Source organism: Azospirillum cavernae (genome assembly GCF_003590795.1).
Taxonomy (GTDB): domain Bacteria; phylum Pseudomonadota; class Alphaproteobacteria; order Azospirillales; family Azospirillaceae; genus Azospirillum; species Azospirillum cavernae.
Map to the genome: position 1 here is coordinate 110,001 of NZ_QYUL01000005.1, position 115,343 is coordinate 225,343.

At 65.3% G+C, this 115,343-nt stretch carries 88 protein-coding genes and 1 pseudogene (2 of these 89 cut by a window edge); 57 read left to right on the forward strand and 32 right to left on the reverse strand.

What is annotated here, in order from left to right; all coding sequences use genetic code 11:
- Positions 1 to 1,238, reverse strand: the 5' portion of a protein-coding gene (locus D3877_RS25995) for a hypothetical protein (protein WP_119833713.1). Its footprint begins 70 nt before the window's first position; only the first 1,238 of its 1,308 coding nucleotides appear in the window; its start codon is at positions 1,236 to 1,238; its stop codon lies off the left edge, out of view.
- A gap of 608 nt (positions 1,239 to 1,846) precedes the next feature.
- On the opposite strand from D3877_RS25995, the gene D3877_RS26000 reads away from it, so the two are divergent.
- The 3 genes from D3877_RS26000 to D3877_RS26010 all read left to right on the forward strand — a co-directional run bounded on the left by D3877_RS26000 (position 1,847) and on the right by D3877_RS26010 (position 3,888).
- Positions 1,847 to 2,128 carry a MarR family transcriptional regulator gene (locus tag D3877_RS26000; RefSeq protein WP_238475093.1) on the forward strand — a complete coding sequence of 94 codons (282 nt, stop codon included), beginning with the start codon at positions 1,847 to 1,849 and terminating at the stop codon, positions 2,126 to 2,128.
- An 18-nt stretch (positions 2,129 to 2,146) separates the two neighbouring features.
- The gene (locus D3877_RS26005; protein WP_119833715.1) at positions 2,147 to 2,491 is read left to right on the forward strand and encodes a hypothetical protein; all 345 of its coding nucleotides are present in this window, start codon (positions 2,147 to 2,149) and stop codon (positions 2,489 to 2,491) included.
- Between the two features lie 170 nt (positions 2,492 to 2,661).
- Positions 2,662 to 3,888: a pentapeptide repeat-containing protein gene (locus D3877_RS26010; protein WP_238475094.1), complete on the forward strand. Its 1,227-nt coding sequence runs from the start codon at positions 2,662 to 2,664 to the stop codon at positions 3,886 to 3,888.
- A 39-nt stretch (positions 3,889 to 3,927) separates the two neighbouring features.
- On the opposite strand, the gene D3877_RS26015 is transcribed toward D3877_RS26010, so the two are convergent.
- Complete coding sequence (locus D3877_RS26015) at positions 3,928 to 4,146, reverse strand: hypothetical protein (RefSeq protein WP_119834038.1); 219 nt, start codon at positions 4,144 to 4,146, stop codon at positions 3,928 to 3,930.
- A gap of 208 nt (positions 4,147 to 4,354) precedes the next feature.
- Here D3877_RS26015 and D3877_RS26020 point away from each other — a divergent pair, with 208 nt between their 5' ends.
- The 12 genes from D3877_RS26020 (at position 4,355) to D3877_RS26075 (ending at position 20,808) form a co-directional block, all read left to right on the forward strand.
- Entirely contained in the window at positions 4,355 to 5,929 is a 1,575-nt protein-coding gene (locus D3877_RS26020) for a glycosyltransferase (protein WP_119833717.1), read from the forward strand.
- A gap of 84 nt (positions 5,930 to 6,013) precedes the next feature.
- Complete coding sequence (pseI, locus tag D3877_RS26025; protein WP_119833718.1) at positions 6,014 to 7,084, forward strand: pseudaminic acid synthase; 1,071 nt, start codon at positions 6,014 to 6,016, stop codon at positions 7,082 to 7,084.
- A complete protein-coding gene (locus D3877_RS26030; RefSeq protein WP_119833719.1) occupies positions 7,081 to 7,836 on the forward strand; it encodes a cytidylyltransferase domain-containing protein in 756 nt (251 codons plus the stop codon). The genes pseI and D3877_RS26030 overlap by 4 nt, the downstream gene beginning before the upstream one ends.
- Before the next feature lie 29 nt (positions 7,837 to 7,865).
- A complete protein-coding gene (locus D3877_RS26035; protein ID WP_119833720.1) occupies positions 7,866 to 8,099 on the forward strand; it encodes a phosphopantetheine-binding protein in 234 nt (77 codons plus the stop codon).
- Positions 8,100 to 8,148: 49 nt separating this feature from the next.
- Positions 8,149 to 8,955, forward strand: a complete 807-nt coding sequence (locus D3877_RS26040; RefSeq protein WP_238475095.1) for an alpha/beta fold hydrolase — start codon at positions 8,149 to 8,151, stop codon at positions 8,953 to 8,955.
- 7 nt (positions 8,956 to 8,962) lie between these two features.
- Entirely contained in the window at positions 8,963 to 9,217 is a 255-nt protein-coding gene (locus tag D3877_RS26045; RefSeq protein WP_119833722.1) for an acyl carrier protein, read from the forward strand.
- On the forward strand, positions 9,217 to 10,404 hold the full coding sequence (locus D3877_RS26050) for an ANL family adenylate-forming protein (RefSeq protein ID WP_238475096.1): 1,188 nt from the start codon (positions 9,217 to 9,219) through the stop codon (positions 10,402 to 10,404). Before D3877_RS26045 ends, D3877_RS26050 begins: the two co-directional genes overlap by 1 nt.
- Positions 10,401 to 11,177, forward strand: coding sequence for an SDR family NAD(P)-dependent oxidoreductase (locus D3877_RS26055; RefSeq protein ID WP_119833724.1), 777 nt, complete (start codon positions 10,401 to 10,403; stop codon positions 11,175 to 11,177). The genes D3877_RS26050 and D3877_RS26055 overlap by 4 nt, the downstream gene beginning before the upstream one ends.
- Before the next feature lie 50 nt (positions 11,178 to 11,227).
- Positions 11,228 to 12,286 carry a ketoacyl-ACP synthase III gene (locus tag D3877_RS26060; protein WP_119833725.1) on the forward strand — a complete coding sequence of 353 codons (1,059 nt, stop codon included), beginning with the start codon at positions 11,228 to 11,230 and terminating at the stop codon, positions 12,284 to 12,286.
- 198 nt (positions 12,287 to 12,484) lie between these two features.
- The gene (locus D3877_RS26065) at positions 12,485 to 14,347 is read left to right on the forward strand and encodes a flagellin N-terminal helical domain-containing protein (RefSeq protein ID WP_119833726.1); all 1,863 of its coding nucleotides are present in this window, start codon (positions 12,485 to 12,487) and stop codon (positions 14,345 to 14,347) included.
- Between the two features lie 127 nt (positions 14,348 to 14,474).
- Positions 14,475 to 14,897, forward strand: a complete 423-nt coding sequence (locus D3877_RS26070; protein ID WP_119833727.1) for a flagellar biosynthesis repressor FlbT — start codon at positions 14,475 to 14,477, stop codon at positions 14,895 to 14,897.
- A complete protein-coding gene (locus D3877_RS26075) occupies positions 14,881 to 20,808 on the forward strand; it encodes a tetratricopeptide repeat protein (RefSeq protein WP_238475136.1) in 5,928 nt (1,975 codons plus the stop codon). Before D3877_RS26070 ends, D3877_RS26075 begins: the two co-directional genes overlap by 17 nt.
- Positions 20,809 to 20,875: 67 nt before the next feature.
- Here D3877_RS26075 and D3877_RS26080 read toward each other — a convergent pair whose 3' ends face one another.
- The 3 genes from D3877_RS26080 to D3877_RS26090 all read right to left on the reverse strand — a co-directional run bounded on the left by D3877_RS26080 (position 20,876) and on the right by D3877_RS26090 (position 26,941).
- Positions 20,876 to 21,055 carry a YdcH family protein gene (locus D3877_RS26080; protein ID WP_119834040.1) on the reverse strand — a complete coding sequence of 60 codons (180 nt, stop codon included), beginning with the start codon at positions 21,053 to 21,055 and terminating at the stop codon, positions 20,876 to 20,878.
- 112 nt (positions 21,056 to 21,167) lie between these two features.
- Complete coding sequence (locus D3877_RS26085) at positions 21,168 to 23,435, reverse strand: tetratricopeptide repeat protein (RefSeq protein WP_119833728.1); 2,268 nt, start codon at positions 23,433 to 23,435, stop codon at positions 21,168 to 21,170.
- Entirely contained in the window at positions 23,435 to 26,941 is a 3,507-nt protein-coding gene (locus tag D3877_RS26090; RefSeq protein WP_119833729.1) for a tetratricopeptide repeat protein, read from the reverse strand. The genes D3877_RS26085 and D3877_RS26090 overlap by 1 nt, the downstream gene beginning before the upstream one ends.
- Before the next feature lie 109 nt (positions 26,942 to 27,050).
- Between D3877_RS26090 and D3877_RS26095 the strand changes: the two genes are divergently transcribed.
- A complete protein-coding gene (locus D3877_RS26095; protein WP_119833730.1) occupies positions 27,051 to 28,298 on the forward strand; it encodes a tetratricopeptide repeat protein in 1,248 nt (415 codons plus the stop codon).
- On the opposite strand, the gene D3877_RS26100 is transcribed toward D3877_RS26095, so the two are convergent.
- Positions 28,288 to 29,850, reverse strand: coding sequence for a tetratricopeptide repeat protein (locus D3877_RS26100; protein ID WP_119833731.1), 1,563 nt, complete (start codon positions 29,848 to 29,850; stop codon positions 28,288 to 28,290). The genes D3877_RS26095 and D3877_RS26100 overlap by 11 nt on opposite strands.
- A gap of 193 nt (positions 29,851 to 30,043) precedes the next feature.
- On the opposite strand from D3877_RS26100, the gene D3877_RS26105 reads away from it, so the two are divergent.
- The 3 genes from D3877_RS26105 (at position 30,044) to D3877_RS26110 (ending at position 31,751) form a co-directional block, all read left to right on the forward strand.
- Entirely contained in the window at positions 30,044 to 30,571 is a 528-nt protein-coding gene (locus tag D3877_RS26105; protein WP_147395300.1) for a hypothetical protein, read from the forward strand.
- 34 nt (positions 30,572 to 30,605) lie between these two features.
- Entirely contained in the window at positions 30,606 to 30,809 is a 204-nt protein-coding gene (locus D3877_RS29640; RefSeq protein ID WP_147395301.1) for a hypothetical protein, read from the forward strand.
- A gap of 126 nt (positions 30,810 to 30,935) precedes the next feature.
- Positions 30,936 to 31,751, forward strand: a complete 816-nt coding sequence (locus D3877_RS26110; RefSeq protein WP_119833733.1) for a PP2C family protein-serine/threonine phosphatase — start codon at positions 30,936 to 30,938, stop codon at positions 31,749 to 31,751.
- 7 nt (positions 31,752 to 31,758) lie between these two features.
- Here D3877_RS26110 and D3877_RS26115 read toward each other — a convergent pair whose 3' ends face one another.
- Positions 31,759 to 33,462 (reverse strand): DUF4384 domain-containing protein, encoded by a 1,704-nt coding sequence (locus D3877_RS26115; RefSeq protein ID WP_119833734.1) that lies wholly within the window; start codon positions 33,460 to 33,462, stop codon positions 31,759 to 31,761.
- 249 nt (positions 33,463 to 33,711) lie between these two features.
- On the opposite strand from D3877_RS26115, the gene D3877_RS26120 reads away from it, so the two are divergent.
- Both D3877_RS26120 and D3877_RS26125 read left to right on the forward strand, forming a co-directional pair.
- Positions 33,712 to 34,800, forward strand: coding sequence for a TRAP transporter substrate-binding protein (locus D3877_RS26120; protein ID WP_119833735.1), 1,089 nt, complete (start codon positions 33,712 to 33,714; stop codon positions 34,798 to 34,800).
- 198 nt (positions 34,801 to 34,998) lie between these two features.
- Positions 34,999 to 38,466, forward strand: a complete 3,468-nt coding sequence (locus D3877_RS26125) for a DEAD/DEAH box helicase (RefSeq protein ID WP_119833736.1) — start codon at positions 34,999 to 35,001, stop codon at positions 38,464 to 38,466.
- Between the two features lie 11 nt (positions 38,467 to 38,477).
- Here D3877_RS26125 and D3877_RS30040 read toward each other — a convergent pair whose 3' ends face one another.
- Together D3877_RS30040 and D3877_RS26130 are read right to left on the reverse strand one after the other, a co-directional pair.
- Positions 38,478 to 38,615 carry a hypothetical protein gene (locus D3877_RS30040; protein WP_158600013.1) on the reverse strand — a complete coding sequence of 46 codons (138 nt, stop codon included), beginning with the start codon at positions 38,613 to 38,615 and terminating at the stop codon, positions 38,478 to 38,480.
- Between the two features lie 141 nt (positions 38,616 to 38,756).
- On the reverse strand, positions 38,757 to 39,488 hold the full coding sequence (locus tag D3877_RS26130) for a GntR family transcriptional regulator (RefSeq protein WP_119833737.1): 732 nt from the start codon (positions 39,486 to 39,488) through the stop codon (positions 38,757 to 38,759).
- Between the two features lie 273 nt (positions 39,489 to 39,761).
- On the opposite strand from D3877_RS26130, the gene D3877_RS26135 reads away from it, so the two are divergent.
- The 10 genes from D3877_RS26135 (at position 39,762) to D3877_RS26185 (ending at position 50,304) form a co-directional block, all read left to right on the forward strand.
- Complete coding sequence (locus D3877_RS26135) at positions 39,762 to 40,766, forward strand: ABC transporter ATP-binding protein (RefSeq protein ID WP_119833738.1); 1,005 nt, start codon at positions 39,762 to 39,764, stop codon at positions 40,764 to 40,766.
- Positions 40,767 to 40,831: 65 nt separating this feature from the next.
- Positions 40,832 to 42,136, forward strand: a complete 1,305-nt coding sequence (locus D3877_RS26140) for an ABC transporter substrate-binding protein (RefSeq protein ID WP_119833739.1) — start codon at positions 40,832 to 40,834, stop codon at positions 42,134 to 42,136.
- Positions 42,137 to 42,214: 78 nt separating this feature from the next.
- Positions 42,215 to 43,147 (forward strand): ABC transporter permease, encoded by a 933-nt coding sequence (locus tag D3877_RS26145; RefSeq protein WP_119834041.1) that lies wholly within the window; start codon positions 42,215 to 42,217, stop codon positions 43,145 to 43,147.
- 3 nt (positions 43,148 to 43,150) lie between these two features.
- Positions 43,151 to 43,984, forward strand: a complete 834-nt coding sequence (locus D3877_RS26150) for an ABC transporter permease (protein WP_119833740.1) — start codon at positions 43,151 to 43,153, stop codon at positions 43,982 to 43,984.
- The gene (locus D3877_RS26155) at positions 43,984 to 44,733 is read left to right on the forward strand and encodes an aspartate/glutamate racemase family protein (protein ID WP_119833741.1); all 750 of its coding nucleotides are present in this window, start codon (positions 43,984 to 43,986) and stop codon (positions 44,731 to 44,733) included. Before D3877_RS26150 ends, D3877_RS26155 begins: the two co-directional genes overlap by 1 nt.
- Positions 44,734 to 45,015: 282 nt before the next feature.
- Positions 45,016 to 46,569: an ABC transporter substrate-binding protein gene (locus D3877_RS26165; RefSeq protein ID WP_119833743.1), complete on the forward strand. Its 1,554-nt coding sequence runs from the start codon at positions 45,016 to 45,018 to the stop codon at positions 46,567 to 46,569.
- Positions 46,566 to 47,522 (forward strand): ABC transporter permease, encoded by a 957-nt coding sequence (locus D3877_RS26170; protein ID WP_119833744.1) that lies wholly within the window; start codon positions 46,566 to 46,568, stop codon positions 47,520 to 47,522. The genes D3877_RS26165 and D3877_RS26170 overlap by 4 nt, the downstream gene beginning before the upstream one ends.
- A complete protein-coding gene (locus D3877_RS26175; protein WP_119833745.1) occupies positions 47,522 to 48,358 on the forward strand; it encodes an ABC transporter permease in 837 nt (278 codons plus the stop codon). The genes D3877_RS26170 and D3877_RS26175 overlap by 1 nt, the downstream gene beginning before the upstream one ends.
- Positions 48,355 to 49,347: an ABC transporter ATP-binding protein gene (locus tag D3877_RS26180; protein WP_119833746.1), complete on the forward strand. Its 993-nt coding sequence runs from the start codon at positions 48,355 to 48,357 to the stop codon at positions 49,345 to 49,347. Before D3877_RS26175 ends, D3877_RS26180 begins: the two co-directional genes overlap by 4 nt.
- A gap of 12 nt (positions 49,348 to 49,359) precedes the next feature.
- Positions 49,360 to 50,304 carry an oligopeptide/dipeptide ABC transporter ATP-binding protein gene (locus D3877_RS26185; protein WP_119833747.1) on the forward strand — a complete coding sequence of 315 codons (945 nt, stop codon included), beginning with the start codon at positions 49,360 to 49,362 and terminating at the stop codon, positions 50,302 to 50,304.
- A 46-nt stretch (positions 50,305 to 50,350) separates the two neighbouring features.
- Here the strand turns inward: D3877_RS26185 and D3877_RS26190 are convergent, their stop codons facing one another.
- Complete coding sequence (locus D3877_RS26190; protein ID WP_119833748.1) at positions 50,351 to 51,868, reverse strand: FAD-binding oxidoreductase; 1,518 nt, start codon at positions 51,866 to 51,868, stop codon at positions 50,351 to 50,353.
- A gap of 247 nt (positions 51,869 to 52,115) precedes the next feature.
- Between D3877_RS26190 and D3877_RS26195 the strand changes: the two genes are divergently transcribed.
- Entirely contained in the window at positions 52,116 to 56,942 is a 4,827-nt protein-coding gene (locus D3877_RS26195) for an alpha-2-macroglobulin family protein (protein WP_119833749.1), read from the forward strand.
- A gap of 37 nt (positions 56,943 to 56,979) precedes the next feature.
- Here D3877_RS26195 and D3877_RS26200 read toward each other — a convergent pair whose 3' ends face one another.
- The gene (locus D3877_RS26200; RefSeq protein WP_119833750.1) at positions 56,980 to 57,165 is read right to left on the reverse strand and encodes a hypothetical protein; all 186 of its coding nucleotides are present in this window, start codon (positions 57,163 to 57,165) and stop codon (positions 56,980 to 56,982) included.
- 298 nt (positions 57,166 to 57,463) lie between these two features.
- Here D3877_RS26200 and D3877_RS26205 point away from each other — a divergent pair, with 298 nt between their 5' ends.
- From D3877_RS26205 to D3877_RS26225, 5 genes are all read left to right on the forward strand, one after another.
- Positions 57,464 to 57,919: a MerR family transcriptional regulator gene (locus tag D3877_RS26205; protein ID WP_119833751.1), complete on the forward strand. Its 456-nt coding sequence runs from the start codon at positions 57,464 to 57,466 to the stop codon at positions 57,917 to 57,919.
- The gene (locus D3877_RS26210) at positions 57,916 to 59,052 is read left to right on the forward strand and encodes a thiolase family protein (RefSeq protein WP_119833752.1); all 1,137 of its coding nucleotides are present in this window, start codon (positions 57,916 to 57,918) and stop codon (positions 59,050 to 59,052) included. Before D3877_RS26205 ends, D3877_RS26210 begins: the two co-directional genes overlap by 4 nt.
- Before the next feature lie 31 nt (positions 59,053 to 59,083).
- Positions 59,084 to 61,414 (forward strand): 3-hydroxyacyl-CoA dehydrogenase/enoyl-CoA hydratase family protein, encoded by a 2,331-nt coding sequence (locus D3877_RS26215; protein WP_119833753.1) that lies wholly within the window; start codon positions 59,084 to 59,086, stop codon positions 61,412 to 61,414.
- 14 nt (positions 61,415 to 61,428) lie between these two features.
- Positions 61,429 to 63,219, forward strand: a complete 1,791-nt coding sequence (locus D3877_RS26220) for an acyl-CoA dehydrogenase C-terminal domain-containing protein (RefSeq protein WP_119833754.1) — start codon at positions 61,429 to 61,431, stop codon at positions 63,217 to 63,219.
- 384 nt (positions 63,220 to 63,603) lie between these two features.
- Positions 63,604 to 64,245 (forward strand): response regulator, encoded by a 642-nt coding sequence (locus D3877_RS26225; protein WP_119833755.1) that lies wholly within the window; start codon positions 63,604 to 63,606, stop codon positions 64,243 to 64,245.
- 121 nt (positions 64,246 to 64,366) lie between these two features.
- Here the strand turns inward: D3877_RS26225 and D3877_RS26230 are convergent, their stop codons facing one another.
- The 5 genes from D3877_RS26230 to mutY all read right to left on the reverse strand — a co-directional run bounded on the left by D3877_RS26230 (position 64,367) and on the right by mutY (position 68,933).
- A complete protein-coding gene (locus D3877_RS26230) occupies positions 64,367 to 64,801 on the reverse strand; it encodes a CBS domain-containing protein (RefSeq protein WP_119833756.1) in 435 nt (144 codons plus the stop codon).
- Between the two features lie 149 nt (positions 64,802 to 64,950).
- Complete coding sequence (locus D3877_RS26235; RefSeq protein WP_199720996.1) at positions 64,951 to 65,646, reverse strand: OmpW/AlkL family protein; 696 nt, start codon at positions 65,644 to 65,646, stop codon at positions 64,951 to 64,953.
- Between the two features lie 289 nt (positions 65,647 to 65,935).
- The gene (locus tag D3877_RS26240) at positions 65,936 to 67,075 is read right to left on the reverse strand and encodes an NAD(P)/FAD-dependent oxidoreductase (protein ID WP_119833757.1); all 1,140 of its coding nucleotides are present in this window, start codon (positions 67,073 to 67,075) and stop codon (positions 65,936 to 65,938) included.
- Positions 67,076 to 67,081: 6 nt separating this feature from the next.
- Entirely contained in the window at positions 67,082 to 67,840 is a 759-nt protein-coding gene (locus tag D3877_RS26245; RefSeq protein ID WP_119833758.1) for a DUF1194 domain-containing protein, read from the reverse strand.
- 34 nt (positions 67,841 to 67,874) lie between these two features.
- Positions 67,875 to 68,933: an A/G-specific adenine glycosylase gene (gene mutY / locus D3877_RS26250; RefSeq protein ID WP_119833759.1), complete on the reverse strand. Its 1,059-nt coding sequence runs from the start codon at positions 68,931 to 68,933 to the stop codon at positions 67,875 to 67,877.
- A gap of 148 nt (positions 68,934 to 69,081) precedes the next feature.
- Between mutY and D3877_RS26255 the strand changes: the two genes are divergently transcribed.
- The 4 genes from D3877_RS26255 (at position 69,082) to D3877_RS26270 (ending at position 75,002) form a co-directional block, all read left to right on the forward strand.
- Complete coding sequence (locus D3877_RS26255; protein ID WP_119833760.1) at positions 69,082 to 69,555, forward strand: DUF721 domain-containing protein; 474 nt, start codon at positions 69,082 to 69,084, stop codon at positions 69,553 to 69,555.
- Between the two features lie 61 nt (positions 69,556 to 69,616).
- Positions 69,617 to 70,264: a DsbA family protein gene (locus D3877_RS26260; protein ID WP_238475097.1), complete on the forward strand. Its 648-nt coding sequence runs from the start codon at positions 69,617 to 69,619 to the stop codon at positions 70,262 to 70,264.
- 18 nt (positions 70,265 to 70,282) lie between these two features.
- Positions 70,283 to 73,744, forward strand: a complete 3,462-nt coding sequence (locus tag D3877_RS26265) for a chromosome segregation SMC family protein (protein WP_119833761.1) — start codon at positions 70,283 to 70,285, stop codon at positions 73,742 to 73,744.
- A gap of 76 nt (positions 73,745 to 73,820) precedes the next feature.
- The gene (locus D3877_RS26270; RefSeq protein WP_119833762.1) at positions 73,821 to 75,002 is read left to right on the forward strand and encodes a glycosyltransferase family 4 protein; all 1,182 of its coding nucleotides are present in this window, start codon (positions 73,821 to 73,823) and stop codon (positions 75,000 to 75,002) included.
- An 86-nt stretch (positions 75,003 to 75,088) separates the two neighbouring features.
- Here D3877_RS26270 and D3877_RS26275 read toward each other — a convergent pair whose 3' ends face one another.
- Both D3877_RS26275 and D3877_RS26280 read right to left on the reverse strand, forming a co-directional pair.
- Positions 75,089 to 76,135 (reverse strand): hypothetical protein, encoded by a 1,047-nt coding sequence (locus D3877_RS26275; protein ID WP_119833763.1) that lies wholly within the window; start codon positions 76,133 to 76,135, stop codon positions 75,089 to 75,091.
- A 102-nt stretch (positions 76,136 to 76,237) separates the two neighbouring features.
- On the reverse strand, positions 76,238 to 77,518 hold the full coding sequence (locus tag D3877_RS26280) for an NAD(P)/FAD-dependent oxidoreductase (protein WP_119833764.1): 1,281 nt from the start codon (positions 77,516 to 77,518) through the stop codon (positions 76,238 to 76,240).
- A gap of 166 nt (positions 77,519 to 77,684) precedes the next feature.
- On the opposite strand from D3877_RS26280, the gene D3877_RS26285 reads away from it, so the two are divergent.
- On the forward strand, positions 77,685 to 79,028 hold the full coding sequence (locus tag D3877_RS26285; protein WP_119833765.1) for a glutamine synthetase family protein: 1,344 nt from the start codon (positions 77,685 to 77,687) through the stop codon (positions 79,026 to 79,028).
- 52 nt (positions 79,029 to 79,080) lie between these two features.
- On the opposite strand, the gene D3877_RS26290 is transcribed toward D3877_RS26285, so the two are convergent.
- Both D3877_RS26290 and putA read right to left on the reverse strand, forming a co-directional pair.
- Positions 79,081 to 81,105: a hypothetical protein gene (locus D3877_RS26290; protein ID WP_119833766.1), complete on the reverse strand. Its 2,025-nt coding sequence runs from the start codon at positions 81,103 to 81,105 to the stop codon at positions 79,081 to 79,083.
- A 335-nt stretch (positions 81,106 to 81,440) separates the two neighbouring features.
- The gene (gene putA, locus D3877_RS26295) at positions 81,441 to 84,575 is read right to left on the reverse strand and encodes a bifunctional proline dehydrogenase/L-glutamate gamma-semialdehyde dehydrogenase PutA (protein ID WP_119833767.1); all 3,135 of its coding nucleotides are present in this window, start codon (positions 84,573 to 84,575) and stop codon (positions 81,441 to 81,443) included.
- Positions 84,576 to 84,714: 139 nt separating this feature from the next.
- Between putA and D3877_RS26300 the strand changes: the two genes are divergently transcribed.
- The 3 genes from D3877_RS26300 (at position 84,715) to D3877_RS26305 (ending at position 88,427) form a co-directional block, all read left to right on the forward strand.
- Positions 84,715 to 85,194 (forward strand): winged helix-turn-helix transcriptional regulator, encoded by a 480-nt coding sequence (locus D3877_RS26300; RefSeq protein WP_119834043.1) that lies wholly within the window; start codon positions 84,715 to 84,717, stop codon positions 85,192 to 85,194.
- A gap of 79 nt (positions 85,195 to 85,273) precedes the next feature.
- A complete protein-coding gene (locus D3877_RS29645) occupies positions 85,274 to 85,492 on the forward strand; it encodes a hypothetical protein (RefSeq protein ID WP_147395302.1) in 219 nt (72 codons plus the stop codon).
- Positions 85,461 to 88,427 (forward strand): methyl-accepting chemotaxis protein, encoded by a 2,967-nt coding sequence (locus D3877_RS26305; RefSeq protein ID WP_119833768.1) that lies wholly within the window; start codon positions 85,461 to 85,463, stop codon positions 88,425 to 88,427. The genes D3877_RS29645 and D3877_RS26305 overlap by 32 nt, the downstream gene beginning before the upstream one ends.
- A gap of 16 nt (positions 88,428 to 88,443) precedes the next feature.
- On the opposite strand, the gene D3877_RS26310 is transcribed toward D3877_RS26305, so the two are convergent.
- Positions 88,444 to 89,010, reverse strand: a complete 567-nt coding sequence (locus D3877_RS26310; RefSeq protein WP_119833769.1) for a TetR/AcrR family transcriptional regulator — start codon at positions 89,008 to 89,010, stop codon at positions 88,444 to 88,446.
- Between the two features lie 186 nt (positions 89,011 to 89,196).
- Here D3877_RS26310 and pepN point away from each other — a divergent pair.
- Positions 89,197 to 91,853 (forward strand): annotated as a pseudogene (pepN, locus tag D3877_RS26315) (aminopeptidase N).
- 75 nt (positions 91,854 to 91,928) lie between these two features.
- Here pepN and D3877_RS26320 read toward each other — a convergent pair.
- Positions 91,929 to 92,309 (reverse strand): c-type cytochrome, encoded by a 381-nt coding sequence (locus D3877_RS26320; protein WP_119833770.1) that lies wholly within the window; start codon positions 92,307 to 92,309, stop codon positions 91,929 to 91,931.
- Positions 92,310 to 92,440: 131 nt separating this feature from the next.
- Positions 92,441 to 93,037, reverse strand: a complete 597-nt coding sequence (locus D3877_RS26325; RefSeq protein ID WP_119833771.1) for an SRPBCC family protein — start codon at positions 93,035 to 93,037, stop codon at positions 92,441 to 92,443.
- 179 nt (positions 93,038 to 93,216) lie between these two features.
- Between D3877_RS26325 and folK the strand changes: the two genes are divergently transcribed.
- The 3 genes from folK to D3877_RS30335 all read left to right on the forward strand — a co-directional run bounded on the left by folK (position 93,217) and on the right by D3877_RS30335 (position 94,702).
- Positions 93,217 to 93,750, forward strand: coding sequence for a 2-amino-4-hydroxy-6-hydroxymethyldihydropteridine diphosphokinase (gene folK / locus D3877_RS26330; RefSeq protein WP_119833772.1), 534 nt, complete (start codon positions 93,217 to 93,219; stop codon positions 93,748 to 93,750).
- Between the two features lie 133 nt (positions 93,751 to 93,883).
- Positions 93,884 to 94,300 carry a tunnelling fold family protein gene (locus D3877_RS26335; RefSeq protein ID WP_119833773.1) on the forward strand — a complete coding sequence of 139 codons (417 nt, stop codon included), beginning with the start codon at positions 93,884 to 93,886 and terminating at the stop codon, positions 94,298 to 94,300.
- A 243-nt stretch (positions 94,301 to 94,543) separates the two neighbouring features.
- Complete coding sequence (locus tag D3877_RS30335) at positions 94,544 to 94,702, forward strand: hypothetical protein (RefSeq protein ID WP_199720998.1); 159 nt, start codon at positions 94,544 to 94,546, stop codon at positions 94,700 to 94,702.
- Positions 94,703 to 94,803: 101 nt separating this feature from the next.
- Here the strand turns inward: D3877_RS30335 and D3877_RS26340 are convergent, their stop codons facing one another.
- The 6 genes from D3877_RS26340 to D3877_RS26365 form a co-directional block, all read right to left on the reverse strand.
- On the reverse strand, positions 94,804 to 95,172 hold the full coding sequence (locus tag D3877_RS26340; RefSeq protein WP_119833774.1) for a response regulator: 369 nt from the start codon (positions 95,170 to 95,172) through the stop codon (positions 94,804 to 94,806).
- A gap of 21 nt (positions 95,173 to 95,193) precedes the next feature.
- Positions 95,194 to 97,872: a PAS domain S-box protein gene (locus D3877_RS26345; protein ID WP_158600014.1), complete on the reverse strand. Its 2,679-nt coding sequence runs from the start codon at positions 97,870 to 97,872 to the stop codon at positions 95,194 to 95,196.
- A gap of 101 nt (positions 97,873 to 97,973) precedes the next feature.
- Positions 97,974 to 99,332 (reverse strand): DUF2252 domain-containing protein, encoded by a 1,359-nt coding sequence (locus tag D3877_RS26350; protein WP_119833776.1) that lies wholly within the window; start codon positions 99,330 to 99,332, stop codon positions 97,974 to 97,976.
- A 280-nt stretch (positions 99,333 to 99,612) separates the two neighbouring features.
- On the reverse strand, positions 99,613 to 102,717 hold the full coding sequence (locus D3877_RS26355) for an efflux RND transporter permease subunit (RefSeq protein ID WP_119833777.1): 3,105 nt from the start codon (positions 102,715 to 102,717) through the stop codon (positions 99,613 to 99,615).
- Positions 102,718 to 102,721: 4 nt separating this feature from the next.
- Positions 102,722 to 103,867 carry an efflux RND transporter periplasmic adaptor subunit gene (locus D3877_RS26360; protein WP_119833778.1) on the reverse strand — a complete coding sequence of 382 codons (1,146 nt, stop codon included), beginning with the start codon at positions 103,865 to 103,867 and terminating at the stop codon, positions 102,722 to 102,724.
- Between the two features lie 150 nt (positions 103,868 to 104,017).
- Positions 104,018 to 104,881 (reverse strand): glycosyltransferase, encoded by an 864-nt coding sequence (locus D3877_RS26365; protein ID WP_119833779.1) that lies wholly within the window; start codon positions 104,879 to 104,881, stop codon positions 104,018 to 104,020.
- Between the two features lie 225 nt (positions 104,882 to 105,106).
- Between D3877_RS26365 and D3877_RS26370 the strand changes: the two genes are divergently transcribed.
- Positions 105,107 to 105,733 (forward strand): ATP-dependent Clp protease proteolytic subunit, encoded by a 627-nt coding sequence (locus D3877_RS26370; protein ID WP_119833780.1) that lies wholly within the window; start codon positions 105,107 to 105,109, stop codon positions 105,731 to 105,733.
- Positions 105,734 to 105,821: 88 nt separating this feature from the next.
- Here D3877_RS26370 and D3877_RS26375 read toward each other — a convergent pair whose 3' ends face one another.
- Positions 105,822 to 106,124 (reverse strand): hypothetical protein, encoded by a 303-nt coding sequence (locus D3877_RS26375; protein ID WP_119833781.1) that lies wholly within the window; start codon positions 106,122 to 106,124, stop codon positions 105,822 to 105,824.
- Positions 106,125 to 106,208: 84 nt separating this feature from the next.
- Positions 106,209 to 107,477 (reverse strand): MFS transporter, encoded by a 1,269-nt coding sequence (locus tag D3877_RS26380; protein ID WP_158600015.1) that lies wholly within the window; start codon positions 107,475 to 107,477, stop codon positions 106,209 to 106,211.
- Positions 107,478 to 108,171: 694 nt separating this feature from the next.
- Between D3877_RS26380 and D3877_RS26385 the strand changes: the two genes are divergently transcribed.
- Genes D3877_RS26385 through D3877_RS26395 form a run of 3 tightly spaced genes read left to right on the forward strand, consistent with a single transcriptional unit; the run spans position 108,172 to position 111,152 of the window.
- On the forward strand, positions 108,172 to 108,783 hold the full coding sequence (locus tag D3877_RS26385) for a hypothetical protein (RefSeq protein WP_238475098.1): 612 nt from the start codon (positions 108,172 to 108,174) through the stop codon (positions 108,781 to 108,783).
- Entirely contained in the window at positions 108,776 to 109,570 is a 795-nt protein-coding gene (locus D3877_RS26390; protein ID WP_119833783.1) for a response regulator transcription factor, read from the forward strand. The genes D3877_RS26385 and D3877_RS26390 overlap by 8 nt, the downstream gene beginning before the upstream one ends.
- Positions 109,560 to 111,152: a sensor histidine kinase gene (locus D3877_RS26395; RefSeq protein WP_238475099.1), complete on the forward strand. Its 1,593-nt coding sequence runs from the start codon at positions 109,560 to 109,562 to the stop codon at positions 111,150 to 111,152. The genes D3877_RS26390 and D3877_RS26395 overlap by 11 nt, the downstream gene beginning before the upstream one ends.
- 3 nt (positions 111,153 to 111,155) lie before the next feature.
- Here the strand turns inward: D3877_RS26395 and D3877_RS26400 are convergent, their stop codons facing one another.
- The gene (locus D3877_RS26400; RefSeq protein WP_119833784.1) at positions 111,156 to 111,779 is read right to left on the reverse strand and encodes a glutathione S-transferase family protein; all 624 of its coding nucleotides are present in this window, start codon (positions 111,777 to 111,779) and stop codon (positions 111,156 to 111,158) included.
- 273 nt (positions 111,780 to 112,052) lie between these two features.
- Here D3877_RS26400 and D3877_RS26405 point away from each other — a divergent pair, with 273 nt between their 5' ends.
- The 4 genes from D3877_RS26405 to D3877_RS26420 all read left to right on the forward strand — a co-directional run.
- On the forward strand, positions 112,053 to 112,445 hold the full coding sequence (locus tag D3877_RS26405; protein WP_274379660.1) for a response regulator: 393 nt from the start codon (positions 112,053 to 112,055) through the stop codon (positions 112,443 to 112,445).
- Positions 112,446 to 112,517: 72 nt separating this feature from the next.
- Complete coding sequence (locus tag D3877_RS26410; RefSeq protein ID WP_119833785.1) at positions 112,518 to 113,444, forward strand: NAD-dependent epimerase/dehydratase family protein; 927 nt, start codon at positions 112,518 to 112,520, stop codon at positions 113,442 to 113,444.
- Positions 113,432 to 114,310 carry a glycoside hydrolase family 191 protein gene (locus D3877_RS26415; RefSeq protein WP_238475101.1) on the forward strand — a complete coding sequence of 293 codons (879 nt, stop codon included), beginning with the start codon at positions 113,432 to 113,434 and terminating at the stop codon, positions 114,308 to 114,310. Before D3877_RS26410 ends, D3877_RS26415 begins: the two co-directional genes overlap by 13 nt.
- On the forward strand, positions 114,307 to 115,343 hold the 5' portion of the coding sequence (locus D3877_RS26420; RefSeq protein WP_199721000.1) for a polysaccharide deacetylase family protein. It continues 1,219 nt past the right edge of the window; only the first 1,037 of its 2,256 coding nucleotides appear in the window; it begins with the start codon at positions 114,307 to 114,309; its stop codon lies beyond the right edge, outside the window. Before D3877_RS26415 ends, D3877_RS26420 begins: the two co-directional genes overlap by 4 nt.

The following is a 115,343-nucleotide window of genomic DNA, read 5'->3' on the forward strand; positions in this document are numbered from 1 at the left end:
GCGGTCATCTGATAGCGCGTGATGTTCAGGCTGATGAGCGCGTAAAACAGCAGGTTGAACGCACCCAGCCCCAGCAAGGCGGCGATCAATCCATCACGCCGACGGATCGCGCCAATCAGCGTGATGAGGAAGATGGGAAGCCCGATCACGATGAACTCATCAATCCAAATGCCCCGGTAAAAGACGGGGAGGGTTGTGGCGAGGTGGGTGAACGGGCGTTCCAGAATGGCGGCGATCAATTGGCGATCCAGCCGTTTGACGGCGGCGACCTCGCCCAGACCCTCCTCCTGTTCCAATGCGGCCAGCCGATGGCCGTAGCCATTTTGCCCCACATCGTAAAATCCGCCCGGCTGTTCCAGATCGAAGGGGGCGATCACCTCCGCCGGGAAGATGCGGCGGGCGAGGCCGTCGCCAAAACCGCGCGTCCAATAGACGAAGGTGGCGAGATATTGCTCTGAACTCATGTGATTGAACACCTCACGGGTGCTCAAGGCGATGCCGGAACGCAAGTCGGTGAAGACTGGAACCCCGATCAACGATGTGTTGCGCGCGACCCAGCCGCCGGTCGGAAGGGCGAAAGCGAGGGTGGAGGCGATCAGGGCGGGCATGACCATGCGGCGGCGTTCACTCCAAATCAGGCAAACGCCGAGGCCGATGACGAAAGCCAGAAGGGCGCAATACAGGAAAATCGCCTTGGTGAAAGCCAGAGCCGCCAAGCTGAGGCCGACGCAGGCCCAGCGCCAGGGGGATGGGCGGGCCTGCCACGCCCAGGCTGCCAACCACATGGTCAGGGTTGTCAGCCACACCGCCAGCGGGTCAGAGATGATGTCATAGAAGCCCTTGTTCATCTGGACATTGGCCAGGACATACAAGGCGCTGAGCAAGGCGGGAAGACGCCGCCCGGTCAGGCGATGAACCAGCGCGAACAGGGTGAAGCCAGCGGCGCCGATCAACCCGGCGTTCACCCATTGGGGGATCCGATAAAGGCGCGAATCGCACAGACCCGTTTGAAGCAGACAGGACGGATGGAATCCGCCGAAAGCCGGATCAATCAGCATCATCCCAGCCAGCAGAACGGAATATCCAGGCTCTCGTCCAATGGCGGGGGGCACGGCCTCGTCGGTCGGTTCCCCGGAATAAACGCCATGCGCCCTCATGTGGTAGGCGCCGGAGAGATAGCTGACCGAATCGGCGGTCGGCTGGATCGGTCGGATGGTCAGTCCATAGCCGAAAACCACACACAGAAGCCCGATTGCGGCAAAAAGAGAGAAAAAACGCTGTCTTTCAAACCAATTTGAGAGGCTGACCACGGCGGATGGAAACAAAATGCGTCCTCTCATGGTGGCGTTGTGGGTGGCGACATCCAAGCTGTCGCGCCGAATCGGGGCAGGAGCAAGCCGTTTTTTGGCGCTCAAGGGCTGCGGACGCCAGGCTGGTGCTTGATGGGGTGGTGGATTGTCGCACCAGCCAGGGGGTGCATGGGCGTTGTCGTTGGATTTTCCGCAGCGACCCAGGTTGTTTTCGCCAAAGCAGAGGCATCCGCCATCCTAAAGACGGCGCTCGGTTTCCAGGATTATGTCCACCGACATCCATTATGTCAGGAGCGAAACAGCGGCGACACACGCGCACAACAATTGAGCGATAGTTTTGTTCAAGACGGAAACAACAATCATTACAGGCGCATGAGCCGGAAGGGAGCCGCATGACCGTTCACGCACATGACCTTGATTGCTTCCATTCGGCGCCGCGTTTCCTGCGGATGACGGACATGCTGTTGCGATGCGCCGTTTGCCGTTAGGCCGATTGTCTCCATCGATACCACACAACCTTGCGTTCAGAGGCCGCGATGCTGCATCATCATGACTTCCTCTCCAGAACTGTCTCCACCGACCGCGAGATCACACTGGAGGCGCTGCGTGTGTTCACTTATCTGAGCCGGAGGCTCCATTTCGATCGTCCCATTCCGGTGCTTCAGTCTGAATTGGCTGACGCTCTGGGCATGCAGAGGCCCAATGTGAACCGGGCCATCAAGCTGCTGGAAACCAAGCAGATCCTTCTGCGGGAATCCAAATTGGGACGCGCGATCACGTTCCGGCTCAACCCGGGACTGGAGGGCGGCCGCGCGTGAGATTTTGCCAGGGATGGAATGATCGTCGAGACCCGAGAGCTGTTCTTCACCAATTCCGCCCTGCTCAAAGCTGTCGCGTGGTATCAAAAGGTGCCTCATCAGACGGATCTGCCGCTTGGGGTCGTCACCATGGTGACGCCTAAGGCGGGAGGTGGATTGTCCATCCTTATTCAGCAAAGCGGCGCGTCCAAGGCCAGGGAGGTTGTCTTTCTGGCCAGCAAGACTCTTGGCTTGCTTCTGTTGTTTTGCCGTCGCCAGAAGATTCCGATCCCGCGCGACGCCTCGAAAGACATGGAGGCTGGTGACGATGGCATATCGCTGATTGTTCGCAGCGAAACCATGACATCGGGGCCATCTCATTGATTTGGTTGCGTCATCCATAGAGTGATGACGAAAATTACGAGCATTAACCGTTTCTGAAGCACAGCGGCGCCACTCTCAAACCCGATGGGAGAGCGCCGCTGATGTCACAGAACCGTACACTCAATCGCCTTGACCAGACGCAACTCGACATCGCTGTCCGGCGTCATGAGATGTTTCGCAACGCTCGGATAGGCGGCGCGCGGGCCAGCCTGTCCTTTTGCGATCTGTCGGGCCTGGATTTGTCTGGGCGCGATTTGGCGCATGCGGATTTTGTCGGGGCCAGCCTGCGTGGGGCCAATCTGACCGGGGCCAAGTTGGATTGCGCCTCGCTGTTTGCCGCTGATCTGCGGCAAGCCAACATGGAGCGGGTGAGCTTGGTCAAAGCTGATCTGCGCGGCGCGTGTCTGCGCGGCGCGGTGTTGATCGGGGCGAACTTGTTTGAAGCTGATCTGCGCGATGGATCCTTGGCGGAAAAGGACCGCTCCGGTCAGTTGCGGATGGTTCACATTGAAGCTATGCCCGCCGAAGCGTCCGGCGCGGATCTGTCCGGGGCCAATTTGACCAACGCGCGCTTGTCCGGGGCCATGGCCATTCACACCGATTTTACGGACGCGGTGATGCGTGGGTGCAAGTTGGTCCGGGCGACGATGCGCGGGGCCAATTTCACCGGCTCCAACCTGGAAGGGGCCGATCTGTCGGGCGCGGATTTGCGGGGGGCCTGCTTGCGCGGGGCTGTGCTGACCGGCGCCACCATGACGATGACGGAATTGACCGACGCCGATATGGGCGACGCGCTCACCGACAAGCCGGTTGGCCGGGTGATTGCCGAGTTGGGGCGGAGTTTGGATGAACTGCTGGCCGATCACATCGCCTGGGTCGGGTCCGGGGGCGCGCGAGGGACGGCTCTGGACCTGTCGGGGTTTGATCTGCGGCACGCGCCGTCCCTGGCCCACACCTGTCTGACCATGCTGCGGGCGTCGGGCGCGACGCTGTACGGGTTGGATCTGACGGGGGTTCAGTTGCAGGCGGCGGTTCTGGACGGCGCGGACATGCGCGGTTGCAACATGACCGAAGGGGATTTGCGAGGCGTGAATCTGCGCAACGCCAAGCTCAACAACGCCAATCTGCGGCGGATCAATTTGCGCCCCTTGGTGTTCGACGAGCATCGGTCAAAGCCGGCGGATTTGTCGGGGGCGAAGCTGCGCTACGCGGATTTCGGCGAAGGCAGCCTGCGCGGGGCCAATTTGTCCGGCGCGGATTTGTCCTTCGCCAACCTGATTGGTTGCGATCTGACCAAGGCCGATTTCAGTTCGGCCAAATTGTTTGGCGCGAAGCTGGAGCGCCGGGCGTTGGCGGAGGGCGTCATCCTCGACGGCGTGGCTGGATTGAAGCTGTAGGCCGACGCCACGGCCAATCCAGCCATTCCCCGCAGTTTTTCACGCCGCTGATTTTTCCAGCTTTTTGGTCAAGCGTCGCAATTCCAACGACGCGCGGTCGGCGATGCGCTGGGCGTTGACCAGCGTTTCAGACAAATCGCCGACGTTCGGGGCGATGTCTCCGGCGGCGTTGGACATGGCGTCGAGTTCGCTTGCCGCTTTTTCAATAAGGCCGATCACCAGACCCTGCGGACCGGCGGCGTTGTCAAATCCCGTCATGGCCATCACCCACAATAAAAATAAGGATATGCCAGTGTGTCGCCATCCATGTTGCGGCGCAACCGTTTTTCCGGGCGTCAACCAACGGAAGAACACGGCGGAACGTCAGGAAAAGCTGTGGCGGATCAAGCGTTAGGCTCTTGTTTCGTCCTGGCGCCGGGCGTAACACAGGAAGACGTTTTCTGACAGGCAATGGCCAAGGTGCAGCATGTCCAACATGGCCGACGCGCAATGCTCCACGCTCCTGGAATATTTGGCCGACACGCAGTTTGACGCCGACAAGATCAACCGGCTGGCGGCTCTGTGCGACGCGATCCGGCGCGATGTGGATGTGTCGGTTCGTCTGACCTTGGCGGATCGCCTGCGGCGTGATGGCTCCACCGCCGACACCGTTCGTTTGCACTCGGTCCTGTTCCAGTTGACGGGTGATCTTTATCACTGCGAGCGCATTCTCCATTATCTGCTGTTGGGCGGCGACAGCGTCGATCCGGCGCTGATGCATTACAGCTATTGGTGCATGTCGCGGCAGTTGTTTTTGGGGATGGCGGTTGGCGGAAAATCGGCCAGCTTTGTGTGCTGCGACCTTTACCGTTTTTACGAGGCGATGGTTCGGCTGATTGCGCGGCGCTGGTCGCTGACGCCGCCGCGCGCGGTTCCAAAGGCCGGGCCGATCCGTCGGGTGGCGGTGGTCACGAATCAATTCACCAACGACCGCCATCAACCAACGCGGGATTGCTTCGATTTCGCCTGTCGTTTGCAGGATGATTTCGGCTTGGACGTCGCCATCATCAACACGAACACATTGCCGACGCGGGTGGAAAATCTGTTCATCCCGCCGATGGTGGCCGAGTTGGTTGAGGATTACGAGGGTGTTTTCGCCATAAGAATGCTGGGGCGACAGGTCAAACTCGCTTCTTTCACAGAGCGGGCCTTCTGTCAGGAAAAATTGACCACCATTGTCGAAGCCATTGACGGCTATGATCCCGATCTGATCGTGTCCTTTGGCGGTTCCAACATCGCCGCCGATGTGTTTGCCGAGGCCAATTCCCGCCCGGTTGTGTGCATTCCGACAACGTCGGGGTTGACCATCTCGCTCGCTCATATCCTTTTGGGCTTTGACGAGCATGATTACACCGCTGGGATTCCCGAACTCTACCGCGCGCCCTTCGCGCGCCGTTTCCGGCCCTTCACCTTCGGCTACACGCTGCCGCCGACCATGGGGGACATGGGCGATCCTGGATTCGGCGCCGCGCCTTTTGTCTTCGTCGTGGTTGGCACCCGTTTGGACAACGAGGTCACGCCGGAGTTTCTGGCGCTGGTTGACGACATTCTTGATCGCTGCCCCGGCTCTCTGGTCGGTTTTGCCGGTGGCGTGACGGCGCTGCCGGGCCGCTTGGCGCCTCTGCGCAACGCCGACCGGACGCGCGTCTTGGGGCATGTGAACGACATCCGAGCGCTTTACCGGCTGTGCCACGCCTTTCTCAACCCGGCGCGGCAGGGCGGCGGCGGCGGGGCGGCCTATGCCTTGGCGGAAGGGCTGCCGGTCGTCACCTATGGCTGGGGCGATGCGGCGAGCGTCGTCGGCCCGCTCTTTTGCGTGACCGACCGGGACGCTTATGTGGCGCGCGCCGCCGCTTTGTTTGCCGATGCGGGCGAGCGGGCAAGCGCGTCCGCCGCCGCGCGCGCGCGCTTCGTCGAGGTTGGCGACCGCCGCCGCTGCGTTGAGCGGTTGCTCGCCTATGGCGAGGAGGCGCGCGGCTTGGTCGCGGCGACGGCAGGGTAATTAATCTTCTGTCATCACTTCCATGAGACGATTTTCCGGTCGATCCGCTGGATCGGTCATATTCTGTGAAAGCGGCTGCCTCTGATGCCTGAACCGACCGTCTCGTTCGTCATTGATGGCCGCCCGATTGGCCCGGATCATCCGCCCTATGTGATCGCGGAGATGTCGGGGAACCACAATGGCGACCTCAACCGGGCCTTGGCCCTGATCGACGCCGCCAAGGCGTCGGGCGCCGACGCGGTCAAGCTTCAGACCTACACCGCCGACACCATCACCATCGACCATGATGGTCCGGGGTTTCGACTGGACGGCGGGTTGTGGGCCGGGCGCACGCTGCATGACCTTTACCGCGAGGCCCACACCCCGTGGGACTGGCATGAACCGCTCTTTGCCCGCGCCAAATCCCTGGGGCTGACCATCTTCAGTTCGCCCTTTGACGAAACGGCGATTGAGCTGTTGGAACGGTTGGACGCCCCAGCCTTCAAAATCGCGTCGTTCGAGGTGATTGATCTGCCGCTGATCCGCCGCGCCTCACGGTCGGGCAAGCCGCTGATTGTGTCCACAGGGCTGGCGACTCTGGGCGAGATCGCCGAGGCGGTGGAGGCGGTTGGACCGACTCCGTTGGCCTTGCTGCATTGCGTCAGCGGCTACCCGACTCCGCCGGAGGATTGCAATTTGCGGACGATCCCCCATCTGGGCGCGGCCTTTCCCGGCGTGACCGCCGGATTGTCCGATCACAGCCAGGGCATCGCCGTGGCGGTGGCGGCGGTGGCGATGGGCGCGACCATCATTGAAAAGCATTTCACCCTGTCGCGCGCCGATGGTGGGGTTGACAGCGCCTTTTCCCTGGAACCCGCCGAATTCAAGGCGATGGCCGACGCGGTGCGCGTCGCGCGTTCCGCCATGGGCCGTGTCGAGTATGGCCTGAAACCGAGCGAGGTTGGCGGGCGTGATTTCCGCCGCTCGCTCTACATCGTGGCCGACGTCGCGGCGGGGGAGATTCTGACCCCGGCGCATGTCCGCTCAATCCGTCCTGGTTTTGGCATGGTGCCCAAGCATCTGCCCGACGTGTTGGGGCGTCGGGCGGCGCGCGCGCTGACGCGGGGGACGCCGCTGCGTTGGGACATGCTGGCCCCGCCGGAGGAAACGACATGACCGCTGGCCGTCGGCCCCGCGTCGTCGCCATTTCCCAGGCGCGCATGACCTCGACCCGCTTGCCGGGCAAGGTGCTGCTGGAGGCCGCCGGAAAACCGCTGCTTGTTCATCATCTGGAACGTTTGGCCCGCAGCCCCGGCCTGGACGCTGTGGTTTTGGCGACCACGCTCAACGCCGCCGATGATCCGGTCGCGGCGGTCGCGGCGGCCATGGGGATCCCGGTGTTCCGGGGGGATGAGTTGGATGTGTTGAGCCGTTTCGCGGGCGCCGCCGCGATGGCCGAGGCCGACGTCGTGGTGCGCGTCACCTCCGATTGCCCGTTGATCGATCCGGAATTGGTGGGCGCCTTGATCGCCGCCTTTCTGGCGGACCAGCAACCGCCGCTCGACTATCTGTCCATCGACAGCGCGCGTTACCCGCGTGGTCTGGATGCCGAGATTTTTCCGCGAACGCTCTTGGACGAGGCGGCGGCGACCGCGCGCGAGCCGTGGGAGCGGGAGCATGTCACCCCCTTTATCCACCAGCACCCGGAGCGTTTCCGGCTGGGCGCGCCGCTTGGCCCCGATGGCCCGGCGATTGAGCAGCGCTGGTGCGTGGACGAAGCGGCGGATTTCGAATTGGTCCGCCGCTTGCTTGAAACCTTGCTTCCGGCGACGCCGCTGTTTGGCTGGCGGGATTGTTGCCGTGTCCTCGACGATCACCCGGATTGGGTGGACATCAACCGCTCGATCCGGCAAAAGACGCTGCATTGAGCGGCGTCGCAAGACACAGGAGATCAACCATGGATCGCAAAGACTTCCTTCTTGCTCTGGATGAGACGCTGGAGCTGGATCCCGGCACGCTGACCGGCGACGAAACGTTGGAATCGCTGGAAAGCTGGGATTCCCTGGCCGTCATCAGCTTCATCGCCTTGGTGGACGAGACGACGGGCGTGGTGGTTGAGGCTGAAAAGCTGTCCCAGGCCAAAACGGTGGCCGATCTGTTGGCCTTGGCGGGCGTGGCGGTTGCGGCCTGAGGCTGTTGTGCCGCGTCCGGTTTCGGCTGGGGGCCGTTTGCGGGGGGGCGTGGCGTCTCTGGCGACCGGCCCCGCCAGTTATCTGTCCATCGGTTCGGGGGGCGTTCCAGTCTTTTTGCTCCATGGCTTTGCGGGCGACCGGCTGAGCTGGCAGTTCAATCTGTCGGCTTTGGCCGCCGGTCGTCGAGCCATCGCTGTGGATTTTCCAGGGCATGGCGCCTCGACGCTGGACGTCGGCGGCGGCCATGTTCGGGATTTTGCGCCTTGGCTGCTGGATCTTCTCGATGCGCTGGAGATTCCCAAGGCGCATCTGGTCGGCCATTCCATGGGCGGTTATGTCGGGCGGGAACTGGCGCTGTTGGCTCCCGAACGGGTCGCCAGCTTGACTCTGATCGCCAGCGCCGGGTTGGGAACGCCGTTCGATCTTGACTTTCTCCGCCATGTGACGGCCTTGCGCGACGTCGCTGACGGCGTCGCCTGCGCCGAGCGGCTGTTCGCGACGCCGTCGCCCTTGATTGCCCGCATTGGCGAGGTTCTGCACGCCCAATGCGGCGATCCGCAGCGTCAGCGGGCGTTGCAAACCATCATCGAGACCTCCTTCGCCCCGCACGCGGGCGGCGGCCCGCCGGTGGATTGGTCCGGGATCACAGCGCCGGTTCAGGCGCTGTGGGGGCGTGAGGACCGCATCATTCCAGTCCCCGAAGCCGACCGTTTGCCAGCCGGGGCGCCCTTTCATATCTTCGAGAACATCGGGCATGTGCCGCACACAGAGGCCGCTGGCCCCGTGACGGCGGCGATCCGGCATTTTCTGACGACCTGCGACGAAGCGGCGGGCGCTTTGTCCAACCCAGTGTGAAGCGACCATGACCGACACCCAGCCCATGCTTGCCGTCATCGCCGAAGAGTTGGCGCGGATCGTCGCCGACAAGGGGGAAACGCTGCCGCCGCTGACCCCGAACAGCGTGTTTCTCGGCGGTGAACTGCCCATTGATTCGCTGGATCTGGCGACCTTGTTGGTGGTGCTGGAACAGCGCACCGGACAGGATCCGTTTCGCGCCGGTTTGCGCCAATTCACCACGGTTGGCGAATTGGCGGCGCTCTACGATATGGCCGCCTGATGCTGGACCGTCCGTCCTGGCTGCATCCGGCCTTTCGCTTGATCGAAGGGGGAGAGGGGGCGGGCTGGTCGGAGTTTCGATGGTCGGATTTGGCGGCCATGCCACAGAATCCAGGGGGCGTTGTTCGGGCCGACCGGGCGTCTCGGGTGCTGGCCGCTTTGGCGGCGGCGGAGCGGGCTGGGGTTGGTTTGCTGCTGTCCCGTCGCGACGGCGCGCCAAGGGACTGGACCGCGCCGCCGGGTTTCTCGGTGACGCTGGAGACCTCGGGCACCACCGGCGAACCCAAGCGGGTTCGGCATGATTTCAATCGTCTGCGTGGGCGTCTGCGCGGCGGGCCGGACGAGGGCGCGCGCTGGCTGCTGGCTTATGAGGCGGGCGCCTTCGCCGGTATTCAGGTGATCCTGACCGCCGCGTTCACGGGGGCTGCCCTGGTGTCGGCGCCGGGCGGCGGGGTGGCCGATCTGGCCCAAGCGGCGCGGCGCCACGCCGTCACCCATGTCAGCGGAACCCCCAGCTTCTGGCGGGCCTTTCTGATGGCGCTTGGTTCGGACGTCCCGCCCCTGACCTCGATCACGCTGGGCGGGGAGGCGGTGGATCAGCCCTTGCTCGACCGGCTGGCCGCTCAGTTTCCAGCGGCGCGGTTGCGCCACATTTACGCCTCCACCGAAGCCGGGGCCGTGTTCGCCGTGGCCGACAAGCGGGCGGGATTCCCCGTCGATTGGATCGAACAGGGCGTTGACGGCGTCGCCCTGCGCCTGCGCGATGGGGTGCTGGAGCTTCGCAGCCCTCGGGCGATGTTGGAAGGGTCCGGCGCTGTTGGCGATGGCTGGCTGAACACCGGGGATTTGGTGGAGCGGCGGGGCGACCGCATGGAGTTTGTCGGACGCCTCGATGGGCTGGTCAATGTTGGCGGCGTCAAAGTGTCGCCGGAGGCGGTGGAGCGGCGGTTGCTGACCGCGCCGGGGGTGGCCGACGCCCTGGTGACGGCGCAGGCGAACCCAATCACCGGCTTTCTGCTGACCGCCCTGGTGGTCCCGGTTCCCAACAGCGACGAAGCGGAGCTGCGCGCCGCCATTCGCCGGGTGACGGCTGATCTGGTTCCTGCCGCCCGCCCGCGTGTGATAACCCTGACGGACCGGATCCCGTTGGGCGCCACTGGCAAGAAGGGCCGCAAGGCAGCGTCATGACCGAAGAATCGCCACCCGAAACCGTCAAACGCCACGTCATCGTCACCGGGGGCAGCCGTGGCCTTGGTCTGGGGCTGGTGGAGGCGTTGCTGGCCGATGGCTATCGGGTGTCCACATGCAGCCGGACGCCGACGGAGGCGCTGGAGCGGCTGGCCGGGCCGAACCTGTTCTGGCAGGTTTGCCGGATCGGCGACGCCGACGCGGTGAACGCCTTCGTCACGGCGGCGGTCGCCTGGGCGGGCGATTCGCCGCTCTGGGGGTTGGTGAACAACGCGGGCATCGCGCGGGAAGGGATTCTGGCGACCTTTCCCGACGTTGACAGCGCCGAGGTCATTCAAACCAACCTGACCGGGGCGATCCAGACCGCCCGCGCCTTTCTGCGCGCCAAGCTGACCCAGCGCGGGGGCGGGCGTGGGACTGGACGCGAGGCGGGGCGGATCATCAACATTTCCTCGATCATCGGCCAGCGCGGCTATGTCGGGTTGGCCGCCTATTCCGCGTCCAAGGCCGGGTTGGACGGGCTGACGCGGGCCTTGGCGCGCGAGGTTGGCCGACGTGGCGTCACCGTCAATTCGGTGGCGCCCGGCTATCTGACCACGGAGATGTCCGGAACCTTGTCCGCCGGGCAGCGTGATCAGATCATCCGGCGGACGCCGCTGGGCCGTTTGGGCGACGTCGCCGACGTCGTGCCGGTGGTCCGCTTTTTGTTGGGGGACGAGGGGGCTTACATCACCGGCCAAACGATCACGGTGGATGGCGGCATCACCTGCTGACGCGGGCGGCGTCTGGTGGCAACGGGGTTGACGCTAAGGAGTGTGGTGCGATGGTCGCCAGCGTTGTGGATGGGGTGGCGGTGCGTGGCGTGGTCGGCTGCATTCCCGAAGGCCGGGAGAGCCAAGCCGATTTGATCGCGCGGTTTGGCGAGGAAGCCGCCGTCAAAATCGCCAAGGCCACTGGCATCGAGGCCCGCCATCGGGTCGAACCCGACCAGTGCGCCAGCGACTTGGCCGAACGCGCGGCGGGCCATCTGCTCAACGGGATGGGATGGGACGCGGCGTCGGTGGATCTGCTGGTTTTTGTCACCCAGACTCCCGATTACGCGCTTCCCGGCAACGGGGCGCTGCTGCACCAGCGTCTTGGCTTGCGCAAGGCCGTGCCGGTTCTGGATCTGACCCAGGGCTGTTCGGGGTTCGTCTATGGCCTATGGACGGCCTCGGTCCTGCTGAAATCCATTGGGCGGCGGGCGTTGTTGATCGTTGGCGACACGACGTCCCGTTTCATCGACCCGATGGACCGGGCGGTGGCGCCGCTGTTTGGCGACGCGGTGGCGGCGATCGCGTTGGAATGTTCGCCGGACGCGGGGGCGATGGCGTTCGATTTGGGCAGCGACGGGGCTGGCGCCCCCTATTTGACCGTGGAAGGCGGGGCGATGCGCCGCCCGTCGGTTCCTCCGCGCCTGTTCATGGACGGCACCCAGGTCTTCGCCTTCACGCTGCGGGAGGTTCCGGGCAGCGTCCGCGCGGCGCTGAGCGGCGCCGGATGGGGCGTTGGCGACATCGACCATCTTGTCCTGCATCAGGCCAACGCCCAGATGATTCATCATCTGGCGCAAAAATTAGGGGCGACGCCGGAACAGACCGTTGTGGCCTTGGCCGAGGTTGGCAACACCAGTTCGGCGTCCATTCCCTTGGCGTTGTGTCTTGCGCTGTCCAGCCTGTTGACCACGCGGTCACGACGGCTGTTGTTGTCGGGTTTTGGCGTTGGTTGGTCGTGGGGAAGCGTCGCGCTGACCCTTGGGCCGCTCGCTTTGTGCGAAACGCTGGTCCTGCCCGGCAGAAACAACCCGGCAGAATTTGCCGCCTCGGCAACGGATGCCGAGTGACCGGCAGTTTCTGCCCAGCACCCGGCAGAATTTGCCCAGCGGTTTTTGCCGAGAGGTCGAAAATACCCAGCAAACCCGGCAATTTTGATATGGCCCGTTTTTTGCCTAGCTGAAGACCGGGGGAATTAGTCCCCCTCTGTCCAACGGCCCCTTTGCCCGGGTTTGGACGGATGATGATCCTCCAAAGGAGTGACCACTATGGCAAACGAAGTCGCCCTGACCTCCTCCATGCGCACCAATCTGCTGCAATTGCAGAACGTGCAGGATCAGGTTGCCAAGAAGCAAAACATTCTTTCCACCGGCAACAAGGTCAACACCGCCCTTGACGGCCCGACCGCCTTCTTCGCGGCCAAGGGCTTGACCCAGCGCGCCGGCGACTTGTCGTCGCTGAAGAGCGCGATGGGCCAGTCGATCAGCACCATTCAGGCCGCCGACAAGGGCTTGACCTCGATCGACACCATGATCGATCAGGCCAAGGGTCTGACCACCGCCGCTTACGCCGCCCTGGGCACCGACGCCGCGTCGGTCGCCACCCGCAAGGCGCTGGCTTCCCAGTTCAACGCGCTGCGCACCCAGATCGACAAGCTGGCGGGCGACAGCGGTTACGCCGGCAAGAATTTGATCGGTGGCAACGGCTTGCGTCTGGACAGCACCAGCACCTCGCGCGCTGCCGTCAACACCATCACCGGCCTTGAAAACGCACGCGTCACCAACGTGGTGTCGGCGGACACCTACTCGATCCGCGTCAAGGGCACCGGCGCCGTTTCGGGCCAAACCGGCGACATTGGCAACGCCGAAAACGCGCACGGCCTGACCGGCCTGAAGCTGTCGGGCAAACTGTCGACCAGCGCGGGCAGCTTCTCCGACGTGCAGATCGAGGTGCGTGGGGCTACGGGTCGCGAGCGCTCCTTCATCGTGTCGGACGGCAAGGAAAGCCGCACGATCTCCTACTTCGACAACAACCAGAGCATCGACACCAAGCTGACTGCGGCGGCGACCTCCACCACCGCTCAGGCGTCGCAGGTGACGATCGGCGGCACCATCGAAGCGGGCGACGTGTTCTCGGTCACGGTTGAAGGCCAGACCTTCAGCTACACCGCGACCTCGTCGGACGTCGCCATCGGCCAAACCTCCAAGGCCAACGTGGCCTCGCAGCTCCAGGCCTCGATCAACAGCGCGCTGGCCACCGGCGGGCGTCTGGCCGGCAAGGATCTGGCGTCCACCTCCGTCGGCACGTCGGGCACCATCACCCTGACCGGCGCGACCACGACGGGCGTCGCCCGTGAAGTGACGCTGGCCGCCACCACGACCAACGCGCTGACCAAGCACATCTCGGAAAGCTTCGCCTCGGGCACCGTGGTCTCCTTCACCGTGGACCGCCAGCTGTTGGAAGCCGCCAACAATTCGGGCAACGGCGTGTCCACCATCGAGAAGAAGGTGGATCTCCAGGTTTCCGTCACCAATCTGAACGGCTCTCAGGTCACGCGCGACGGCTTGAACAACCGTGGTGAAGGCAAGCTGGCTGATGGTGAACAGTCCTTCGCCTTTGACAGCGGCACCGTTCGCGTCAAGCTGGATCAAAACACCATCCAGCAGGCGGCGACCGCCAACTGCGCGGCGAACATCATCACCAAGCAGGTGACGGACGCCAACACGTCGAACGATCTGTCGGTGCAGTTGAACGAAAACAACACCAACTCGATCAGCGTGTCGGCGGTGAACCTGTCCAGCAGTGGTCAGGGTCTGAAGCTGGACGAAGCCCAGAACGACTGGACCGACCGTGCGGACATCGACAAGGCGGTTGCCGGCATCGACAACGCGAAGGCGACCATCCGGTCGGCGTCTCAGAACCTGTCCACCAACCTGAACATCATCACGACTCGCGAGAACTTCACCAAGGAGTTCAGCAACGTGTTGACCGAAGGCGCCAGCAAGCTGACGCTGGCCGACCAGAACGAGGAAGGCGCCAACCTGCTGATGCTGCAAACCCGGCAACAGCTTGGCACCATTGCCCTCTCGCTGGCTAACCAGTCGCAGCAGTCGATCCTGCGTCTGTTCTAAGGCATAGAGTTCGGGTAGGATCACACCCGGCGGGCGGCGGCATCAAAGCCGCCGCCCGTTTCTTTTCGGTCACGCATGACAGGCGCCCGCCTGTCGCGCCGGACCAAAACGCACCGGGTTCGCTCTCATGCCGCTTAAGTTTGTTCTTCGTCCGAATGAAAAAGTCATCATCAACGGCGCCGTGATTGGGGCCGGTGATCGTCCAGGCTCTTTCTTTCTTTACAACACCGCAAACTTCTTGCGTGGCCGTGAGGTTTTAAAAGAAGAGCAAATCGATTGCATCGAGAAGAAGTTGTATTTTGTTATTCAACTTATTTACATCTTTCCTGAAGATGCGCTTCTCAATGTTCAGCGTTTCAATTCAATCATGGAAGAAACACGGGCTGCGCGGCCTGACAGCAAAAAGACGTTGGATGACATCGAATCCCTTGTCGAGGCTCGTAATTATTACCGTGCTCTGAAGTTGTGCCGAAAGATGTTCAAGGGCAGTGGTGAACTCTTGGATGACCCGGCGTCTGATGGTGCGTCATCCAGTGACTCGGAACCGTGATTTGGGGCGGGGGAAAAGCAAACTTGTTGCGATTTCTCCCACGGCTTTGCTGAACGTTGCGTTGGGCCATCATCGCGCCGGTCGTTTGGCCGACGCGATGGCAGGCTATGATCGATTGTTGGCTTTATCGCCCAATCATTCCGACGCTCTTCATCTGTCCGGTTTTCTTGCTCATCAAATGGGGGATTCGTCCGAGGGATTGCGTCGGATCCACCGTGCGGTCCTCGTTAATCCGGTTTTTCCCGAGGCGTTCAACAGTCTTGGCAGCGCGATGGCTGATCTTGGCCGGAACGCTGAGGCGGAGGCGGCGTTCGTCCAGGCGATCAAACAACGGGGTGACTACGCCGAAGCCCACAGCAATCTGGGCACTGTTTTTCAGTCCATCGGTCGGATGACGGAGGCCGAGGATTCCTATGGGCGCGCGCTGGCTTTTGCTCCCCATCACGCCAACACGGTGTTCAATCTGGGGATTTTGTATCGACAAACGGGACGGATTGCGCAAGCGGCGCATCGTTTTTACGAGCTTGTGACGGCCCATCCGCAGCACGCTGGGGGCTGGCGCAATTTGGCGCTGTGTCTGCGTGGTCTGGAACATCCCGATGCGGAAGCCTGCCTGGTTCGCGCGTTGCAAGACTTCCCCAAGGACGCCGAACTGTCCGCTGAACTGGGGCATGTGCTGCTCGGGCAGGGGCGTTTTGCGGAAGCGGTTGCGATTTTGGAGCCGGCGGCGGTCGCTGCCGCTGGTTCGGCGCTTTTGCATTTTTCTCTGGCCGCCGCTTTTCAGGGACAAAATCGCCTCTCCGATGCGGTGGCGCATTACCGTGAAGCCCTGGCGTGCGATCCGACTCTGACGGGAGCGTGGAACAATCTGGGGGTGGCGCTGCTGGATCTGGGGCAGCGTGCGGAAGCCTTGCCTATTCTTCGGCTTGCGGTGGCGTGGCAACCCGATGACGCGATGGTTTTGAACAACGCGGGCACGCTTTTGGACGGTTTGCAGCGCTTGGACGAGGCCGCCGCCCTCTATTCCCGCGCCTTGCGGCTGCGCCCGGATTATGGGAAGGCCCTGAACAATCTGGGCGGGGTGTTCAAGGCGTGGAAATGGCTGGATCGCGCGGAATCCTTGCGGCGTGTGGCGATTGCCGCACAGCCGGATCACGCGGAAGCTTACGCCAACCTCGCATCGATTTTTCAAGAACGCGACGACATGAGGGAAGCGGAACGGCAGTGTCGGCGTGGGCTGCGGCTGGACTCGATCAATCCGAGCGCTTTGACCGGCTATGGCTTGGTTCTTCAAGTACAGGGAAAAATGGTGGAGGCCGAGGCGGCGCATCGCAAGGCCTTGTCCATCGATGGCCAGCATGCGGAGGCGCAGGCCAACCTCGGAATGCTGCTTTGGCAGCAATGCGCCGACGCGGACGACGCTGAAGCCCACCTGTCGAGCGCCCTTGATCGTGATCCAGCTCTTGGCCCCGCGCATTTGAATCGGGGAATCATCCGCCTGACGCTGGGCCGATTGGCCGAAGGTTGGGACGATTACCAATGGCGGTTCAAGGCCAAGGGGTATGAGGATCGTCGAATTTCGGCCCCGCGTTGGCAGGGGGAAACGCTAGCTGGTCGGCGTCTTCTGGTCTGGCCCGAGCAGGGGGTGGGGGATGAAATCCTGTTTTCCTCCTGTTGGCCGGACCTGATCGAGCGGGTTGGCCATCTGGTGATCGAATGCGACCGCCGGTTGGTTTCGTTGTTCGCGCGCTCCTTTCCGCAGGCGACGGTTCGGGCGTCATCGGTTGGGCCGGATGGACAGGAGCGGATCGACCCGCCTGGGGTCGACGCTCAAATTCCAGCCGGTGATGTGCCGCGTTTGCTGCGTGGAGCGCTGACGTCCTTTGCCTCGGCGCGCCCTTGGCTGATCCCGGATCCACAGCGCGTTGCGCTGTGGCGTGATCGTGTGGCGGCGTTGGGGAATGGAGTGAAAATCGGCATCGGTTGGCGCAGCCAAAAGATGACCACGGATCGGCGCGCCGCCTACACCAGCTTGGACCAATGGGGAACAATCTTCGCGATTCCCGGTCTGATTTTCGTCAATGTCCAGTATGGCGACTGCGCCGAAGAGTTGGACGCGGCTGAGCGACGGTTTGGCGTGCGCATCCATCGTTGGGATGATCTCAATCTGAAGGATGATTTTGACGGCGCCGCCGCGTTGACCGTCAATCTTGATCTGGTCATCTCTCCGGCCATGTCCGCTGGGGAATTGGCGGGAGCTTTGGGAACGCCGGTTTGGCGCTTTGGCGGACGGGATTGGACCCAACTGGGGACAGGCGTGCGGCCCTGGTTCTCGACCATGCGACTGTTTCAGCCGGGGCCGGGGGAGGGGTTGGACGCGGCGCTCGCGCGCATGGCCTCTGCCTTGCGGCGGCTTCAGGTTGAGGCCATCCAGCCAAGCGTGGTGAACGCCCAGGCCATTGATGAGGCGGTGGCCGACGCTGTCGCGGTGTATCGCGTGGGGGATGTGACGGGGGCCGAATCCCGGGTTTCAGCGATTCTGACCAAGGCCCCAGATCACGGGGTGGCGCTGCATCTGGCGGGTGTGCTCGCGGCCCGTCGCGGTGACAATGCCGTTGCGGAAACGCGCTTCGCTCTTGCGGTTCGGGCCAATCCACTGAACGCGGCGGCCCATGCGGGGCGGGGCGAAGCCTTGCAGCGGCTTGAAAGGGATGAGGAAGCCCTTGCCGCTTTGCGGGCGGCGGTGATGGCGCAGCCGGACGCCGGGGAGCATCTGGTCAATTTAACCGCCCTTCTCCGCCGGTTGGGACAGGGTGACGCGGCGCGGAGCGCTGTTCGTCGCGCCATCCGATTGCGTCCGGACTTGATGCTGGCCCACACGCATCTGGGGTCTTTGACCGATGATCCGCGTCAGGCTCTGCTGTGTCATCGGCGGGCCGTGGCGTTGGCGCCAGGACATGGCGACGCGTTGAACAATTTGGGCGGGGCGCTGTATGGGATTGACCGCTTCGGTGAGGCCGCGCGGGTGTTGGGTTGGGCGGTTCGGATCCTTCCGACGATGGCCGTCGCCTGGACTGGACGGGGCAACGCGCTTGACGCGCTGGGTCGTGTTGACGGGGCGGCGCGCTGTCATCGGATCGCTCTGGCCAATCAACCGGATTTGGCTGAGGCGCACGCCAATTTGGCCTTTCATCATCAGCGGTTGAGCCAACGGGATGCGGCGTTGGCCGCCTATCGCCGAGCCTTGCTGTCGGATCCCCGGCATGGGCAGGCCCATTACAACCGGGGTATGCTGCTTCTGGAGAGGGGAGACCTGCGGCAGGGTTGGGCGGAGCATGAATGGCGCTTCGCCACGCCGCAACAGCGTCACCAGCGCCGTCGGATAAGGGCGCGAGTCTGGCGGGGAGAGAACATTGCGCAGGCCCGGCTGTTGGTCTGGCGGGAGCAGGGGGTTGGCGACGAAATCCTGTTTTCCTCCTGCTACGGCGAGCTTGCCAAGCGCGCCGGGCGCTTGGTGATCGAATGCGACCGCCGTCTGGCGCCCTTGTTCGCCCGTTCGTTCCCAACGGCCACCGTGCGCCCGGAAACCAGCGAACCGCGTGATGTCGATGTGCAGATTGCGGCGGGCAGCGTGCCCCGTCTGCTGCGCTCGGACCTGAAACGCTTTCCCGTCGCCACTTCTTGGTTGACGCCGGACCCGGATCGGGTGGCTGTGTGGCGGGATCGCCTGGGCGCTCTGGGGCCGGGCCTGAAGATCGGCATCGGCTGGCGCAGTCAGGTCGTCACCGCCCAGCGGCAAGGGGCTTACACCGCGTTGGATCAATGGGGCGCGATCTTCGCCATTCCCGGAATCACCTTCGTCAACCTGCAATATGGCGAGTGCGCCGATGAAATTCAGGCCGCCGAACGCCGTTTCGGCGTGACGATCCATCGCTGGCCCGATTTGAATCTGAAGGATGATTTCGACGGCGTCGCCGCCTTGATGGTCAATCTTGATCTGATTCTGTCACCGGCCATGTCGGCGGGGGAGTTGGCCGGGGCGCTGGGGGCGCCGGTCTGGCGTTTTTGTGGTCCGGATTGGACGGAACTGGGCAGCGCGGCGCGTCCATGGTTTCCCACCATGCGGGTCTTCCATCCCAGACCTGGAACGGATTTGACCGACGCGCTCAACCAGATTGCCGGGACGTTGCGGGGATTGCTCCAGCCCATTGGCTCCCCCCCGTCGGGCGATGACCTGGACAGTCTGTTGCAACAGGCGGTGGACGCCCATCAGACCGGCGCCTCTGACGAGGCCGCCAGACTTTATGAGCGTGTGCTTGACCGTGATCCGGCAAGCGTCGTCGCGTTGCACCTGTCGGGCCTGCTTGCCCATCAGACCGGCGAATCGGAGCGAGGGGAGGCGCGGATCGCCGCCGCTGTCGCGGCGATGCCCGAATACGCGGCGGCGCAGGTCAGCTTGGGCGTGGTGCGCCTGACGCTGGGAGCTGCAAGCGACGCCGTGGCCTGCTTGCGCAACGCGCTTGCTTTGCAGCCGGACGATGCGGCGGCCTTGAGCAACCTCGGCAACGCGTTGGCGGCGGTGAACGCCCTGATTTTGTCGGAAATGGCGCATCGCCGCGCTGTGCTCACCAACCCTTCGATGCCGGAGGCGCACGACAATCACGGCGTTGCTCTGGCCCGGCTTGGCCGTCTGGCCGACGCGTGGCAGTCCCATCGGCAGGCGTTGCGGCTTGCCCCCGCTCTGGTGTCCGGCTGGGTCAATCGGTCGATTGTGGCCCGACGGCTGGCGCGGCATGACGCGGCGGATCGGGCCGGACAAACGGCGCTGACGTTGGACCCCGCCTTGGCCGACGCCATGGCCAACCGTGGGCGGCTGTTGCGGGAGCAAGGGCAGGTTGGCGCGGCCTTGCGCTGGTGCGACCGCGCCCTGGCTGTCCAGCCGGGATTGCCCAGCGCCGCCTTCAACGGCGGGGTTCTGCGTCTGGCGGCGGGAATCTTGGACGTTGGATGGCTGGGTTATGACCAGCGTTTTGAGGCCGACGCGCTCAGCGGCGCCGCTCGCCGTCCCGGCGTGCCGGTCTGGCGGGGAGAGGCTTTGGCTGAACGGCGAATTTTGGTGTGGCGGGAGCAGGGGATTGGCGACGAGGTGATGTTCGCCAATTGTCTGCCGTCCCTGATCGCCCAGGCCGAGCGTGTGACGCTGGAGTGTGACCGCCGTTTTCAGACGCTGTTTGCCCGCTCCTTCCCAAACGCCACGGTTGTTCCGGCGGCGGAGGCCATCGACCAAAGGGTCGAGGGCGTTGATTGCCATGTCGCTGTCGGCTCGCTGCCTCGGCACCTACGGCGTAATCTGAGTGACTTTCCCGTGTCTCCTGCTTTTTTGCAGGCTGATGAATCGGCGGTCGTCCGGTGGCGTCGGCGTTTGGCGGCGGTGGGACGCGGGCTTATGGTCGGCGTGGCGTGGCGCAGCGGCCAGTTGGACGCGGAGCGTATGCCGGATTACACGCGGCTGGAGGATTGGGCGGCGGTGTTCGCTGTTCCCGGCGTCACCTTCATCAATCTTCAATATGGCGATTGCGCCGCAGAGCTGGAGTTGGCGCGGCGGAATCTTCCCCGCGTGCCCCATGTCTTTGCCGATTTGAATCTCAAAGATGATCTTGATGAAACGGCGGCGTTGATGACGGCCTTGGATTTGGTGATCGCTCCGGCGATCTCAACCGGGGAGTTGGCCGGGGCGTTGGGAACGCCGGTTTGGCGGATTGGCCGTGATGGGGATTGGACCACGCTTGGCGCCGCTGTGCGTCCATGGTTCCCGGCCATGCGCGTTTTTCGTTGTGCGCCGGGGCAAACGGTGGCCGATCAGTTGCCAGTGGTTGCCGCCGCTCTGCGGGGCTTGGCGATTATGGCGTAAAAAAACCGGGGGGAACGGCTGTTCCACCCGGCTTTTTACGCGTGTGTCTGGTTTGGTTGGGGGGAAATCAGTTCAAGCTGCTGGTTTTCGTCAGGCGATCCATCTCTTCCTTGACGTGCAACTTTTCAAGTTTAAGGCGCTTCACCGCGCTCTCGTCCGGCCAGGATCGCTTTTCCTCGTCGAGGATCGCACGATCAAGGCGCAGGTGCTTCTCTTGCAGGGAATGAACACGAGCATCGGTGTGCATGAGTCTGCTCTCCGTCTGGTCGAATCGGCTCTTGCCGGAATGTGGCAGGCCGATGACACCAGTGTTCACCGTTCCCATGGCTCAGACAACCCCAATCTTTCAATGGAGGGCGTCAATCCATACGAAAAACCTCTTCAATCGCGCGGGCGTATGATGCTGCGTCGCACAAAGGTGAGGTGGCTATCTGTTCGGCCAAGCCCATCCGAATGTTGGAGAGAGTCTTGTGATCTTCGGCCAGAGTCTTCGCCAGAAGGACATACTCCTCTTCATTGGACGCCACCCATTCGGGGCGTCCCAGGCTGTGCAGCAGCGACGCGGTCATGCGTTCGATGAAGCGCTCTCCCGCCAACGTCACCACGGGCACTCCCATGCTGAGCGCGTCAAAGCTGGTCAGACAGCCGCCGTAGGGGAAGGGGTCGAGGGCGATGTCCACGCCCTCATGGTAGCGCAGATGCTCTTCATGGCTGGCGGCGGGGGGCAGCAGGATCAGTTGATCGGCGCCGACTCCATTCTGGGCGAAGGCTTTGGCCATGCGTGTGCGGCCCTGCGGATCCGCCAACCCGGCGCCGCGTGATTTCAGCATCAGCCGGGATCCCGGCACGGCGTGCAGAATTCGGGACCACAGCGCCACCACGCGATGATTGATCTTGGCGTCGAGGTTGAACGATCCAAAGGTGATGACGCCGTTCCAGCCGCAAGGCGGCGGCATCAAGGGGAACTTGCGCCCCGGCGGTTTGAACAGGAAAAAATGGGGCAGACGGATCAAGCGTTCCTTGAAGGTCTCGGTGCTGTCCGCCGGGTGCAGAACCGGATCGGTCAACCACAGATCCATCGCGTCGACCCCGCTGGAGGTCATGCCGTGGAAGCTGACCTGACGCGGCGCCGGGCGCCGGGTGAACAGGCCCATGCGCTGCCCGCTGGTGTGGCCGATCAGGCAAACCAGAACATCAATGCCGTCGGCGCGGATTTGATCGGCCAGCGCGTCGTCGTCCATTCCCCGCGTGTCGCGCCACCCGTCGGCCATGCTCCGCATCTCGGCCAGAGCCGGGGCGTCGAACGGGACATCGCCATAGATCACGGGAACCACCGCCGAACGATCATGCGCGTGCAACAGCGGAGCAATCTGGTCCAGCAGCCGGTTGCCAGGGTGCAGATAGTTCGACACATAGCCGACCAGCAGCGGGCGGCCATGGATGGCGGGGCAGGCTAAGGCGGGTGAGGACTCGATGGTCCGGCCAAAACGATCCCCCCAAGCCGTCACCTCGTCCGCCAGCATTGGGTTGGTCAGGTCGGGCAGCAGCAGGGCTGTGACCAGACGGGCGCTGTGAATCCATGGGGCGTCGCTGATGCGGCTGGCGATGCGCAAACCGACCATGGCCTCAGCGATCTGGCCCAGATTCTTGGCGGCAAGCGCGCCGTTGTAATGCCCGCCCAGCGCCGTTGGATCCAGCGCGACCACCCGCCGATAGGCGCTGTGCGCCTCGTCAAACCGGCCAAGCTCAAACAGGGTGAGCGCCAGCGCGTCTTGCGCGTCGAAATCAAGCGGGGCGAGGGCGACGGCGCGGGTCAGAACGTCCGCCGCGTCATCCAGACGCTGGCCAGATCGGTGGGACAGGCCCAACTCCAGCAGAGTCGCCGCCAGATCACGCTGGGCTTCGGGCTGGTCGGGGTGCAGCGCGGCGACCCAGCCAAACCGACGGATCGCCTGGACCTGCTCCCCCCGGCTGCGGGCGATGACGGCAAGGTTGTGCAGGGCGTCGCCATGGTCGGGGCGCAGGGCCAGCGCCCGCTGATACCAGTTCGCCGCGCCGTCGGCGTCGTTCAGCCGGTGGAGCAGAGAGGCCAGCCGCGCCGCCGTCGCGCCGGACAGAGGATCGCGCCGCGCCGCCTCCTGGAGCGGCTCCACGGCGCGCTCAAGCCGCCCGGCGCTGTCCAGCGCCACGCCCCAATGATAGAACAAGACGGCCGTGTCGCCGCTGCGCGCGGCGCGTCCGAAGCCACGCGCAGCGCCGCTGTTGTCGCCTCGCTCCCGTTCCGCGTGGCCCAACCCTTCCAAGGCCTCCACCAGGGCCGGGGACAGGGCGATGGCCCGGCGAAAGCGCGTCAGGGCGTCGGCGGGGCGGCCAAGCGCCCGCAGCACTTTGCCATGATTGACCTGCGGGTCCGCCGCCAGCGGGTTGGCGAGGGCGGCGCGGGCCAGCAGCCCGGCGGCTTCCTCCAACCGGCCCAATTGGGCGATCAGCAGGCCGCACAAATGCAAAGCCTGAGCATTGTCGGCGTCAGCGTCGAGAATGCGCCGGTAGAGTTCCTCGGCCTCGGCGAAGCGCCCCGTCTGGTGCAGATCAAGGGCGATGGTGAGAGCCTCGGCAATGGTCGCCATCAGAGAGTGCCTTGTGAAGCGCCAAGAGCGGCGATGCTGCGAATCGTGTTGTTTGCGGTGTCGGCCATGCTTTCACCGGGGTGAGGCTGAACGAGGCGCATCGACGGGAACCATGGGCGAATCGCCGCCCCCAACCACGTCCAATCCCTTCCCCCCAGTCGCCAAACCGGAACGCCCAGCGCGCCCGCCAGTTCGCCAACCGCCATGGCCGGAGAAATGACCAGATCCAGGTTGCTCATCAGGGCCGCCACCCCTTCAAAATCATCCTTCAGATTCAGGTCGTCCCATTGGCGCATGCGGCGTCCGCCGCGCTCCAGAGCGGCCAGTTCCGCCGTGCAATCACCATATTGCAGATTGACGACGATGACGCCCGGCAGATCGAACAGGGGCAACCAATCGTGAAGCCCGGTGTAGGCGCCCTGCCGTTGCGCGGTGATGACCTGACTGCGCCAACCAAGACCAATCTTCAGGCCATCCCCCAACGCCGCCACCCGTTCGCGCCACAGCGCCACGCGCGCCGGGTCGGGAACCAGATAGGCCGGACGCGGGGGAAAGGCGGCGACGTTGGCGCGGCACAGGGCGGGCAATCCGCCAGCGGGGGCTTGCAGATCGCAATCGGGTGGATCCACCATTTCTTTGCCAAAGCGATCGACGGTTTCCGCCCGGACGACCGTCCAGGGAAAAGACCGCGTGAACAGGCTGGTCAAGCGCGGGTCGCATTCGATGGTGACGGGACCATCAAGGCCTTTCAACGCATCGAAGCAGGAGGCGAAGAGAATCTCATCGCCGACCCCTTGTTCGCTCCAGACGAGAAGATGGCGCCCGTCAAGCGGTTCCCCGCGCCATTCCGGGCGGGGAATGCGGCGGGCGCGTTGCAACTGGCGCGCGGAAAAACGCCGTCCGTAACCGGCCCAGCCGGTGGACAGATCGCCGTCCGCCAAAGCCAGCAATCCACGATTCCAGGCGGCCAGGGCAAAATTCGGATCCAGCCGCAAGGCGCGCTCCAGATGAGGGCGTGTTTGCGCCAGATCCCCGGTCAACGTCGCCATGGTGGCAAGGTTGTTGTGGGCGTCCGGGGCGTCGGGCCGCAAGGCCGCCGCCCGGCGATAGTGACCAATGGCTTCGACAAACCGCCCGTCCACCTCGCAGGCGTGGCCAAGATTGGCGTGGGCGGCGGGGTTGTCCATCACCAGCCGGATGGAGCGTTGATGAAGGGTTCGCGCCTCCGCCAATTTTTTGGTGTTCTGCCGGTGCAGTCCCAGATGGGTCAGCGCCTCGGGAAAATCCGGGCGCAGGGCCAGGGCGCGGGTGAAGGCGTGTTCGGCGGCGTGGCCCGCCCCCTCGGTCTCATACACCAACCCCAGATGATTCCAGGCGGTGGGAAACTCCGCGACCACCCGCAAAGCCGCCCGCATCAACCGCTCAGCCTGTTCGGAGCGCCCGGTTTGGTGGTCAATCAGCCCAAGCAGATGCAGAGCGTCGGCGTGATCGGGTTCAACGGCCAGAACGGTCCGGTATGAGGATCGGGCCTCTTCCATCCGCCCATCACGGTGCTGCTCAATGGCCGTGGACAGCAGGCTTTCCGACGTGATGGGCGAGACGCGAAGGGGCCGTGGCTTCGTTCCCGCCATCTGGCACAGCGCCCGCGCCATGGCCGACAGCGTTGCCTCCAATCCCTCGCCCGCTCGGGGTTGGAACAGGCGCATCGATGGAAACCAGGGCCGTGTGGCGGTTCCCAATTGGGTCCAGTCCCGACCGCCAAACCGCCAAACCGGAACCCCCAGCGCGCCCGCCAGCTCACCCGCCGACATGGCGGGCGAAATCACCAGATCCAGATTGACCGTCAGCGCGGCGGCGGAATCAAAATCATCCTTCAGGTTAAGATCGGCCCAGCGGTGGATGCGCACGCCAAAACGCCGTTCCGCCTGGGCGATCTCATCGGCGCAGTCGTCATATTGCAGATTGACGAAGACAACCCCCGGCACGGCGAACAACTCGCCCCACTGGTCGAGCCGGGTGTAGGCGCCGCGCCGCTCCTCCGTCATCAACTGGCTGCGCCAACCGATGCCGATTTTCAAACCCGGCCCCAGCGCGTCCAGCCGACGGCGCCAATGACTCACCATCTCCGGGTCGGGAACCAACCAGGGAGCTTGTCCGTCAAAGGCGGACAGGCCATCGCGCAGTCGGTGGGGCAGGCTTCCCGCTGGAACTTGCAGGTCGCAATCCGGCGGAAGAATGGTTTCGCGCGCGTCCGCCGTGCAGCTTTCCGCCCGGACATTCGCCTGGGGAAAGGAGCGGGCGAACAACGGAACCAGTCGGCGCTCGCATTCGATCGTCACCTTGCCGCCGCTCCAGGCCAGCAAATCCGGGTAACAGGAGGCGAAGAGGATCTCATCGCCAACCCCCTGCTCCCGCCACACCAGAAGACGACGGCCCCGCAACACTTCGCCGGTCCACAAGGGAGCGTCGATGCGCCGGTTGGGGCGGACCTCGCCAGCGGCGAACCGGCGCTCGTAGCCGGCCCAGCCTCGGGCCAGATCGCCATGCAGAAGGGCGAGCAGGGATAGGTTGTAGGCGGCGGTGGCCAGATCGGGTTCCTGCGCCAGCGCCTCTTCAAAGCAGGTTTCGGCGTCCTTGTAGCGTCCTTGCGCTTGAAGGGCGTTGCCGAGATTGTAGCGGGCCTCGACAAAATCCGGGTGAAGCTCCAGCGCTTGCCGGTGGCAGAGTTCGGCCTGATCGGGGCGGCCAAGCCGCCGCAGCACGGTGCCCAGATTGTTCAAGGCCGGGGCGTGGCGGGGGCGGCGCTTCAAGGCTTCGCGATAGGCGATTTCCGCCCCTTCGTTGGCGCCCTGCTGTTGTAGGATCGCGCCAAGATTGTAGTGGGCTGTGGCGTCATCGGGGCGTTGGGCGACGACGATCCTGTGCTGAATCACGGCTTCTTTCAAACGTCCGGCCAAGGCCAGCGCGTCGCCCAGATTGTTGTGCGCCTCGACCATGCCGGGGGTCAGGCGGACCGCGTGCGAAAGAGCGGCGATGGCCCCGTCGAGTCGGTCCAGGACGCGTTCGCTGTTCCCCAGATTGTACCAGGCCTTGGCGTAATCCGGACGCAGAGCCAGCGCCGTGGCGAAGGCGCGTCGCGCCAGATCATGACGGCCCAGCGCGGCCAACGCGTTTCCCAAATTGTGGCGGCGTTGCGCGCCATCGGGATTCAGTTGAACCGCGTTGCGGTGCGCCGCGACGGCGTCGCCGTGATGGTTCTTGGCGACCAGCGCGCTGCCCAGATTGTCCCAGTAGTCGGCGACCCCACGATTTTCGGCGATGGCGCGCTCAATCAGGTCGATGGCGGCGTCCGGCTGGCCGGTTTGCAGCGACAGCACGCCCAAAAGATGCAAAGCATCCGGGTGTTTCGCATCAACGGCCAGCACGGCCCGATAGCCATGCTCGGCCTCGGTGAAGCGCCCGGCCTGATGATGGGCCAGGGCCTGCGCCAGCCTGTTGGTGTCCATAGTCCCTTTTGCCCTTTCCGGCCCAGCCCTGCCAAAGGGAGTGCCATGATCGGGCGTTCAAGGTAAAGATGCCATTGATTTTGTTCCGCCGTTCGCAGGAGACGTCATCATGGCCGCATCCCGTTTGGCCGTGCGCGCGAAAGCCGCCGTTCCCGTGGCGGCGCGCTTGTGCCGACAGGCCGACGCCCTGGCCGCCGCCGGTCGGGCGGAGGAGGCGGACAGCGTCTATCGGGCGGCGTTGGCCGCCGATCCCGCTTTGGCGGGCGCGCACAACAACCATGGCAACGTCCTGCGCGCGTTGGGGCGACCGGACGAGGCCGCTTCAGCCTATCGCGCCGCGCTGGCCTGTGGGCTGGATCTCGCTCTGGTCCATTACAACCTCGCCGCCGTTCTGCGACAGACCGGGCAGACGGTCGAGGCGGCGCGGGCCTATCGGCGGGCGTTGGTCATGCAGCCGGATTACGCCGAGGCCTGGAACAACCAGGCCAACCTCCTGCGCGACGAGGAACGGTTGACGGAGGCCGCCATCAGCTACCGGCGGGCGCTGGCGGCGCGCCCGGATTGGACCGATGGTCACGACAATTTCGCCACCGCGCTTTATCTGCTGCATGAGCGTGGGGACGTCGAAACGGCGGCGCGCTTGGCGCGCGATTGGCGGCGCGACCACCCGGACAACCCGATGGCGCGGCACATCGGTTCGGCCATCATCGGTGATTCGGCGGAAGAGCGGGCGCCGGACGCCTATGTGCGGCAGACCTTCGACCTGTTTGCGAACGAGTTTGACAGCAAGCTGGCCGAACTTGGCTATCGCGCGCCGGAATTGTTGGCCGAGGCCGTCGCGATGAGCGGTCCGGAGCCGCGTGGCGATTTGGCGGTGCTCGACGCTGGTTGCGGGACCGGGCTGTGCGGGGCGGCGTTGCGGCCCTACGCCCGCTGTTTGAGCGGAGTCGATCTGTCGGGCGGCATGCTGGCCCACGCCCACGCCCGCGCGCTGTATGACGCGTTGGACGAAGCGGAGCTGGTCGCGCATCTGACCGCGCATCCCTCCTCCTTCGACCTGATCGTGGCGGCGGATGTCCTGTGCTATTTTGGGGAGTTGGGGGAGGTCTTTGCGGCCGCCTGCACGGCGTTGCTCCCGGCCGGTCGGCTGGTCTTTTCCGTAGAGCGGCTCGCGGATGACGCGGAACTTCCCCCGTATCAGGTTGCGACCCATGGCCGTTACGCGCACAAGGAAATTTATGTGCGCGACGCCCTGTCCGTGTCGGGGCTGGCGTTGACCATGATGACGCAGGAAACATTGCGGTTTGAGAGCGGGGAACCCGTGGTTGGAATGGTGGTGGTCGCCGTCAGGCCGTGACCCTGTCGCCGGGCGCAATTTCGGGCGCGACGCGCGACCCGATCCGGTCTGACAAGGGGCCGCTCGGGCCATCGGGAAATGGAACGCCATGACGCGGGTGCGTCCGATCGTGAATCAACGCGCGATTGCGGACCAAAGGCCAAACGAAGCGTCGCAAAAAGCGCTGATCTTGCCAGCGGTCGACGTCCGTGCGGGCGAAGCGTTCAGCCAGCCCCAACAATTCTGGCAACAACCCGGCCGTTCCCCCCCACATTCCAGCCAGAATCAATTCTGTGTGCAGAATGTGATCGCGCATGATGTGGAAAGGGCGCCCGGAGTCGATCCAGGCGTCAACCGCCAGCTTTTCTTTCATCGACAACCGGGAATCGCAATCACGGCACAGAAAGCGGGCCACGGTCGGATCGTCCGAAGCGGAAAAACGCCAATAAAGGCCAAGGAGTGGACCGCTGCCCGGCGCCATCGCGATGAGAACCGCTCCGGCCTCCGTCAAGGCCGACAAGGTTTCGGGCGGCGCCGAATCATCGTGATAGACCCAGCATTCCCAGCCTGGGAACAGAGTTTTCGTCAAATGCGCGTTGGCCACCGCCCCTTTTGTGTAGATCTCTTGATTGCCCCACAGGCTGAAGGCAATGACGTTGCGGGTTCGCCGCGCCGCGCCGCGCGGAACGGCTGGAAGAGACGGTTGCGCCGGGGCATGGGCCAGCGCCAGACGGTCTTTCAGGTCCAGCAAAGCGCTGGCCCATTCGTTGGCCTCATTCTCCTGATCCAGCGCGTACAGCGTGATAATCAGGTTCTCCAGCGCGTCCATGTTGGTTGGATCAATGCGGACCGCGTGCAACAGCGCAGCGCAGGCCGTTTCCAACCGATCAATCTTTCCCAGCGCGATGCCCAGATTGAAGACCGCCGATTGGAAATCAGGAACCAGAGCCACCGCTCGCCGATAGGCGCTCAGCGAATCCTGGCGCAAGCCCGCCGCGTACAGCGCGTTGCCAAGCAGAAACGCAAGGTCGGCGTTGAAGGGCGCCAGTTCCACCGCGCGGGTTAAATACGGCAAGGCGGCCACAGGCTGCCCGGCTTCGATCAACAACCGGCTGCGTTCGTGCAGCAAAAGAACGAGCCGCTCCGGGGCGACGGCAAGAGCCGGAGCCGCGCGAGTCGCGCGCTCCAGCGCGGCAATTGCGCGGTCTCCATCACCATCCTCACGGTGGAGCGTGGCGGCGTCGATCCAAGTCTCGGCAAAATCAGGACGAAGAGCGATGGCGCGCTGATGGGCCGCCAAAGCTTCGCGGCGGCGTTTGAGACCACGCAGGATGGTGGCGTGGTTGGCGTGGATGTCTGCGGCGTCAGGACGCAGCTTCAACGCTCGGCCAATCAGGGTCAAACCCAAATCTCCCTGGCCGATCTGACCGGCCAGCACCCCCAGAAAATGCAGGGCGTCGGGATGATCCGGGTCGGCGTCCAGGATGCGGGTGTAAAGTTCCTGCGCCTCCCCCAATCGCCCGGAAAGATGCAGATCAAGAGCGATTGTAAGGGCTTCTGTGATCGTGGCCATGACCGATAGCCTTAGGCATGTGGGGGCGGGCGCGCAAGCTTTTCTGGAAAATTTTATGTGGTTTCAAGGCGAAACCCAAGACGGAAGCGCAATACGGGCGGTTTCGCTGAGGGTGCAATCCTGAATAAGTATGAACAAAGTCTTTACTTTGTACGGCATTCTATGTATCTTTATCTCCAGGTGTTTCCAACATATGGAATTGCTGGTCATGAATGTGGCGCCATCCACATCAACGGCATTGCGTCCGTTTCCTGTCATGACGGCCCGCAACGGGGAAACCGTTGAAAAGGGGGCCGACAGCTCGATTCCGTCGCAGCAAGACACCACCGATCCCCTGGTGAACCGTTATCCGACGATCGCCTTTTCCTACGACGTCGACGCGTCCCGTCTGGTGATGCAGTATCGCGACCCGGCAAACGGGAAGACGGTTTCCCAAATCCCCACCGAAGCGGCGCTGAAGCAGTACAAGGAAGCGCAACAGCAGGAAAAAGAGGCGTCGCGCGCCGCCGCTTTCGAGGTGACGGTCGGCGGATCGGACAAAAAGGGCCAAAGCGGGGGAACGGATTCCTCAACGCCAAACAGCTCCACCTCTCAGCCCATGGCGACTGGCAACGCACAGAGCGCTTCCACGGGCAGCGCCCATGTGGCACATTTCACCACAGCGGCGACGCATCCGGCTTCGGTCAGTTCGGGCGTCGCGCGCGTCAATGTGGTGATCTAGCCCCACATCGTGGGCTGTCAGCAGGCAGGTCGTCATGGCTTTCGATGTAACTTCATCAACCGCTGGCGCCGCCGTCAGCTTGCGCCAAGCTCAGGGCCAATATGATTTTGGCGTGAAGACTCTGAGTCAGGACAACCAACAGCAGGCCGCAGCCGTGGCGACCTTGCTGCAAGGTGGGTCCAATGGCGGTGGCAACGTCACGCCGACGCGCGGCCAAAATCTCAACATCTCCGTGTAAGCGAGCGTCAAACGACGCTGTATCTTTGTCGGCCCTTGCGCCATTATCGGCCAAGCGACCCATCCTGTCTTTTCCGTGGTGGTCTTGGGGTCGCGTCCTTTTGCGCTCCCGGAGCCTCACACGCCGATGCCCAACGCCGCCTTTTCCCTGATCGCCGCCGGACAAACCGATGTTGGACGCGTCCGCGCCCGCAACGAAGACAGTTTTTGCATTGGGACAACGGGCGAGTTTGCGGTGGTCTGCGATGGTATGGGCGGTCACGCCGGGGGGGACATCGCCAGCCGTACCGCCGTTGAGGTCATCAGCGGCTTTCTGGAAGATTTCGCGCCTCCCACAACCCCAACCACATCCGCAACGAACGATTCCGACAAGACCTTGGCGAATCCGGTGGACCATGATCCGACCGTGCGCAACGCCTTGTCCGTCGCCCGTTCGGCGGTGCTGCTGGCCAACCAACAAATCCACGCGCTGAACAAGCAGCGCGGCTTTGCCGAGGGGCGCGGCATGGGAACCACGGCTGTTGGCCTGTGGCGCCTTCCCGGTTCGCCCCAAATGGTGGTGTTTCACGCGGGCGACAGCCGACTGTACCGCTTGCGTGACGGCGAGTTGCGCGCCCTGACCCGCGACCACAGCCTTTATCAGATGTGGCTCGACAATGGCGGGCGTGGCGTGGCGCCACAACGCAACATCATCCTGCGCGCCCTTGGCACGGGGGAAGAGGTGGAACCCGAACTGGCGGTCCATTCCCTCCTTCCTGATGACGCGCTGTTGCTGTGTTCGGACGGTTTGAACGGCATGCTGCCCGACGCCGCCATCGCCCGGATCCTGGGGCAAGAAACCGTGCCGGAACGCGCCTGCGCCGCGCTGGTTGAGGCCGCCAACGCGGCGGGTGGCCAGGACAACATCACCGTCGTCGTCGCTCGCTTCGCCAAAGCCACGTAATCCAGTCTCACGGCTGGGTGGTGATGAACAGGACCACGGCATGCGGTCTGGCATCCGTGGGCAGGGCGGGTTGCGCGTCGATGGCTTGCTTCAACGCCGACAAATAGGCGGAAGCCGGTTCGATTTCGGGCCGGGGCGCCGAAAACAGCGGAGTAGCCGAGGCCAACGCGACAACCAGTTCGCTGCCGAAGGGTGGTCCGACGCTCCAGTATCGTCCGGATCCGACCCGCTCGCCCAACCGTCGTGTGGCTCCGGCCTCCAACTGGGTGTCCGTGTCGGCTGGATTTGGCGACAAATGGACGACGTCGCCATCCGCCGTGTAGTAATCAACGTGCAACAGAGTCTTGTGCGGCGGTCCAGTGATGTCGAGAATCAACGGATCGCCATTGTGCAACGGCGTGCCGGGACGAAGCGGGCGCGGAATTGACGTCATTGTCATCGGCGCCGTTTGGTCGGCGTTCGCCATCAACGCGTCGGCCACCAGCGCCAAGGGCGCGCACAAGCGTTCAGGAGCAGCCGCGACGTCCAATCGAACCTCCCAGCCTTCGGCGCGGAGGTCCATGAGCGTTTGAATGGCGTTGCGGGCCGCGTCGCCAGCGGCGGCCCCGGAAACGACGAGATGACCGTCCACCTCCTCGACCGTTGCAACCGCGCAAGGGATCGACCGCAAGGCCCTGTCAAGATCGACCGCCGACGGACGCGGCGCGGCAACCGGCGTTTCGGGCAGGATGCCCACCAGCGGCTCTTCATCCGCAGGCGGCCCAGCAACGGGCGGGGCCGGTTGTGGCGGGGGTGGTTCCGGGGAGCTTGGTTCCTGCGGCTGTTCCGGCGATGGCGGAGGCGGCGTTGGAACGTCTGCCGCCGACATGTCCGGTGGCGCGCTTGGCCCCTGTGGCGCGAGTGGCGCGGCTGGCGGCGCAGGCGCGGACATGGTGGGAAGCGCCCTGACCTTGGCGAACTTCCGTTGCCAAACAAACCCACCGAACACCACCAGACCAATCAGCAGCAGCGCCGCCAGTGGTCGCCACGCCAACGGGGAACGAACGGCATTGGTCTTGTCGGACACCAACCCAGCCACAATGTCGCGCAGTTCCCCGACGCTGGAAAAGCCGCCGTGCGTCGTGTCAAGCCGGGCCAACAGGGCGGAGACCGCTGGCCGCTCCCCATGAGTGGCCAGCAGTCGCTTGGCCAGAAGCTCCGCCGCCCGTAGATCATCGGCCTGTGTCGCCTGCGTGGCGTGCAGCGCGGCCAGACCAAACCCGCTGACGGCAATGGTTCCATCAACGCGCAGCCAGATCGCCGCCGGGCTGAGCGCCCCATGCGCCAGATCGTTGCGGTGCGCGGCGAACAGCGCGTCCAGGGCAGAGCGCAGGATGGTCAGCCGGTCGGCCCAATCGGTGAGTTGGTCGATGACCTGGTCGAGGCTGGTCCCGCTCACCGGCTCCGTGGCGATGAAGACGACGGAGTCCGTCTCACCCGAGGCGTAGAAGGGAACAATGTTCGGATGAATCAGCCGGGCCGCCGCGCCAGCCTCCCGACGAAAGCGCGCCAAGCGCTCATCCTGACCAACGAAACCGGCCAGCCGAGCGCTGTGCAACAGAATCGCGCGACCGTTGGCCGGGTCAACGCCCCGATGCAGCACGACATCGCCGTCTTGAGCGATCCGATCAAGACGCTCGTATTTTCCCAGCTTTTGCGCTGCCGTCACCATCGCGAGGGCGCTCCGTATCCGTACCCTGTCCTTTCGGTATAGTCCCTCCGGCGGCTGAAGGCCAAGGGGGGAGGAACCTTATGCCCTGTGACGCCCAACCAAGCCCGAAGAGCAGACATGCGGAATTGGTCGATGCGCGATGGTCAAACGGCTGCTTTGTTGTGCGTGACCATACGAAGCGGACATTCTTTTTCAATGTCAAAGGGTAAGGCCGATGATCCGCGCATCGGACTTTGTGGGAGATCAGAAATGAAAAGACGCGCCTTCCTCACCTCCGCCGGTGTCGGTCTGGCGGTCAGCGGCGTCGCCGCTCCGGCCATCGCCCAGACCCAGCCGGACGTCCAATGGCGTCTGGCGTCGAGCTTTCCCAAAAGCACCGACATCCTGATGGGCACGTCGGAGATGATCGCCAAGCGCGTCGCCGAGGCCACCGACGGCAAATTTCAGATTCGCGTTCACGCGGCTGGCGAAATCGTCCCCGGTCTCCAGGTGCTCGACGCGGTGCAGAACGGCACCGTTCATTGCGGCCACACCTGCGGTTACTATTATGTCGGCAAGGATCCGACCTTCGCCTTCGACACGGCGATTCCCTTCGGCCCGAACGCCCGTCAGCAAAACGCCTGGCACCAATATGGCGGCGGTCAGGAGTTGATGCGGAGTTTCTTCAAGAACTACAACATCATCCAGTTTCCGGCGGGCAACACCGGCGCTCAGATGGGCGGCTGGTATCGCAAGGAAATCAAATCTCTGTCCGATTTTGCCGGACTGAAGATCCGCATCGCCGGGATCGCCGGGCAGATCATGAGCAAGCTGGGGGCCACGCCGACGCAGATCGCGGGCAGCGACGTCTATCCGGCCTTGGAAAAAGGCACCATCGACGCGGTGGAGTTCGTCGGCCCGTATGACGATGAAAAGCTCGGCTTCTATCAGGTCGCCAAGCATTATTATTATCCGGGCTGGTGGGAAGGCGGGCCGCAGGTTTCGCTTTATGTCAATCTGAAGGAATGGGAAGCCCTGCCCAAATCCTATAAGGCGATTCTGACGGCGGCCTGCGCGGAGGCGAACAGCGCGATGACCGCGCGTTACGACGCGGAGAACGCCAAAGCCCTCAAGCGTCTGGTCGGCAAAGGCGCTCTACTGCGCCCCTATCCGCGCGACCTGATGGAAGCCGCGCACAAGATCGCTTTTGAACTGTATGACGAGATCGGCAAAACCAACCCAGCCTTCAAGACCGTCTATGACAGTTGGAAACCGTTCCTGGACGAAGCGCAATTGTGGTTCCGCGTCGCCGAATTGCCCTATGACAATTTCGTCCAGTCCGCTGGCCGATCAAAGTAACCGTCTGCGGGTGGGGTGGCCAACCGCGCCGTCACGCACGCAGAGGTCCCGCGCGCAGGCGGTTTAAAAGGCGTTTGCCCGACGAATGGACGGAAGCGGGGGGGGTGAGCGGGGCGACGCGGTCTTGACACGGCGTCTGCAACCGCCAAGAAAGATGGGGCCGGATGAACGGCGACCCGCCACAAGGACTTCCTTCGCGTGATCCCCCTTTCGTCTCTCCAACGCCTTTTTGACGCGGCCACCTTCAGCCTGGGGGCCGCCTATCAGCGCGAAGGGCGGGTTTCCGCCCTTCAGGCGCAGCGTTTGACGAAAGGCGCGATCCGCCTGTCCGCGACCGTGCGAGGGTCGCACCGAATCCCCTACGCGCAGAGCATCCTGCTTCAACTGGGCAACGACCGGCTTTCGGCGCTTTCGGGCGAGTGCGACTGCCCGGTTGGCTTCAATTGCAAACATGTCGCCGCCGTTCTCATCGACTGGGTGTTGAGCGCGGTCGAACGATTGCCATCAGCGCCGTTGCCAACGCTTACGGCGCGGCGCGTCCCGAGCGACCCGGAATTTACGCCGCCTCAAGCGGCGGTTCCCGCGCTGTCGCCGCCCTTGCAGGCGCTTTTGTCCCGGTTGAGCGACGCGGCGGCGGTTGACGGCGGCGACGTCTATCCCGAAACGGTGCGCAAGCGGCTTCTGTATGCGCTGCGGTTGGACAGCGGGGCGGGCGGCGCGGAGGCGGTGGTTCAACCCTTGTCCGTCTCCATCCGCAAGGACGGCGCCTTTGGCGCGGACGAGAAACCCTATGGTTTCGAGCAGATTCGAACCCTGACGACCGTGAAGTTTGTGACCCCATCCGACCGGACCATCCTGACCAGCCTGGCCCAAAACACCATGGCGGTGGCAGGGCGGCGCGACGAGGGCAGCCTGTTGCGGGGGGAATGGAGCGGCTGGCTGGTCGAGCGGATGCTGAAAACCGGGCGGCTCCATTGGCAGGATTTCCGCGCCAACCCGCCACTGCGCTCCGGCCCGACGCGACGGGGAACGGCCTGTTGGGTGGCGGACGAGCGGGGGCGGCAGCGGTTTTCCATCGCGCTGGACTCCCCCGCCGCGCTGACGCTGCCGACCACGCCGTTGCTGTATGTGGATCGGGAGAGCGGGGAGTGCGGCGCGGTGGAAGCCGACATTCGTCCGCATCTGGCCGCCGCCCTGCTGTCCGCGCCGTCCTTGCCGCCGGGGGAGGTCGCCGCCTTTGTGGCCGGGGTGGAATCGCTTGGCCTGCCGCTGCCGACGCGCCCCGCCGCCCCGACCCAGACGGAAACCCGCCGCGTGACACCGCGCCCGCTGTTGCGTCTGGGGCAGGCGACCCGGCCCTACACGCCCTACGCCTATGGCATGACCGTGTCGGACAAGGTCGCGGTGGCGGCGTTGGGCTTTGACTATGCCGGGCGCCGCGTTGGTCTGGTGGAGGAGACGGGGCCGCTGCAATGGATGGAGGACGGGGTTCTCGTCACCGCGCCCCGCCAACCCAAGGCGGAGGCCGCCGCGTCGGCTCGGTTGCGGCGCGCGGGCTTGGTCCTGAACGAGACGCCGCTCACCATCGGGCGTGGGCAGAGCGTGCGGCGGAGCCTGTTCATGTCGCCGACCGGCCCGACCGGCGAATTTGACGAGACGAGCCATTGGCTGAATTTCTGCCTCGAACTCCTGCCGGATCTGCGGGCCGAGGGGTGGGGGATCGAGATCGACGCCGATTTCCCCTACCAGATCCTCGAAGCGCCGCAGAGTTGGACGATGGAGGTTGGCGAGGGGACGGGAATCGATTGGTTCGGCCTGTCGCTTGGCATCGAGGTGGGCGGGGAGCGGGTCGAGCTGCTCCCGGTTCTGCGCTCCCTCATCGGGGTTTTGGGCCGTTTGGGTTCGGATGAGTTTGCCGACGATGGAACGGAAACGGCGCTCGACGCGCTGGCCCCCGACGGGGTGCTGTTCGTGCGGGTTGGCAAGGACCGCTTCCTGCCGCTGAAGGTCGAGCGGTTGCGCCCGATGCTGGGCGTGCTGATGGAGCTGTTCGGGCTGCAAGCCCCGGGCGCCGATGGCGGCCCGTTGCGGATTGGGCGGACCCATCTGGGCGATCTGGCCGCGCTGGAAGAGGCGGCGTCCGCCGCCGGGGTGCCGTTGCTGGGGGCCGACGCCGTGCGCGGCATGGCGCGCAGCCTGCGCGAGGCGGGCGGGGTGCCGGTGGTGGATCTTCCCGACGGCTTGCGCGCCACGCTGCGGCCCTACCAGCGGACGGGGGTGAATTGGCTGCAATTCCTGGCCGCGCATGGGTTCGGCGGGCTGCTCGCCGACGACATGGGGCTGGGCAAGACGGTGCAGGCGCTGACCCATCTGCTGATCGAGAAGGAATCCGGGCGGATGGACCGCCCCTGCCTGCTGATCGCCCCAACCAGCGTGTTGGGCAATTGGCGCAGCGAGGCGGCGCGCTTCGCCCCCGATCTGCGCACGCTGGTCCTGCATGGCCCGCAGCGCAAGGCGGCGCATGGCGATCTGGCCGAGTATGATCTGGTCGTCACCTCTTACGCTTTGCTGCCGCGCGACCGCGCGGTGCTGGAGGCGCAACCCTGGCATCTGGCGATCTTCGACGAGGCCCAGTATCTGAAAAACCCGACCTCGCAGGCGACCAAGGCGACCCAGGCGTTGGAGGCGCGGCAACGGTTGTGTCTGACCGGCACGCCGGTGGAAAACAATCTGGACGAGTTGTGGTCGCTGTTCTCCGTCGCCGCGCCGTCGCTGTTCGGCGACCGCACCGGCTTCCGCCGCCTGTTCCGCACGCCCATTGAAAAGCATGGCGACGCGGAGCGGCAGCGGGTGTTGGCCCGCCGGGTTCGCCCCTTCCTGCTGCGCCGCACCAAGGAGGAGGTCGCCAGCGAGCTGCCGCCGAAGACGGAGATGGTCGAGCGGGTCGATCCCCAGGCCGCCCAGCGGGATTTGTACGAAACGATCCGGCTGGCGATGGACCAGCGGGTGCGCGAGGAAATCGCCCGCAAGGGCTTGGCCCGCAGCCACATCACCATTTTGGACGCGCTGTTGAAGCTGCGGCAGGTCTGTTGCGACCCCCGGCTGGTCAAGCTGGAGAGCGCGCGCAAGCGGGTGGAGAAGGGGGCGGCGTCGGCCAAGCTGGAACGTTTGTTGGAACTGCTGCCCGATCTGCTGGCCGATGGTCGGCGGATTCTGCTGTTCTCGCAATTCACCTCCATGCTTGATCTGATAAAGCCGGAACTGGCGAGGTTGGGGATTCCCTTTGTCGAATTGACCGGCGACACCCGCGACCGCGAGACGCCGGTGCGCCGCTTCCAGGCGGGCGAGGCCCCGCTGTTCCTCATCAGCCTGAAGGCGGGCGGCACCGGGTTGAATTTGACCGCCGCCGACACGGTGATTCACTATGATCCCTGGTGGAATCCGGCGGTGGAGGACCAGGCCACCGACCGCGCCCACCGGATCGGCCAGGACAAGCCGGTCTTCGTCTACAAGCTGGTGACGGTCGGTACGGTGGAGGAGCGCATGCTCACCCTTCAGGACCGCAAACGCCAGTTGGGCGAAGCGGTCTATGACGCGACGACGACGGAAGCGGATCTGTTGACCGCCGACGATCTGGACGTCTTGCTGGCGCCCATCGACGGCTGACGGTTCGGCGGCTACAGGCCGCTGTCGGGGCGAGAGAGCACCAGATAGAGGAAGGCGTCGCGTTCCTCCAAGCGATGGCGGGTTCCGCCGACGGTCAGACCGACGCGCCCCCGCGCGTTGCGGAGGTTGCGGGTGAAAGAACCGTTCATCTTCAAAATGTCGAAGGGCAGGCTGTTGAGGTGGCTGGCGCACAGGCTCCAGCAAGGCCGGGTCGCGCAGTTGGCGCGGCGCTCAGCTTCAGGGAAAACGCTGAATGGACACCCCGTCAGCAAGGGTTTCCTTGAAGCCCGTCACTCTTCGCTGGCGAAGACGCTTTTGAGATCGACCATCGGCTCCGGTCGCGCGTCCAGATCCAACTGACGCTCCACCGCGTCGAGATGCTCCATCATCAGGGCGACGGCGGTGTCGTCCTGCGGGTCGGCCAGCGCGTCGATCAGACGGCGGTGATCCTCCGCCGAACAGGTGTGGGAGGAGCGCCGCTCGAAGGCGGCGATGGCCAAGCCCGAACGGTCGATCAGCCCGGCCAAAATCCCGGTCAGCGTGCCGTTTCCGGCGAACTCCGCCAGCAGCAAGTGAAATTGGCCGGACAGGCGGATCATCGCCTTGCGGTCGCCCGCCCGCTCCGCCGCCTCTTCCTGGCTGCGGTGCTCGTTCAGACGGGCCAGCGTCGCGGGGGGGAGCGGGCGCGGCAGGGCGGCCAGCTTGTCCATGATCGCCCGTTCGATGACTCGCCGGGCCTCGAACACCTCGCGGGCCTCATGCGGGGTTGGCTTGGCGACGAAGGCGCCGCGATTGGGAATCAGCGTCACCACCTGCCGTTGGGCCAACAGCAGCAGAACCTTGCGCACCCGTTCCCGGCTGACGCTGAACACCTGGGCGAGGCTTTCCTCCGCCAGCTTGGTGCCGGGGGGAAGGCGGCGGTCGGCGATGGCCTCGCCGATGCTGCGGACGATCCGGGCCTCCGCCCCGCCGCGTCCACGGGGCGAGCGACGGGGGGCGGCGGTGGTCAAGGCGATCTTCATGGCCCGTTATTGGTGGTGGCGTTTCTGTCTGACGCAATTGTGCACAAAACTGCCGCGCTGGGAAAGCCTAACGCGCGCATGGGCGCAATTGGTCGCACAGCGGGCATTTCTGCGCAAATTTCAGGCGACCTGCGCTGAAATCAATCACCGCCCGGCTTCTGCGCGTTGAGGGAATGGCGGGGTTCCGCCAAGCCGCCCGCTGGCACGCAGTGTGCACAATCGTCCTTGTGCTGAATTGGCATCGAGATTGTGCACAAAATAGGATCGGCCGGCATGACCACAGGATCGGGCGCGGGAACGACCGCTGGATCGACTGTCGAACTGGTGAAGCTGACAAAGGCCTATGGCGCCACGGTCGCCGTGGACGCCATCGACCTGCGCGTCGCCGCCGGGGCGTATTGCTGTCTGCTGGGGCCGAGCGGCTGCGGCAAGACCTCCACCTTGCGGATGATCGCCGGGCACGAGGACGTGAGCGACGGCGATTTGCTGATCGGCGACCAGGTGGTGAATGGCGAGCCGCCCGCCCGGCGCGGCACGGCGATGATGTTCCAAAGCTACGCCCTGTTCCCGCATCTGGACTGCACCGACAACGTCGCCTTCAGCCTGAAGATGAAGGGCGTCGCGGTGGAGGAACGCCGCCGCCGGGCGCGCGAGATGCTGGATCTGGTCGACATGGGCAAATACGCCGCCCGGCTGCCCGCCCAACTGTCCGGCGGGCAGCAACAGCGCGTGGCGCTGGCCCGCGCGCTCATCACCCGGCCCGGCGTGCTGCTGCTGGACGAACCGCTGTCGGCGCTCGACCCCTTCCTGCGCGACAAGATGCGGGAGGAGTTGAAGCGCCTGCACCGCGAGCTGGGCATCACCTTCATCCACGTCACCCACAGCCAGACGGAGGCGATGGCGCTGGCTGATCTGGTGGTGGTGATGAGCCAGGGCCGCATCGAACAGGCCGGGCCGCCGCGCGAGCTGTTCAACCGCCCGCGCACCGCCTTCGTCGCCCGCTTCATCGGCGGCCACAACGTGATCCAGAGCGCCGACGGGCTGTGCGCCGTGCGGGCCGACCGTGTTCAGTTGGGCGGCGGCGACCTGCGGACCGACGGGACCGTGCGCGCGCTGGAGTATCACGGCGCCTCGGTTCACCTCAGCCTGGACGTGGCGGGGGCCGAGGATTTCGCCGTCATCCTGGACGAAACCCGCTTTTACGACGCGCCGCTGTCCATCGGCGCGCCGGTTCAGATCGGCTGGAACCGGGCCGACGCCCATCCGCTGGCGTCCTGACTAGGCCGATCTTGTCTTTCAACCGCTCCCTCATCGACCCGACACGACCACACTGGAGGCTCAGCATGTCCGACACGCGTTCCGGTTCCCCCGCCACCACCGGCGTCAGCCGCCGCGCACTGCTTAAGGGAACCGCCGCCGCCGCTGGCGTGGCGGTCGGGTCCGGCGCGATCACCGGCTTTCCGACCATCTGGGCGCAGAACATCAAGAACATCACCCTGCGCCAGATCGGCACCGGCGTGTCCAACCTGAACGCCGTCGCCGACAAGGTGAAAGCGGATCTGGGATTCACCCTGCAAATGACGGCGCTGGATTCCGACGCCGTGACCCAGCGCGCGGCGACACAGCCGAAATCCTACGACATCGCCGACATTGAATATTGGATCGCCAAGAAAATCTTCCCGGCGGGCGTCATCCAGCCGATGGACGTCGGCAAGCTGAAGAATTTCGACAAGATCGTGCCGATCTTCGTCAACGGCAAGCTGACGCCGTCCAGCGCCATCGCGCAGGGCACCGCCCCGCACAGCGTCGGTTTCGTCGAAGGCAAGGATTCCACGAAATTCGCCAAGTCGCCCACCCAGTGGATGACGCTGATTCCGACCATCTACAACGCCGACACGCTGGGCATCCGCCCCGATCTGGTCGGCCGCCCGATTTCGAGCTGGAAGGATCTGCTGGATCCCGCCTTCAAGGGCAAGGCGTCGCTGCTGAACATCCCGTCCATCGGCATCATGGACGCCGCCATGGTCTGCGAAGCCATGGGCGCCGTGACCTATGGCGACAAGGGCAACATGACCAAGGAGGAGATCGACAAGACCCTGGCGATCATGACCGAAGCCAAGAAGGCGGGCCAGTTCCGCGCCTTCTGGAAGAGCTTTGACGAGAGCGTCAATCTGATGTCGTCCGGCGAGGTCATCATCCAATCCATGTGGTCGCCCGCCGTCGCCGCCGTGCGCGCCAAGGGCATTCCCTGCGTCTATCAACCCCTGAAGGAAGGCTACCGCGCCTGGGGCGGCGGGCTGGGGTTGGCCAAGCATCTGACCGGGCTGGAGCTGGACGCCGCCTATGAATACATCAACTGGTATCTGTCGGGCTGGGTCGGCGCCTATCTGAACCGCCAGGGCTATTACTCCGCCGTGCTCGACACCGCCAAACAACACATGTCGGCGGACGAATGGGCCTTCTGGATGGAGGGCAAGCCCGCCAAGACCGACATCCTCAACCCCGAAGGCAAGGTGATGGAAAAGGCGGGCGCGGTGCGCGACGGCGGATCCTTTGAAGAGCGGATGGGCCGCGTCGCCTGCTGGAACGCCGTGATGGACGAGGATCGTTACATGGTCCGCAAGTGGAACGAGTTCATCGCCGCCTGATCTGTTTCTAAACCGCAACGAACGCCCGCCCCCCTTTTGGGCGGCGCGTTCGTCGCGGCCCAAAAGGGAGTGTTCCCCATGACCGTGACCGCCACCCAAGCCACGCCGGGCCACGTCCCATCAGGCCAGACACAGCCGGGCGGCGGCGCGGTTCACGCCCGCCGCTGGCGCCGTGTCGCGCCCTATCTGCAAGCGGCCCCGCTGGCGGTGACGCTGATCCTGTTCCTGCTGATTCCGATCCTGACCATCCTGGTGGTGAGCTTCTGGGATTACGACAGCGTGCGCGTGATCCCCGATTTCGTGCTGACCAATTACGCCGAATTGCTGACCTCGCCCGTCACCTGGAAAACCTATCTGAACACGGTGAAGTTCGCCGCGCTCACCTGGGCCATCACCCTGGTGATCGGCTTCGCCGTGGCCTATTTCCTGGCCTTTCACATCCGCTCCACCAGTTGGCAGATGGTGCTGTTCCTGGTTTGCACGATTCCGTTCTGGACCTCCAACATCATCCGCATGATCTCCTGGATCCCGTTTCTGGGGCGGAACGGGCTGTTGAACTCCACGCTGATCGCCGCCGGGGTGATCGACCAACCGTTGGAATTTCTGCTGTTTTCCGATTTCTCGGTGGTGCTGGCCTATGTCCACCTGAACGCGCTGTTCATGGTGGTGCCGATCTTCAATTCAATGATGCGGATCGACCGGGCGCTGGTGGAAGCCGCGCGCGACGCCGGGGCGGCGGGCTGGCAAGTGGTGTGGAACGTCATCCTGCCGCTGTCCAAGCCGGGCATCGCCATCGGCTCCATCTTCGTCGTCACGCTGGTGATGGGCGATTTCATCACCGTGCGGCTGATGAGCGGCGGGCAAAGCGCCTCCATCGGTCTGATGATCGCCAACGAAATCTCCCTGCTGCAATACCCGGCGGCGGCGGCCAACGCGGTCATTCTTCTGGCCGTGGTCCTGCTGATGGTCGCGGCGATGCTGCGCGTCGTCGACATCCGAAAGGAGCTGTGAGCCATGTCCGACGCCAAGCGGGGCCTGTCCTTTTACCTGTTGGCCGGCTTTTTCGGCCTGTTCGTCCTGTTCCTGTACGGCCCGACCATCACCATTCTGGTTCTGTCCTTCCAGGGGCCGGAGGGCGGCTTGACCTTTCCGATGAACGGCGTCTCCACCCACTGGTTTCGCAATCTGTTCGAGCAGCAGGCGGTTGGCGATTTCGGCGGATCCTTCCGCCGCTCCATCGCCTTGGCGCTGGTGGTGATGATGGCGACCGTGCTGTTTTCGCTGCTGGCGGGCTTCGCCTTCCGGCGGCGCTTTCGCGGCAGCGACGCGCTGTTCTATCTGGCGGTGGCCAGCCTGATCGTGCCGTCCATCCTGGTCAGCCTGGGCATCGGCCTGCTGTTCAACATCCTGGGCCTGGAACCGACCTGGTACGGCTCGGCCCTGGGCGCGCATCTGACCTGGACGCTGCCCTTCGGCCTGCTGATCGTCTTCGCCATCTTCAACCGCTTCAACCCGGCCTATGAGGAGGCGGCGCGCGATCTGGGGGCCAGCCCGTGGCAGACGGTGCGCCACGTCGTGTTGCCGATCCTGCTGCCCAGCCTGATCGGCGTGGGGATGTCCGGCTTCACCCTGTCCTACGACGAGTTCGCCCGCACGCTGATGACCGCCGGGTCCTTCAACACGCTGCCGCTGGAGATTTACGGCATGACCACCAACGTCACGACGCCGGTGCTCTACGCGCTGGGATCGCTGACCACCCTGTTCTCCTTCACCATGATCGGGCTGTGTCTGCTGGCGGTGGTCGGGCTGCGCCGCCGCCGCTTGCGGCAAAGCCTGAGGGCCGCGTGATGGAGATCCTGGTCGTCAACCCCAACACCACCGCGTCGATGACCGCGCGCATCGGGGCCGCCGCCCGCGACGCCGCCGCGCCCGGCACCCGGATTCTGGCGGTCAACCCGGCGATGGGTCCGGCCAGCATCGAGGGCTATTACGACGAGGCGCTGGCCGTTCCCGGCCTGCTGGAGGAAATCACCCGGCGCGAACGCGAGGCCGCGCGCGCCGGAACGCCGCTGGCCGGGACGGTGATCGCCTGTTTCGACGATGTCGGGCTGGACGCCGCCCGCTGCGTGGCGCGCGGGCCAGTGGTCGGCATCTGCGAAGCGGCGATGCAGACAGCCAGCCTGCTCGGCGGATCCTTCGGCGTGGTGACGACGCTGCAACGCTCGGTCCCGGCGCTGGAGCGGTTGGCCCAACGCTATGGAATGGCCGGGCGCTGTCGGGTCCGCGCCGCCGAGGTGCCGGTTCTGGCGCTGGAGGATCCGACCTCCGGCGCGCTGGAGCGTCTGCGGGCGGAAATTGCCCGCTCGCTGGACGAGGATGGGGCGGAAAGCATTGTTTTGGGCTGCGCCGGAATGGCCGATCTGGCCCGCGCGCTGAGCCAAGAGTTCGGCGTGCCGGTGGTGGACGGCGTGTCCGCCGCCGTGAAGCTGGTGGAAGGGCTGGCGGCGCTGGGCCTGCGCACCAGCAAGCGCGGCGGTTACGCCCACCCCTTGCCCAAAGCCTACGCCGGGATGCTGGCGGGTTTTGCGCCTGTTTAGAGTGGAACAACCTCAGCCACGCCGGGATTTGCGCGCCCTATCTTGCGGTTCCGGAATGTTGGAAAGGCTTGTGGTGATCGTGTCTTCGGCGATGGCCGCCGCCAGAGGCTCAAAATCCGGTTCTTGAGCGCGGCCATTCTGGAGGCTGGCGCGTTTTCTGAGACGGCGATGGTGCTGGACACGCTGGGCCTGTCGGGTTTTGCTGTGTCCGATCCTGCCCTCTAGGCGATGATCGAACGCAGGGCCGCCGCCAACCGATCCGCAAGCGAAGGGGACCTCACCATGGCCACGTTGAACAGACGCCAGCTTTTGGCCGCCGGGGCCGCGTTGGGCGTCGCCGGAACCAGCTTTTCTCTGCCGGTCCTTGCCCAATCGGGCCGCAAGAGCGTCACGCTGGCCTTGCCGCGCGACGTCCAGCCGCCGTTCGACCCGCTCAACCGCTTGAGCTTTCCGGAAGGCAACCTTTTGCGTGTGGTGCTTCAGGGCTTGATCGCCTTCAAACCCGGCAGCTTTGAGTGGGAACTGTCCGCCGCCAAGCGGATCGAGCAGGTTTCCGACACCGTCATCGAGTTTGAGTTGAAGCCGGGCCTGCGATTCCACGGCGGCTTTGGCGAGCTGACCGCCGACGACGTGAAATTCTCCTTCGAGCGCGCGATCAAGCCCGGCGCCGACGGCAAACCCGTGCTGTACAGCACGGATTTCGCCGCGCTGGAGGAGGTTGAGGTCACGGGAACGCACAGCGGCCGCATCCGGCTGAAAACCCCGGCCCCGGCGCTGTGGCAGGTGGCGCTGCCCGACATTTCCGGCCTCATCATCTCGCGCAAGGCCTATGAGGCGGGGGCGTACCGCGCCGACCAGCCGACCAAGGTCATCGGCACCGGCCCCTATCTGTTGAAGGAATGGCGCCCGAACGAGCGCGTCGTCCTTCAGGCCAACCCGGAGTTTCAGGGGCCGAAGCCGGGTTTTGAGGAAATCATCCTGCGCCCGGTGCGCGACTCCAAGACGGCGGAGCTGGCCTTCCGCGCTGACGAGCTGCAATTCACCGCCATCGAACCGGCAAACGCCGCCGACATCGCCAAAATCCCCGGCGCCAAGATCCTCAAGCAGGATTCGATCAACTTCGTGTGGATCGGCGTCAACGTCGAAAAGCCGCCCTTCAACGATCCGCGCGTGCGCCGGGCGATCCGCTTGGCCATCGACGTCGATCAGGTGATCGAGGGGGCTTACAACGGCGCGGTCGGTCGCGCCTATGGCCCGGTCGCGCCGGGGCTGCTGGGCAATTGGAAGGACGCGCCGCGCCACGCGCGCGACGTCGCCGCCGCGAAAAAGCTGCTGGCCGAAGCCGGGGTTCCCGCCCTGCGCGCCAAACTGACGCTGCTGAACAAGCCCGCCTACCAGAACGCCGGAATCATCGTTCAGGCGCAGTTGGCCGAGGCCGGGATCACCCTGGATCTCGACGTGCAGGAGGGCGGAAGCTTCTGGTCGGCGGGCAACGGCGAGGCGGGCAAAAATCTGGAATTGTCGTTGCAACGCTTCGGCGGCAAGGCCGATCCGTCGTTCCAACTGCAATGGTTCACCGCCTCGCAAATCGGAAGCTGGAACTGGCAGCGCTGGAACAGCCCGGAATACGACGCGCTGTTCGCCAAGGCGGGCGGCGTCACCGATCCCGCCGAACGCGCCCGGCTCTACATCGAGGCGCAAAAGCTGATCGACGAGTCCGCCGCCTTCATCTGGCTGACCCACGAGGTCAACGTCTACGCGCTGAAGGATTGGCTGACGCCGGGCATTCTGCCCAACGGCGACGACCAGCTTTACAATCGGTTCAGCCCGGCGTGAGGCTTCTTCGCCGGATTGGGAGCCGCCTCGCCACCACCGCGCTGGTGCTGGTCGGGGCGGTCGCCCTGGTGTTCGCCCTGACCCTGGTCATCCCCGGCAACCCGGCGCAAGCGCTGCTTGGCCCGCGCGCCACGCCGGAAGCGGTTCAGGCCTTTTCCCACGCGATGGGGCTGGACCGCCCGGTGGCCGAGCGTTTCGCCCTGTTCCTGTGGAACGTGCTGCGCGGCGATCTTGGCAATGACGTCGTGTCGGGCCGCCCCATCGTCACCATGGTGGCGGAGGTTCTGCCCTACACCGTCAGCCTGACCCTGTCGGCCATCGGCCTCGCCATCCTGTTCGGCGTGCCGCTGGGCTGCTACGCGGCGACCCATCCGGGCAGCCTCATCGACCGGGTGGCGGCGGCGGTCAGCATCGGTTTCATCGCCATCCCGAATTTCGTGGTGGCGATCCTGCTGCTGATGATCTTTTCGGTCTGGCTCGACTGGTTTCCCGTGCTGGGCGTCAGCCGAAGCGGGACGCTGGGCGACCAGTTGGCCCGGCTGGCCTTGCCCGCCTTGTCGCTCGCCTTGGGTTGGATCGGCTACATCGCGCGGCTGCTGCGCGCCTCCCTGCTCGATGTGCTGGGGGAGGCGCACATCCGCACGCTGCGCGCCTATGGCGTGGCGGAGCGGGTGATCGTCTACAAATACGCCCTGAAACCGGCGGCGATTCCGACCGTGGCGGTTCTGGGGCTGGGCGTCGGGCGGTTGCTGGGCGGGGCGATCTTCGCCGAAATCGTGTTCGCCCGGCCCGGAATCGGCACGCTGGTGTACGACGCCATCGCGTCGCGCAATTACCCGGTGGTGCAGGCCTGCGTTCTGGTGGTGGTCGGCCTGTTCACCCTGACCAATCTTCTGGTCGATCTCAGCTACGCGTGGCTTGATCCGCGCATCGCCAAGGCGGAGGAGCGCTGATGCGCGCGGTGTTCGGGCGGGTGTGGCGTCAGCCCGTCGGGCGATTAGGGCTGTTGCTGGTCGTGGCGGTGCTGCTGCTCGGCGTCATCGGCCCGCCGCTGGCCCCTTATGATCCGAACAAGCTCAACATTCTGGCCCGCTTCGGCGCGCCGTCGACGGCCCATTGGCTGGGCACCGACCATCTTGGCCGCGACCTGTTCAGCCGGACGGCCGATGGCGGGCGGGTGGCGCTGCTGGTGGCGCTGTCCACCATCGCCATCGCGCTGGCGGTGGGAACTCTGCTGGGCATCGCGGCGGCTTACGCCTCGCCCTGGGGGGAGCGGGCGATCCTGGTGGTCTTCGACATCGTCAGCGCCTTTCCCACCTTGGTCTTCGCGCTGGCGGTGGTGGCGCTGCTGGGGCCGGGGCTGGACAAGGTCATCCTGATCGTCGCGATCACGCTGATTCCGCATTTCGGCCGGGTGGCACGGGCGCAAACGCTGAGCCTGCGCAACAGCCCGTTTCTGGAGGCCGAACGGGTGTTGGGCGCGCAACCCTGGCGGATCACGGCGCATCATCTGGTTCCCAACATTCTTGGCCCGCTGGTCGTGCTGGCCAGCATGGACATTCCCGTGGTCATCACCATCGAGGCCGGCTTGAGTTTCCTGGGCGTCGGGGTGCCGCCGCCGCGCGCCAGTTGGGGGACGCTGCTGCACGACGGCTACACCACCCTGTCGCAATCGCCCTGGCCGGTGATCGTCGCGGCGGGGATGCTGACGTTGGCGACGCTGGGCTTCACCCTGTTCGGCGAAGCGCTGCGCGACGCCATCGACCCCAAGCTGAGGGTGGAGCCATGACCCGACCGACGCAGGACGCGGACCCGCTGATCGCCATCCGCGACCTGTCGGTGTCCTTCGCGACCAGCGCTGGCCCCGCCGAGGTCCTGCGCAACGTCACGCTTGATCTTGGGCGCGGGCGCATCGTTGGGCTGGTCGGGGAATCGGGATCGGGCAAATCGACCCTGGCCTCGGCGATCACGCGCTTGCTGCCCGCCAACCTCTCACGGCTGGACGGCGGGATCCTGTATGAGGGCCGTGATTTGCTGGCGGAGCCGGAGGCCGCCGTCGCCGCGCTGCGCGGCTCCCGCTTCGCCATGATCTTTCAGGATCCGATGGGGGCGCTGAATCCGGTGTTCCGCGTCGGAACCCAACTCGTTGATCTGCAACGCGCCAAGGCGCCGAAGGCGTCGCGGCGCGACCGGATGGCGCGGGCGGTGGCGATGCTGACGCGGGTTGGCATTCCCGACGCGGCGCGGCGGATCCGCGATTACCCGCACCAGTTCAGCGGCGGCATGCGGCAACGGATCATGATCGCCGCCGCCCTGCTGTGCGAACCCGATCTGCTGATCGCCGACGAGCCGACCACCGCGCTCGATCCCACCATCGAGGGGCAGATCGTCGCCTTGATCGACGAGCTTCGCCACGGCTTCCAGGGAACCATTCTGTTGATTTCCCACAGCCTGGGGCTGGTGTCGCACCTGTGCGACGATGTGGCGGTGCTCTACGCCGGGGCGCTGGTGGAGCGCGGCCCCGCCGCCGCCGTGCTGGGCGCCCCGCGCCATCCCTACACCCGCGCGCTGCTGGCCTGCGAGATCGGCGCGGACGTCGTTCGCCGCGCCACCCTAGCGACGATTCCCGGCGACGCGCCGGACCCGACGCGGCTGCCGCCGGGTTGCGTCTTCGCTCCGCGCTGTTCCCAGGCGATCGATTCCTGCCGCGACGCCGTGCCGGAGTTGCGCCCGGTGGATGGCGACGGCGGCCACGCCGCCGCCTGTCTGCTGGTGTGAGGATATGGCGCCGTGACTGACCCCTTGCTGTCGGTGGACCGCCTGTCGCTGAATTTCGGCCCCGTTCCGGCGGTGCGGTCGGTGTCCTTCGCGCTTGCGCGCGGCGAGACGCTGGGAGTCGTCGGCGAAAGCGGGTCGGGCAAGACCTCGCTGATTCGCGCCGCGTTGGGGCTGGTTCCGCCCACGGCGGGAAGCTTGCGCTTCGACGGGGCCGACATCACCGGCTTGCGTGGACGCGATCTCAAGGCGTTTCGCCGCGCCGCGCAGATGATCTTTCAGGATCCCGCCGCCGCTCTGTCGCCGCGCATGAAAATCCGCGATCTGCTGGCCGAGCCGCTGCGCATCCACGACGTGCCGCTGGCCGAGGCGTGGCCCGGCGTGCTCGACCTGCTGCGGCGGGTCGGGCTGCCGGACGGCGTGCTCGACAAGCACCCGCATCAGGTCAGCGGCGGGCAGGCCCGTCGGGTGGGCATCGCCCGCGCCCTGGTTCTGCGACCCCGCTTGCTGGTGGCCGACGAGCCGACCGCCGGGCTGGATCTCTCCGTGCAGGGCGACATCGTCAATCTGCTGGTGGATCTCCAGCGCGGCTTTGGCCTGACCTGTCTGGTGGTGTCGCACAATCTGGACGTGGTGCGGGCGATGGCCGACCGCGTTCTTGTGCTCTATCTCGGGCGGGTGGTGGAGATCGGGGCCGCCGACCACGTGCTGAGAGCGCCCGCCCACCCCTACACGCGCGCGCTGCTGGCCGCCGCTCCACGGTTCGATCCGGGCAAGCGTCTGTCGCGCGTTCCCCCCTTGAACGGGGAGGTTCCCAGCCCGCGCACCCCGCCAAGCGGTTGCGTCTTCCACCCCCGTTGTCCGCTGGCCACCAACCTTTGCGGCGCCGTCGAGCCAGTGGAGCAAACTCTGGCCGACGGGCGCCGCGTCGCTTGTCACACGCCGCTTCTCACCCCTTGAAGCGGATGGCCTCAAGCGGATCGCCCACAAACGCGGGGGCGGGCGTTCAGGCCGGACGGATGGCCTGAGGGAAATTGAAGAGCATGGTGGGATCGGCGGCCTTTTTCACTTGGGACAGCCGATCAAGATTCTCGCCGTAATAAGCCTTGCGCCAGTCGGCCAGCGACGGATCGGGGAAATTCTGGAACGCGCCAGCGGCCTTGGTCCGTCGGTTGACGTCCTCATAGAAGCGTTGCTGCCAATCCAAATTCGCCTCGACCAGCGGCAGCGGGTCGGTGGGCCGCCACCAATTGGCCTCCACGCTGAACAGCCAATCGAAGCCGCGATGGACATAGGCGGTCTCGGTCGGCCCCATCCGGTTGATCGCGCCGCCGACCTGGAAGAATTTGAAGGCGGACGGCATCGACGTGCCGGGCATCTTCGCCGCCCAATCGAACATGGCGGCGATGGCCTCCTCGCTGATGTCCGCCGCCTTCATGTAGCTGGATTTTTCCTGATAGAAGTAGGGGTAGGTGGTTTCGGTCAGGAAATCCTGGCCCGCCCAATAGGCGACGTCTTCCTTCACGTTGCGGGTGTCAGCCAATTCCCAGGTGGATTTGAAAATCTCCTTCAGCGTCGTTTTCGACGGGTGGAGTTGGCCCAGGATCGACAGGGTCGTCCCCACCTTGTCGCAGCGCTCCGACAGGCTGGGGATGGTGACGCTGATCTTGCTGCCGAAATCGTCCGGCGCGCTGGCCAGTTCGGTCAACAGCAGGCGCAGCACGCGCGGCAAATCCTTGGTCCAGGTGATGTTGAACACCGTCACCGTGCTGACCGGCTGGGTTTGCAGGGTGAAGGCGGTGTTGACGCCGAAATTGCCGCCGCCGCCGCCCCGGCAGGCCCAGAACAGGTTGGAATCCTGATTGGCGGCGGCGTTGACCAAGCTGCCGTCCGCCGTCACCAGATCGGTGGCGCGCAGCAGGTCGGACCCCACGCCCCATTTGCGCATGTTGAAGCCGATGCCGCCGCCCAGCAGGAATCCCGCCGCGCCGACGGAATCGCAACGCCCGTGGGTGATGGTCCGCCCCAACCGCTCAAGCTGCTTGTAAACCGCCGAATTCAGCGTGCCGCCCAGAACCCGGACCAGCCCGTCGGACCCCGGAACCAACTCCGCCCCCGCCATCTTCGACATGTCGATCAACAAGCCGGGGGTGGTGGAATAGCCCGCGTAATTGTGCCCGCCCGAGCGCACGGCGAAGGGCATGCCCTGTTGCTTGACCCAGGTGAGGCAGGCCTGGACGTCCTGCGCCGTCACGCAGCGCGCGACGCCCGCCGGAAGGGTGGCGACGTAGCGCAGATTGTTGGGGCGGCAGACGTCGCCGAAGAACGGATCGTCGGGGCGCAGCACGCCGCCGCTGACCTTGCGGGCCAGATCGGTCCAGGCCGAAGGCGGCGGGCAGAGGGCTTTGAGCGAATCGTCGGCCAGCGCGACGGAGGGAAGGAAGCGCGCCGCCTCCGCCGCCACCGCGAAGCGGCCAAGACCAACGAGAAATGTGCGGCGGGATGACTGCATGATGGGCGGCATGGCGCGCTCCGCTGTTGATGACGGATGTTATTGTCGCTGATAATAATTATTTTTAAGTGTATCGGTGGGATCGCCAGTCGGTTGGCGCGCGTCGCCGAAGTTCCTGACGCGGACGCAGCAAAGCGATGGCGAAACCTTTGGCGGTTGGGCATACTCCCGCCGGTTTTCGCAAAGGTCCGCGCCGCCGCCAGGGCTTTCCGCCTTGGCCGTGCGGGCGGACCCATCTGGGAATTGGGGCCTGTCTCGTATGCTGCGTGCGCTCGCGCGTGTCTCCGCCGTTTTCCTCGCGTCGTCCCTTCCCGCTCTCGCCGCCGATCCACCGGCCGAGCCGGTCCCCTTCGGCGTCGCCGGGGTGGAGGTGGCGGCGGAACGCGACGTTCCCCAAGCCTGTTTCGCCTTCACGGACCGTCTGGAGCGGTCCCGCGTGGTGAATTTCCGCGATTTTGTGGATGTTCAGCCCGCCGTGGAGGGCGTCGCCGTGGCGCGCGACCGCAGCCTGTGCGTCGAGGGGCTGCAACACGGCCAGAAATACAAAATCACCCTGCGCGAAGGTCTGCCCGGCGTGGACGGCAAGCGTCTGCCCGCCGCCGACAGCCGCGAGGTGGAGGTTCCCAACCGCAAGCCGTCCCTGGCCTTTCGGGGCGCGGGCTACATCCTGCCACGGGTTGGCGGCGACGGCCTGCCGCTGCGCTCGATCAATCTGGATCGGGCGAAGCTCCAGGTTTTGCGCATCGCCGACCGCAGTCTGGTCGAAAAGATCTATTTTGGGCGCATCGCCCAGCAGATGACCGATTTCGACGTTGGCGAGATCATCGACCGCGCCGGGCAAGAGGTCTGGCGCGGCGACATGGGCATCGGCAACGTCCCCAACAAGGCCGTGACCACCGCCTTTCCCATCGACGGGGTGTTGGGCAAGCTGGAGCCGGGCGTCTATGTGGCCGTCGCGGGCGTGGACGAGATCAAGCCCGGCGGCTGGGAGCAGAAGGCGACTCAATGGTTCGTCGTCTCCGACCTTGGCCTGAACACGATTCTGGGCGAGGATTCGCTGGTCGTCTTCGCCCGTTCGACGCAGACGGCGGCCCCCGCCGCCGGGGTGGACCTGCGTCTGGTCGCCCGCAACGGCGTGGAACTGGGCAAGGTTCAAACCGGCGAGGATGGGTTGGGGCGTTTTGACCTCGCCGCTTTGCGCGCCGCCACGACCGAGCCGCTTCAGGCCTTGTTCGCGGTGCGCGGGACTGGCGATTTCGGTGTGCTCGATTTGACCGGCGGCGGCGCGGCGGCGGAACAGAGCGGACAACCGCAATCGGGGCCGCAGTCTGGGCCGCAATCGGGGCAACCGCAGACCGGGCAACCGGCGCCGACGGTGGCGCGTCCGGCCCCGACCGGAGACGCTTTTCTTTACACCGAGCGCGGCATCTACCGCCCGGGCGAGTCGGTGCAACTCACCGGCCTGCTGCGCGACGCCGACCTCAACCCATTGCCCGGCGGCAAGCCGCTGATCCTGCGGATTTTGCGACCCGATGGGTTCGAGGTGGAGCGCCGGACGCTGACGGATGCCGGGGCCGGAGCCTATTCCACCCGCGTCGATCTGCCGATGAACGCCTATCCGGGCGGCTGGAGCGTGACGGCGCATGTCGACACGGATGGCGGCGCGCTTGGCCCGGCTTTGGGCCGGGCGGAGTTTCTGGTGGAGGATTTCGTGCCTCCCCGGATCGACGTCGCCTTGACGGCGTCGAGCAAGGAGATCGCCGCCGACGGCGCGGCGACGGTGACGGTGGACGGGCATTTCCTCTACGGCTCCCCCGCCGCCGGTTTGCCGGGCGAACTCGCCGTCACCTTGCGTGCCGCCGCCAACCCTTATCCCGACTTGCCCGGCTACCGTTTCGGTTTGGCCCAGGAAGAGGTGAAGCCGAAGCGGATCGACCTGCCGGGCTTCACCACCGACAACGCCGGGACAGCCACCCTGGCTGTGCGTCTGCCTCAGGCGCCGGACAGCACGCGGCCCTTGGAAGCGGTGGTGCGCGCCACTTTGATCGACATTGGCGGGCGTCCGGTTGGCCGGGATCTGGTGTTGCCAGTGCGCCATCAGCCCTTCGCCATCGGCGTCAAGCCGCGTTTTGAGGGCGACGGCGTGCCAGAGGGCGCGACCGCCGGTTTCGACGTGGTCGCCGTTGGCCCGGACGGCAAGCCGGTGGACAGCGCCGATCTGTCCTATGAGCTGTTTGAAGAGGATTACGATTACGCCTGGTTCGAGGCCAACGGGCATTGGGATTACAAGGTCACGGTGCGCGACCAGCGCGTGACCGGCGGCGCGCTGACCGTCACCTCCGCCGCGCCCGGCGCGGTTGAGGCGCCGGTGACGGCGGGTCGCTATCGGTTGGAGCTGTTCGACGCCAAAAGCGGCGTGTCCACCAGCGTGCGCTTCGCCGCTGGTTGGTGGATGACCCCGACCGCTGGCGAGCGCCCGGACGAGGTTGACGTCACCGTCATGCAGCCCGCCTACAAGGGCGGCGACACCGCCTGGGTCTATGTCAAGCCGCCCTACCACAGTCAGGTGCTGGTCGCGATCGCGGATCGCGCGGTGACGCACGCGGTCAGCCGCGCCATCGGCCCGGAGGGGGCGTTCCTGGAAATTCCGGTCGGCGCGAACTGGACCAACGGGGCCTATGTGCTGGCCACCGCCTTTTCCATTCCCGACCCGCAGACCAAGGGGCCGCCGCGCCGCGCGGTCGGCCTGTCCTGGCTGGCCGTCGATCCGGCGGCTCGCTCCCTGAATGTTCGTCTGAGCGCTCCGCTGGAAAGCGAACCCCGGCGTTCCTTGACCGCCGAGGTGACGGTAGAGGGCGCGCCGGAAGGCCAACCGGCCTTTGTGACCTTGGCGGCGGTCGATGAATCGGTGTTGCAACTGACCGGGCAGGCGACGCCCGACCCGGTCGATCATTATCTCGGCAAACGTCGGCTTGGCGTCGAGCTGCGCGATTCCTACGGTCGGCTGATCGACCCGGCGGGGCTGGACGCGACCCGTCCGCGCGGGACGACGACGCCGCGCGTGCGCCAGATCTCCGGGCTGGTGCCGCCGAAGTCGGAACGGGTGGTCTCGCTCTTCTCCGGCGTGTTGCCGGTCGGGGCGGACGGCAAGCTGTCGGTTCCCTTCGACCTGCCAGACTTTCAGGGGCGTTTGCGCCTGATGGCGGTAGCCTGGAGCGGTGGCAAACTTGGTCACGCCGATTCTCATGTGCTGGTCCGCGATCCGGTGTTGGCCGATCTGGCGCTGCCGCGCTTTCTGACGCCGGGCGACATGGCGCAGGCGTTGCTGACGCTCGACAATTTGAACGGCCCGGCGGGCGATTATCAGGCGGCGCTCAGCGCCGAAGGGGCGGTGTCCTTCGCCACCCCCGACGCTGGTCCGTTGACCATCGCCAATCTGGCGCGCGGCAAGCGGGCGACCGCTGGCCGGGTGTTGACCGCGTCCGGCGTCGGTTCCGGCGCGGTGACGTTGGACGTCACCGGCCCGAATGGGCTGCGCGTCACCCGCCGCTGGGACGTGCTGGTGCGTCCGGCGTCGGCGTCGGTGGCGCGCCGCAGCTTTGCCGCCTTGCCCACCGACAAGACTCTGACGCCGCCGAGCGACGTTGGCTTTGGCCTGCGCCCGGAAACACTGGCGGTGGCGGCGGAGGTCGCGCCCCTGCCGGACATCGACGTCGCGGGCCTGCTGTTCGCCCTGGATCGCGCGGGCGTCGGCGGGGCGGAGCAAACCGCCAGCCGCATCCTGCCGCTGCTGTCGATGAGCGACGTCGCCGCCGGGTTGGGCGTGGCGTCGGAGGATCGTCTCAAGGCCCGGCTTCAGCGCGGCGTGGAGCGGTTGTTGACCTTCCAACGCCCGGACGGCGCCTTCTCCGCTTGGTCGCCCAAGGGGGACGTCGATCCTTGGTTGACCGCCTACGCGGTGGACGTGCTGGGCCGCGCCAAGGCGGCGGGCTATCGCGTTCCCGACCAGCCCTATCGCAAGGGGTTGGAGTGGCTGAAGCAGGCCATCGACAACGCTTGGGTCGAAACCGCCGACCTGCCGGGCCGCGCCTACGCCCTCTATGTGCTGGCGCGGGCCAAGATGACCGACGCGGGCGCCGTGCGCTATTTCCAGGAAACCTATTGGGACCGCTTGCAAACCGATTTCGGGCGCGCCCAGATCGCCGCCGCCACCGCCCTGTTGGGCGACGCCCCTCGGGCGACGGAGGCCTTCGCCAAGCTGTCCGGCGCCCGGATGGTGTCGGCGTCGCTGCGCGACCATGGGTCATCCCTGCGCGACGAAGCCGGGGTGGTGGCTCTGATGGCGGAAAGCGGCGTGGTTGAGCGTGACCGGCTGTTCCAGGCGGGCGAGCGCGTCGCCAAAACCTTCGCCGCCGTGCGCGCCACCAACCCGCAGGAACAGGCGTGGCTGCTGCAAGCGGCCAAGGCGCTGATGGATCGCGCCGCCCCGATGAAGCTGGCGGTCGGCGACCAGACGGTGGAGAACGCCAAGCCGCTCTTCCTGCGACTCGATGGGGCCAACCCGCCGACCGTCAAAAATCTCGGCGCGGAGGTTCGGCAGACCGTGACGGTCATCGGCGTTCCCGATCAACCGGCCCTGGCGGAAGAGCAGGGGATGACCCTGTCGCGGCGGGTCTACGACATGGCGGGCCGCCCGGTCGATCTGGCTGGCGCGCGTCACAACGACCTTCTGGTCGTGGTGCTGGAAGGGGAAGCGACCGATCCGCTGGAGCACGCGGTTCTGGTGTCCGACCCGCTGCCCGCCGGATTCGAGATCGAGAATGTCCGGCTGGGGGCTGGTGGCCCGTCCAGCGCCTTGCCCTGGCTGGGCGAGGTCTCGGCCACCCGGCATCTGGAGTTCCGCGACGACCGATTCGTCGCGGCGGTTGATCTGAGCAAGCAAAACCCGCGCTTCCGTTTGGCCTATCTGGCGCGGGCCGTGACCGTTGGCGAGTTCGCCGCCCCCGGCGCGACGGTCGAGGATTTGCAGCGCCCGCATGTCTCCGCGCGCTTGGCGGGCAGCCGTCTGCGCGTGTTGGCGGAATAGGGCGCCGCCCTGTTCCGTTCACCCGACTCCGGGTCTTTTACAAATAGCCGTGGTCCCGCCGACCTTTGGGTCGGCGGGTCACGAGCGCCAAAACACCGATGAACACCGCGAAGAACGCGGTCATGGCGACGTAAAACAACAACGCCGCGCCCACCATCATGGTGCTGATGAGCACGGTGGCGAGAATCCAGACGCCCAACGATACAATCACGCGCGATGACATGGGTTGTCTCCGTTCCCCTGTCGCGACTCTGCTTTTCACGGGGCTGCCTGATCCCTTGAGAATTCGGGTTTTCATCAGATTTCAGCCTCTGAACGGCGAAGCCTGCCACAGTGGGTGGTTGTGAACGCATGTGGCGTCCTGTCACTGCGCGGGCGCGCCGCACCCATGTCCGTGTTCGCACCTGTTTGGCAGGGGAGTGGTCCGTGTCCTCAACAAGATTGTTGACAGCGCGGGCGAGCACCCTTACCTTTACGTAAACGTCAACTAAGGGCGTTGGCGGCGGAATGGGGAGAGCGCGGTGCAGGCGGAGATCGGAGCCGGGGCGACGGGACGGGAGGCGGAGGACCGCAACCGATCCATCGGCGAACTGGCCGAAGAATTTGGCCTGACCCACCGCACGATCCGTCATTACGAGGATGAGGGGCTGCTGTCGCCCAAGCGCGACGGGCAAACCCGCGTCTACAACCATCGCGACCGCGCCCGGCTGGTCTTGATCTGCCGTGGCAAACGGCTTGGCTTCAGCCTCGCCGAGATCAAAGATTTCTTGAACCTTTACGACACGGACGACGCCCAGACCGAGCAGATGCGTTACGCGCAATCACTCGCCCGCCGCCGAATCCAGGCCCTTGAACGGCAGCTCCAGGACGTCCAGCAGACGTTGCGGGAGTTGCGCCACTTCGACACTCAGATCTCCGAGCATTTGCGCCGAAACGGCGCCACGGAGACGCAGTCCATGGAGGAGAAGCTCTCATGAAGTCGGTCGTCATTGCAGGCTACGCCCGTTCGCCCTTCGCCTTCGCCCACAAGGGCGAACTGACCAAGGTCCGTCCCGACGACCTTCTGGCCCGCGTCATCGCGGCGCTGGTCGAGCGCACCGGCGCGAACCCGCAGGATGTTGAAGACGTCATCGTCGGCTGCTCCTTCCCCGAAGGCGAGCAGGGCATGAACGTCGCCCGCACCATCTCCTTCCTGGCCAAGCTGCCGCTGACCGCCGCCGCCACCACCGTCAACCGCTATTGCGGCTCGTCGATGCAGGCGATCCATCAGGCGGCGGGCGCCATCCAGATGGGCGCTGGCGAGCTGTTCGTCTGCGGCGGCGTCGAATCGATGACCCGCGTGCCGATCATGGGCTTCAACCCGATGCCGAACGCCGCGCTGAAGGATTTTTACCCGGAAGCCTATTGCTCGATGGGCGTCACGGCTGAGAACGTCGCCAAGAAATACGGCATTCCCCGCGCCGACCAGGAAGCGCTCGCCGCCGCCTCGCACGCCAAGGCCGCCGAGGCGCAGGCCGCTGGCCGTCTCAGCGATGAGATCGTCGGCATCCAGTCCCCCGCCGGTCTGGTCGACCGCGACGGCTGCATCCGCCCCGGCACCACGGTCGAAGGCTTGAGCGGTCTGAAGCCCGCCTTCACCGCCGACGGTTCGGTCACGGCCGGCACCTCCTCGCCGCTGACCGACGGCGCGTCCGCCGTGTTGGTGACGACGGAAGAGTACGCCAAGGCGAACGGTCTGCCGATCCTCGCCAAGATCCGCTCGATCGCGGTGGCCGGTTGCGCGCCGGAGTTGATGGGGCTTGGTCCCATCCCCTCGACGCAAAAGGCGCTGGCCCGCGCCGGTCTGTCGATCAAGGACATCGACATCATCGAAATCAACGAGGCCTTCTCGTCGCAGGCCATCGCCTGCATGCGCGACCTCGACATTGATCTGGCGAAGGTCAATCTGGATGGCGGCGCGCTGGCGCTTGGCCACCCGCTCGGCGCCACCGGCGCCCGCATCACCGGCAAGGCGGCCTCGCTGCTGAAGCGTGAAGGCAAGCAATTCGCGCTGGCCACCCAGTGCATCGGCGGCGGTCAGGGCATCGCCACCATCCTGGAAGCGGTCTGACGGCGGCACGGGCATCAGGGAGGAAGAATCCATGAAGATCGAACGCGCCGCCGTGATCGGCGCCGGTGTGATGGGGGCGGGGATCGCCGCCCATTTCGCCAACGCCGGCATCCCGGTCGTCCTGCTGGACATCCCAGCGAAGGAGGGCGACCGCAGCGCCATCGCCAAGGGCGCCGTGGCCAAAATGCTGAAGACGGACCCCGCGCCCTTCATGCATCGCAACAACGCCAAGCTCGTCACCACCGGCAATCTTGAGGACGACCTCAATCTGCTGGCCGACGTCGATTGGATCGTCGAGGCGATCATCGAAAACCCGGCGATCAAGGCCGACCTCTACAAGCGCATCGACCCGGTGCGCAAGGCCGGGTCGGTGGTGTCGTCCAACACCTCGACCATCCCGCTGAACGTTCTGACCGAGGGGCAGAGCGAGCAGTTCAAGGCCGATTTCCTGGTGACGCACTTCTTCAACCCGCCGCGCTACATGCGGCTGTTGGAGATCGTCGGCGGCCCGACCACCCGGCCCGACGCGATGGCGGCCATCGCCGACGTCTGCGACCGACGGCTGGGCAAGGGCGTGGTCCATTGCAAGGACACGCCGGGCTTCATCGCCAACCGCATCGGCGTCTTCTGGATCCAAGCGGCTGTCAACGCCGCCGTCGATCTGGGCCTGACGGTGGAAGAGGCCGACGCGGTCGGCGGTCGTCCGATGGGCGTTCCCAAGACCGGCGTGTTCGGCCTGATGGATCTGGTCGGCCTCGACCTGATGCCGCACATCGCCAAGAGCCTGCTGGCGACGCTGCCCGCTGGCGACGCCTACCGCGACACGGTGCGCGAGCACGCGGTCATCACCAAAATGATCGCCGACGGCTACATCGGCCGCAAGGGCAAGGGCGGTTTCTACCGGATCAACAAGGCCGGTGGCGGCAAGGTCAAGGAATCGATCAACCTGCGCACCGGCGAGTTCGCCCCGTCGGAAAAATCCCGGCTGGAGAGCGTGACGGCGGCGGGCCGCGACCTGCGCAAGCTGTGCGAGCACCCGGACAAGGGCGGCAAATTCGCCCGCCGCGTGTTGGCTCAAACGCTGGCCTACGCCGCCAGTCTGGTGCCGGAAATCGCCGACAGCATCGTCGCGGTGGACGAGGGCATGCGGCTTGGCTACGCCTGGAAGCAGGGGCCGTTCGAGCTGATCGACCGTCTCGGCACCGCCTGGTTCGCCGAACTCTGCAAATCGGAAGGCATTCCGGTTCCGGCCCTGATTGACGCGGCGGCGGGCCGTCCCTTCTACCGGGTGGAAGACGGCAAGCTTCAGCATCTGACCACGGCGGGCGTCTATGACGCCATCGTGCGCCCCGACGGCGTGCTGTTGCTGTCCGACGTCAAGCGGGCGGCGGGCAAGCCGGTGTGGAAAAACGCCTCGGCCAGCCTGTGGGACATTGGCGACAGCGTGCTGTGCGTCGAGTTCACCAGCAAGATGAACGCGGTGGACGGCGACATCATGGCCGCCTACGGCAAGGCCATCAGCCTGATCGGCAAGGGGACCGGCGCCTGGAAGGCCCTGGTCATCCACAATGAGGCGGACAATTTCTCGGTCGGCGCCAATCTGGGCCTCGCCCTCTTCGCGCTGAACATCGGCCTGTGGCCGCAGATCGAGGAGATGGTGGAGGGCGGTCAGCGCACCTACCGCGCCCTGCGCTACGCCCCCTTCCCGGTGGTGGCGGCCCCCAGCGGCATGGCTTTGGGCGGCGGCTGCGAAATTCTGCTGCATTCCGACCATGTCCAGGCGCACGCCGAAACCTATGTCGGTCTGGTCGAGGTCGGCGTCGGCCTGATCCCCGCCTGGGGCGGCTGCACCGAGATGCTGGCCCGTCACGCCAAGAACCCCAAGGCTCCGCGCGGCCCGATGCCCGCCGTCGCCAAGGCGTTCGAGATCATCAGCACCGCGACGGTCGCCAAATCGGCGGCGGAAGCCAAGGAGCTGCTGTATTTCCGGGCGACCGACGGCGTCACCATGAACCGCGACCGCCTGCTGGCCGACGCGAAAGCCAAGGCGCTGGAGCTGGCGGCCAACTACACGCCCCCGGAAAAGGACAGCTTCACGCTGCCCGGCCCGACCGCGCGCGCCGCGCTGGAACTGGCTGTGGAGGGCTTCGCCCTTCAGGGCAAGGTCACGCCGCACGACAAGGTGGTCTGCGCCGCGCTGGCCGAGATCCTGAGCGGCGGCGACGCCGACGCGACCAAGCCGGTTGGCGAGGATCATGTTCTGGGTCTGGAGCACAAGGCGTTCATGGAGTTGGTGCGCACGACCGGAACCATCGACCGGATCGAGCACATGCTCTTGACCGGCAAGCCGCTGCGGAATTAAGGGGGGATTGAACGATGCCGATCTACAAGGCTCCGCTTGAGGACGTGCGTTTCGTCCTCGACGAAATCGTCGGTTTGGACAAGCTGTCGGCCCTGCCGGGCTATGAGGACGCCACCCCCGAACTGGTCGGGCAGGTGCTGGAGGAGGGCGCCAAGCTGTGTGAGGAGGTTCTGTTCCCCCTCAACCAGTCGGGCGACGGCGAGGGCTGCCATTTTGAAAATGGCGTCGTCCGCACCCCGCAGGGCTTCAAAGAGGCCTACACCACCTACATTGAGGCGGGATGGCAGGGTTTGGCCTGCGACCCGGCCTATGGCGGGCAGGGGCTGCCGAAGCTGGTCAACATCATGATGGAGGAGTTCATTTGCTCCGCCAACTTGAGCTTCGGCATGTATCCCGGCCTGTCGCTGGGCGCCTACAACGCGCTGGCGACCTACGGCTCGGACGAGTTGAAGGCGCGCTTCCTGCCGCGTCTGGTCGATGGCACCTGGTCGGGCACCATGTGCCTGACCGAGCCGCACAGCGGCACCGATCTGGGCATCATCCGCACCAAGGCCGTGCCGGACGAGGATGGCTCTTACAAGATCACCGGCACCAAGATTTTCATCTCGGCCGGCGAGCATGATCTGACGGAAAACATCCTGCATCTGGTGCTGGCCCGTCTGCCCGACGCGCCCGCCGGAACGCGCGGCATCAGCCTGTTCCTGGTGCCGAAGTTCATGCCCAAAGAGGATGGGACTCCAGGTCCGCGCAACGGCGTGGCCTGTGGTTCCATCGAGCACAAGATGGGCATCAAGGCGTCTTCGACCTGCGTCATGAATTTCGAGGACGCGACCGGCTGGCTGGTCGGCGAGGCGCACAAGGGCATGCGCGCCATGTTCGTGATGATGAACGCGGCCCGTCTGGCCGTGGGCATCCAGGGTCTGGGGCTGGCCGAGGTCAGCTATCAGAACGCCGTGAACTACGCGCGGGAACGGCTTCAGGGCCGCTCCCTGTCGGGGGTGAAGGCGCCGGAGAAGCCCGCCGATCCGATCATCGTCCACCCGGACGTGCGCCGGAATCTGCTGACCGCCCGCGCCTACACCGAGGGTGGCCGCGCGTTGGGCGCGCTGGTGGCCTATCACCTGGACGTCGCTGAAAAGCACCCCGACGCCCGCGCCCGCCGCGACGCCGACGAGTTTGTCCAGTTGATGACGCCGATCGCCAAGGCGCTGTTCACCGACATCGGCTTTGAGGCTGGCAACATCGCCGTGCAGGTGCATGGCGGTCACGGATTCATCTGGGAAACCGGCGTCGAGCAGTATGTCCGCGACGCCCGCATCTGCCAAATCTACGAAGGCACCAACGGCATCCAGGCGTTGGATCTGGTCGGGCGCAAGCTGCCGCAGGACATGGGCCGTCTGCTGCGCCATTTCTTCCACCCGGTTGGCCGCGACATCGAAGCCGACATGGAGAACGAGGATCTGGCTGAATTCGTCCTGCCGCTGGCCAAGGCCTTCGCCAAGCTCCAGCAGGCCACGGCCCTGATCGCCCAGAAGGGCATGAAGGATCCCGAGGAAGCGGGCGCGGCGGCCACCGACTATCTGCGTCTGTTCGGTCTGGTCGCGCTTGGCTGGATGTGGCTGCGCATGGTCAAGGCGGCGCAAGCCAAGCTGGCCGCTGGCGAGGGCAACGCCGTCTTCTATGAGACCAAGATCAAAACCGCGCGCTTCTACATGGCAAAGTTGTTGCCGCAAATCAACAGCCTGTTCATCACCATCGCCGCCGGGGCGAAGACCCTGATGGAGATGGACGAAGCCGCCTTCTAACAACCCGCGTCGTCTTCCTCCGCGACGTTGGGCACTGAATGGGCTGGGCGCGATGCTGGTTGGCATCGCCCCAGCCCTTTTTCTATCTTGGCGCAAGACGAGGATGACGGATCATTCTTGCAGCGCAACAATTGGGAGGTCAGTTGGGCGTTGGATCAACGTTTGGCACGTTGTGGCGCTGCGGCGGGCGGCTTGGGTGATAAAAGTTAATTTCCGGTTGTCGAAAATTGCTCACGCGTGTTACATCTCGTTTCGCATTACGTTTGGCTGGGGTTTGCTATATCCTTTGGATTTTATGGATATGCGGCTCAAACGAGACCATCGTCTTCTTCGGTCGCGGGCCTGGTTTTGCAATGCGTCTGGCGAGTGCGGGGAGTTTGATCGATGAAGATCCTGATCGGTGACGATCATGTGCTTTTCCGGGAAGGACTGCGCCGCTTGCTGGAGCAGCTCAAGGATGGGGCTACCTTCGGGGAGGCCAACAACTTTGACGAGATTTTGGCCATGGCGGGCGCCGGGGAACCTTACGACCTCGTGCTGACCGATCTCCGGATGCCGGGCTGGCCGGGATTCAGCGGCATCAGCGCGTTGCAGGCCAAGCAGCCCAACGCCAAAATCGTCGTTGTGTCGGCGTCGGAGGCGCACAACGACGTGCGCGACGCGCTGGAAAACGGCGCAGCGGGCTATATTCCCAAATCTTCCAGCGTCAAGATCATGCTGAGCGCGCTGGATCTGATCTTTTCCGGCGGCGTCTATGTTCCGGCGACCGTTCTGCGGGATTCGGGCGAGGCTGAGCCGCGCGGAGCCGTTCTGCCCGCCGATCCTCAGCTTGAGCAGTTGCTGACCCACCGCCAGCGCGAGGTTCTCGACCGGCTGCGCGAGGGCAAGTCCAACAAGCAGATCGCCCATGAACTCGGCCTGTCCGAAGGGACGGTCAAGATTCACATGACGGCGATCTTCAAATCGCTGGGCGTGCGCAACCGCACCCAGGCGGCGATGGCCTTTCCGCAGTCGCACAACACTTAGAGCAGATCGCGTTAAATCGGAATCGATTTGACGCGTGAATCTGCTCGATAAATCAAAGCTTAGAGCGCCGTGTCGTTTCATATTTTGGGCACGGCGCTCTAATCGGTGGCGACGACGCCCGTCAGCTGAGGCTGGACACGAATCCGCGCAGGGATTCAACCTCCAGCTCGGCGTCGTCGATTCGCGCCTTGACCACGTCGCCGATGCTGATGACGCCGACGAGTCGGCCATTGTCCAGAATTGGGACATGGCGGATGCGGCGTTCGGTCATCACGGCCATCATCGTCGCCACGGTGTCGGTGGGCGCGCCCGTGACCAGATCGCGCGTCATCAAATCGGCGGCGGATCGGGACAGGGCGGCGGCCCCATCTTGGGCCACGGCGCGCACGATGTCCCGCTCAGACAGGATGCCCGCGAGAATTCCAGAATCGTCAATCACCAGCGTGGCGCCGATTCGGTGTTCGGCGAGATGCTTGGCGACGTCCCCAAGACTGTCAGTCGGGGCGACGGATCGGATCTGATGGCCCTTGCGGGTCAAGATGGCGGCGACGTGCATGGTGTGCGGCCTCCTTCCAAGTTCCTTCACAGAAAGTTGGTTGGCGGCGCAAACAATTCAAGCACTCTGGCCAAAAGGAAAGGCCGACCACCCCATAAGGGGTAGTCGGCCCAACCTGTCCGTTCGGAACCGATCCCGTGGGGGATGGCTTAGAAGCGGTAGCCGACGCCGACGCCGACCAACCACGGGTCCAGCGTGACCTTCGACGTGACCGGCAGCGCGCCGTTGACGGTGGCGGTGACGTCGGTCTTCAAGAAGATCTTCTTGACGTCGAGGTTCAGCGACCACGCGCCCGTCAGGGCGACGTCAACACCGGCCTGGAGAGCGAAACCGAAGTTGTTCTTGTAGTTGGTGTTCGTGATGCGCAGACCCGCCGGGTTGGCGGTGTTGGCGGCGTCTTCGTTGTAGAACAGGGTGTAGTTCAGACCGGCGCCGACGTAGGGGCTGATGCGCTCCTTCGGCAGGAAGTGGTACTGCACCGTCAGGGTCGGCGGCAGCAGCGAGACCTTGCCGATTTCGATGCTGTTGCCCAGGCCGTTCAGGTTGCCCCGGACCTTGTGGCGGCTGGTGCCGGCGATCAGCTCAGCGGCGATGTTGTCGGTGAAGAAGTACGTGAAATCGACTTCCGGGATGTAGTCGTTGCCAACCTTGGCGGTGCCGATGTCGCCCAGGGCAGTGTTGTTCAGCGTGCCCTTTTCCTGCGGCAGAACCGCGACGCCACGCGCGCGGATGACGATGTCGCCAGCCGACTTCACCTTGAAATCCTGAGCGAGCGACGGGGAGGAGATGGCGACAAGGGCCGAGGTCGCCAGCAGGGCGGCGGCGGCGCGCGACAGGATGCTCATGGGGTCTGCTCCAGGCAAAATGCGTTGTTTCTGATTTGTGGCATCAGCCAGGGCAGGTATTACCAGACTCCCCCTAGGGCTACTAGGGGGGTGCAACCGATCGAAGCCTTGTTGCAGCAGCTCTGCAACAGTGACGAGTTGTCGCATAGACACGAAAAACAAAGGGTTATTTTGCGGTGTGCGGGCGTATGACCGTTCGTGAGCGTCTGAAACCGGATTTTTGTAGCGCGGCGCGCGGGCGGCGAAACGAAAAAATCACTCCATCGAACCGCCCGAAAACGCCTTTTCTTCAGCGCAAACGGGCCGGGGACAGGTCCATCAGGCCGACTCCCAACGCCTGGACGTCGGCGGGCAGATCGCCGCCGGTGGCCAGAGCCGCCGCTGTGCGGCCCATGGCGGGGGCGGTCTGGATGCCGTAACCGCCCTGACCGGCCAACCAGAAGAAGCCTTCAGCCTCAGCGTCGAAGCCGACCACCGGCACCCGGTCGGCGACGAAGCTGCGCAGCCCGGCCCAACTGTGCGCCAACCGCCGCACGGTGAAACGGCAGGCCGTTTCCAACCGATCCACCGTTTCGGCGATGTCGAGTTCCTCGGGCTGCACGTCGCAGGGGGGAACCGGGGTTTCGTCGGCGGGGGAGGCCAACAGCCGCCCGGCGTCGGGCTTGACGTAAAAGCTGTCGGCGACGTCGATCACCATCGGCCAGGAATCCAAGCCCTGCTTGTCGACGGGATCGGTGAAGACAGGATCAAAGGTGATCGCGGTGCGCCGTTTGGGAACCAGCCCGATGGGACGGACGCCCGCCAGTTCGGCCAGCGCGTCGGCCCAGGCGCCCGCCGCGTTGACGACGACCGGGGCGGCGACGCTGCCCGCCGGACTTTCCGCCACCCACAATCCGTCGCGGCGGCTCAAGGCCGTCACCTCGGCGTCGGTGACAACGCGCCCGCCGCGCGCCTTCAGGCCACGCAAATAGCCGTGGTGCAGGGCGTGAACGTCGATGTCGCAAGCGTCCGGCTCCCACACCGCGCCCAGCGGGTAGTCGGGGCGCAGGAAGGGCGCGCGGGCCAGGGTCTGCTCGCGGTCCAGCCGCTCGACCGAAGGCGTCAGGCGGCGGCCATCGGTAAATTCCTGTTCCAGCAGGTCGCTTTGATCGGGGCGGGCGACCAGCAGGACGCCGCGCGGCGTCAGCAGCGGGTGATCGGTGAAACCATCGGGCGGTTCGGTGTAAAAGCCCCAGCTCGCCACGGTCAGGGCGCGCACGGTGGCGTGGCCGTAGGTCTGGGTGTAGAGCGCGGCGGAGCGTCCGGTGGAATGATAGCCCGGCTGCGATTCACGCTCCAACAGCAGCACGCGGCCATGAGCCGCCAATTCATAAGCCGCCGAGGCGCCCGCCATGCCCGCGCCGATCACCAAAAAATCAACCCGCTCCAACGCCGCTCACTCCCAATGGGTTGAAATCTGCCGTGCCGCCGCGATCCGATGTTCGGCCAGATGGTCCGGCGCGCCCACCATTTCAAGAATAAGCTTCTGCCGCAAGGCTTCGATGAAACTGCCGCGATCCATCGCCGATTTCACGAAGGCCCCAGGGCCGCCGATCACGTTTTCCTCGAAATACTCCTCCAGCCAGGAAAACTCATCGAGGATGGCCAGACCATTGACGGTGACGCCGCGCGCGGCGGCGCGGTCACGCGCCACTTGCGGCTCCAGCCCGCTGTTGGAAAAACCGTTGGACACAAGGTCGATCACCTTGCGCGGCGGCGCGGCGTTCTTGACCGGCTTTTGCTCGAACAGAACCAGCGCGTCGTTGATCGCCCCGCCGATGGCGGTGGAATCGCCCTGGAAACCGCGCGGCGTGGCGTCGATGCGGTCGGCGAAGCGGGCGGCGTCTTCTACGCTCGTCACCAGCGTCCAGGGGATCAGGGTTTTCAGGGTGCGCGGGCCGGAATAGACGGTCAGCGTCACCAGCGCGCCGCCCGCCGCCAGCGCGTCGGCCACCGACGGATCGCGGAAGGCGGCGGCGTGGCCCTGCAACTGGAATTCCAGATCGCCCTGCGTGATCGACGCCGACCCGTCGAGCGCCAGCAGCAACGCGACCGCCGCCGTCGGGCTGGATGGTTTGGCTGTGGACGCGGCGACGGCGCCGCCGCCCAGACCGATCAACAGACCCAGCACAAAGACGACGCGCGCAACGCCCATGACAGCACCCCGAACGGAACCGATGAGGACCGGATCAGGCGTGGGCGAGCGCGTGGCGCGCGACCTTGACCATCACCGACGGCAGAGCCTGGTCGCTCAAACGGTCGATGGGAACCCACAGCCCCTCGGCCTCGCGCCAGCCGTCACCCGCTTGCGCGGTGACAATGGCAAGTTCCAGGTGAAAATGGCTGAAAGTATGGCGGACCAAACCGGGCAGGGCGCGCCAGGAGAGGGCGAGCGGCTGATGGACCGCCAGCGCCGCGCCGTCCGGGGCCTCGGCCTGCCAAGCGGTCGATGGAATTTCGGTCATGCCGCCCAGCAGCCCGCTTTCGACCCGGCGGCGCAGCAGGACCGCGCCGTCGGGGTTCAGCAGCCAATAGGCGGTTCCGCGCCGCGTCGGCTTTTCCGTTTTGGCGACCTTGCGCGGCAGGGTTTCGGCGATTCCGGCGGCGCGGGCCTCGCAGAACTCGGTCCAGGGGCAGAGCATGCATTTCGGCTTGCGCGGGGTGCAGACGGTCGCGCCCAAATCCATCATCGCCTGCGCGTAATCACCGGGTCGTTCGTCCGGCGTCAGCGTCGCCGCCAGTTTGCGCAGGGTCGGCTTGACGTTGGGCAGCGGGTCGGCGACGGCGAAGACGCGGGCGATCACCCGCTCGACATTGCCGTCCACCACCGTCGCCTTGCGGGCGAAGGCGATGGCGGTGATGGCGGCGGCGGTGTAGGCGCCGATGCCGGGAAGCTCCAACAGCGCCGCCTCGTCGCCCGGAAAGCGCCCGTCATGCAGGCTGACCACCGCTTGCGCGCATTTGTGCAGGTTGCGGGCGCGGGCGTAATAGCCAAGCCCGGCCCAGGCGACCAGCAGATCGTCCAGCGGCGCTTCGGCCAGCGCGCGCACCGTCGGCCAGCGTTCGGTGAAGTTGCGGAAATAGGGCGCGGCGGCGGGAACCGTCGTCTGTTGCAGCATGATTTCTGACAGCCACACCCGATAGGGATCGACCGCCTCCCCCGGTTTGGCCCGCCAAGGCAGGTCGCGGCGGTTGCGGTCGTACCAGGACAGGAGCCGCGCGGCGGCTTTTGCGGAATCGTCGATCATGGACGGATGAAATAGAGGCTTTCCGACGTCAGGAGAAGGGGGCGCCGCCTGCGTCAGCCGATGCTGGGCAGCGTCGATCCCTTGCGCTACGGTGCGGCGGCGCCACATGAGACGCGGCGAGATTGAGGATAAGGAGTTTGGGCGCAGCATGAACGGACCACGACGCATCGGCCAAACCGTGCCGGAGGTGGCGGGCAAGGTGCTTGGCAAGCGCGGTCTGGCCTTTGGCGCGCTCATCACCGATTGGCCCGCCATCGTCGGCCAACAATTGTCACAGCGCACCGCCCCCGACAAACTCAGCTTCCCGCGCGGCAAGCGCGAGGAGGCGACGCTCCACATCCGCGCCATGGGCGCCATCGCCTTGGAGCTTCAGCATCTGGAACCGCAGATCATCGAGCGGATCAACAGCTTCTTCGGCTATCACGCGGTGGCGCGGATCAAGCTCATTCACGCGGGCCTGCCCGCCGCGCCCTCGCCGATGCTGCGCCCACGCGCGCTGACGACGGACGAGGAAGCCTCCGTCGCCACCACCATCGCGGCGGTGGAGGACGAGGAGCTGCGCGCGACGTTGGAACGCTTTGGCCGGTCGCTGCTGGCGCGGCCCAAGCGGGCCGGGCGCTGAGGCTGGACGGGGCCGACTTTCTTTGGCTATACCATCAACATCTGGTAGGGATGAGGGCATCGTGAACCGCAAAATTTTGGGACTCGCCGGGCTGCTCGCTGTCGGCCTGACCGCTGGATTGACCGTCGCCATGACGTCGGCCCCCGCCGCCGCGCAGACGGCGACGCCGTTGCCCGCCGTTTCGGACCTGCTGGCCGAACGCGTGCTGGGCGACCCGAAGGCGCCGGTCACGATCTATGATTATTCGTCGATGACCTGCCCGCACTGCGCCGATTTCCACGCGAACGTGCTGCCGAAGATCAAGGAAGCCTACATCGACACCGGCAAGGTCAAACTGGTGTTCCGCGACTTCCCCTTTGACCAAGCGGCCCTGCGCGCCAGCATGCTGGCCCATTGCGCGCCGGTGGAGCGCTATTTCCCGCTGACCGACGTTCTGTTCAAAAGCCAAGCCCAGTGGTCGCGCGCCAGCGATCCGGCCAAGGCGCTGGCCCAATATGGCAAGCTGGCCGGGATGAGCCAGGAGATCATCGACGCCTGTTTCGCCAGCCAGCCGCTGGCCGACGGCATCCTGAACAGCCGCATGGTCGGCCAAAACCAGTACAAGGTCGAAGCCACCCCCACCTTCATCCTGAACGACGGCAAGGATCGGGTTGAGGGCGCGCAGCCGTTCGAGGTCTTCGCCAAGGCCATCGACAAGCTGCTGAAGTAAAGAAAAGGTCGTTTTCCGGTGCAGTTCACGCGTCTCCGCCTCTCCGGCTTCAAGTCTTTCGTTGATTCAACCGAATTGGTCATCGAACCGGGCATGACCGGCATCGTCGGTCCCAACGGGTGCGGCAAGTCGAATTTGGTGGAGGCGCTGCGCTGGGTCATGGGGGAAACCTCGGCCAAGCGGATGCGCGGCGACGACATGGACGACGTCATTTTCGGCGGCACGTCCAACCGGGCGGCGCGCAATCTGGGCGAGGTGGCGTTGGCCATCGACAACCGGACGCGCACCGCCCCCGCCGGTTTCAACGAGCATGACGAGCTGGAGGTCACGCGGCGGATCGAACGCGGCTCCGGCTCCGACTACCGCATCAACGGCAAGCTGGTGCGGGCGCGCGACGTTCAGTTGCTGTTCGCCGACAACGCGTCGGGGGCGAACTCCCCGGCGCTGGTCAGCCAGGGCAAGGTCGCGCAGATCATTTCCGCCAAGCCGCAGGACCGCCGCATGTTGCTGGAGGAGGCCGCCGGAATCACCGGCCTGCACTCCCGTCGGCACGAGGCGGAATTGCGGTTGCGAGCGGCGGAAACCAATTTGACCCGCCTCGACGACGTCATCGGGGCGATGGACACGCAACTGCAAAGCCTGAAAAAACAGGCGCGGCAAGCCGCCCGTTACCGCGCGCTGTCCGAACACATCCGCAAGGCCGAAGCGGTGCTGTGGCATCTGCGCTGGTTGGCCTGCCAAGCCGATCTGGAGCGCGCCCACGCCGCCTTCGCCAACTCGGAAGAGGCGGTGCGGGCGCTGATGCTGACGGTGACGCAGGCGACCAGCCGCCGGGCCGACGCGGCGGCGGGCCTGCCGGAGAAGCGGCAGGCGGAGGCGCAGGCCGCCGCCGCCCTGCAACGGCTGGTCATCGCCCGCGAACAGCTCGACGCCGACGAACAGCGGGTCGCCGAACAGCAGCGCGGCTTGCAGGCGCGGTTGCGGCAGATCGCCGGGGATCTGGGCCGGGAAGAGGCACTGGCGGCGGACGCGGGCGAGGCGTTGGCCCGGCTGGAGGCCGAACGCGACCGGCTGATCGCCGCCCAGACCGACGAAGAGATGCTGGAAGAGGCGGCGCGCGACGCCGTGGTCGAGGCGCGCGAGGCGGTCGAGGATCTGGACCGGGCGTTGACCCGGCTGACCGAAGCCGTCGCCGCCGACGAGGCCCGCCGCACCGCCACCCAACGGCAGGCGAGCGAGCTGGAAACCCGCGCCGCCGGTCTGGCCAAGCGGCTCGCCGACCAACAGGCGCAACGCGCGACGCTGGAGGCCAACATCGCCGCCCGCGCCGATCTGGCCGACGCCGAATTGGCGGTCGAACTGGCCGAACAAAGGTTGGACGAGGCGCGCGAGGCGGCGGAACGGGCGGAACGGGCGAAGTCCGACGCCGAACCCGCTCAATCCCGCGCGCGCGAGGCGCTGTCCGTCGCCGAATCCGCCCGCGCGACGCTGCGCGCCGAAGAACGCGCCCTGAACGAGCTGTTGACCGCCGGGGTCAGCGAAGAGTTTCCCCCGCTGGTGGACGCGGTGACGGTGGCCCCTGGCTATGAAGGCGCGTTGGCCGCCGCGCTGGGCGACGCGCTGACCGCGCCGCTGGACGAAGCCTCCCCGGTGCATTGGCGGCGCTTTCCGCCCTTTCAGGCGTTGCAGCCCTTTCCGGTGGGGGTTGAGCCGCTGACCGGCTGGGTCTCCGGCCCGCCCGCCGCTGGGCGGGCGCTGGCGCACATCGGCGTGGTGGAGGACGCGGCGACCGGCGCGGCCTTGGCCCCGGCGCTGGCGCCCGGTCAAATCCTGGTCAGCCGCGACGGCGGGGCGTGGCGTTGGGACGGCTTCACCGTGCAGGCGGGCGCGCCAACCGCCGCCGCCGTGCGTCTGAAGCAGCGCAACCGGCTGGCCGAACTGCGCGACGGGCTGGAACTGGCCGAGGAGCGGGTGGAGGTGGCGCGCGAGGCGCTGGACGCCGCCAAACGCGCGGTGGAAGACGCGGCGCAGGCCGACCGCCGCGCCCGCGACGCCGTGCGGGAGGGCTTCACCGCCCTGAACGGCGCGCGCGACCGGCACGCCAAGCTGGCGCGCGAGGCCGACGCGGCGGCGTCCCGTCTGGCCTCTCTGGTCGAGGTCATCGAACGGCTGGCGGTGGACGAGCGCGAGGCCACCGCGCAGCGGGACGAGGCTTTGGCCCTGTTGGACGCGCTGCCCGACCCACGCGAGGGGCGCGAACGGGTCAACGAACAGCGCGCCGCGCTGGCCGAACGCCGGGCGCTGTTGAACGAAAAGCAAAGCGGGTTGGATCGTCTGACGCGCGAGGCCCAGACTCGCCGCCAAAGGCTGGCCGCCATCCAGGCGGAAACCGCGTCTTGGGACACCCGTTCCACCGGGGCGGATGGCCGGGTGGCGGAGTTGCGCGCGCGGGCCGACGCGGCGGAGGCCGACATCGCCCAACTGGCCGACCGTCCCGCCGCCATCGCCCTGGAACGGCAAGAATTGCAGGATCGCACGTTCGAGGCCGACAAAGCCCGCAAACGCGCCGCCGAGGCGCTGGCCGAGGCCGAAGGGCGCTTGACCGAGATCGAAACCGCGCTCCGTCAGGCCGAATCCGGACTGGCCGACGCCCGCGAGACCCGCGCGCGCGCCGAAGCGGCGGTGGCGGGGGCGATGCAGCACCAGCAAACCCTGACGGAGCGGATCGCCGAACGGCTGGATTGCGCGCCAGAGGACACCCGCGCGGCGGCGGAGCTAGGCCCCGACGACGCGCTGCCCGACGCCGGGGCCATCGAGGCGCGGCTCGAAAAGCTGACGCGCGAACGCGACGGCATGGGGCCGGTCAATCTGCGGGCCGAGATCGAGGCGACGGAGCTTGAGGCGCAGATCACCGGCCTGCACACCGAACGCGCTGATCTGACCGCCGCCATCGCCCGGCTGCGTCAGGGCATCGCCAGCCTGAACCGCGAGGCGCGCGAACGGCTGATCGCCAGTTTCGACACGGTGAACCGCAATTTCCAGGATCTGTTCATTCGCCTGTTCGGCGGCGGCAAGGCGCATCTGGAGCTGGTCAACGCCGAGGATCCGTTGAGCGCCGGTCTGGAAATTTACGCCAGCCCGCCGGGCAAAAAGCTGCAAGTCCTGTCGCTGCTGTCGGGCGGCGAGCAGGCCTTGACCGCGCTGTCCCTGCTGTTCGCCGTCTTCCGCTCCAACCCCGCGCCGATCTGCGTGCTGGACGAGGTGGACGCGCCGCTCGACGAATCGAACGTCGGGCGTTTCTGCGATCTGGTCGAGGACATCGCCCGCCAGGGCGACACCCGTTTCCTCATCATCACCCACCACCGCCTGACCATGGCGCGGGTGGACCGGCTGTTCGGTGTCACCATGGCCGAACGCGGCGTGTCGCAACTGGTCAGCGTCGATCTGCGCGCGGCGGAGGAGTTGCGCGGGGTGGCGTGAGGCGCAGGCGGCTGGCGACCGCCGCCGTTCGTCGCTACAGTCGAACGGCTTATGGCGCAATCGGAGCTTTCCCCCAATGTCTCTTCAACCCGCGATCATTCAATGGGGGATTTCCAGCTACAGCGGCTGGGGGGTGAACGGCCTTCACATCGCGATCAACTGGGTTCGCGACGGCCTTTTCGCCCCGGTGTGTTCGATGCCCATCCGAACCGAAGAGCTTGCGCTGTCCCCCCTGGAATGGCGGCGGATGAGTGGCTTTCTGCGCGATTCGTCGGCGCTGTGCGAACAGCTCGCCCCCCATCCCGAGCAGGAGGTGAGCGTGTCCGTGCCCGTTCTGCGCGGCCTTGGAAACAACCTCGTCGGAAGCCGATCCATTGGGCGCGCGATTGTCAGCGGCGCGCCGACCATCGGCGTCTGTTATCTTGAGGACACCAATCTCGGGGACGAGGCGCGTGAACGGGCCAAGGCCTATGAAGACATCCTGGCCGGATCGACCTTCGTTCAGCAGGTTCTTCAAGGGGCGGGCATCGCCTGCGCGCGCGCCGTTCTTCAAGGCGTCGATCCCACCCACTTCCATCCGGCGCCCCGTTCCGGATGGTTTCGTGACCGTTTTGTCGTGTTTTCCGGTGGAAAGCCGGAATATCGCAAGGGCCAGGATCTTGTCCTTTTGGCGTTTCGCGCCTTCGCCCAACGACATCCAGAAGCGCTGTTGCTGACCTCGTGGCACAGCCCTTGGCCTGATTCCGCCCGTTCGCTCAGCACGAACCCGCAGATTGCGGCGGCGTCCTTTTTGGAGGATGGCCGTTTCGACGTTGTGACCTGGGCCACGAACAACGGCGTCGCCGCCGATCAAATCGTCGATCTCGGCCATGTTCCCAACGCCGACATGGCCCGCATTCTGCGGGAGGCGGATGTCGGGCTGTTCCCCAATCGGGGGGAGGGCGGCACCAACCTCGTCGCGATGGAATGCATGGCCTGCGGCGTGCCGACGATCCTGTCGGCCAACACCGGACATCTTGACCTGATTGGCGACGGCAATTGCCGCCCGCTGACCCGTCAAAATCCAGTGTCCGCCGATTTTGGCGCGCAAGGGTGGGGCGAGAGCGACGTTGAGGAAATCTTAGAAGCGCTCGAAGAGGTTTGGCGTGATCGCGACGCCGCCCAGCGTGTTGGCTTGCATGGCGCCGCGTTCATGGAAAACCTCACCTGGCGGCGCTACGCCCAGGAAATTGGCGAGGTGGTTCGGCAGGCGCGCTGACGCGGGCGCGGCACCATCCCCATCGGCCCTCACGTCATCGGGTCAGCCGCCCCGCTTCCACATCTTATCCCCCGCGCTTCCACATCTTACCCTCCGCGTTTCCACACGGTGGTTTCGATGAAACGGCTGGCCAGAAAGCGGTAGGTCGCCTTTTGCAGATGCTCCAACCGGGGGGAGCGCTCCATCATCACCGAATCCCAGCCCTTCAGCAGGTCTTCCCATTCCAGCAGCTTGGTGCGCAGATCGTCGCGGATCTTGCGGATGAACTGAATCGTGGCGTGAATGTCCTTCAAAGCGCCGACGATTTCGCCGGTCTGCGCGTCGGCCTGATCGAAGATCATGTCATATTCACGCAGGGGCTTCTTGATGAGGCCCTGCATCCGGTTGATCTCGCTGCAAAAAACGCGGTCGGTGCGGTACACGGTGATGAGCGTGGCGAAGTTGGTTTCCATCTTGCGGATGTGTTTGAAGCGGTCGCGCAGCGCCTCAATGTAGGACAGCTCTTGGGCGAGATCGTCCAAGCGGTCGGTCAAATATTGCTCGGAGTCGGCCATGTTCAGCTTCAGCTTTACAGCGAGCTTTTGCAGGGCCAGCTTCAGGCGCGCCTGGGTTCCCGGATCCTCCACCAACTGATCGAGCTGGTAGGCGTCCGACACGATCATTTCGGCGCCGGTCATCGACGACACCACCTGCATCGTCAAGCGTCCCTTGGCGACGCGGCGGTGCCGGTCGTCAACCGACCAGGACGCCCGGCCATCCAGCAACTCTCCGGGGATCTGTTCCCCTGGTCGGATTTGTTTGACGTAGGCCAAACCCTGCTCGACGATCTCCAGCAACCGTTCGTCGTGGCTTCCCTGCTCGATTTGAAAGGATTCCAGAAGGGTGGGGAAGGCCAACGCCGCTTTCAGATCGCCCAACAGGATGTTGAGGACGGGATCCTTGCTGGTCGGATCGGCGCAGAAGAAGGCGCCGGGCAAACTGAACACCTTGTGCTGAAAATCGAAATGGGTGTCCCGCATCGGCTCCGTTTGGGAATCCCCCGCAGAGCCGTTGTCAGACGAAGTGGTCGCCGTTCCGCTTTTGGCGGACGGATCGGCGGCGGATTTCGCATCGGTGTTCGAGCTGTCGGTCATCGTCCCTTGGGGGCGCTGGAGTGAAATTCCATCAAATTTAGCACAATCAGCGGCATGAGGTTGCAACCTTGTTGTTGTCCCCAGCGATGACCAGTCGGCAGCTTACAGCAGGTCGCGCAGGCGAAACCAGAGCATAGCGAGCACCAACGCTGGCGTGCGCAGCCGTCTCCCGCCGGGGAAGGCGCGATGGGGAATGCGGGTGAAGACGTCGAAGCGTTCGGCGGTTCCCCGGATCGCCTCGGCCATCACCCGCCCGGCCATGCCCGCCAGCGCGACGCCATGGCCGGAATAGCCGTGCGCGAACAAGGTCGTCGGCGACAGCCGCCCCAACTGTGGCATCCGGTTCATGGTGATGGCGACATGGCCACCCCAGAAATGTTCGACGGCGACGTCGCTCAATTGCGGGAAGACGGCCAGCATTTTGGCCCGCATGGCCAGCTTCAATCCTGGCAAATCAATGCCGGAATAGCTGACGCCGCCACCAAACAGCAGCCGATGATCGGACGAACGGCGGAAGTAATTCAGCGAGAAATTCAGGTCCGACACCGCGATGTTGGTGGGCAGCAACTGCGTGGCGCGCGCCTCGCCCACCGACTCGGTGGCGATCATGTAGGTGGCGACCGGCATGATGGTCGGGGCCAATCCAGGAACCAGCCCGCCGAGATAGGCGTTGCCCGCGATCACCACGTGTTTGGCCCTCACCCGGCCATGCTCGGTCTGCGCCCAGGGTTCGGACCCGGTGTCCAGCGCGGTGACGCGGCTGTTTTCAAAGATGCGGACGCCAGCGGCGGCGGCGGCGCGGGCCAACCCCAGCGCGAAGTTCAGCGGGTGCAAATGCCCGCTGCCCTCGTCCAGCAGGCCGCCGATGTAAGAATCGCTGCCGATGCGCGCCCGAATGCCGTCCCGGTCCAGGCGGCGCGCCCGGTCATAGCCGTAGCCGTCGCGCAATTCGCGCTCCATCTCGGCCACGTCCTTCATGTGGCGGGACTTCAAGGCGGCGTAGGCGAAGCCCCAGGTCAGATCGCAGGCCATGGCGTGGCGCTCCACCCGCTCGGCAAGCTGGGTTTTGGCTTCCTCACCGAAATCCCACAGGCGGCGGGCGTCCTCCCGCCCGACCCAGCGCTCGATCACGCTCATCGGCTTGTTGTAGCCGGTGATGATCTGCCCGCCGTTGCGGCCCGACGCGCCCCAGCCGCAAGCCTGCGCCTCCAGCACCACCACGTCATAGCCGCGCTCGGCAAGCTCCAGCGCGGTGGTCAGGCCGGTGTAGCCGCCGCCAATCACGCAGACGTCGCAGCGCAATTCCCCGGCCAAGGCGGGGTGAGTGGGGTGGGCGGCGGCGCTGGCCGCGTACCAACTGTTCAGATAAGAGGCTTTCGGCATCCGGCCAGTTAGGCGTCCCGCCGCAAGCGGGTCAATGAAAAGTCGACGATTTCACAGAAGCGTCATCGGAACCCTCTGGCGCGGTCCCCTGAAACGGCGTCATAGTGTCGCTGTCGATCACAGCACGGAGGGGGCTGCCCATTGCCCGGTGCGGTCCGCCAATCTCATGGGTTTTATGGAAGACTTCATCAAAAAAAACCGTATCACTGAAGTCGAATGTCTTGTGCCCGACATTTCGGGCATCGCGCGGGGCAAGATCGTGCCCGCCGACAAGTTTCTCCGCATCTTGCGCGACCGTGGCTTGCGTCTTCCCGAAGCGATTTTCGTCCAGACCGTGACCGGCGAATTCGCCGAGGATGAAGACATCACCTCGGATGAAAATTCCGACATCTACATGATCCCGGACGAACGGACGATCCGCTTCGTTCCCTGGTACGAGGAGCCGACGGCTCAGGTCATCGTCGATTGCGTCTACGCCGACAGCCGTCCAGTGGACATGTCGCCCCGCCATGTGCTCAAGCGCGTGCTGTCCCTGTATGAGGAGCGCGGCTGGAAGCCACAGGTGGCGCCGGAGCTTGAGTTTTTCCTGGTCCAGGTCAACAAGGATCCCGATTACCCGCTGGTGCCGCCGATTGGCCGCAACGGGCGGATGGAAAGCGGGCGGCAGGCCTTCGGCATCGACGCCGTCAACGAATTCGACCCGATTTTCGAAGCCGTCTATGATTACTGCGAAAAGCAGGACATCGACATCGACACCCTGACGCACGAGGCCGGGGCGGCGCAGATCGAAATCAACTTCAACCATGGCGACGCGCTGGAACTGGCCGATCAGGCGTTCCTGTTCAAGCGCACGGCGCGCGAGGCGGCGATCCGCCACAACATCTACGCCACCTTCATGGCCAAGCCGATGCAGGGCGAGCCGGGCAGCGCCATGCACATCCACCAATCGGTGGTGGACGCCGACACCGGGCGCAACCTGTTTTCCAACCCCGATGGGACGGACAGCGCGCTGTTCATGGCCCACATCGCCGGGCTGCAAAAATATCTGCCCTACGCGATGCCGCTGCTGGCCCCGAACGTGAATTCCTATCGCCGTTTGGTGCCGAACTCCGACGCGCCGATCAACGTGCATTGGGGGCGTGACAACCGCACGACGGGTCTGCGCGTGCCGGTGTCGCAGCCCGACGCCCGCCGGGTGGAAAACCGGGTGGCCGGGGCCGACGCCAACCCCTATTTGGCCATCGCCGCGTCGCTCGCTTGCGGCTACATCGGCATGACGCAGAACATGGAGCCGAACGACCCGATCAAGGGATCGGCCTACCGTTTGGCCTTCACCCTGCCGCGCCACCAGAGCGAGGCGCTGACCAAGTTCAACGCCTGCAAGCCGCTGAAGGAAATTCTGGGCGAACGCTTCATCGACGCCGTCACCTGCGTGAAGGAGGCGGAATACAAGGCGTACAACCGGGTCATCAGCTCCTGGGAGCGGGAGAACCTGTTGTTGAACGTGTGATTGAAGGGAAGGGCGGGGGCGGCGCGCCGCCCCCGTTCCGTCACCCTTCGCTTCAGCGCACGATTTGGGCGAGACGGTCGCTGTCCGCCAGCGTGGCGGTGGACGTGTTGACACGCAGGCGCGGCGGCGGCGGCGCGGTCCAGGCGGTGGGCGCGATGGGGCTGGGCGCGGGGCCGCTGGCGACGACCGGAGCGACGGCGACCACCTTCGGAACGTTCACCTCCGGCTTCGCCGCGTTCAGCAATTTCGTTTTGCCTTCAGTCTGCAACCGCCACCCGCGCAGGGCGATCAGAGTTGAGTTCTGATCGGGCCGGGAATAGGCGGAAAAGCGGCGGTCGCGGATCTTGGCCTGAGCGTCGGCCCACACCTTGGTCCAATTGATGGTTCCATCGGCCAGCAGCCGGTCTTCGATGGTCCGCAACAGGGCCTGGTTGACCAGGGCCGTGCCGATGTTCTGGGTGGCCAGGACCAGCGCGTCGGGGGCCTGCTCCAGCGTGGCGCGCAGGCGCAACTGCCCGCCGCAGGATCCCCAGAAGACGAAGGCCGTGTTCGTCGAGATCTCCGGCATCGTTTCTTCTTCGTGATAGCTGTGACCACGATGCACGACGACGCTCGGCACGAGATTGGCGTGGCGCAGCCACAGTTGCACGGCCATCCGCCCATTCTCGCCCCCGTCGGGGGTGTCGGCGACGATGATGATCCGCCGCCCAGCCTTTTCCGGGCTGGAGACCACGACGAAGCCCAGATACTCCTCAATCGCCCACCCCGCCGCGCGATGGGACTTGATGAAGCCGCTGAACGACGATTTGCCGTCGGCGTCGTTGTAGAAGGTCATCCGCTGGACGTTGACGCCGTTCTTGAACAGTCGGTCTTCGCTCAACACCGGGGCCGGGGCGGGCGGGTAGCGGTCGGCGAAGCGTTCCGCCGCGAAGGCGGCGGTGGTCGGGCGGGTTCCCATGCGACCGGCGTGGATTCCGCCAGCCAAGCCCGTCGTCGCTTTGACGATGGGGCTGCGGGCGTCCCGGTGATGATCGGCCAACTCATCCTCAAGGGCGGCGCGAATCTCATCGGATTTGGTGTCCATCGCGTCGGCGAGGGCGCCCGCGACGATGGGCGCGTCGATCCGGGTTTCCTGCGCCAGCAGAGACCGAACGCTGCCCCGCGCCAAGTCGCGCGCGTTGCCAGCCATCGGGCCGAACAGGGTGTCGCCGCGCCCGCTCGTCACCACGGCGATGAAGAAATCCCCCCACAGGGCGCTGGCCGCCGGGTCGCGGGCCAGATCGAAGAAGGTGCGGCGCTCCTGCTTCAGCTTGAGGGTCAGGATGTCGAGAATGCCGTCGAAGGAGGAGGTGTAGAGCTGCGGCCCGATCCGGGCGATCAGTTCGAACAGCACCTCGACGGGCAGCCCGTTGACGATGCGGAAGCGGTCCCGACCGGACTCTTCCGTCATGTCGTCCAACAGCGCGCCGATCTTGGCCGAGAAGGCCGATGGTTCCTTGGCGAAGGCGACGGTCAGCGCCTTGCGCGCCTGCATCTCCAGCGCCAGCAGATTTTCCGGCGGCATCAGCTTGTGCAGCTCGTGCCGGGTTTCGTAGAAAATCATCCCGGTGTCGAGCGACCGCGCCAGCAGGGTCGGCGTCAGGGCGCGCCCGATGATCGTCATGCCGCCGGGCCGCAGCGACAGTTGTTCAATCGCGCCGATGGCGTCAAAGGGGGTGGCGAGGGCGGCCTCGCGCAGGATGGCGGTCGCGGCCTCGCTGGGGAACAGGCTGGAGCAGCGAAACGCCTCCTCCGGTTGCTCGCGCGCCAGGGATAGGAAACCGGCGTCGCCGTTGGTCAACGCGCTCAGGATGGCTGGCCCTGCCGGATCGCCGTCCCAACAGGTTGGCTTTGTTTCGTCGAAGACGAAAGTTTTCGGCGGCTGACGGTGATGGACCGTCGGCGCGCGCGGGGCTGTGCTCGTGGTCTGGGCGTCGGCGGCGCTGGAACCGCCGACCAACAACGCCGCGCAGGCCGCCACGGTCAGAAGGCGTTGGCGAAGGGATGACCGTGAGGAACGGGCGGCGGTGCTCAACATGCGTCCCAATTCTGCGAAAGCGGATCTGGAACAGTTATGGACCGGGCAACGAACAGCATTCAACGGTGGAAATGCTGAAACGACGCCTCATCGCCGTCAAATCGGTTCGGCTTGCGCTGTTTGCCGTGAGGGCGTTGCAAAAAAATCGATCACAGCGGCGTGTGTTGCGCGCGCGCCGTTGGGCCAGAAACTTGATGGCGAGGCGCTGTAGGAAAATTTCTTGAAATGGCCGCTTTCGGGCTGTGATGAGATGCCGTGGGTGGGGGAACTCCGAACGTCGGGCGGTGCGCGCGTTTCTTTGATTCGCGCGCCCGTCCGCCCGGTGTCCGATCCGATCAATCCTCTTCGAGCGAAACCAGAGAGGTGTTGCCGCCCGCCGCCGTCGTGTTGATCGTCAGCGTGCGTTCCGCCGCGAAGCGCGCGAGGTAGCGCGGACCGCCCGCCTTCGGGCCGGTGCCGGACAGCCCCTCGCCGCCAAAGGGCTGCACCCCGACCACGGCGCCAATCATGTTGCGGTTGATGTAGATGTTGCCGACCGGCATCCGCTCGGCGATCTTGCGGGCGGTGCGGTCGATGCGGGTGTGGATTCCCAGCGTCAGGCCATAGCCGGTGGCCTCGATGGCGTCGAGCATGGCGTCCAGCTTGTCGCCCTTGAAGCGGATGACGTGCAAGACCGGGCCGAACACCTCGCGCGGCAACTGGTCGAGGCTGGTGATTTCAAAGGCGTGCGGAGCGAGGAAACTGCCATTGGCGCAGCCATAGGGCAGCTTGCCTTCAAACAGGGTGACGGCCTCCCGTTTCATCCGCTCGACATGCTGTTGCAGGATGGACAGCGCCTCGCCGTCGATCACCGGGCCGACGTCGGTGGACAGCAGGGCCGGGTCGCCCAGACGCAGCTCCGCCGCCGCGCCCTTCAGCATCTCGATCACCTTGGGGGCGATGCCGTCCTGGACGAACAGCACGCGCAGGGCCGAGCAGCGTTGACCGGCGGAGCGGAAGGCGCTGGTCACGACGTCGTCCACCACCTGTTCGGGCAGGGCGGAATTGTCCACCAGCATGGCGTTCTGCCCGCCGGTTTCAGCGATGAAGGGCACGATGGCCCCGCCGCGCGTCGCCAGCGTGCGGTTGATGAGGTGGGCCGTCTCGGTTGATCCGGTGAAGGCGACGCCCGCCACCCGGCGATCCCCGACCAGCCGCCCGCCGACGGTCGCGCCGTCGCCCGGCAGCAGATGCAGAACGTTGGGCGGCACACCGGCCTCCAGCAGCAGCTTGACCATGGCCGCCGCGATCAACGGGGTCTGTTCGGCGGGCTTGGCGATCACCGTGTTGCCCGCCACCAGGGCGGCGGCGACCTGCCCGGCGAAGATCGCCAGCGGGAAGTTCCACGGGCTGATGCAGACGAACACTCCGCGCCCGGTCAGGCGCAGCTCGTTGCGCTCGCCGGTCGGGCCGGGCATCACCATCGGCTGGAAATCGGCGCAGGCGCGGGTGGCGTAATAGCGGCAGAAATCCACCGCCTCGCGCAGTTCGGCGATGGCGTCGGGCAGCACCTTGCCCGCCTCGCGGGTCAGCAGGGCCAGCAGTTCGTCCCGGTCGCGCTCCATCAGGTCGGCGGCGCGGGTCAGGCAGTCGGCGCGCTCCGTCACCGGGCGGGCCGACCAAGCGTGATGGGCGGCGCTCGCCAGAGACAGGGCGCGTTCGACGTCCTCGGCGGTCGCCTCGACGACATGGCCGACGAGCCGCGCGTTGTTCGACGGATCGACGATGGGGCGACCGTTGCCCGCCGGGGTCAACCCGCCAACGATGGGGCCGCCCGTCCACGGCTTGCTCCAGGCCGCCGCCATGCCGGTCAGCAGCGGGCCGACGATGGTTGGATCGCTGAGGTCGGCGCCCTGGCTGTTCAGCCGCTCCGCCCCATAGAGATCCTTGGGCAGCGGGATGCGCGGGTGCGGCTTCACCGCCAGACCGGCGATGCGGGCGACCGGATCGGCGACGATGTCGGCGATGGGAACCTGTTCGTCCTGGATGCGGTTGACGAAGGAGGAGTTGGCGCCGTTTTCCAGCAACCGACGGACCAGATAGGCCAACAGATCCTCATGGCTGCCGACGGGGGCGTACACGCGCACCGGCATGTCGGGGCCGACGATTTGATGATAGAGCGGCTCGCCCATGCCGTGCAGGCGCTGGAACTCGTAGCCGACGCGGTCGCCCGCCATTTCCAGGACCGAGGCGACGGTGTGCGCGTTGTGGGTGGCGAACATCGGGTGAAAGACGTCGCGGCGGCTGAGCAGCTTGCGGGCGCAGGCCAGATAGGAGACGTCGGTGGACGCCTTGCGGGTGAAGACCGGGTAATTGTCCAGGCCGCGTTCCTGGCCGCGCTTGATCTCGCTGTCCCAATAGGCGCCCTTGACCAGCCGGATCATCAGCTTGCGCCCGACCCGCGCGGCCAGATTGCCCAACCATTCGATCACCGGCAGGGCGCGCTTTTGATAGGCCTGCACCGCCAGCCCGAACCCCTCCCAGCCATTGAGCGCTGGGTCGCTGAACACCGCCTCGATCACATCGAGCGACAGGTCGAGACGGTCGGATTCTTCGGCGTCCACGGTCAGATGGATGCCCGCCGCCTTGGCTTTCAGCGCCAGATCGAGCAGGCGCGGGCGCAGCTCCGCCATCACGCGGGCCTGTTGGGCGATCTCGTAACGCGGGTGGATGGCCGACAGCTTCACCGAAATGCCGGGGCTGGTCAGAACCGTCCGGTTGCCGCGCGCCTTGCCGATGGATTCGATGGCCCGCGCGTAGGTCTCTTGATAGCGGTCGGCGTCGGCCTGGGTGCGGGCGGCTTCGCCCAGCATGTCGTAGGAATAGCGGTAGCCCAGCTTTTCGCTGTCGCGGGCGCGGTCCAGCGCCTCTTCAATGTTGCGGCCCATGACGAACTGGCGGCCCAGAATGCGCATCGCCTGCATCATCGCCTGCCGGATCACCGGCTCGCCCGCCCGGCTGACCAGACGATCGAGCAGACCGGCGGGCTGGCGCTGGTCCTCGTCGTCCAACCGCACGACCTTGCCGGTCAGCATCAACGCCCAGGTGGAGGCGTTGACGAACAGGCTGTCGGCCTTGCCGAGATGGCGCGTCCAATCGGCGTCGCCGATCTTGTCGCGAATCAGCAGATCGGCGGTTTCGGAATCGGGGATGCGCAGCAGCGCTTCCGCCAGACACATCAGCGCCACGCCTTCCTTGGTGGACAGGCCGAACTCTTGCAGGAAGGCGTCGAGCGCGCCGAAGCGCGGGCGGGTTTCCCGCAGCTTGGCGACGAAACCGGCGGCGGTGTCCTGCACCCGGCGGCGGGCGTCGGGGGGCAGGGCGGCGATCTGGATCAGCCCATCCAGCACCCGCACCTCGTCGGCGCGGTAGGCGGCGATGATCGCGGCACGGTCCGGACGCACGGCGGGAAACTCGGCGGATGCAAGCATGGGATGGTCCATCGCTCTGTGGTGTGAAGATAATTCAGTATAGTAAGATTTAAGCCGATGATGGTCCGTTTGATTGTGGATAAAACGGAATTTTTCATGATAGAATAAGAAACAAACCATGGAAAATTTGGAATTGACGATGGAGCGCTCCCTCGACCCCACCGACGTCAAGATCCTGCGCGAATTGCAGGAGGATGGACGGCTCAGCAACGTTGAACTGGCCCGCCGGATCAACCTCAGCCCGGCGGCGTGTCTGGAACGGGTGAAACGTTTGCAGAATGACGGCATCATTCAGCGTTACGTGGCTTTGCTCGATCCCCACCGGCTGGACGCCGGCATGCTGGTGTTCGTGGAGGTCGTGCTGGACCGCACCACCCCGGACAATTTCGACGACTTCAAGGGCACCGTGCTGCGCATGCCCCAGATCATGGAATGCCATATGGTGGCGGGCGGGTTCGATTACCTCGTCAAAGCGCGGGTTCGCGACATGAATGAATACAGATTGTTCCTCGGCGAGCTTTTGTCCACCGCGCGCGGCGTGCGGGAGACTCACACCTACGCGGTGATGGAGGAGGTGAAGAGCGTCACCGCCATCCCGTTGGATGGGTTGTCAGGCTGACGGCGCGCGCCATCCCACCAATTCCCATCTTGCAGACGTCTTTCGATTCAAGACGCAAATTGCGAGCGGAGCGACGTTTTTGAACCTCATCTGGGTGCGGTTTCTTTTTCGACCAGCAATTTCAAGGGTGGCGCCCGGCGGCACGATCCTTGCTGTTAAAGCGCGCTGGTTGGCACACAACGATCTATTGTTTCTGGACGACTTTGCGTTTTGGACCAATAGTTGGATGCTGGCTTTCGTTGCAACGGCTGAGATGGAACAGCGTCATGCGCGTCAACACACCGATCACCAAGACTGAAGTGCATCTGACGGAAGGTGTTCCACTCGTCTCGCGCACGGACACGGGCGGGCGGATCACCTTCGTCAACAAGGCTTTCGTTGAGATCAGCGGCTTTGCCGAGCATGAGTTGATTGGCGCCCCGCACAATCTCGTCCGCCATCCCGACATGCCGAAAGAGGCCTTCGCCGATCTGTGGGCCACGATCAAGGACGGGCATCCCTGGGAGGGGCTGGTCAAGAACCGCACCAAATCGGGCGATTTTTATTGGGTGCGCGCCAACGTCACGCCGGTTCTGGCCGATGGGGAAGTCAAGGAATACATTTCCATCCGCTCCAAACCCTCGCGCGAGGACATAGCGGCGGCGGACGCCCTCTACGCGGCGATGCGAAATGGAACCGCCAAGCTGGTTTTGGCGCAGGGCGAACTGGTCAAGCCCGGTCTTGCGGCGCGCGTCGTCGCGGCGGTGCGCGACAGCATCGCCGGACAATTGTTCGCGGTGTTCGGCGTGCTGGTTTTGGGGATGCTGCTGGCGGGGTGGTTCGGGTTGCGCGGTATGTCCGAATCCAACGAATCGCTGCGCACGGTCTATGAGGATCGTACGGTCCCAGCCTTTCAGATCGGCGAGATTCTGAATCACACGCGGGAAAACCAGCAAATCATCACCGATTTGGTGATCGGCCTGCGCGACGGCATGCCGGACAAAGAGGTCAAGGAACAGCTTAAAGAAATTGAGGACAACGTCGCCTATATGGCGAAATTGCTGAAAGAATATTTGGACACCTATCTGACGCCGGAAGAAAAAATCCTGGCGGCGAAGTACCAGGAATTGAGCGCGCGCTTCAACCGCGAGGCCATTGTTCCAGCCATCGCGCACATCAAGGACAGCAACTCTCTGGCCTTGGAGGTTCACGTTCGCAAGGTGCTGAAGCCGTTGTTCCTTGAACTCCACGACGTCAACGACAAGCTTCTGGAACTGCAAATCCGCGTGGCGCGGGAAGAGTATCAGTCGGCGGTCGCCAGTTTCCGATTGCGGTTTGCGGAGCTTTTGGCGACGCTCACAGTGGGTTGCGCGCTGGCCACGCTCTTTGGCCTGTTGATTTTGCGGACGGTCCGTCGGCCGCTGGCGGCGATGGAGAAGACCTATGGCCGCGTCGCCATCGGCGACTACATGAGTCCGGCAGAACCAATTTCCATCGCCGAATTCAAGCGGATCGCGTCGGAATTGAACGCGATGAAGGCAAAAATTGGCTACAGCCTGCATGAAAAGCTGGAGTTGGAGGTTCGTCAGAAGGAGTTGACTCGCATCACCTTGCTGGAAACCTGCAAGGCCATCGAAAGCGACCTTGACGCCACGTGGATCGGGGTGGATCAGGCCGGGCGGCGAGCGGGCGACGGCATCACCCATCTGATGGAATCGCTGGGGGTGGTGCGCGAAAACACCGTGGTGGTGTCGGCGGCCTCCGAACAGGCCAGTTCCAACGCCTCCTCCGTGGCGGCGGCGACCGAGGAGTTGAACGCCGCCGGGCATGAGATCGCCCGGCAGGCGGCGCGCTCCAGCGAGGTGGCGCGGAAGGCTGTGGACAGCGCGCGGGATTCGGCCTCGGCGATCAGCCGTATGGAGATCGCGACGGAGGAAATCGGCAAGGTCGCCAGCCTCATCAACGACATCGCCGGACAAACCAACCTGCTGGCGCTCAACGCCACCATCGAGGCGGCGCGGGCGGGCGAGGCGGGCAAGGGCTTCGCCGTGGTCGCAGGCGAGGTGAAAAGTCTTGCGGGCCAAACCGCGCGGGCGACTGGCGACATCGCCCGTCAGATCGAACAGTTGAAGGCGGCGGTCAACGGCAGCGTCTCGGCCATTCAGACCGTGATCTCCGTCATCCAGGAGATCGACGAAGCGGCGTCCGCCACGGCGGCGGCGGTGGAGGAGCAATCAGCGGCCAACGGCGAAATCGGGCGCAGCGCCACCAACTCCGCCGGCGGGGCCTCACAAGTGTCGAGCAGCGTGCTGCGCATCCGCGACCAGACCGACGAGATCACCGACATCGCCCGCGACGTCAGCCGCCGCATGACCGACACCCAATCCGCCGTGTCCGATCTGAAGCGGCGTCTGGTCATTGCGCTCCGCCAATCCGTGGCGGGGGACCGCCGCACCTCCGACCGCATCCCCTGCGAAGAGGCGATCACCCTGGTGATTGGCGCGAACCGCGTGTCGGCGACGATGCTGGATCTCTCCATCGACGGTCTGCTGGTTGATCCGAAAGGCTTGCCGACGCTGGCCGAACACAGCGCGATTCAGGTGCTGCTGCGCGACGCGGGCGACTTGCCCGCCATCGTCGCCGGAAGCAGCGATCTGGGGCTGCATCTGGCCTTTGGCGAGTTGTCCGACGCCCAGACTGAAAAACTGGAAGAAGCCTATCGCCGCCTGATCGAAACCGACCGCCCCTTCATCAAGACCATCCAAGAGACGGCGACGTCCTTGGCGGGGTTGTTGGAAAACAGCCTGCGCGATGGCCGCATCACCGAAGAGGATTTGTTCTCCACCCAACTGACCAGCGTTCCCGGCACGGCGCCGGAACAGTTCATCGCCCCCTTCACCGACCTGACCGACCGCCTGTTCCCCACCTTGCAGGAGCAGATTTTGGCGTCCAACCCGCGCTTCCAATTCTGTGTGGCCGTCAACAGCATCGGCTATCTGCCGACCCACAACGCCCGCTATTCTGAACCGCAGCGCCCCGGCGAGGTGGATTGGAACACCGCGCACAGCCGCAACCGACGTCTGTTCACCGACCGGGCCGGTTTGGCGGCGGCGCGCAACACGCGGGCCTTCCTGCTGCAAGCCTACCGCCGCGACATGGGCGGCGGTCAGATGGTCCGCTTGAAGGAGGTGGACGCCCCGATCATCGTCCGTGGGCGTCATTGGGGATCGTTGCGCCTGGGCTATCGGGCCTGAGCGTGTTGAGCGGCGATCAAGGCGTCTGCTTGTCCGGCACCAGCACGGCTCCGCAGATCGCCTTGATCGCCTCGGTCTGGTCGGCTCCGGCGGATCGGGCCAGCAGACCCTGGCCAAAGGCGAAGGCGTAGAACAGATAGGCGCGGGCGAAAGCCTGATCGGGCGGCAGGCCCAGCGCGACGAACAGATCGGCGACGCAGCGCAGACGTTCGCCGTCCACCTCGGCGATCACCCCCTCCGCCTCCGGCGCGCGGCGCGCCCAATCGCGGACGGCCAGTTCAATGGCCATGCCGCGCGGGTTGTTGCCGCTGTAAAGCGCCAGCAAATCATGCAGTTGCTTGGCCGGTTCGCGACCGTCCAGCCGGGTCTGCTCCTTGATCGCGGCGATGCGGCCGTGCTTCCAGCCGTCCAACAGGGCGTTCATCAGGTCGGTGCGGTCGCGGAAGTGCCAGTAGAAGCTGCCCTTCGTGACCTTCAGCTTTTTTGCCAGCAACTCGACGCGGACCTGTTCGACGCCCCCCTCGGCCAGGGCTGAAAAGGCGGCGGTCAGCCATGAGTCGCGATTTTTTGTTTTTGCTTCCATAACTCCGATCCGCCCCAATCCCTCCGGTCGCCCCTTCCAGAAACGCGCTGGGGCGGACGATCTATAGCCGAACAGTCGCCGGATTGGCAGCTTTGTCGCCAAGGCGGCGCGGGACAGCCCGGCTTCGCCTTGCTACAGTCGCCGTTCAGGGATCTTTCGCGAACGACAGACCAGAGACAAGGCACCATGGACAAAGGCACGCCGAAGGCCATCCGGCTTCAGGATTACCGCCCCCCCGCCCACCGCATCGACCGCGTCGCTCTGCACGTCGATCTGGGGGAGGACGTCACGACCGTTCGCGCCGTGCTGGCGATCCGCCGCAACCCCGACCGCCCCGACGCGGCGACCGAACCGCTGACGCTCGACGGCCAGCGGCTGGCGCTGGTCTCGGTGGCGCTGGACGGGCGGGCGCTGACGGCGGCGGATTACACGGTGACGCCCGACCATCTGATCCTGACCGACACGCCGGACAGCTTCACGCTGGAAACAATGGTCCAGATCAAGCCGCAGGAAAACACGGCGCTGGAAGGGCTGTACAAATCCTCCGGCAACTTCTGCACCCAGTGCGAGGCCGAGGGATTCCGCAAGATCACCTATTTCCTCGACCGTCCCGACGCGATGGCGGTCTACAGCGTCACCATCACCGGCGAGAAGGCGCGCTACCCGGTTCTGCTGTCCAACGGCAATCTGGCCGAATCCGGCGATCTGCCCGACGGGCGCCATTGGGCGCGTTGGGAGGATCCCTTCCCCAAGCCCTGCTATCTGTTCGCGCTGGTGGCGGGCGCGCTGGTCCATGGCGAGGATCATTTTCGCACCGCGTCCGGCCGCGACGTCACCCTGCGGATCTATGTCGAGCCGGGGAACGAGGACAAGATCGACCACGCCATGCGCTCGCTCGTCAAATCCATGCGCTGGGACGAGGAGGTCTATGGGCTGGAGTATGACCTCGACATCTTCAACATCGTCGCGGTCGGCGATTTCAACATGGGGGCGATGGAAAACAAGTCGCTCAACGTCTTCAACACCAAATACATCCTGGCCAAACCGGAAACCGCGACCGACGCCGATTTCCAGAACATCGAGGCCGTCGTCGCCCACGAGTATTTCCACAATTGGACCGGCAACCGTGTCACCTGCCGCGACTGGTTCCAACTGTCGTTGAAGGAAGGGCTGACGGTCTTCCGCGATCAGGAATTCTCCGCCGATCTGAACTCCCGCGCGGTCAAGCGCATCGCCGACGTCCAGGGGCTGCGCACCGTGCAGTTTCAAGAGGATTCGGGCGCGATGGCCCACCCGGTGCGGCCCGACAGCTATGTGGAGATCAACAACTTCTACACGCCCACCGTCTACAACAAGGGCGCGGAAGTCATCCGCATGATCCACACCCTGTTGGGGCCGGACAAGTACCGCAAGGGCACGGATCTGTATTTCCAACGCCATGACGGGCAGGCCGTGACCTGCGACGATTTCGTCGCCGCCATGGCCGACGCCAGCGGCGTGGATCTGTCGCAGTTCCAGCTTTGGTATCGGCAGGCGGGAACCCCGGAACTGGACGTCACCGGCGCGCACGACGCGGCGACCCAAAGCTACCGGCTGACCGTGCGCCAGACCGTTCCGCCAACGCCGGGCCAGCCGACCAAGCTGCCGATGCACATTCCGCTGGTCGTCGGCCTGCTCGACCCCGACGGCGCCGATCTGCCGTTGCGTCTGGCGGGCGAAGAGGCGGCAGGCGCGACCAGCCGCATCCTGCACGTCACCGCCGAAACCCAGACTTTCGTCTTCCAGGACGTCGCCGCCCGCCCGGTCCCGTCGCTGCTGCGCGGCTTCTCGGCTCCGGTGAAGCTGAAGACCGACCTGTCGGACGCTGACCTCACCTTTCTGATGGCGCATGACAGCGACGCCTTCAATCGGTGGGAGGCTGGGCAAATTCTTGGTGGGCGCATTCTGCTGGGGCTGGTCGCCGACCAGCAGGCTGGGCGCGCCCTGGTCCTGCCCGACAGCTACGTCGCCGCCGTCGCCAAGGTTCTGGAAGACGCCGACCAGGATCCGGCCTTCGCCGCACAAGCCCTGGTGCTGCCGACCGAAGCCTATCTGGGCACCCAGATGGCAGTGATCGACCCCGACGCCATCCACACCGCGCGCGAATTCGCTCGCAAGATTCTGGCGACGGCGCTGCGCGGCCAATGGCTGGCGGCCTACCGCCGCAACGCCACGCATGGGGAATTCTCGGTGGACGCCGCCGCCATCGGCAAACGGGCGCTGAAGAATCTGTGTCTGGCCTATCTGATGGCGGCGGAAGACGCCGAGGCGCTGGGCCTGTGCCTGGGCCAGTATCACGGGGCCATGGCGATGACCGACGTGATCGCCGCCCTGCAATTCCTGTCCAATTCGGCGGCGGAGGAGCGGGCCGAGGCCATCGCCAGCTTCTACGAGCGTTGGAAGGGGAGGCGCTGGTCGTCGACAAATGGTTCAGCGTGCAGGCGATGTCCCACCGCCCCGACGCGCTGGAGCGGGTGACGGAACTGCTCGACCACCCGGCCTTCGCGATCCGCAACCCGAACAAGGTCTACGCCTTGATCGGCGGTTTCGCCAACGGCAACCCGGTTCGCTTCCACACGGTCAGCGGCGCCGGGTATCGTTTCCTGGCCGATCAAATCCTGCGCATCGACCCGATGAACCCACAGGTTGCGTCGCGTCTGATGGGGCCATTCTCCCGCCTGCGGCGCTATGACGCGGCTCGTCAGGGGCTGATGAAGGCCCAGTTGGAGCGGATCGTCGCCACGCCGGGCCTGTCGGCGGATGTTTACGAGATCGCCAGCAAGAGCCTTGCGGCGGCGGGCTGACGCTCGACACGGAAAAGGGCCGGAGGTTTCCCTCCGGCCCTTTCACCATCGCAAAGACCGCGTGGGGTCTCAGGCTTACTTCTGCTCGGCCAAGAAGGCGACCAGATCGTCAACTTTCTGCGGGTCCTTCAGGCCGGCGAAGGCCATCGTGCCGCCGGGAACGATTTCCTTCGGGGCGGTGATGTAGGCCTTCAGGTTGTCGGCGGTCCAGGCATAACCAGCCGCGCCCTTTTCCTTCATCGGAGCCGAGTATTTGAAGCCGTCGATCGAGGCGGCCGGGCGACCGACCACGCCGAACAGCGACGGGCCGACCTTGTTCTTGCCCTGTTCGGCGGTGTGGCAGGCCATGCAGACCTTGAAGACGTCCTTGCCAGCGGCGGCGTCACCCGCCTGCGCGGCGCCGGCGCCCATGACAACAGCGGCCACCAGAGCCACGCCCATCAGATGCTTCTTCATTCCTCGGCTTCCCTTCCGATGTGATGGTCAGCGAAGCGCGCCGACCGAATTCGCGCGGCAGCATACACATTCCAAGGGTCAGGCCAACCCCCCAACATGCCGCTGTCCTACCAAAGAACACCCCGACGGGGTTATTTCATCCAGGTGAGAAACGCAACCATGGCGGCAACCACAAGGATCGCCGCCCAAGGCAGATAGAAACCGCTTTGCCCTGACGCGGGCGCGCCATGGCTGGCGACAACCGGAGAAGTCGCGGGCACGTCGGGCGTGTCCGCCGCCGCCGGGGCTGGCGCGTCGAGCAGCGCGGTAAAGCGGACGAAGAAATCATCGGCCATCTTGCGCGCCGTGGCGTCGACCAACCGCGACCCAATTTGCGCCAGCTTGCCGCCAACCTGGGCGTGCGCCTTGTAGGTCAGCACGGTGGCCGCCCCGTCGCTGGCCAGCGTGACGGAGGCCCCGCCCTTGCCAAAGCCCGCGACGCCGCCGGAGCCTTCGCCGGTGATGGTGTAGCCGTTGGGCGGATCGAGGTCCGACAGCGTCACCTTGCCGGAAAATTTCGCGCTGACCGGCCCAACCTTGGCGACCACCTTGGCGGTCATTTCGGTGTCGGATTGCTTGACCACCTCGTCACAGCCGGGGATGCATTGGCGCAGCACCTCCGGGTCGTTCAGCGCGGCCCACACGCGGTCGCGCGGGGCCTCGATCCGGTGGCTTCCGCTCATGTCCATGGTTCGTCGATCCTCCAAACCCGTTGTTGGCCGCAAGCGCGGCGTTCCGGTTGCGATCCAAGATAGGGGATCGCCGCGCGCTTCGACAGCCCCCTCAACCACAGAAAAGCGGTCATGACGCGCGTCTTTGCATTTGCTAAGACCAGGGTGTTTCCCGATTGCAGCGAAATGGCCCCGACATGTCCGACCGTCCCACCGCTGAAACCGCATCCCCGGCCACTGTGCATCTGGCGCTGGGCGGCAACATCGGCGACCGCGCGGCCAACCTCGCCGAGGCCATCGCGCGCCTCGGCGCGGCGGTGCGGATCGACCGGACGTCCGCCGTCTATGAAACCGCGCCGATGTACGTCACCGACCAGCCCGCCTTTCTGAACATGGCGGTCAGCGGCGTGACCACGCTGGCGCCGCTGGCCCTGCTGGCCTTCGTGAAAGAGATTGAGGCCGCGTTGGGGCGGGAGCGGGGCGGGTTGCGCTTTGGGCCGCGCCCCATCGACATCGACATTCTGTTGTACGGTGGCGTGACGATGGCCGATCCGACCCTGGAAATTCCACACCCCCGCATCGCTGAGCGCGCCTTTGTGCTGTGCCCGCTGGCCGACATCGCCGCCGACGTCGCGCATCCGCTTTTGGAGCGGACCATCGCCGATCTGCTGACCGAGGTTCCGGACCGCGACACCGTCCTGCGCGTCGCCGAGGCTCTCGACAGCCTCTGAGCGACGGGCGCCCGTCGTCGCTGGCGGGTGGCAAGACCGGACGCTTGCGCCTATAGTGCCGGACAAGGGGGCGGTCGAGGCCGCCCGAACCGTTCCAGGGGCCAATCCTACAGGTTTGGCTGGGAGATGCCGTTTGTCAGACAACAGCGCGGATCGTCGCGCCATCGTCCAACCGGGCGGCGCGACGCTCACCTACACGATCCTTGTGCGCGGCTTCACCGCCCCGGTTCGGCTGGTCGGGCGGGATGGCCCGGTCATCGCCAGTTTTGACCTGACCTTGACGGTGGTCCATCCAGGGCAGGGCTTTCCCGACGACATCGCGGCTGTGATGTCCTACGAGGACATTGTGGAGGAGTTGCGGCGCCTGTGCGCGGAGCCGTCGATTTCCGGGCCGGACTATCTGGCCGAGAGCGCCGCCGATTTGTGTTTGGCCCACGCCAAGGTCCAACGGGCCTCCGTCGCTGTGGAATTGCCGTCTGTAACCGAAGATGGCGCGGGAACCGGCGCAAGCATCACACGTATGCAACAAAACAGTCTTTCATCTTTCTGAATCCATCACGTTACTATCTTTGACCTATTGGTCAGTCCGATGGGACTACGTTGGCGTGACGATGTATGAATTGCCCATGACCAAAATCTGGGCATTTTTTCTTTTCCGTCGTCGGATATCGTTGCGAAATTGTATTTTTCGCGTACAATCCGAAATCAAGGGTTAACAGCCCGTATATTCCACCCAAACAGCGCGCAGGCCCCACCCATCCGCAGTGATTGATCCGTTTTAAGGGAGGAATCCATGGACCGCAGCACGACGCCGACCCTTTCGGAACTCCTTGAAGACCCGATCATCCTCGCCGTCATGGCTCGTGACGGCGTCAGCCGCGACAATGTGCGGCAATTGTTTGACCAGATCGCCCGAAATCGTCGGCTTGAAGAAGAGCGGATGGCCGCCTGACGGCAGCGTTCCGTCTTCCTTACGGTCGCGTTGATCGTGTCGAACAAAAGGGCGTCGCTCCGGTGAGAGCGACGCCCTTTTTGGTGAAACGGGTCCAATCCTCACCCCCCCAAAACCTCGTTGACGGCCTCCATCACCTCGGCGGGGGTGAAGGGTTTGCGCAGGGTTTTCTGCGCGCCAAGCGCCTCAGCGACCGGCAGAACGTCAAGCGAGGCGCGGGCGCCGCCGCCGGAAATGGCGATGATTTTTAAATTGGGCGTGACGCGCCGCAACTCCATGATGGTGGCCAACCCTTCTTGGTTGGGCATGAAGATGTCGGTGATGACCAGATCGGCGGGATGCTCGCGAAAGCGGGCGACCCCCTCCACCCCATCGCGCGCGCCGAACGCTTCATGCCCGCCGCGCGTGATGGTGCGCAACAGCATGGTTCGCACCATATCGTCGTCGTCGATAATCAGCACGCTGGCCATGGCGCGGTTTCCTCTTGGTTTTTAGTGAAGGTGGGGCGGGGTTGCGGGCGAGGGACGCCCAAGAGACAGTTGCTTCACCAGCGTGACGAACGGGTCCGGGGCAATCGGGGTGGGCAGCACGTGCGTGATGCCGGCGGCCTGGGTGGCGGCCTCGTCATGGTCGATGGGAACGTCGGCGCACACCACAATCGGCACGCCCGGAGAGGCGGCGGCAAAGGCGCGGGCCAGAGTCAGCAGCTTCCAGGTCGGCTCGGTCGCGCTTTGAACCAGAACCACGATGTCGAAACGCTCCGGCGCGACGCTGAACAGCGCCAACCCACGGCGGCTGTTCACCGTGGCCGTGACGCGGAACCCTTGCGAGCGCAACAGGCGGCTGGCCATCCCCAGCATAATGCGCTCGCCGTCCAGCAACAGCACCCGCCGCGTGTCGTCCTGTCGGCGGGGCGGGGCGTCGGGATCGTGCAAGGGTAGGAAAATGGAGATCGTGGTTCCTGCGCTGGGCGCGCTGGTCACGTCGATCACGCCGCCATGGTCGGCCACGATGCCATGGACGGCGGCAAGGCCAAGGCCGGTGCCTTTGTCCACCGGCTTGGTGGTGAAAAAAGGATCAAAAATCCGCTCCTGAACGGTCGGACTCATCCCACAGCCGGTGTCGCTGACGGTCAGACAGGCGTAACGCCCGATGTCGAGGCGACCGCGCGCCAAATCCCGTGGGGTCGCGACGGACAGGGCGCTCACCGCAAGGGTTGCGCGCCTCTCACGCTCGCCGGGGGCGGAATCCTCAAGGATGGCGTCAACGGCGTTCTTGCAGAGATTGACGATCACTTGATGCAGTTGGCTGGGGGCCGCCAGCACCGGCGCCGGTTCATCCCCGCACCGCAACGTCCATTCCACCCCGTTGAGGATGGTCGGCTCAGCCAACTCCACGGCATCGCGCGCGATGTCCCGGAGATCCGTCGGCTCGCGTTCCAGCTTTTCCTTGCGGGCGAAGGTCAGCAACTGTTGCACCAGCCCCTTGGCGCGGTTGGCGGCGGCGGTCACATGGCGCAGATCGTCCCGAACGTCGCTGTCCGGGGGCAGGCTGTCGAGCGCCAGATGGCTGTAGCCGAGAATGGCGGTCAGAATGTTGTTGAAGTCATGGGCCACCCCGCCCGCCAGAACGCCGACCGCCTGCATCTTCTGGGCGCGCCGCACCTGCTCTTCGGCCTGCCGCCGGGTGGTGACGTCGTCCATGGTGGCGATGAGGTTGGTCATGCGGCCATCGCCATCCAGCAGCGGGGCCACGCGGATGGCGGCCCAGAAATGTTCACCGCCGCTTTTGCGGCCCGGCAACTCCGTCTGCCAAGTTTCGCCCGCCGACAAAGCCCGCCACATCGCCGGATGATGCTCCGTCACCGCCAACGGACCAGCGGCGGCGATGCAGGCGATGAACGCGTCCAGATCCGGCACAGCGTCGAGCGTGTGCCCGGTCATCATGCGGAACCTTGGGTTGAGATAGATGGTTTTTCCCAGAGAATCGGCGATCAGCACCGACACCGGGCTTTGCGCCACCGCCAGCGACAGGGTGCGCAGCGTGTCTTCGGCGGTCTTCAACTCGCTGATGTCGGTGACGAAGCCCTCGACGGCGGTGATCCGGCCCTCGGCGTCGGCCACCCCGACGCCCTGCTCCCAAACATGGCGGACGATTCCGGCCCGGTCGATCAGACGGTAGCTGAGGGTGAAGCGGCGGCGCTGGGCGAGCGCGGCGTCAACGCCGCTGCGGACATGGTCGCGGTCGGCCGGGTGAATCAGCGCGCCGAACGACGCGCTTCCATCGACCAGATCATTTGGATGATGGCCGGTCAGACGCTGCCCGCCTTCGCTGACGAACAGCATGGACCGTTCGGCGTCGGCCCGTCCCCGATAGGCCATGCCCGGCAAATTGCCCAGCAGGGTGGCCAGCCGCCGTTCGCTTTCCCAACGTTCCCGTTCGGCGCGCGCCTTGGCCGTGATGTCGCGCGCCACCGCTACCAGCCCCAACACCGCCCCGGATGGGCCGTAATAAGGCGTCTTGATGGTTTCCAACAGGACGGAGCGGCCATCGGGGAAATCCACCCGCTCTTCCATGCGGTGGGAGGTGCGATGGCGCAGAACCTCGGCGTCGCGTTCCTGAAAATATGTGGCGCGGTCTATCGGCACGAGATCCAGATCGGTGCGTCCGACGATGTCGGCGACCGTGCGCCCCATGAAGGCGGCGAAGGCCCGATTGCAGCCAAGATAGACACTGCCCGGATCCTTGAAAAAGATCAGATCAGGGATGGAATCGATCAACGCCTGAAGCAACGCGCGGTCATCGGGCGGATCGGCGATGTCGGAGATTGGATCGTCGCGCAGGCCGGTGACGTCGAAGGCGTGGCTGACGCAGAAAGCCCCGCCGTCGGCGCTTGGGCACAGGGTCGTGACCGTGTGCCACCACCCGATCCCGCCATCGGCTCGCGTCACCCGATGATCGGCGTGGCGGACAAGCCGTTGCTTGGCCAGCAGCGCGCGGGCGATTTCCGCCAGAAAGCGGGCGCGGTCGTCGGGGTGCAAGCGATCTGGCCAAGCGCCAAGGGGCGGCGCGCGCCCGTCGGGGCTGTAGCGCCAACGCAGGCATAGGGGCGAGTCTTCGGACTCATCGTCCGCAAACGGCGCCGCATCATCCTGCACCAAACGTTGCATGCCGCATCCCATCGACGCCGATGATGGAAAGTCTAACGGTCTTTTCGCTGGTTATGAAGGGGGCATGACGCGCGCCGTCCCGCCCCCTTCATCGCTCAAGCTCAATAGAGCGGGCGCCCCGCCGCGCGGGCCGCCGTCATCGCGGCGTGGTCCAACTGCACTTGATCGGCGTAATCGGCGGCGAAGCTGCGGGTTTCCGCCTTGAAGCCGGAAGCCGACACGACGACGTCGGTGATCTGCTTGTCTTCGCTGAACGGCACCAAGGACGAATCATAATCCTGGTCGGCCAGCGCGTGGGTCTTGGCCATGATCTTGCCCATCGCCGACACGGTGTCCTTGAAATTGCCCAGGCTGCCCTTCAGCGCCGTGTAGTCGAAGTCCTGCTGGAAGGGCGACTTCTCTTTCACGAAAAAGGGCTTTCCGGCGATGGTCGCCGCGCCGACCAGTGGGTCGGTGTTGGTCAGCCCGGCCTTGTTGCTCATCGCCACGCGGGTTCCCTCGTGGTTGCCATAGGCCGAGGACGGCATCCCGCCGGGATTGGCCAGCGCCACCGCGCTTGGCCCGATTTCTTTCATTTCCAGGATCACGTCGTCGCTCGTTCCGCTGGTCGCGCCCTCGATCAACACCCAATAGCGGGAGCGGCCCAGGCTGCCGACGCCCGACCCCATCCGCTGGCGAACATCCTTCACCGCGTAGAAGGCGGTCGGCTGCCGCTTGGCCGCCGCGATGGAGGCGATGTAGCCGCTCATCGCGCTGGTGATCGCGCTGGCCGTCGCCGTCGGAACCGCGACCAGGGTGGAATCGCTGTTCAGACGGCGCACGCCGCCGCTGACGCTGGTGTATTTGGTCAGAAGATCGGCGCGGCTCTTGCTTCCCACCTTCTGCACCACGTCCTTGGCGACGTTGGACAGATCACCGGCCTTCAGCCGATAGGACAGCTCGTCGTTCGTGCCTTTGAAGTCGGACAGCTTGTTCAGGTAGGAGTCGACGAATTGGTCAACCAGCGTTCCCTGATCGCTCTTGGAAAAGCCAAGCTCGCGCGCCGCCAACACGATGCTGACCGCCATGCGCCGGACGTCCCAGCTGTAGCGGCCAAGATAGGATTCGTCGAAGTCGGAGATGTCGAACACGTCGTTCCCCGCCGAATCGCGGACGCCGCCGTAATTCTGCACATGCAGATCGCCATCGATCCACGCGGCGCTGGTCGCCGCGTTCAGATAGGCCGACGGCGGCAGGGTCGCCATGTCCCGGTAAAACAGATGCGCGGTTCCCCGGTAGAAGACGAAGGGCGAGGTCGCCATCTTGTCCATCTTGGTCGCGACCTCCGCCGGTTGCGACTGGGCCAGCGGATGGTTGAAACCGTACAACTCCGATTCAACCCAACTCGGGCGGTTGGAGGCGGCGTTCACTGGACTGATGGCGAGAAGGGACAAGGACAGGGCAAGAGCGAGTCGGCGCATCGGCGGAAACTCCTGAAATCGCGACGGACGGGGAGGGCGATCATCGCCGCCCCTCCCGACGCGGTCGTGTGGTTTCTGCGAAATTTTGATGACGGGGTTGCATGGTTGGGGCGAGCGCGCGTGTTTGCCCCCTCCCTACCCCTCCCCCGCCTTCGGCGGGAGAGGGAACTCCGCCGTCTTTCGCCAAGGAGCCTGCCCCCTCTCCCGCCAAAGGCGGGGGAGGGTTAGGGAGGGGGCAGCCCGGCGCCGAAACGCTGGTCTCGCATCCTCCCCGTCCACATCATTCTGCCGGGTGGGCGGCGGCCTGTGGGCTGTGATGCTCCATCGCCTCGTCCGTCGGGAAGGGCTTTTTCTTGGCGATGTAGCTGTAGACGGTCGGCACGACGAAGAGGGTCAGAAGGGTGCCCAGCGTCATGCCGCCGACGATCACGGCACCGATGGCCTGTCGGCTTTCCGCGCCCGCGCCATGGGCGTTGGCCAGCGGCACCGCGCCCAGCACCATCGCGCCGGTGGTCATCAAAATAGGACGCAGGCGCATCACGGCGGCGTCCTCCACCGCCTTGCGGATGTCCACCCCGGCGCGTTGAAGCTGGTTGGCGAACTCGACGATCAAAATGCCGTGCTTGGTGATGAGACCGACCAGCGTCACCAAGCCGATCTGGCTGTAGACGTTCATCGTGCCGCCGCTGAACTGCAAGGCGGCGAGCGCGCCGGTCATCGACAACGGCACCGTCAGCATGATGACGAACGGGTCGACGAAGCTTTCAAACTGCGCCGCCAACACCAGATAGATGAAGGCCAGCGCCAGGATGAAGACGAAATACAAGCCGGTCGCCGATTCCCGGAACTCGCGGCTTTGCCCGGCGTAGTCGGTTTGGGCGGTCGGCGGCAGCGTCTTTTGCGCCGCCGCCTGCATCACGGTCAGGGCCTCGCCCAGCGAAACGCCCGGGGCCAGCGTCGCGGTGATGGTGGCCGAGCGCAGCTTGTTGAAATGGTTCAACTCCTTGGGCGCGACCCGCTCCTCGACCTGCACCAGATTGGCCAGCGAGATCATCGGCGCGTTGCCGCCCGCCGTCGTCGTGCCGCCGCGCACATAGATCGACGCGATGTCGTCGGGGTTGCGGCGGTCCACGTTGGCGACCTGGACGATCACGTCATATTGCTTGCCGTCTTTCTTGAAACGCGTGACCTGCCGCCCGCCCAACAGGGTTTCCAAAGTGCGCCCGACGGTGTCGACATCGACGCCCAGATCGGCGGCCTTGTCGCGGTCCAGCGAGATGCGCAGCTCCGGCTTGTTCAGCTTCAGATCGGTGTCGAGGTTGGTCAGGCCGGGAAAGGTCCGCGCCTCCGCCATCATCGCGTTGACCATCTTCTGCAACTCTTCAAAGGGCAGAGAGGTCTGGATGACGAAATTGACCGGCTTGTCGATCGGGCTTTGCCCCAGCGACGGCGGGTTGGTGACGAAGCCCAGGATGCCGGGGATGCCGAACATCTTGGGGAACAACTGCGCGGTGATCGCCTGTTGCTTCACCTCGCGTTGGTCCCAGTCGATCAAGCGGACGAAGGCGATGCCCTGGTTGACCACCGGGAAGCCGACGACGACGAAGAATTTCTCCACCACCGGGATGCTGCGGAACAGCGCCTCCATCCTCTGCGCGTAGCTCATCGTGTAATCGAGCGTCGAGCCTTCCGGCGCGATGGCGATGCCGACGATGGTGCCGCGATCCTCCACCGGCGACAATTCCGATTTCAGCCCGATGAACAGCGTGTAGCTGGCCGCCGCCACGCCAAAGCCGATCAGCAGAACCAGGGGACGCGCCCGCAGCGACAGCCGCAGCAGCCCGCGATAGGCGGCGGTCATGCCCTCCAAGAAGCCTTCGATCACCCGGTAGAACAGATTGTGCTTGGTCTCGTGCTTCAGCAGTTTGGAGCACATCATCGGCGACAGCGTCAGCGCGACGAAGCCCGACACGATCACCGCGCCCGCCAGCGTCAGGGCGAATTCGGTGAACAGGCGCCCCGTCCGCCCGGTCATGAAGCTGATGGGGGCGTAGACCGCCGCCAGCGTGATGGTCATGGCGATGACGGCGAAGCCGATCTCCCTCGCCCCCTTCAGCGCCGCCTGGAAGGGGGGCATGCCCTCCTCCACATAGCGGAAGATGTTTTCCAGCATGACGATGGCGTCATCGACCACCAGACCGATGGCCAGCACCATCGACAGCAGGGTCAAGGTGTTGATCGAGAATCCAAAGGCGTACATCAGGGCGAAGCTGCCGATCAACGACACCGGGATCGTCACCAGCGGCACCAGAGTCGCCCGCAGCGACCGCAAGAAGAAGAAGATCACCAGAACGACCAACAGGATCGCTTCAAAGATCGTGCTGAACACCGCGTCGATGGATTTTGAAATGAAGACCGAGCTGTCGTAAGCCACCTCGACGCCCATGCCTTCGGGCAGCGCGGCGCGGATCGGCCCCAGCGCGGCGTTGACCGCCTTGGAGACGTCCAGCGGGTTGGCGGTGGATTGCTTGACCACGCCGATGGCGACCGCGCCGCGACCGTTGAAGCGGGCGCTCACCCGCTCGTCCAGCGGGCCGATTTCCGCCCGGCCAACGTCGCGCAAACGCACCAGATAACCGCTGTCGTCGCGCAGGATGATCCGCTCGAACTCATCGGGGGAGCGCAGATCGGTTTCCGACACCACGGTGAACTCACGCGCCGTGCTTTCGACGCGGCCCGCCGGGATTTCGACATTCTGCTTGCGCAGGGCGTTTTCGACGTCCTGCGGCGTCACCCGATAGGCCGCCATCCGCTGCGGGTCGAGCCACAGCCGCATGGCGAAACGCCGTTCGCCAAAAATGCGGACCTGGGCGACGCCGGGGAGATTTTGCAGACGATCCTTGACGTAACGGTCGGCGAAATCGGTGACGTCCAGCGGCGTGTGCCGGTCCGACGAAAAGGCGAGGTAGAGGATCGGTTGCGCGTCAGCCTCGACCTTGGCGATCACCGGCTCGTCGATTTCGGTCGGCAGGGCGGCGCGGACGCGGCCCACCCGGTCGCGCACGTCGCTGGCGGCGACGTCCACATTGCGGTCCAAGCGGAAGCGCAAGGTGATCTGCGATTTCTCCGCCCGGCTGATCGACGACATGACGTCGATGCCCTCGATGCCCGCAAGGCTGTCTTCCAGCGTCTGCGTCACCTGGCTTTCGATGATCTGGGCCGAGGCGCCCTTGTAGGTGGTCTCGACGGTGACGACCGGCTCGTCGATCTTGGGGTATTCGCGCACCGACAGGCGTTGATACGACACAACGCCGATGAGCATCACCGCCAGACTCATGACGGTGGCGAGAACCGGGCGGCGGATGGAAAGATCGGAGAGGACCATGGGTTCAGCTCCCCGACGGCTTGGCGTTGACGACGGCCACCGGGGAACCGTCGCGAATCTTCAATTGCCCGGCCGTAACGACGACGTCGCCAGCCTTCAGCCCCTGGGTGATCTCCACCTCGGCGTTGCGGCGTTCGCCCAGCGCGACCTTGGTCTGCGCCACCTTGCCGTCCACCACCTTGAAGACGAACTGGTCCTTGCCGAAGGCGACGATGGCTTGTTCAGGGATCAGCACCGCGTCGGGAACCACGGTCAGGGTCAGCGCCACGCGGGCGAACAGGCCAGGGCGCAGCGCGCCGTCTGGGTTGGCGACGCGGGCGCGGATGACCACGGCGCGGCCATTGACGTCGATCAGCGGGTCGATGGCGTAAACCTCGCCGTCAAAGCCGCGTCCGGCGAAGGCGTCCACCGCGACCTTGACCGTCTGGCCGATTTTGACCGCCGTCAGGAACATTTCCGGCACGCGGAAATCCAGCTTCAGCGTGTCGATGGCCTCCAGATTGACGATGTCCTTGCCGGATTGGACGAAATCGCCGACCGACACCTTGCGCAACCCCAACACCCCGTCGAAGGGCGCGGTCAGAACCTGCTTGTCCAACTGCGCCTTGGCGAGCTGGACCGTCGCCTCGTCGGCCAACAGCTTGGCCGCCGCCTGTTCGCGCGTGCGGACCGGGCCGGTGTTCTGCCGCACCAACTGGTCGGCGCGCGACAGTTCGGCGCGGGAAAAGGCGATGCTGGCCTGGGCCTGGGCCAGCGTGGCCCGCGCGATGGAATCATCAAGGCGAACCAGGATGGCCCCCTTGGTGACGCGCTGGCCTTCCTGGAAGGTGATTTCGGCGATGCGCCCGGCGATTTCCGGGCGGATCACCACCGATTCGCTGGACAGCAGCGAGCCAACCGCCGTCACCGAACGGGCGACGACGCCGATCTTCACCGGGACGGCTTCGACCGGCATCGGCGGCATGCCGCCGGGGGGCGGCCCTGCGGGCTTCGCGCCCGCCGCGTCGCCACCCGGGATCGGAACCCCGTGGCTTTTCAGCAGCGCCGTCAGTTCCGCCACCGTCCCGCCTTGCTTGACGAAGTACCAGTAGGCGCCGCCGCCCAGCGCGGCCAGGACGATAAGGGCGATGATGCGGAGCGAGTGGCGCATGGACAGAACCCGGACGACGTTTCGTTTCAACCGCAGCGCAACACTCTGCGGCGCGACAAACTAAACTATATCGTTCAGTTCACTTCCGATGTCGAGAATGTTCAATCCGCAACCCCATCATGGCCGATGGGCCTGTAGGGCGTGGCCTGTTCACGACCCGTTCAGGGCAAGGAAATCCTGGAAATTGGCGCAGCGTCCGGCCTTGAAGGCGGCCTCATAGGCGGCGTTGCGGGCGCGCTTGGCCTCCACCGCCTCGGCGAATCGGGCGCGCAAGGCGGGATCGCCGATCCGCAAGCCATCGCCCGCCAGACGCGCCAGCACATGGCGGTAGCAGCGTTCGGCCCGGTCGCCGCTGTCGGTGGAGAAGGTGATGGATCCGGCGCGCTGGCGGTATTCGTAGAGCGGAGTTTTCACCAGCGGGACCGGGCCGGTTCGGTCCAGGATCTGGACGTTGAACACCACGTCGTCGCAGAAATTGACGTCCTCCTCCCACCCCGGACACAGGTCGCGGCGCACCAGCGGGAACATTGGCACGGAGGTGGCGAGGAAGTCCGTAGCGTCGAATTCGGCGGTTCCGTCGTCCGGCGGAAACAGGGTGGACAGCGGGGCGCCGTCCTCGTCCTGCACCACGGCGACGTTGTCGAAGGCGGCGCCGCGCGTCCAGGCCAAGGGAGCCAGAACGGCCAGCCGCTCCGGTCGGAACAGGTCGTCGGCGTCGAGCGGCGCGATCAGCGGCAGGGTCGCCGCCGCCAGCCCGGCGTTGCGCGCGGCGGGCGCTCCGGCCCCGACCCGTCCGGTGCTGGCGAAGAGAAACCGGGGATCGTCGAGTCCCGCGCTCAACAGGGTTGGCCGGTAATCCGTGCCGTCGTCGCTGACGATCACCGCCTGCCAAGCGGTCCAGCGCTGGGTCAGCAGGCTGCCGACGGCGCGGGCGATGGTGTCATGGGCGCGGTAAGCGGCGATGATGACCGAGACGCCGATTTCCGCGTCGTTTCCGCCGGTCGCTTTGGCCATTTGTCGCACCCTCCATCGCGTTCGCGCGTGGGAGTGTGGGGAGAAGCGGGCCGGGCCGTCAACGCGCCTGTCGCTTTTGCCGTCGCCGGGCGTTGAACCTGGACCCGATACGGGCTATGTGGTGAATCATGCGAGGCGCCATGCGGCTCCAGCTCTGACGATTCAGGTTTCCGATATCCAGGTTTCCGATAACTTAGGATTCCGACACCAGGGAGAACAACATCAATGGCGCAGGTCGGATACACCCGGTTCGACGACGAACCCGAAAAAGAACCGGACGAAAAGTCGAAGGACACCGCCCAGCCGCCGTTCGCCGCCGTGCAGCAATCCTTGTTCAAGTCGCGCACCGTGCTGATCTTCGGTCAGATCGACATGAAGCTGGCGCAAGGCGTGACGGCCCAACTGCTGGCGCTGGCCAACGAGGGCGACGGCGACATCACCGTGGTGGTGAACTCCCCCGGCGGCCATGTCGAGGCGGGCGACACCATCCATGACATGATCCGTTTCGTGAAGCCGCGCGTGAAAATGCTGGGCACGGGCTGGGTCGCCAGCGCCGGTTGCCACATTTTCCTGGCGGCGGACAAAGAAAACCGCTTCTGCCTGCCCAACACGCGCTTTCTGATTCACCAGCCGCTGGGCGGCACCGGCGGTCGGGCGACGGACATCGCCATCGAGGCGAAGGAAATCATCCGTATGCGTGAGCGGCTGAACCGCATCATCGCGCGCGAAACCGGCCAGACCTATGAAAAGGTCGCCAAGGACACCGACCGGAATTATTGGATGTTCGCGGGCGAGGCCAAGGAATACGGCATCGTCACCCACATCATCAACGGCATGGACGAGCTGAAGTAACAGAGCGCCCAAACAAAAAGGCCTCTTCCCGGTGGGAGGGGGCCTTTTTTATGACCGGCGTTCGCGCCGCCAAAGTGGCGGCGGCGTCTTATACGGACAGGTTCAGCAAGGAACCGCGTTGCGCTGTGCGATAGCCTTGGCCATTGACCTGAGCCGCCAGCGCCGCCGCGTTGCTGTCCAGCGATTGGCCATTCTTGGTGCTGGTCTGCGCGTCGCGGGTCTGTTCGGATTTTCCCGCCGCCTGCGGGGCCGCCACCGTCTGGGTGCGCACCGTCGGGGCGGTCTGTTGCGCAGCCTGCACCGCCGGGGACAAAGCCAACTGCGCCGCCGGTGTGATCGGCGGTTGCGGCTTGATCGCCTGGAGCGACGGAGTGGGGGCGTTGATTTGCATGATCCAAGATATGTGCCTTTCGACTCATATTCGCAAGATGTGATGCCGCATGGGACGGGGCTTGAGCCATGCGCCCAGGGGTGATCAGGGCGCTTTCCCTTCACCGCTCCGGGCAAAAACAACGAAGGGCGCAAAGACGCAGACGACTTGCACAGCGACCACCGCCAGCATCGCCAGCCGGTGGCCTTCGACCGTGTAACCGCCGGTCGCCACCGGGAAATGGCCCAGCGCCCAGCCGATGGCTGGTTGCAGGGTGAAGGCGACAATGAACATCAGCAGATTGACCGCCGTGTTGACCCGTCCGGCCAGCTCCGCCGGAAAGCGCTGGGTCAGCAGCGAATAGCCCATCACCGACGCGCTGGCGAAAAAGGAATAGAGAATCCAGCCGATCAGCGGCGGCACGCCCAGATCCAGCGCCATCGCGCCTTGCGTCAGAATGGCGATGGACACCCCGATGGTCTGCACCATGGGCGGGGTCAAGCCGATCCGGCGGGCGGCGTCGGCGATCATGCCGAACAGGGCGAATCCCGTCACCATCGCCACCGCCGCGTGTTGCAGATGGGTGGCGACGGCCAGACGGTCCATGCCCTCGACGTCGCGCAGCCACGGCCCGGCCCACAGGCTGATGTAAGCCAGGAAGGCCCCTTGGATCGCCGCGCAACTGGGGGCGAGCGTCCAAAAGGTCGGGCTGCGGAACACCGTCGCCGTACCGCGCAGCAGGGCGCCGACCGTGAGGGTTCCAGCGCCCGCCGCCCGCCGTTCCGGCACGACGGTGAACAGCAGGATCGCCACCGCCACGGTGGCCGCCGCGATGCCGAAAAACAGGCCGCGCCAATCGGTGAAACCCAGCAGCAGGCGCACCGGGGTGGTGGCGAAGACGGCGCCCAAACCGCCGCAAGCCAGAAACAGGCCGTTGATCGTCGGCAAACGCTCGCTCGGCCACCACATGACGTTGGCGGTCAGCGCCGCCATCAGGCAGGCCGACACGCCAAGCCCGATCATGGCCCGCGCCAAGGCCAGGGTGGGCAGATCATGGCCCAGCGCGAACAGCGCCGCCCCGGCGGCGGCGACCAACAGCAGGGCGGATTCGACCCGTCGCGGCCCGAAACGGTCGAGCAGCAGGCCAAGCGGCGGCTGGAACAGGCCAAAGGCGATGAAATAGGCGCTGGTCAGAAACCCCAACCCCGCCGCCGTCACGCCCAACGACGCCGTCAGCTCGTCGGCGATCACCGCGTTGACGGTGCGGAACAGGAAGGACAGGAAATAGCCCAGGGCGAAGGGCGTGAAGACGACCAGCACGCGCCGAAGAACGCTGGGGCCGCTGTTCGGGGCGGTTGTGGCTTGGTCGGTCATTGTGTGGCCTTGCTCCCCCATAGCCGCGTTCAGCCGGGCCAGCTAAGCCCAGGCGGGGGATGACGTCCAGAGGAAGGAGCTGATTGTCAGCCATGCGAACTTGACGGGACCGCCGAACAGGCGCACCCTTCGTCCTGTGTTGGATGATGCTGGCCCAAGCATTGATCCCACAACACCGACCATTCGCGCAGACTGGCCGGAATGAAGGCTGGAGTTCAAGCGGCAACGTCTTTTGGCCGTCTTCCAACGCGCCAAGCCCATCGACAACGTTGCCCGTCCGGCTGACCGGCGGCAGGTCCATTGATTGATGGACCTGCCGCCGATTGTTTTTTGACTGTGCGTTCCGATCTTTCGTTTGGACGAGCGCTCTGCTCAACGCTCGTTGTCCGGGTGTTTTCCGCCCGTTGTCGCCACAGAAAATCAGGCGCGCGTTGGCGACCGCAAAAGACCGCTCCGCATGACAGCCAATCGACATTCAAAATTAAATTTATGAAATGTTTCGTGGCGCGTCAGAATTTTGCCTTTTGTTGAGCAAGTTAATTGACAATTAACCAACAATCATCGAGTTTTGGACAAAGCGCGGTGAAAAAATCGGTCATTCCTGTGACCGGGATTTGATCCACCCTGTTGCATTGGCGTTGCGCGGCGCCAATCTAACAATTCCGACCCTCTCCGTTCCGAAAGGTTCGATCGCATGACCGCAACGGGCGTCCTCCGCAAGGTGGCCAAGGCAAGGAGCCATGGGCGGCGCCGCGTCCTGGGGCTTGCTCTGGCGGTTGTTCCGTTGCTGGCGAGTTGCCTGGGCGCGACGGTCCCGCCGAACGCCGCCGCGCCCGAGGCGCGCTTGACGGCGGCGGTCAGCCGGACGTCGGCGACGCCGCTGCCCAAGGTGAAGCCATCTCCGCCGATGGTCGCGTCGCCGCTGCCGATGCAAACGGCGTCTCTGCCGGACATCCCGCCGCCAACGGCGCCCGCCGCGACTCCAGAGCCGACGCGATCAGCCCCTCTGGCGACGCCTGACACCCTGGTTGGGCTGAACGAAGCGCAGACGGCGAAGCTTCTGGGCAGCCCCGCCGCGCGGGAAGAAGCCTCGCCGGGTCGTATTTGGCGCTACGCCAAAGGCGGCTGTCGGCTTGACGTGTTCTTTTTCATGGACATGACCCTGTCCCAAGACTTTCGCGCCCTTTCTTACGACATGAAGAGCAATCCCAATGTCCCCGATTCAGACCGCCAGTGCTTTGCCCAACTCCTCGCTCAATCCGGCTCCCCCGCTGGATCCGAACCGAGGGCTGTCCGCAATGACTGAGCCAGCCGTCACCCGCATCGCGCTGGTGGACGACGACGACCTGTTCCGCGAATCCCTCAGCCTCAATCTGGCGGATGAGGGGTATGTGGTGGAGACGTTCGACCGTGGTCCGCCCCTGTTGGAGTTTTTCGCGGCGGGCAAGACGGTGGACATCGTTCTGCTCGACTGGCGCATGCCCGGCATGGACGGCATTGATCTGCTGCGCCAGATGCGGGCGCGGGGAATCGACGCTCCGGTGATCTTTCTGACCGTGCTGTCCGACGAAATCTATGAAGAGGCGGCGCTGGCTGGCGGCGCTTTGGATTTCGTCGAGAAGTCGCGCAGCCTGTCGATTCTGCTGAAGCGCATCCGCCTGATCCAAGCGGGCGCCAAAAGCGGCGGCGAGGAAAACGGCGCGGCGGCGCAACCGGCCCTGCACCGGCTGGGCAGCCTGGAGTTGCGGCTGGAGAACAGCCGCGCCTTCTGGAAGGGCGAGCGCGTCGATCTGACCCTGACCGAGTTCAACATCGTCAGTCTGATGGCCGCCCAACCCGAACAGGATGTCTCGTACCGGCAGATTTATGATCTGGTGCATGGCAAGGATTTCGTCGCCGGTTTCGGCCCATCGGGCTACCGGGCCAACGTCCGCGCCTTCATCAAGCGCATTCGGCAAAAATTCCGCGCCGCCGACGCGCAGTTTGACTGCATCGAGAATTACCCCGGCTTTGGCTATCGCTGGGGGCAGGAGGAGGGGATGGGCGGCGCCGTGGCGGACGAGGAGTCGCCGGATCGCGCTCGTGCCGACTGACACGCGGTCGGGGCGCGGGCGGATCGCCCGTTCGGCCTTGGGGCGCTGGCTGTGGCATTCTCTGGCCAGCCGCCTGATGCTGTTGGTTCTGGTCTTTCTGACCGTGCCGGTTCTGCTCTACGACCAGTTCCGCCGCGCCGACGAGGCGACCCAGCGGCTGCTGCTGAACAGCGCCCAGCGCCAGGGCGAGTTGGTCGCCCGCGCGCTGGAGCCGGAGTTGCTCAACGCCGACCGTTCCGCCCTGCCGACGCTGAGCGGGGCGCTGGCCCGCTTCACCGACGACCGCACGCGGCTGCGGCTGCTGGTCCGCCCGCGCGGCGGGGCGGTGGACGGGTTCTATTACGTCGCCACCGCGCCCAGCCTGCCGACCGCCGATCTGGACCAGGAGCGGCGGCAACTGGCGGCCTTGGGAATCCTGGACCGGCTGGGGGCCAGTTGCGCCGAAAACGCCACGCTGGCCATGCGGGTTCCCCATTCGTCCGGCGGGGAGGAGGTCTTGTCCTCCATCACGCCGATCACCACGCCGTTCGGCTGCTGGGCGCTGGTGACGAGCCACGCGACGGAGGGGTATGTCGCCTCATCCTTGGGGCGGCCCTATTGGCGCACTCCGGCGGTGCAGGCGGCGGCGGCGGTCTATCTGGTGATGGCGGTTCTGGTTCTGGCCGTGCTGGCCGGGGTGTGGCGCAGCCTGCGGCGCTTTGGCGATTTGGCCCGCGACATTGTCGGCGGCGAGGGCGGAAAGCGCGGCGGGTCCTTCGCCGCGCGCAACCGGGTGCCGGAATTGTCCGGGGTGGCCGAGGATTTTGATCGTCTGGTCGACACCCTGCGCGACAGCGCCCAATCCTTGCGCCGGGCCGCCGAGGACAACGCTCATGCTTTCAAGACGCCGATCGCGGTGATCCGGCAATCCGTTGAACCGCTGCGCCGCGCCTTGCCGTCGGACAGCGCCCGCAGCCAACGAGCATTGGCGATGATCGAAACGTCGGTGGACAAGCTGGACAGTCTGGTGTCCTTCGCCCGTCGGATGGACGAGGCCGCCGCCGATCTGCTGGCCCCGGCCCGCCGCCGGGTCGATCTGTCCGGCTTGGTGGAGCGCATGGCCGACGGCTACGCCGGGGTGTTGGCGGAGCGGCGGTTGCGGTTGCAGGCCCGCGTCGAGGCCGGGTTGTTTGTCCGCGCCAGCGAAGAGACGCTGGAAACCATCGTCGAGAATCTGGTGGAGAACGCGGTCAGCTTCTCTCCCGCTGACGGTCTGATCTCGGTGCGGGTTGTCCGCGATGGGGCGTGGGTCGCGCTGACGGTCGAGGATGATGGGCCGGGGGTGGAGGCCGACAATCTTGACCGCATTTTCGAGCGCTATTTCTCCCAACGTCAACCGGGCCACGGCATGCCGGACGGCGAGGGGGGCAACGATCAAGCCAGTGGCGACCAAGCCAGTGGCGACCAAGCCGATGGCGCGCATTTCGGCATCGGCCTGTGGATCGTCCGGCGGAATGTGGAGGCGTTCGGCGGGCGCGTCCGCGCCGAAAACCGCCAGGACGGCGGCTTTCGGATGACGGTCGCGCTGCCGGTCGCCGGGTGAGGGTTACAGCTCCGCGTCGTGGGCGGGCAGCAACTCATACTGCGGGGTGTAGCCGGGCTGCGCCTTGACGCGGTCGGCCCAGGCCTGAATGTTCGGGTATTTCGCCGGATCAACCGCCGATTCGCTCAGCAGGTCGATCCAGGGGAAGGCGAAAATGTCGGCGATGGTCAGCCGCTCGCCTTCAATAAAGGTCCGACCGGCGAGATGCTGCTCGAACAAAGCGAGGCCGGTGGCCGCCGAGGCGTCGATCCAGGGCAGGGCGTTGGCGTCGCCGTTGAACTTGCGCACCGCGCGGGCGCGCTGCACCGGCAGCAGAACATCGGCCAACCAGCTCAGCCATTCAGCCAGACGCAGCTTTTCCGCCGCGCTGTGGCCGCCGAATTTGCCGGTCTGCTCGGCCAAATAGGTCAAAATGACGCTGGATTCCGACAGCGATTGCGCCCCATGGACCAGCGTCGGCACGCGCCCGAAACGGTTGATCGCCAGATACTCCGGCGTCTTCTGCTGCCCGTTGCGGAGATCGACATGGCGGTAAGAGAAGGGGATTCCGGCCAGACGGAAGAACAGCCCGACGCGGGTGGCCGGTTGTGAATTGACGTTCCCGTACAAAGTGAAAGCGGCGGTCACGGTGTCTGATCTCCCTTCTTGAGCTGCGGCGCATCGCCGCAATGATCGGAAGGATGGCCAGAAATCAGGTTTGGGCGCCAGTGGGAAAAATGAGAATGAAAAGCATTTCTCGCGAAACAATATCTCGCCGCATGGCAGTATTGTGTCTTTTCTGCTTCTCGCGATGGTTGCCCTGGTCTGCTTGACCAACGCGGGTCATTTCAGTACAAAATATGCTGAATTTGAGCCAATGACCTCAGCGGTTGTCGGCTCTTTCCTCCTGACGGCGTGATGATGGATACGGTCGAAAAAATCCGAACAATCCTGGTTGTCGAAGACAACATCTTGATGCGCAAGCTGTTTGTTCGTTGTCTTGAGGAGGGGGGCTATTCGGTCGTCGAGGCGACGGACGCGCGCGCCGTTCTCGACCTGATGCGGGATCTGGAACCCGATCTGGTCGTGATGGACATCGTCATGCCCAACCTGTCCGGCGTTGAGCTGATTAAGCAAATCCGCGCCGACTCCGGTCTGGCGGCGACGCCTGTGGTGGCCGTCACCAATCTGGCGTCCCCGGCGGACAAGCGCCGTCTTGCCGACGCCGGATTTGACGGGCATGTCTCCAAACCGATCAAGCCCAAGGAATTCCAGGCGGTGGTGGCCGAATTCCTGAAAGCGGCCGCAGCCTGACGGTTGGAGGCGGCGGCGACGGTGTTTTTAGACGGTTTCTCGTGAATCCAGGACAACAGGAGCACCGCGACCATGGCGCGTTATCTTGTCACCGGCGGCTGCGGCTTCATCGGCTCCCATTTGGTGGAACGCTTGCTGGCGGCGGGGCATGAGGCCTTCGTTCTGGACGATCTGTCCACCGGCAAGCGCGCCAACCTGCCGGATTCGGTTCCGGTGACGGTCGGCACGGTCGCCGATCCGGCGGTGGTTGAAACGGCGATGGCCGGGATGGACGGCTGTTTTCACTTGGCGGCGGTGGCCTCGGTTGACCGTTCACGCGAAGCGTGGCTGGAGACTCACCACGCCAATTTGTCGGGAACCATCGCCGTGTTCGACGCCGCCCGCCGCGCCAACCCGCGCGGGCCGATCCCGGTGGTCTACGCCTCGTCAGCCGCCGTCTATGGCGACAACCCGAACATGCCGCTGCGCGAAGACGCCGCGACCCGCCCGCTGTCCGCATATGGCGCGGACAAGCTGGGCTGTGAGCTGCACGCGCGCGTCGCCGACGGGGTGCATGGGGTGCCGACGACCGGCTTTCGCTTTTTCAACGTGTATGGCCCGCGCCAAGATCCGAAATCGCCCTATTCGGGGGTGATTTCGATTTTCGCCGGGCGGATCGCCAAGGGCCAGCCGATCACCATCAACGGCGACGGCGAGCAGGTGCGCGACTTCGTCTATGTGAAGGATTTGGTGCGCTGCCTGACCGCCGCGATGGACGCGCCGCGCGCGGGCGCTCCCGTCTTCAACGTCTGCACCGGCGTCCCGACCACGGTCAACCGCCTGGCCGAAGTGTTGGCCTCCCTGTCCGGGCGGGCGTTGGAGCGCACCTATGGCCCGGCGCGGGCGGGCGACATTCGGTTGTCGATTGGCGATCCGTCGAACCTGCGCGCCGCCTTCGACGTCACCTGCGACACGTCGCTGGAAGACGGGTTGCGCGACACGCTGGCGTGGCTGGGGTGATCGGGCGCCGCGCGGTCGCGGGCGGTCTGCTGGCCGGGGGGGCCGCCATGGCGCTTCCCCGTGTGGCGCGCGCCGCGCCGCGTTCCGCTGGCGACGGCGTGAGTTGGGCCGTCTATTACGCCGACAAGGAACCAACCCGCGCCTTCGAGCCGTATGGCTTGCTGGTGCTGGACAGCCGCCATCATCCGCCGCTGCGTCCACTGAAGGATCGCGGCAAAACGCTGCTCGGCTACATCAGCGTCGGCGAGGTCGAGACGCACCGCCCCTGGTTCGAGCGGGTCAAGGGCTGGGGCCTGTTGGACCAGGAAAACCCCAACTGGCCGGGCAGCTTCTATGTGGACGTCCGTGATCGCCGGTGGGTGAAGCTGGTGGTCGAGGAACTGGTCCCCGCCCTGCTGCGCGCTGGGTTCGATGGGGTGTTCCTCGACACGCTCGACAACCCGCCGCATCTGGAGCGCACCGACCCCAAACGCTGGGCCGGGATGACCGAGGGGGCGGCGCGGCTGGTCGCGACGATTCGGACCAATTGGCCGCGAATCCGCATCATGCAGAATCGTGGTTACGAGATTTTGCCGCAGACCGCCCGCGCCCTCGACTACGCGCTGGGCGAGAGCGTCTACGCCGGTTGGGATTTCGCCGCCAAGGCGTCACACCTGCAAAGCGAAGAGGATTACCGCTTTCAGGTGGACGCCTTGACCGGGGCGAAGGCGATCAACCCGGCGCTGGGTCTGTTCTCGTTGGATTACTGGGATCCGGCGGACGCCGCTGGGCTGCGCGCCATCTACGCCCGCCAGCGCGCCAACGGCTTTTCCCCGTATGTGTCCGTGGTCGATCTCGACCGGCTGGTCGCGGAGCCGCCGCCGTGACGGTGTTGGTCCGCTGTCTCTGCCTGTTTTTGCTGTTTGCGTGTGGAGCGGCGCGGGCCGCCGAACCGGCGACGTCCGGCCCGACTCTGCCGCGTGTGATTTTGGCGCTGGTCGATCTGCGCGAGGAAAAAACCATTCGCTTCAGCCGGATTCACGGCATGGCGGAATTGCCGCTGAATCATTTGGGCCTGTCGGTGGTCTATTGGAACGTCGCCGACGGGTTGCCTGATTTGGCGGGCTACCCCGATTTGCGCGGCGTCGTCACCTGGTTTGCCGGAGAACCTTTTGACGATGTTGGAGCCTACATCGCCTGGGCCGGGCGGGCGATGGACCGGGGCGTGCGCTTCGCCATTCTGGGGCAGCCGGGCATCCGGCTGGCGGCGGGGGCAAAGCCCATTCCTCTGGCCTTGAGCAATCGATTCTTCGCTAAATTCGGCCTGCGCGATGACGACGGCTATTCCAATCTGACCTACAAATCTCGCCCGGCAGCGATGGATTCGATGGTCGGCTACGAACGCCCGCTGATCGGCGCGCTGCCCGGCTACCCGCTGTTCCGCAAGCTGGACGCCCGTTTCACCTCCCATCTGGTGATGCGGCGGGGGGACGACGCGGCGACCGACAGCCATCTGATCGTCACCGGGCCGACCGGCGGTCTGGTGACGGACGGCTATGCCCGTCATTACGACCCCGAACTCAATCGTCGCCTGTGGATCACCGATCCCTTCGCCTTTTTCCGCGCCGCCTTCGCCACCGACGATTTGCCCAAGCCCGACGTGACCACCCTGTCGGGACGACGGATCTATTTCAGCCACATCGACGGCGACGGCTGGCGCAACGTGACGGAGGCGGCGCCCTACGCCAAGGACAAGCTTCTGTCGGCGGATGTCGTGCGCAAGGCGGCGGTGGAGCCGTTCCCCGATCTGCCGGTGTCGGTGGCCCCCATCGTCGGCGATCTGGATCCGGCCTGGAAAGGCACGCCTGAATCGCTGGCCGCCGCCGCGCGGCTGTTCGCCCTGCCGCAGGTTGAGCCAGC

Bases quoted from the DNA above. Each gene is read 5' to 3' on its own strand.
- D3877_RS26325 (WP_119833771.1), bottom strand. From the start codon at position 93,037: ATGGACATGAGCGGAAGCCACCGGATCGAGGCCCCGCGCGACCGCGTG.
- D3877_RS26145 (WP_119834041.1), top strand. From the start codon at position 42,215: ATGACCGTGACCGCCACCCAAGCCACGCCGGGCCACGTCCCATCAGGC.
- D3877_RS26005 (WP_119833715.1), top strand. From the start codon at position 2,147: ATGATCGTCGAGACCCGAGAGCTGTTCTTCACCAATTCCGCCCTGCTC.
- D3877_RS26010 (WP_238475094.1), top strand. From the start codon at position 2,662: ATGTTTCGCAACGCTCGGATAGGCGGCGCGCGGGCCAGCCTGTCCTTT.
- D3877_RS26215 (WP_119833753.1), top strand. From the start codon at position 59,084: ATGAAGATCGAACGCGCCGCCGTGATCGGCGCCGGTGTGATGGGGGCG.
- D3877_RS26165 (WP_119833743.1), top strand. From the start codon at position 45,016: ATGGCCACGTTGAACAGACGCCAGCTTTTGGCCGCCGGGGCCGCGTTG.
- D3877_RS26285 (WP_119833765.1), top strand. From the start codon at position 77,685: ATGGGTTTTATGGAAGACTTCATCAAAAAAAACCGTATCACTGAAGTC.
- D3877_RS26130 (WP_119833737.1), bottom strand. From the start codon at position 39,488: ATGAAGATCGCCTTGACCACCGCCGCCCCCCGTCGCTCGCCCCGTGGA.
- D3877_RS26100 (WP_119833731.1), bottom strand. From the start codon at position 29,850: ATGGCCACGATCACAGAAGCCCTTACAATCGCTCTTGATCTGCATCTT.
- D3877_RS26080 (WP_119834040.1), bottom strand. From the start codon at position 21,055: ATGCACACCGATGCTCGTGTTCATTCCCTGCAAGAGAAGCACCTGCGC.
- D3877_RS26385 (WP_238475098.1), top strand. From the start codon at position 108,172: ATGACCGCAACGGGCGTCCTCCGCAAGGTGGCCAAGGCAAGGAGCCAT.
- D3877_RS26155 (WP_119833741.1), top strand. From the start codon at position 43,984: ATGGAGATCCTGGTCGTCAACCCCAACACCACCGCGTCGATGACCGCG.
- D3877_RS26175 (WP_119833745.1), top strand. From the start codon at position 47,522: ATGCGCGCGGTGTTCGGGCGGGTGTGGCGTCAGCCCGTCGGGCGATTA.
- D3877_RS26120 (WP_119833735.1), top strand. From the start codon at position 33,712: ATGAAAAGACGCGCCTTCCTCACCTCCGCCGGTGTCGGTCTGGCGGTC.
- mutY (WP_119833759.1), bottom strand. From the start codon at position 68,933: ATGATCGACGATTCCGCAAAAGCCGCCGCGCGGCTCCTGTCCTGGTAC.
- D3877_RS29640 (WP_147395301.1), top strand. From the start codon at position 30,606: ATGGCTTTCGATGTAACTTCATCAACCGCTGGCGCCGCCGTCAGCTTG.
- D3877_RS26345 (WP_158600014.1), bottom strand. From the start codon at position 97,872: ATGCAACGTTTGGTGCAGGATGATGCGGCGCCGTTTGCGGACGATGAG.
- D3877_RS26050 (WP_238475096.1), top strand. From the start codon at position 9,217: ATGCTGGACCGTCCGTCCTGGCTGCATCCGGCCTTTCGCTTGATCGAA.
- D3877_RS30040 (WP_158600013.1), bottom strand. From the start codon at position 38,615: ATGAACGGTTCTTTCACCCGCAACCTCCGCAACGCGCGGGGGCGCGTC.
- D3877_RS26035 (WP_119833720.1), top strand. From the start codon at position 7,866: ATGGATCGCAAAGACTTCCTTCTTGCTCTGGATGAGACGCTGGAGCTG.
- D3877_RS26090 (WP_119833729.1), bottom strand. From the start codon at position 26,941: ATGGACACCAACAGGCTGGCGCAGGCCCTGGCCCATCATCAGGCCGGG.
- pseI (WP_119833718.1), top strand. From the start codon at position 6,014: ATGCCTGAACCGACCGTCTCGTTCGTCATTGATGGCCGCCCGATTGGC.
- D3877_RS26380 (WP_158600015.1), bottom strand. From the start codon at position 107,477: ATGACCGACCAAGCCACAACCGCCCCGAACAGCGGCCCCAGCGTTCTT.
- D3877_RS26230 (WP_119833756.1), bottom strand. From the start codon at position 64,801: ATGCACGTCGCCGCCATCTTGACCCGCAAGGGCCATCAGATCCGATCC.
- D3877_RS26060 (WP_119833725.1), top strand. From the start codon at position 11,228: ATGGTCGCCAGCGTTGTGGATGGGGTGGCGGTGCGTGGCGTGGTCGGC.
- D3877_RS26180 (WP_119833746.1), top strand. From the start codon at position 48,355: ATGACCCGACCGACGCAGGACGCGGACCCGCTGATCGCCATCCGCGAC.
- D3877_RS26015 (WP_119834038.1), bottom strand. From the start codon at position 4,146: ATGACGGGATTTGACAACGCCGCCGGTCCGCAGGGTCTGGTGATCGGC.
- D3877_RS26045 (WP_119833722.1), top strand. From the start codon at position 8,963: ATGACCGACACCCAGCCCATGCTTGCCGTCATCGCCGAAGAGTTGGCG.
- D3877_RS26030 (WP_119833719.1), top strand. From the start codon at position 7,081: ATGACCGCTGGCCGTCGGCCCCGCGTCGTCGCCATTTCCCAGGCGCGC.
- D3877_RS26275 (WP_119833763.1), bottom strand. From the start codon at position 76,135: ATGACCGACAGCTCGAACACCGATGCGAAATCCGCCGCCGATCCGTCC.
- D3877_RS26245 (WP_119833758.1), bottom strand. From the start codon at position 67,840: ATGGGCGTTGCGCGCGTCGTCTTTGTGCTGGGTCTGTTGATCGGTCTG.
- D3877_RS26195 (WP_119833749.1), top strand. From the start codon at position 52,116: ATGCTGCGTGCGCTCGCGCGTGTCTCCGCCGTTTTCCTCGCGTCGTCC.
- D3877_RS26210 (WP_119833752.1), top strand. From the start codon at position 57,916: ATGAAGTCGGTCGTCATTGCAGGCTACGCCCGTTCGCCCTTCGCCTTC.
- D3877_RS26220 (WP_119833754.1), top strand. From the start codon at position 61,429: ATGCCGATCTACAAGGCTCCGCTTGAGGACGTGCGTTTCGTCCTCGAC.
- D3877_RS26000 (WP_238475093.1), top strand. From the start codon at position 1,847: ATGCTGCATCATCATGACTTCCTCTCCAGAACTGTCTCCACCGACCGC.
- D3877_RS26370 (WP_119833780.1), top strand. From the start codon at position 105,107: ATGGCGCAGGTCGGATACACCCGGTTCGACGACGAACCCGAAAAAGAA.
- D3877_RS26225 (WP_119833755.1), top strand. From the start codon at position 63,604: ATGAAGATCCTGATCGGTGACGATCATGTGCTTTTCCGGGAAGGACTG.
- folK (WP_119833772.1), top strand. From the start codon at position 93,217: ATGTCCGACCGTCCCACCGCTGAAACCGCATCCCCGGCCACTGTGCAT.
- D3877_RS26065 (WP_119833726.1), top strand. From the start codon at position 12,485: ATGGCAAACGAAGTCGCCCTGACCTCCTCCATGCGCACCAATCTGCTG.
- D3877_RS26375 (WP_119833781.1), bottom strand. From the start codon at position 106,124: ATGCAAATCAACGCCCCCACTCCGTCGCTCCAGGCGATCAAGCCGCAA.
- D3877_RS26320 (WP_119833770.1), bottom strand. From the start codon at position 92,309: ATGAAGAAGCATCTGATGGGCGTGGCTCTGGTGGCCGCTGTTGTCATG.
- D3877_RS26085 (WP_119833728.1), bottom strand. From the start codon at position 23,435: ATGGCGACCATTGCCGAGGCTCTCACCATCGCCCTTGATCTGCACCAG.
- D3877_RS26405 (WP_274379660.1), top strand. From the start codon at position 112,053: ATGGATACGGTCGAAAAAATCCGAACAATCCTGGTTGTCGAAGACAAC.
- D3877_RS26070 (WP_119833727.1), top strand. From the start codon at position 14,475: ATGCCGCTTAAGTTTGTTCTTCGTCCGAATGAAAAAGTCATCATCAAC.
- D3877_RS26410 (WP_119833785.1), top strand. From the start codon at position 112,518: ATGGCGCGTTATCTTGTCACCGGCGGCTGCGGCTTCATCGGCTCCCAT.
- putA (WP_119833767.1), bottom strand. From the start codon at position 84,575: ATGCTTGCATCCGCCGAGTTTCCCGCCGTGCGTCCGGACCGTGCCGCG.
- D3877_RS26190 (WP_119833748.1), bottom strand. From the start codon at position 51,868: ATGCCGCCCATCATGCAGTCATCCCGCCGCACATTTCTCGTTGGTCTT.
- D3877_RS30335 (WP_199720998.1), top strand. From the start codon at position 94,544: ATGGACCGCAGCACGACGCCGACCCTTTCGGAACTCCTTGAAGACCCG.
- D3877_RS26110 (WP_119833733.1), top strand. From the start codon at position 30,936: ATGCCCAACGCCGCCTTTTCCCTGATCGCCGCCGGACAAACCGATGTT.
- D3877_RS26280 (WP_119833764.1), bottom strand. From the start codon at position 77,518: ATGCCGAAAGCCTCTTATCTGAACAGTTGGTACGCGGCCAGCGCCGCC.
- D3877_RS26340 (WP_119833774.1), bottom strand. From the start codon at position 95,172: ATGGCCAGCGTGCTGATTATCGACGACGACGATATGGTGCGAACCATG.
- D3877_RS26390 (WP_119833783.1), top strand. From the start codon at position 108,776: ATGACTGAGCCAGCCGTCACCCGCATCGCGCTGGTGGACGACGACGAC.
- D3877_RS26350 (WP_119833776.1), bottom strand. From the start codon at position 99,332: ATGCGCCGACTCGCTCTTGCCCTGTCCTTGTCCCTTCTCGCCATCAGT.
- D3877_RS26310 (WP_119833769.1), bottom strand. From the start codon at position 89,010: ATGGAAGCAAAAACAAAAAATCGCGACTCATGGCTGACCGCCGCCTTT.
- D3877_RS26365 (WP_119833779.1), bottom strand. From the start codon at position 104,881: ATGGCCAAAGCGACCGGCGGAAACGACGCGGAAATCGGCGTCTCGGTC.
- D3877_RS26055 (WP_119833724.1), top strand. From the start codon at position 10,401: ATGACCGAAGAATCGCCACCCGAAACCGTCAAACGCCACGTCATCGTC.
- D3877_RS26300 (WP_119834043.1), top strand. From the start codon at position 84,715: ATGGAGCGCTCCCTCGACCCCACCGACGTCAAGATCCTGCGCGAATTG.
- D3877_RS26105 (WP_147395300.1), top strand. From the start codon at position 30,044: ATGGAATTGCTGGTCATGAATGTGGCGCCATCCACATCAACGGCATTG.
- D3877_RS26140 (WP_119833739.1), top strand. From the start codon at position 40,832: ATGTCCGACACGCGTTCCGGTTCCCCCGCCACCACCGGCGTCAGCCGC.
- D3877_RS26305 (WP_119833768.1), top strand. From the start codon at position 85,461: ATGCGCGTCAACACACCGATCACCAAGACTGAAGTGCATCTGACGGAA.
- D3877_RS26020 (WP_119833717.1), top strand. From the start codon at position 4,355: ATGTCCAACATGGCCGACGCGCAATGCTCCACGCTCCTGGAATATTTG.
- D3877_RS26095 (WP_119833730.1), top strand. From the start codon at position 27,051: ATGGCCGCATCCCGTTTGGCCGTGCGCGCGAAAGCCGCCGTTCCCGTG.
- D3877_RS26255 (WP_119833760.1), top strand. From the start codon at position 69,082: ATGAACGGACCACGACGCATCGGCCAAACCGTGCCGGAGGTGGCGGGC.
- D3877_RS26270 (WP_119833762.1), top strand. From the start codon at position 73,821: ATGTCTCTTCAACCCGCGATCATTCAATGGGGGATTTCCAGCTACAGC.
- D3877_RS26290 (WP_119833766.1), bottom strand. From the start codon at position 81,105: ATGTTGAGCACCGCCGCCCGTTCCTCACGGTCATCCCTTCGCCAACGC.
- D3877_RS26200 (WP_119833750.1), bottom strand. From the start codon at position 57,165: ATGTCATCGCGCGTGATTGTATCGTTGGGCGTCTGGATTCTCGCCACC.
- D3877_RS26355 (WP_119833777.1), bottom strand. From the start codon at position 102,717: ATGGTCCTCTCCGATCTTTCCATCCGCCGCCCGGTTCTCGCCACCGTC.
- D3877_RS26360 (WP_119833778.1), bottom strand. From the start codon at position 103,867: ATGCGCCACTCGCTCCGCATCATCGCCCTTATCGTCCTGGCCGCGCTG.
- D3877_RS26150 (WP_119833740.1), top strand. From the start codon at position 43,151: ATGTCCGACGCCAAGCGGGGCCTGTCCTTTTACCTGTTGGCCGGCTTT.
- D3877_RS26115 (WP_119833734.1), bottom strand. From the start codon at position 33,462: ATGGTGACGGCAGCGCAAAAGCTGGGAAAATACGAGCGTCTTGATCGG.
- D3877_RS26235 (WP_199720996.1), bottom strand. From the start codon at position 65,646: ATGAGCATCCTGTCGCGCGCCGCCGCCGCCCTGCTGGCGACCTCGGCC.
- D3877_RS26135 (WP_119833738.1), top strand. From the start codon at position 39,762: ATGACCACAGGATCGGGCGCGGGAACGACCGCTGGATCGACTGTCGAA.